The 115,343-nt window shown below is 59.5% G+C and carries 108 protein-coding genes and 3 pseudogenes (2 of these 111 only partly in view); 88 read left to right on the top strand and 23 right to left on the bottom strand.

Annotated elements, in window-relative coordinates:
- The 5 genes and pseudogenes from OC450_RS05270 to OC450_RS05290 all read left to right on the top strand — a co-directional run.
- Positions 1 to 288: pseudogene (locus tag OC450_RS05270) on the top strand (ATPase, T2SS/T4P/T4SS family); its annotated part reaches 248 nt to the left of the window's first position; the annotation flags it as partial.
- Between the two features lie 202 nt (positions 289 to 490).
- Entirely contained in the window at positions 491 to 1,096 is a 606-nt protein-coding gene (locus OC450_RS05275) for a MarR family winged helix-turn-helix transcriptional regulator (RefSeq protein WP_410050504.1), read from the top strand.
- A 334-nt stretch (positions 1,097 to 1,430) separates the two neighbouring features.
- Entirely contained in the window at positions 1,431 to 2,459 is a 1,029-nt protein-coding gene (locus OC450_RS05280) for an ABC transporter substrate-binding protein (protein ID WP_262047344.1), read from the top strand.
- Entirely contained in the window at positions 2,456 to 3,238 is a 783-nt protein-coding gene (locus OC450_RS05285; RefSeq protein ID WP_262047345.1) for an ABC transporter ATP-binding protein, read from the top strand. The genes OC450_RS05280 and OC450_RS05285 overlap by 4 nt, the downstream gene beginning before the upstream one ends.
- Entirely contained in the window at positions 3,235 to 3,999 is a 765-nt protein-coding gene (locus OC450_RS05290; protein WP_262047346.1) for an ABC transporter permease, read from the top strand. Before OC450_RS05285 ends, OC450_RS05290 begins: the two co-directional genes overlap by 4 nt.
- 315 nt (positions 4,000 to 4,314) lie before the next feature.
- On the opposite strand, the gene OC450_RS05295 is transcribed toward OC450_RS05290, so the two are convergent.
- The 4 genes and pseudogenes from OC450_RS05295 to OC450_RS05315 form a co-directional block, all read right to left on the bottom strand.
- A complete protein-coding gene (locus tag OC450_RS05295) occupies positions 4,315 to 7,080 on the bottom strand; it encodes a molybdopterin-dependent oxidoreductase (RefSeq protein ID WP_262047347.1) in 2,766 nt (921 codons plus the stop codon).
- Positions 7,073 to 7,948: an FAD binding domain-containing protein gene (locus OC450_RS05300; RefSeq protein WP_262047348.1), complete on the bottom strand. Its 876-nt coding sequence runs from the start codon at positions 7,946 to 7,948 to the stop codon at positions 7,073 to 7,075. Before OC450_RS05300 ends, OC450_RS05295 begins: the two co-directional genes overlap by 8 nt.
- Before the next feature lie 60 nt (positions 7,949 to 8,008).
- Positions 8,009 to 8,239: pseudogene (locus OC450_RS05310) on the bottom strand (2Fe-2S iron-sulfur cluster-binding protein); the annotation flags it as partial.
- A complete protein-coding gene (locus OC450_RS05315; protein WP_262047349.1) occupies positions 8,214 to 8,654 on the bottom strand; it encodes a MarR family winged helix-turn-helix transcriptional regulator in 441 nt (146 codons plus the stop codon). The gene OC450_RS05315 and the pseudogene OC450_RS05310, both read right to left, overlap by 26 nt.
- Positions 8,655 to 9,074: 420 nt before the next feature.
- On the opposite strand from OC450_RS05315, the gene OC450_RS05320 reads away from it, so the two are divergent.
- From OC450_RS05320 to OC450_RS05400, 17 genes are all read left to right on the top strand, one after another.
- Positions 9,075 to 10,223 carry an FAD-dependent monooxygenase gene (locus OC450_RS05320; protein ID WP_262047350.1) on the top strand — a complete coding sequence of 383 codons (1,149 nt, stop codon included), beginning with the start codon at positions 9,075 to 9,077 and terminating at the stop codon, positions 10,221 to 10,223.
- The gene (locus tag OC450_RS05325) at positions 10,220 to 11,035 is read left to right on the top strand and encodes an alpha/beta fold hydrolase (protein WP_262047351.1); all 816 of its coding nucleotides are present in this window, start codon (positions 10,220 to 10,222) and stop codon (positions 11,033 to 11,035) included. The genes OC450_RS05320 and OC450_RS05325 overlap by 4 nt, the downstream gene beginning before the upstream one ends.
- The gene (locus tag OC450_RS05330; protein WP_315986380.1) at positions 11,035 to 11,790 is read left to right on the top strand and encodes an Asp/Glu racemase; all 756 of its coding nucleotides are present in this window, start codon (positions 11,035 to 11,037) and stop codon (positions 11,788 to 11,790) included. The genes OC450_RS05325 and OC450_RS05330 overlap by 1 nt, the downstream gene beginning before the upstream one ends.
- A 10-nt stretch (positions 11,791 to 11,800) precedes the next feature.
- Entirely contained in the window at positions 11,801 to 12,439 is a 639-nt protein-coding gene (locus OC450_RS05335) for an N-carbamoylsarcosine amidohydrolase (RefSeq protein ID WP_262047352.1), read from the top strand.
- A gap of 55 nt (positions 12,440 to 12,494) precedes the next feature.
- On the top strand, positions 12,495 to 13,523 hold the full coding sequence (locus OC450_RS05340) for a leucyl aminopeptidase (RefSeq protein WP_262047353.1): 1,029 nt from the start codon (positions 12,495 to 12,497) through the stop codon (positions 13,521 to 13,523).
- A gap of 170 nt (positions 13,524 to 13,693) precedes the next feature.
- Positions 13,694 to 15,013, top strand: a complete 1,320-nt coding sequence (locus OC450_RS05345; RefSeq protein ID WP_262047354.1) for an MFS transporter — start codon at positions 13,694 to 13,696, stop codon at positions 15,011 to 15,013.
- Positions 15,014 to 15,569: 556 nt separating this feature from the next.
- Positions 15,570 to 16,484, top strand: coding sequence for a P-type conjugative transfer ATPase TrbB (trbB, locus tag OC450_RS05350; RefSeq protein WP_262047562.1), 915 nt, complete (start codon positions 15,570 to 15,572; stop codon positions 16,482 to 16,484).
- A 34-nt stretch (positions 16,485 to 16,518) separates the two neighbouring features.
- Positions 16,519 to 16,815 (top strand): TrbC/VirB2 family protein, encoded by a 297-nt coding sequence (locus OC450_RS05355; protein ID WP_262047563.1) that lies wholly within the window; start codon positions 16,519 to 16,521, stop codon positions 16,813 to 16,815.
- Positions 16,815 to 17,078: a VirB3 family type IV secretion system protein gene (locus tag OC450_RS05360; protein ID WP_262047355.1), complete on the top strand. Its 264-nt coding sequence runs from the start codon at positions 16,815 to 16,817 to the stop codon at positions 17,076 to 17,078. The genes OC450_RS05355 and OC450_RS05360 overlap by 1 nt, the downstream gene beginning before the upstream one ends.
- A gap of 10 nt (positions 17,079 to 17,088) precedes the next feature.
- Positions 17,089 to 19,530, top strand: a complete 2,442-nt coding sequence (trbE, locus tag OC450_RS05365; protein WP_262047356.1) for a conjugal transfer protein TrbE — start codon at positions 17,089 to 17,091, stop codon at positions 19,528 to 19,530.
- Positions 19,527 to 20,258: a P-type conjugative transfer protein TrbJ gene (gene trbJ / locus OC450_RS05370; protein WP_262047357.1), complete on the top strand. Its 732-nt coding sequence runs from the start codon at positions 19,527 to 19,529 to the stop codon at positions 20,256 to 20,258. Before trbE ends, trbJ begins: the two co-directional genes overlap by 4 nt.
- Positions 20,258 to 20,638, top strand: coding sequence for a putative entry exclusion protein TrbK-alt (gene trbK-alt / locus OC450_RS05375; RefSeq protein ID WP_262047358.1), 381 nt, complete (start codon positions 20,258 to 20,260; stop codon positions 20,636 to 20,638). The genes trbJ and trbK-alt overlap by 1 nt, the downstream gene beginning before the upstream one ends.
- 3 nt (positions 20,639 to 20,641) lie before the next feature.
- Entirely contained in the window at positions 20,642 to 21,901 is a 1,260-nt protein-coding gene (gene trbL / locus OC450_RS05380; RefSeq protein WP_262047359.1) for a P-type conjugative transfer protein TrbL, read from the top strand.
- Positions 21,901 to 22,584: a conjugal transfer protein TrbF gene (gene trbF / locus OC450_RS05385; protein WP_262047360.1), complete on the top strand. Its 684-nt coding sequence runs from the start codon at positions 21,901 to 21,903 to the stop codon at positions 22,582 to 22,584. Before trbL ends, trbF begins: the two co-directional genes overlap by 1 nt.
- Positions 22,585 to 22,658: 74 nt before the next feature.
- Positions 22,659 to 23,612 (top strand): P-type conjugative transfer protein TrbG, encoded by a 954-nt coding sequence (trbG, locus tag OC450_RS05390; protein ID WP_262047564.1) that lies wholly within the window; start codon positions 22,659 to 22,661, stop codon positions 23,610 to 23,612.
- A complete protein-coding gene (locus OC450_RS05395; protein WP_262047361.1) occupies positions 23,609 to 24,823 on the top strand; it encodes a TrbI/VirB10 family protein in 1,215 nt (404 codons plus the stop codon). The genes trbG and OC450_RS05395 overlap by 4 nt, the downstream gene beginning before the upstream one ends.
- 9 nt (positions 24,824 to 24,832) lie before the next feature.
- On the top strand, positions 24,833 to 25,075 hold the full coding sequence (locus OC450_RS05400) for a DUF2274 domain-containing protein (protein ID WP_262047362.1): 243 nt from the start codon (positions 24,833 to 24,835) through the stop codon (positions 25,073 to 25,075).
- Here OC450_RS05400 and OC450_RS05405 read toward each other — a convergent pair.
- The 5 genes from OC450_RS05405 to OC450_RS05425 all read right to left on the bottom strand — a co-directional run bounded on the left by OC450_RS05405 (position 25,048) and on the right by OC450_RS05425 (position 30,147).
- Positions 25,048 to 25,995, bottom strand: coding sequence for a LysR family transcriptional regulator (locus OC450_RS05405; RefSeq protein ID WP_262047363.1), 948 nt, complete (start codon positions 25,993 to 25,995; stop codon positions 25,048 to 25,050). The two genes, OC450_RS05400 and OC450_RS05405, sit on opposite strands and share 28 nt — an antisense overlap.
- A 108-nt stretch (positions 25,996 to 26,103) precedes the next feature.
- Positions 26,104 to 26,736, bottom strand: coding sequence for an acyl-homoserine-lactone synthase (locus OC450_RS05410; protein WP_262047364.1), 633 nt, complete (start codon positions 26,734 to 26,736; stop codon positions 26,104 to 26,106).
- A 94-nt stretch (positions 26,737 to 26,830) separates the two neighbouring features.
- Complete coding sequence (locus tag OC450_RS05415; protein ID WP_315986374.1) at positions 26,831 to 27,679, bottom strand: LuxR family transcriptional regulator; 849 nt, start codon at positions 27,677 to 27,679, stop codon at positions 26,831 to 26,833.
- Positions 27,680 to 27,845: 166 nt separating this feature from the next.
- A complete protein-coding gene (locus OC450_RS05420; RefSeq protein WP_262047365.1) occupies positions 27,846 to 28,448 on the bottom strand; it encodes a pyridoxamine 5'-phosphate oxidase family protein in 603 nt (200 codons plus the stop codon).
- Positions 28,449 to 28,638: 190 nt separating this feature from the next.
- Positions 28,639 to 30,147 carry a PLP-dependent aminotransferase family protein gene (locus tag OC450_RS05425; protein ID WP_262047366.1) on the bottom strand — a complete coding sequence of 503 codons (1,509 nt, stop codon included), beginning with the start codon at positions 30,145 to 30,147 and terminating at the stop codon, positions 28,639 to 28,641.
- Positions 30,148 to 30,483: 336 nt separating this feature from the next.
- Here OC450_RS05425 and OC450_RS05430 point away from each other — a divergent pair, with 336 nt between their 5' ends.
- From OC450_RS05430 to serA, 9 genes are all read left to right on the top strand, one after another.
- Positions 30,484 to 32,052 (top strand): ABC transporter substrate-binding protein, encoded by a 1,569-nt coding sequence (locus OC450_RS05430; protein WP_262047367.1) that lies wholly within the window; start codon positions 30,484 to 30,486, stop codon positions 32,050 to 32,052.
- A 64-nt stretch (positions 32,053 to 32,116) separates the two neighbouring features.
- Positions 32,117 to 33,094: a carbohydrate ABC transporter permease gene (locus tag OC450_RS05435; RefSeq protein ID WP_262047368.1), complete on the top strand. Its 978-nt coding sequence runs from the start codon at positions 32,117 to 32,119 to the stop codon at positions 33,092 to 33,094.
- A complete protein-coding gene (locus OC450_RS05440) occupies positions 33,091 to 33,951 on the top strand; it encodes a carbohydrate ABC transporter permease (RefSeq protein WP_262047369.1) in 861 nt (286 codons plus the stop codon). The genes OC450_RS05435 and OC450_RS05440 overlap by 4 nt, the downstream gene beginning before the upstream one ends.
- Positions 33,948 to 35,045 (top strand): ABC transporter ATP-binding protein, encoded by a 1,098-nt coding sequence (locus tag OC450_RS05445; protein ID WP_262047370.1) that lies wholly within the window; start codon positions 33,948 to 33,950, stop codon positions 35,043 to 35,045. The genes OC450_RS05440 and OC450_RS05445 overlap by 4 nt, the downstream gene beginning before the upstream one ends.
- 35 nt (positions 35,046 to 35,080) lie before the next feature.
- The gene (locus tag OC450_RS05450) at positions 35,081 to 36,175 is read left to right on the top strand and encodes an ABC transporter ATP-binding protein (RefSeq protein ID WP_262047371.1); all 1,095 of its coding nucleotides are present in this window, start codon (positions 35,081 to 35,083) and stop codon (positions 36,173 to 36,175) included.
- A 186-nt stretch (positions 36,176 to 36,361) separates the two neighbouring features.
- The gene (locus OC450_RS05455) at positions 36,362 to 37,099 is read left to right on the top strand and encodes a type 1 glutamine amidotransferase (RefSeq protein WP_262047372.1); all 738 of its coding nucleotides are present in this window, start codon (positions 36,362 to 36,364) and stop codon (positions 37,097 to 37,099) included.
- Positions 37,100 to 37,133: 34 nt separating this feature from the next.
- Positions 37,134 to 38,519: a glutamine synthetase family protein gene (locus OC450_RS05460; protein ID WP_262047373.1), complete on the top strand. Its 1,386-nt coding sequence runs from the start codon at positions 37,134 to 37,136 to the stop codon at positions 38,517 to 38,519.
- A complete protein-coding gene (locus OC450_RS05465; protein WP_262047374.1) occupies positions 38,519 to 39,955 on the top strand; it encodes an amidase family protein in 1,437 nt (478 codons plus the stop codon). Before OC450_RS05460 ends, OC450_RS05465 begins: the two co-directional genes overlap by 1 nt.
- A gap of 213 nt (positions 39,956 to 40,168) precedes the next feature.
- On the top strand, positions 40,169 to 41,434 hold the full coding sequence (gene serA / locus OC450_RS05470) for a phosphoglycerate dehydrogenase (RefSeq protein ID WP_262047375.1): 1,266 nt from the start codon (positions 40,169 to 40,171) through the stop codon (positions 41,432 to 41,434).
- Between the two features lie 131 nt (positions 41,435 to 41,565).
- Here the strand turns inward: serA and OC450_RS05475 are convergent, their stop codons facing one another.
- Positions 41,566 to 41,781 carry an Lrp/AsnC ligand binding domain-containing protein gene (locus OC450_RS05475; protein WP_410050497.1) on the bottom strand — a complete coding sequence of 72 codons (216 nt, stop codon included), beginning with the start codon at positions 41,779 to 41,781 and terminating at the stop codon, positions 41,566 to 41,568.
- Positions 41,782 to 42,110: 329 nt separating this feature from the next.
- Between OC450_RS05475 and OC450_RS05480 the strand changes: the two genes are divergently transcribed.
- Positions 42,111 to 43,073: a LysR family transcriptional regulator gene (locus OC450_RS05480; RefSeq protein WP_262047376.1), complete on the top strand. Its 963-nt coding sequence runs from the start codon at positions 42,111 to 42,113 to the stop codon at positions 43,071 to 43,073.
- Here OC450_RS05480 and OC450_RS05485 read toward each other — a convergent pair.
- Complete coding sequence (locus tag OC450_RS05485) at positions 43,070 to 44,320, bottom strand: Zn-dependent hydrolase (protein ID WP_262047377.1); 1,251 nt, start codon at positions 44,318 to 44,320, stop codon at positions 43,070 to 43,072. The two genes, OC450_RS05480 and OC450_RS05485, sit on opposite strands and share 4 nt — an antisense overlap.
- 267 nt (positions 44,321 to 44,587) lie before the next feature.
- Here OC450_RS05485 and OC450_RS05490 point away from each other — a divergent pair, with 267 nt between their 5' ends.
- From OC450_RS05490 to OC450_RS05500, 3 genes and pseudogenes are all read left to right on the top strand, one after another.
- Positions 44,588 to 45,907, top strand: coding sequence for an MFS transporter (locus tag OC450_RS05490; protein WP_262047378.1), 1,320 nt, complete (start codon positions 44,588 to 44,590; stop codon positions 45,905 to 45,907).
- A gap of 127 nt (positions 45,908 to 46,034) precedes the next feature.
- Positions 46,035 to 46,430, top strand: a pseudogene (locus OC450_RS05495) (RraA family protein); the annotation flags it as partial.
- Between the two features lie 186 nt (positions 46,431 to 46,616).
- Positions 46,617 to 47,012, top strand: a complete 396-nt coding sequence (locus tag OC450_RS05500; RefSeq protein ID WP_262047566.1) for a RidA family protein — start codon at positions 46,617 to 46,619, stop codon at positions 47,010 to 47,012.
- A gap of 556 nt (positions 47,013 to 47,568) precedes the next feature.
- Here OC450_RS05500 and OC450_RS05505 read toward each other — a convergent pair.
- The 3 genes from OC450_RS05505 to OC450_RS05515 all read right to left on the bottom strand — a co-directional run bounded on the left by OC450_RS05505 (position 47,569) and on the right by OC450_RS05515 (position 51,514).
- Positions 47,569 to 48,198 carry a MarR family winged helix-turn-helix transcriptional regulator gene (locus OC450_RS05505; protein WP_262047379.1) on the bottom strand — a complete coding sequence of 210 codons (630 nt, stop codon included), beginning with the start codon at positions 48,196 to 48,198 and terminating at the stop codon, positions 47,569 to 47,571.
- A gap of 180 nt (positions 48,199 to 48,378) precedes the next feature.
- On the bottom strand, positions 48,379 to 50,703 hold the full coding sequence (locus OC450_RS05510) for a CoA transferase (protein ID WP_262047380.1): 2,325 nt from the start codon (positions 50,701 to 50,703) through the stop codon (positions 48,379 to 48,381).
- 19 nt (positions 50,704 to 50,722) lie between these two features.
- Positions 50,723 to 51,514, bottom strand: a complete 792-nt coding sequence (locus OC450_RS05515; RefSeq protein WP_262047381.1) for an alpha/beta hydrolase — start codon at positions 51,512 to 51,514, stop codon at positions 50,723 to 50,725.
- Positions 51,515 to 51,752: 238 nt separating this feature from the next.
- Here OC450_RS05515 and OC450_RS05520 point away from each other — a divergent pair, with 238 nt between their 5' ends.
- A complete protein-coding gene (locus OC450_RS05520) occupies positions 51,753 to 52,745 on the top strand; it encodes an AraC family transcriptional regulator (protein ID WP_262047382.1) in 993 nt (330 codons plus the stop codon).
- 976 nt (positions 52,746 to 53,721) lie between these two features.
- A complete protein-coding gene (locus OC450_RS05525) occupies positions 53,722 to 54,507 on the top strand; it encodes an IclR family transcriptional regulator (RefSeq protein WP_262047383.1) in 786 nt (261 codons plus the stop codon).
- Between the two features lie 49 nt (positions 54,508 to 54,556).
- Here OC450_RS05525 and acnA read toward each other — a convergent pair whose 3' ends face one another.
- Together acnA and OC450_RS05535 are read right to left on the bottom strand one after the other, a co-directional pair.
- A complete protein-coding gene (acnA, locus tag OC450_RS05530) occupies positions 54,557 to 57,190 on the bottom strand; it encodes an aconitate hydratase AcnA (RefSeq protein ID WP_262047384.1) in 2,634 nt (877 codons plus the stop codon).
- Positions 57,191 to 57,456: 266 nt separating this feature from the next.
- Positions 57,457 to 57,843, bottom strand: a complete 387-nt coding sequence (locus tag OC450_RS05535; protein ID WP_262047385.1) for a RidA family protein — start codon at positions 57,841 to 57,843, stop codon at positions 57,457 to 57,459.
- 358 nt (positions 57,844 to 58,201) lie between these two features.
- On the opposite strand from OC450_RS05535, the gene OC450_RS05540 reads away from it, so the two are divergent.
- The 12 genes from OC450_RS05540 (at position 58,202) to OC450_RS05595 (ending at position 71,104) form a co-directional block, all read left to right on the top strand.
- The gene (locus OC450_RS05540) at positions 58,202 to 59,110 is read left to right on the top strand and encodes an amino acid ABC transporter substrate-binding protein (protein WP_262047386.1); all 909 of its coding nucleotides are present in this window, start codon (positions 58,202 to 58,204) and stop codon (positions 59,108 to 59,110) included.
- 103 nt (positions 59,111 to 59,213) lie between these two features.
- On the top strand, positions 59,214 to 59,963 hold the full coding sequence (locus tag OC450_RS05545) for an amino acid ABC transporter permease (protein WP_262047387.1): 750 nt from the start codon (positions 59,214 to 59,216) through the stop codon (positions 59,961 to 59,963).
- A 4-nt stretch (positions 59,964 to 59,967) separates the two neighbouring features.
- Positions 59,968 to 60,654 (top strand): amino acid ABC transporter permease, encoded by a 687-nt coding sequence (locus tag OC450_RS05550; RefSeq protein WP_262047388.1) that lies wholly within the window; start codon positions 59,968 to 59,970, stop codon positions 60,652 to 60,654.
- Between the two features lie 23 nt (positions 60,655 to 60,677).
- Positions 60,678 to 61,409: an amino acid ABC transporter ATP-binding protein gene (locus OC450_RS05555; RefSeq protein ID WP_262047389.1), complete on the top strand. Its 732-nt coding sequence runs from the start codon at positions 60,678 to 60,680 to the stop codon at positions 61,407 to 61,409.
- Between the two features lie 30 nt (positions 61,410 to 61,439).
- Positions 61,440 to 62,606, top strand: coding sequence for a 2-methylaconitate cis-trans isomerase PrpF family protein (locus OC450_RS05560; RefSeq protein WP_262047390.1), 1,167 nt, complete (start codon positions 61,440 to 61,442; stop codon positions 62,604 to 62,606).
- Positions 62,607 to 62,698: 92 nt separating this feature from the next.
- Entirely contained in the window at positions 62,699 to 62,908 is a 210-nt protein-coding gene (locus OC450_RS05565) for an aldehyde dehydrogenase family protein (RefSeq protein WP_262047391.1), read from the top strand.
- Positions 62,909 to 63,626: 718 nt separating this feature from the next.
- Positions 63,627 to 65,054, top strand: a complete 1,428-nt coding sequence (locus OC450_RS05570) for an FAD-linked oxidase C-terminal domain-containing protein (protein ID WP_262047392.1) — start codon at positions 63,627 to 63,629, stop codon at positions 65,052 to 65,054.
- Positions 65,055 to 65,056: 2 nt separating this feature from the next.
- Positions 65,057 to 66,247: an FAD-binding protein gene (locus OC450_RS05575; protein ID WP_262047393.1), complete on the top strand. Its 1,191-nt coding sequence runs from the start codon at positions 65,057 to 65,059 to the stop codon at positions 66,245 to 66,247.
- A gap of 4 nt (positions 66,248 to 66,251) precedes the next feature.
- Positions 66,252 to 67,577 carry a glycolate oxidase subunit GlcF gene (gene glcF, locus OC450_RS05580; protein ID WP_262047394.1) on the top strand — a complete coding sequence of 442 codons (1,326 nt, stop codon included), beginning with the start codon at positions 66,252 to 66,254 and terminating at the stop codon, positions 67,575 to 67,577.
- A gap of 511 nt (positions 67,578 to 68,088) precedes the next feature.
- The gene (locus OC450_RS05585) at positions 68,089 to 68,874 is read left to right on the top strand and encodes a sterol desaturase family protein (RefSeq protein ID WP_262047395.1); all 786 of its coding nucleotides are present in this window, start codon (positions 68,089 to 68,091) and stop codon (positions 68,872 to 68,874) included.
- 753 nt (positions 68,875 to 69,627) lie between these two features.
- Positions 69,628 to 69,936, top strand: coding sequence for a DUF4376 domain-containing protein (locus OC450_RS05590; RefSeq protein ID WP_262047396.1), 309 nt, complete (start codon positions 69,628 to 69,630; stop codon positions 69,934 to 69,936).
- 58 nt (positions 69,937 to 69,994) lie between these two features.
- Complete coding sequence (locus tag OC450_RS05595) at positions 69,995 to 71,104, top strand: Zn-dependent alcohol dehydrogenase (RefSeq protein WP_262047397.1); 1,110 nt, start codon at positions 69,995 to 69,997, stop codon at positions 71,102 to 71,104.
- A gap of 15 nt (positions 71,105 to 71,119) precedes the next feature.
- Here OC450_RS05595 and OC450_RS05600 read toward each other — a convergent pair whose 3' ends face one another.
- Positions 71,120 to 71,746, bottom strand: a complete 627-nt coding sequence (locus tag OC450_RS05600) for a GntR family transcriptional regulator (RefSeq protein WP_410050498.1) — start codon at positions 71,744 to 71,746, stop codon at positions 71,120 to 71,122.
- Between the two features lie 319 nt (positions 71,747 to 72,065).
- The gene (locus tag OC450_RS05605; RefSeq protein ID WP_262047399.1) at positions 72,066 to 73,469 is read right to left on the bottom strand and encodes an MFS transporter; all 1,404 of its coding nucleotides are present in this window, start codon (positions 73,467 to 73,469) and stop codon (positions 72,066 to 72,068) included.
- A gap of 330 nt (positions 73,470 to 73,799) precedes the next feature.
- Here OC450_RS05605 and OC450_RS34390 point away from each other — a divergent pair, with 330 nt between their 5' ends.
- From OC450_RS34390 to OC450_RS05635, 7 genes are all read left to right on the top strand, one after another.
- Positions 73,800 to 73,952 carry an alpha/beta fold hydrolase gene (locus OC450_RS34390; RefSeq protein ID WP_410050499.1) on the top strand — a complete coding sequence of 51 codons (153 nt, stop codon included), beginning with the start codon at positions 73,800 to 73,802 and terminating at the stop codon, positions 73,950 to 73,952.
- Between the two features lie 239 nt (positions 73,953 to 74,191).
- Positions 74,192 to 75,142, top strand: a complete 951-nt coding sequence (locus OC450_RS05610) for a LysR family transcriptional regulator (protein ID WP_262047400.1) — start codon at positions 74,192 to 74,194, stop codon at positions 75,140 to 75,142.
- A 91-nt stretch (positions 75,143 to 75,233) separates the two neighbouring features.
- Positions 75,234 to 77,024 carry a glyoxylate carboligase gene (gcl, locus tag OC450_RS05615; RefSeq protein ID WP_262047401.1) on the top strand — a complete coding sequence of 597 codons (1,791 nt, stop codon included), beginning with the start codon at positions 75,234 to 75,236 and terminating at the stop codon, positions 77,022 to 77,024.
- 11 nt (positions 77,025 to 77,035) lie between these two features.
- Positions 77,036 to 77,821, top strand: a complete 786-nt coding sequence (gene hyi / locus OC450_RS05620; protein ID WP_262047402.1) for a hydroxypyruvate isomerase — start codon at positions 77,036 to 77,038, stop codon at positions 77,819 to 77,821.
- Between the two features lie 12 nt (positions 77,822 to 77,833).
- Positions 77,834 to 78,721: a 2-hydroxy-3-oxopropionate reductase gene (locus OC450_RS05625; RefSeq protein WP_262047403.1), complete on the top strand. Its 888-nt coding sequence runs from the start codon at positions 77,834 to 77,836 to the stop codon at positions 78,719 to 78,721.
- A 19-nt stretch (positions 78,722 to 78,740) separates the two neighbouring features.
- Positions 78,741 to 80,012 carry a glycerate kinase gene (locus OC450_RS05630; protein WP_262047404.1) on the top strand — a complete coding sequence of 424 codons (1,272 nt, stop codon included), beginning with the start codon at positions 78,741 to 78,743 and terminating at the stop codon, positions 80,010 to 80,012.
- A gap of 2 nt (positions 80,013 to 80,014) precedes the next feature.
- A complete protein-coding gene (locus tag OC450_RS05635) occupies positions 80,015 to 80,311 on the top strand; it encodes a pyruvate kinase (RefSeq protein WP_262047405.1) in 297 nt (98 codons plus the stop codon).
- Between the two features lie 194 nt (positions 80,312 to 80,505).
- On the opposite strand, the gene OC450_RS05640 is transcribed toward OC450_RS05635, so the two are convergent.
- Complete coding sequence (locus OC450_RS05640) at positions 80,506 to 80,796, bottom strand: hypothetical protein (protein WP_410050500.1); 291 nt, start codon at positions 80,794 to 80,796, stop codon at positions 80,506 to 80,508.
- Between the two features lie 54 nt (positions 80,797 to 80,850).
- Positions 80,851 to 81,777, bottom strand: coding sequence for a LysR family transcriptional regulator (locus OC450_RS05645; RefSeq protein WP_262047406.1), 927 nt, complete (start codon positions 81,775 to 81,777; stop codon positions 80,851 to 80,853).
- Between the two features lie 115 nt (positions 81,778 to 81,892).
- On the opposite strand from OC450_RS05645, the gene OC450_RS05650 reads away from it, so the two are divergent.
- From OC450_RS05650 to OC450_RS05690, 9 genes are all read left to right on the top strand, one after another.
- A complete protein-coding gene (locus tag OC450_RS05650) occupies positions 81,893 to 82,561 on the top strand; it encodes an isochorismatase family protein (protein ID WP_262047407.1) in 669 nt (222 codons plus the stop codon).
- Between the two features lie 16 nt (positions 82,562 to 82,577).
- Positions 82,578 to 83,303 carry an Asp/Glu racemase gene (locus OC450_RS05655; RefSeq protein WP_262047408.1) on the top strand — a complete coding sequence of 242 codons (726 nt, stop codon included), beginning with the start codon at positions 82,578 to 82,580 and terminating at the stop codon, positions 83,301 to 83,303.
- 48 nt (positions 83,304 to 83,351) lie between these two features.
- On the top strand, positions 83,352 to 84,665 hold the full coding sequence (locus tag OC450_RS05660) for an MFS transporter (RefSeq protein WP_262047409.1): 1,314 nt from the start codon (positions 83,352 to 83,354) through the stop codon (positions 84,663 to 84,665).
- Between the two features lie 3 nt (positions 84,666 to 84,668).
- Positions 84,669 to 85,403 (top strand): aspartate/glutamate racemase family protein, encoded by a 735-nt coding sequence (locus OC450_RS05665; protein WP_262047410.1) that lies wholly within the window; start codon positions 84,669 to 84,671, stop codon positions 85,401 to 85,403.
- A 144-nt stretch (positions 85,404 to 85,547) separates the two neighbouring features.
- A complete protein-coding gene (locus OC450_RS05670; RefSeq protein WP_410050501.1) occupies positions 85,548 to 86,306 on the top strand; it encodes an amino acid ABC transporter ATP-binding protein in 759 nt (252 codons plus the stop codon).
- Between the two features lie 23 nt (positions 86,307 to 86,329).
- Positions 86,330 to 87,133 (top strand): ABC transporter substrate-binding protein, encoded by an 804-nt coding sequence (locus OC450_RS05675; RefSeq protein ID WP_262047411.1) that lies wholly within the window; start codon positions 86,330 to 86,332, stop codon positions 87,131 to 87,133.
- Between the two features lie 26 nt (positions 87,134 to 87,159).
- The gene (locus OC450_RS05680; RefSeq protein ID WP_262047412.1) at positions 87,160 to 87,831 is read left to right on the top strand and encodes an amino acid ABC transporter permease; all 672 of its coding nucleotides are present in this window, start codon (positions 87,160 to 87,162) and stop codon (positions 87,829 to 87,831) included.
- A gap of 26 nt (positions 87,832 to 87,857) precedes the next feature.
- Positions 87,858 to 88,256 carry a RidA family protein gene (locus OC450_RS05685; RefSeq protein WP_262047413.1) on the top strand — a complete coding sequence of 133 codons (399 nt, stop codon included), beginning with the start codon at positions 87,858 to 87,860 and terminating at the stop codon, positions 88,254 to 88,256.
- Positions 88,257 to 88,382: 126 nt separating this feature from the next.
- Complete coding sequence (locus tag OC450_RS05690; protein WP_262047414.1) at positions 88,383 to 89,258, top strand: PhzF family phenazine biosynthesis protein; 876 nt, start codon at positions 88,383 to 88,385, stop codon at positions 89,256 to 89,258.
- Positions 89,259 to 89,421: 163 nt separating this feature from the next.
- Here OC450_RS05690 and OC450_RS05695 read toward each other — a convergent pair whose 3' ends face one another.
- Together OC450_RS05695 and OC450_RS05700 are read right to left on the bottom strand one after the other, a co-directional pair.
- Positions 89,422 to 90,582 carry a pyridoxal phosphate-dependent aminotransferase gene (locus OC450_RS05695; protein WP_262047415.1) on the bottom strand — a complete coding sequence of 387 codons (1,161 nt, stop codon included), beginning with the start codon at positions 90,580 to 90,582 and terminating at the stop codon, positions 89,422 to 89,424.
- A gap of 129 nt (positions 90,583 to 90,711) precedes the next feature.
- The gene (locus OC450_RS05700; protein ID WP_262047416.1) at positions 90,712 to 91,542 is read right to left on the bottom strand and encodes a helix-turn-helix transcriptional regulator; all 831 of its coding nucleotides are present in this window, start codon (positions 91,540 to 91,542) and stop codon (positions 90,712 to 90,714) included.
- Positions 91,543 to 91,658: 116 nt separating this feature from the next.
- On the opposite strand from OC450_RS05700, the gene OC450_RS05705 reads away from it, so the two are divergent.
- From OC450_RS05705 to OC450_RS05805, 21 genes are all read left to right on the top strand, one after another.
- Positions 91,659 to 92,042: a RidA family protein gene (locus tag OC450_RS05705; protein ID WP_262047417.1), complete on the top strand. Its 384-nt coding sequence runs from the start codon at positions 91,659 to 91,661 to the stop codon at positions 92,040 to 92,042.
- Positions 92,043 to 92,057: 15 nt separating this feature from the next.
- Positions 92,058 to 92,897 (top strand): fumarylacetoacetate hydrolase family protein, encoded by an 840-nt coding sequence (locus OC450_RS05710; protein WP_262047418.1) that lies wholly within the window; start codon positions 92,058 to 92,060, stop codon positions 92,895 to 92,897.
- Positions 92,898 to 92,901: 4 nt separating this feature from the next.
- Positions 92,902 to 93,804, top strand: coding sequence for a LysR family transcriptional regulator (locus OC450_RS05715; protein WP_410050502.1), 903 nt, complete (start codon positions 92,902 to 92,904; stop codon positions 93,802 to 93,804).
- Positions 93,805 to 93,924: 120 nt separating this feature from the next.
- Positions 93,925 to 95,121 carry an amino acid ABC transporter substrate-binding protein gene (locus OC450_RS05720; RefSeq protein ID WP_262047420.1) on the top strand — a complete coding sequence of 399 codons (1,197 nt, stop codon included), beginning with the start codon at positions 93,925 to 93,927 and terminating at the stop codon, positions 95,119 to 95,121.
- Positions 95,122 to 95,139: 18 nt separating this feature from the next.
- Complete coding sequence (locus tag OC450_RS05725) at positions 95,140 to 96,006, top strand: branched-chain amino acid ABC transporter permease (RefSeq protein WP_262047421.1); 867 nt, start codon at positions 95,140 to 95,142, stop codon at positions 96,004 to 96,006.
- 92 nt (positions 96,007 to 96,098) lie between these two features.
- Positions 96,099 to 96,941, top strand: a complete 843-nt coding sequence (locus OC450_RS05730) for a branched-chain amino acid ABC transporter permease (RefSeq protein ID WP_262047422.1) — start codon at positions 96,099 to 96,101, stop codon at positions 96,939 to 96,941.
- A complete protein-coding gene (locus tag OC450_RS05735) occupies positions 96,938 to 97,693 on the top strand; it encodes an ABC transporter ATP-binding protein (protein ID WP_262047423.1) in 756 nt (251 codons plus the stop codon). The genes OC450_RS05730 and OC450_RS05735 overlap by 4 nt, the downstream gene beginning before the upstream one ends.
- Positions 97,690 to 98,409, top strand: a complete 720-nt coding sequence (locus OC450_RS05740; RefSeq protein WP_262047424.1) for an ABC transporter ATP-binding protein — start codon at positions 97,690 to 97,692, stop codon at positions 98,407 to 98,409. The genes OC450_RS05735 and OC450_RS05740 overlap by 4 nt, the downstream gene beginning before the upstream one ends.
- Positions 98,410 to 98,439: 30 nt before the next feature.
- Positions 98,440 to 99,903 carry an aldehyde dehydrogenase family protein gene (locus OC450_RS05745; protein ID WP_262047425.1) on the top strand — a complete coding sequence of 488 codons (1,464 nt, stop codon included), beginning with the start codon at positions 98,440 to 98,442 and terminating at the stop codon, positions 99,901 to 99,903.
- A 116-nt stretch (positions 99,904 to 100,019) separates the two neighbouring features.
- Positions 100,020 to 100,841, top strand: a complete 822-nt coding sequence (locus tag OC450_RS05750; protein ID WP_262047426.1) for a transporter substrate-binding domain-containing protein — start codon at positions 100,020 to 100,022, stop codon at positions 100,839 to 100,841.
- A gap of 41 nt (positions 100,842 to 100,882) precedes the next feature.
- Positions 100,883 to 101,329 carry a RidA family protein gene (locus OC450_RS05755; RefSeq protein WP_262047427.1) on the top strand — a complete coding sequence of 149 codons (447 nt, stop codon included), beginning with the start codon at positions 100,883 to 100,885 and terminating at the stop codon, positions 101,327 to 101,329.
- Between the two features lie 120 nt (positions 101,330 to 101,449).
- On the top strand, positions 101,450 to 102,370 hold the full coding sequence (locus OC450_RS05760) for a LysR family transcriptional regulator (protein WP_262047428.1): 921 nt from the start codon (positions 101,450 to 101,452) through the stop codon (positions 102,368 to 102,370).
- Positions 102,371 to 102,533: 163 nt separating this feature from the next.
- Entirely contained in the window at positions 102,534 to 103,736 is a 1,203-nt protein-coding gene (locus tag OC450_RS05765) for a pyridoxal phosphate-dependent aminotransferase (protein ID WP_262047429.1), read from the top strand.
- A gap of 304 nt (positions 103,737 to 104,040) precedes the next feature.
- Complete coding sequence (locus tag OC450_RS05770; RefSeq protein WP_262047430.1) at positions 104,041 to 104,826, top strand: SDR family oxidoreductase; 786 nt, start codon at positions 104,041 to 104,043, stop codon at positions 104,824 to 104,826.
- A 231-nt stretch (positions 104,827 to 105,057) separates the two neighbouring features.
- A complete protein-coding gene (locus tag OC450_RS05775) occupies positions 105,058 to 105,867 on the top strand; it encodes a transporter substrate-binding domain-containing protein (protein WP_262047431.1) in 810 nt (269 codons plus the stop codon).
- Positions 105,868 to 105,905: 38 nt separating this feature from the next.
- A complete protein-coding gene (locus OC450_RS05780) occupies positions 105,906 to 106,595 on the top strand; it encodes an amino acid ABC transporter permease (protein ID WP_262047432.1) in 690 nt (229 codons plus the stop codon).
- A gap of 10 nt (positions 106,596 to 106,605) precedes the next feature.
- A complete protein-coding gene (locus OC450_RS05785; RefSeq protein ID WP_262047433.1) occupies positions 106,606 to 107,343 on the top strand; it encodes an amino acid ABC transporter permease in 738 nt (245 codons plus the stop codon).
- Positions 107,340 to 108,068 (top strand): amino acid ABC transporter ATP-binding protein, encoded by a 729-nt coding sequence (locus OC450_RS05790; RefSeq protein ID WP_262047434.1) that lies wholly within the window; start codon positions 107,340 to 107,342, stop codon positions 108,066 to 108,068. The genes OC450_RS05785 and OC450_RS05790 overlap by 4 nt, the downstream gene beginning before the upstream one ends.
- 148 nt (positions 108,069 to 108,216) lie before the next feature.
- Positions 108,217 to 109,536: an MmgE/PrpD family protein gene (locus OC450_RS05795; RefSeq protein ID WP_262047435.1), complete on the top strand. Its 1,320-nt coding sequence runs from the start codon at positions 108,217 to 108,219 to the stop codon at positions 109,534 to 109,536.
- Positions 109,537 to 109,571: 35 nt separating this feature from the next.
- Positions 109,572 to 110,399 carry a PhzF family phenazine biosynthesis protein gene (locus tag OC450_RS05800; RefSeq protein ID WP_262047436.1) on the top strand — a complete coding sequence of 276 codons (828 nt, stop codon included), beginning with the start codon at positions 109,572 to 109,574 and terminating at the stop codon, positions 110,397 to 110,399.
- A 38-nt stretch (positions 110,400 to 110,437) separates the two neighbouring features.
- A complete protein-coding gene (locus OC450_RS05805; protein WP_262047437.1) occupies positions 110,438 to 111,415 on the top strand; it encodes a dihydrodipicolinate synthase family protein in 978 nt (325 codons plus the stop codon).
- Positions 111,416 to 111,563: 148 nt separating this feature from the next.
- Here the strand turns inward: OC450_RS05805 and OC450_RS05810 are convergent, their stop codons facing one another.
- Positions 111,564 to 112,499 carry a LysR family transcriptional regulator gene (locus OC450_RS05810; RefSeq protein ID WP_262047438.1) on the bottom strand — a complete coding sequence of 312 codons (936 nt, stop codon included), beginning with the start codon at positions 112,497 to 112,499 and terminating at the stop codon, positions 111,564 to 111,566.
- 191 nt (positions 112,500 to 112,690) lie between these two features.
- Between OC450_RS05810 and OC450_RS05815 the strand changes: the two genes are divergently transcribed.
- Both OC450_RS05815 and OC450_RS05820 read left to right on the top strand, forming a co-directional pair.
- On the top strand, positions 112,691 to 113,983 hold the full coding sequence (locus OC450_RS05815) for an MFS transporter (protein WP_262047439.1): 1,293 nt from the start codon (positions 112,691 to 112,693) through the stop codon (positions 113,981 to 113,983).
- Positions 113,980 to 115,343, top strand: the 5' portion of a protein-coding gene (locus OC450_RS05820) for a M20 family metallopeptidase (RefSeq protein ID WP_262047440.1). 55 nt of this gene lie beyond the right edge of the window; only the first 1,364 of its 1,419 coding nucleotides appear in the window; its start codon is at positions 113,980 to 113,982; its stop codon lies off the right edge, out of view. Before OC450_RS05815 ends, OC450_RS05820 begins: the two co-directional genes overlap by 4 nt.

Here is a 115,343-nt window from a genome sequence, read left to right on the forward strand (position 1 = left end):
AAGACCACATTGACGAACGCCCTTCTTGCAGAAGAAGTCGCCGCGACTGCCGATTGGGTGGTGTTGATCGCGGATACGCGCGAACTGCAGTGCAAGGCGCCGAACCTCGTGGCCCTTCGCACCAAGGACGGCGTGGTCTGACTGTCAGATCGCGTGCGGTCGTCACTTCCCGACCGCGTCCCCGTTGGCCAGGTGTGCGGCGCCGAAGCGCTCGATCTCCTCAAGGCCTGGGGCACTGGCCATCCTGGTGGCATCGGCACCATTCATGCCGAGACGGCGCCCGGCGCTAGCCCGTGCGCGCCGAGATCAGTGCGGGTGTTGCGGTGTCCGCGTCACCACAAGCCGTGAGAGGAAGAGCTTGGCCGGGCCGGGTTTGAGCCGGCGCGCTCGAGAGAGCAGCCACGCGGCTGGATCCGTCCCAGCTCTTTCGAGGTTCTCCCCATGACATCACTGTTATTCTTTTGGCACCGGATTTCATGCTTGTTTGGATGTGACAGCGCATCCTGATGTGCCGTATACCGTACCGAACAAGGGCATCCGCCGATTGGAGCGGACTTTTCGTCGGCCGGTCATTGAAATCGATGTGAGTATGACGCAACGGACCAAATCTAACCAAATGAGCGCAAAAACCAGGTCGGGTGAGCCGACCGTGGCAGGTGACCGACCCTACAACTTCAAGGAGCAGGTAGGCCATCTGCTTCGAAGAAATTACCAGAGGCACCTCGCCATATTTCAGGCCGTCGCCGCCGATAGGCAACTGACATCGGTACAATTCGTAACGCTTTGTGCAATTTCGGACTATGGCCCGAGTTCCCAAGCCCAGTTGGTGAATTCCACCGCGATCGATCAGGCCACGATCAGGGGCATCATCAGCAGATTGGTGGAGCGCAAGCTGATCAAGCTTTCCGCAGACCCTTTGGACAAGCGAAAGGTCGTCGCATCCCTGACTGGTCAAGGCAGGCAGCTTCTGCAGGAAATGATCCCGAGCGCCCAGGAGATTACGATTGAAACCGTCGCTCCGCTAAATCCTGCCGAGCGCGAGGCTTTCATGTTTCTCTTGAGAAAATTGATCGAGGGCGAGGACGGCGGCAACTGACCTGATTGATCCGCGGGGACGTTCCCACGAGAAGATTCGGCCACCCGCTTGCGATCGGATAGGGCGCCGACCGAGAAGCTCACCTGCCCGCTGGATGCTGGAGGCTCACGCGCTGCGCTTCCGCTTCTGAGCCGCGGCCAGCTTCCAGCCGTTCGCCTCACAGTAGATATACAGTGCATACGCTGTGTTGTGATTATTAACTGATCAGTCTGCGCACATAACTTGGCCTTGCTACAATAGTGTATACACTTGAAAATGCGATTGTCAGACGGACGGCTTTGTTGTTCAATTTGTATCGTGATCGTTCTGAAACGGTCGGCAGGGGGTTACGGGCATGGCCAGGATCGACATCTCAAGGCGCGCATTTTCCGCCGGCGTGCTCTCTGCAGGAGTTTTGAAGGCTGTTCCCGCCTTCGCGCAACCTGAGACACTCAAGGTTAGGCTGGATTGGACTCCCTGGGGCGTTCACGGAGCCATCCATCTTGCCCAGGCAAAGGGCTGGTTGGCCGGTGCCGGACTGAACGTCGATGTGCAGGACGGCAACGGCTCTGCCGCAACAGTTCAATTTGTCGGCGGCAGCAACGAGTTCGACCTCGGGCATGCGTCGCTTGCCACCATGATGGTGGCGCGAAGCAAGGGACTTTCCGTGAAGGCCGTTGCGGTGTTTGCCCGACAGGGCGATATCGGTTGCTTCGTTCCGAAGACCAGCGGCATCGCGGGTCCGGCGGACCTCAAAGGCAAGAAGATCGTCTATACGGCGGGGGCGCTCGAGGCGCCGTTCATCGACACATTCCTGGCGGCGGGTGGACTCAAGAAGAGCGACGTCGAACTTGTCGCGGTGAGCGCGGCCAGCAAAGCATCGACCTACGCGTCCGGTCAGGCCGACGCGGCGCTGTCCACAATTCCGTTCTTTCTGGCGGCGGTGGCCGAAACCCGCCCGTCCAATGCGATACGGTTCGCCGACTACAAGCTCGAAATGCCAGGCTACGGACTTCTGGCGCAGGAATCCACACTCACCGGCCCCAAGCGCGATGCGATCTCGAAATATTGCAGCATCGTCGCGGCGACCTGGAAATACATCTACGACGGGCATCAGGAAGAGGCGGTCGACGCCATAATCTCTCAGCGACCTCAAGCGCGGCTGGACCGGAAGGTCCTCCGCGGGCAGATTGACTCGCTTCAGGGATTCCTGGATACGGCGGCCGGGAAGACACTTCCCTTCGGCGTCATAACGGTTGTTGATTGGGACATCGCGGTCCGCACCCTGTCTGCTGCAGGCCTCGTCGCACCGGAGAGCAAAGGCTCGGATTACGTCGCACTCGATCTGGTGAAACCCGTCGAGCTGAAGGCGGCGCGTCTGTGACCGCAGTCAGCGCCCGCGCTCTGCACAAGAGCTATGAAGGGCAACGCAGCATTCTGGCGCTGGACAATGTGTCGCTGGAGATTCCCGAGGGACAGTTCACCAGCATCCTGGGCCCAAGCGGGTGCGGCAAGAGCACGTTCCTGAGGTGCATTGCAGGGCTGGAGGAGATCTCCGACGGCTCATTGCACGTTCAGGGCAAGGAGGTAAACGGGCCACCGGACAATATCGGCATGGTCTTCCAACGAGATGCCTTGCTCGATTGGAGGACGATCGAGCGCAATATCATGTTGCCGATCGAGTTCGCCAAGAAGTCCACGCGGGCTGCGGCGCCTTCGCTAGCAAAATTGTTGAAATTGACGGGTCTCACCGATTTCGGCGATCGCTATCCAAGAGAACTGTCGGGAGGAATGCGTCAACGTGCGGCTATCTGCCGGGCGCTGATCGACTCTCCGGCGCTCCTCTTGATGGATGAACCGTTTGGGGCACTTGACGCATTGACGCGCGATCAGATGAACGTCGAGTTGCAGAGGATATGGCTCGATATCCGCAATACCGTGATTTTCGTGACGCACGGCATTTCAGAGTCGGTGTTTCTCGCAGATAAAGTGGCGGTATTCTCACCCCGGCCGGGACGCATCCTGGAAGTCATCGATATCGACCTGCCGCGCCCTCGCAAGCTCGCGATTCGCGAATCGGCCGAGTTCGGTGCCTATACCCAGCACATCCGTCGATTGTTCGAGGGCATGGGTCTCATCGACGAAAGCGAAGAAGCGGAATGACGAGGAACAGCCACGCCCTTCGTTCACTTCTCATGGGCCTAATGTCGTTTGGTGCATTGCTGCTGCTATGGGAGGCTTCCGTAAAGGGCTTCAACGTGCGCCCGGTCATCATGCCGGCCCCGTCGAGCATTTTCTGGGAACTCTGGGGAGATCTGCCGTGGTATCTGACCAATGCCGGGTACACGCTTTTGACCACCTTGGTTGGCTTCGCTCTATCGGTGGTGATCGGAGTTCTGATTGCCGTCCTGCTTGTGAGCGTCCCATGGTTCGAAAGCACGATCTATCCGTTGATCATTTCATTCAACAGCGTGCCGAAAGTCGCGATCGCGCCGCTTTTCGTGGTTTGGCTTGGCACCGGCGCCGAACCTCAGATTGCCATAGCCTTCCTGATCGCCGTTTTCGCCATTATTGTCGACGCGGTGCACGGGCTCCGATCGGTGCCGGCGGACGTGATGGATCTGGGCCGAGTTCTCAAGGGTTCGCGCGCGGACTTTTTCTTCAAGGTGAGATTGCCGGGCGCTTTGCCATCGATTCTGTCCGGCATGAAAGTCTCCATATCGCTTGCCCTGGTGGGCGCGATCGTAGGAGAGTTCGTGGCTTCGCAGCGGGGCCTCGGATATATCATACTTTCCGCGCAGGGCTCGTTCGATACGCCGCGCGTTTTCGCAGCGTTATTTCTTCTGGCGGCGATGGGCATGCTGCTGTTTTCGGCTGTCGGGCTGCTCGAGCGGCGTCTGACGCATTGGCGGCACATTTCGTGAGCCATCTTGACTGCGACTGAGCAATAGAACTAGGCACTCCCGAAAAGGACTTATAGGTGCGAAATGCACCTTGCTTCTTTACCCATCTCGCCAAGCCATTGAGTGCATCCACCTTGCTCATGCAGACGAGCAAGCGCTGCATGCTGGCCTTGAGTGAGTTCGGATCCCACGCATTCGTGAAATTTCTCCGCATGACGCTGAACGGCAAGCCCAAGCCAGGGGCCAATCTGGCGTTTCAAATCGATACGAAATCGCTTGCGAGAAGTCGTCTGCGGGCATGTGAAGCAACCCGCAAAGTTTAGTTCAAAGGACTTGCTACCACGTCTTGAGCCCATAATTTTTCGATATAATGGCTCTCAGAACAACATCCGGCGTCGCGGGTGCATGGTAAAGGCGTACGCCGATGGCATCAAATATAGCATTGAAAATCGCACTTGCCGTTGGCACCAGTGACGGTTCACCAATCCCTTTTGCGCCGAACGGTCCGACGGATGCATTGTCTTCAATTAGGATGACCTCAATCGGAGGAATGTCACGCAGCGTTGGAATTAAGTAGTCGTGGAAGTTCTCGGTCAGACCTGGAATAAACTCTTCCATCAACGCCTGCCCAATACCCTGGGCGATCGCTCCTTCGATCTGCCCTTCCAGCAGCGTGGGATTGATCATGCGACCGACGTCATGCGCGGCGGTAAAGTGTTGGACAGTCACCGTGCCCAGCTCCATATCCACTTCGACTTCGGCAATCTGAGCGCCGAAGGCATAGACCGCATACGGTGATCCCTGGCCGTTTTCCCCAAGCGCGGTTGTAATCGGGTCGAAAGTCTCTTCAGCCATCAGAACATAGCCAAATCGATTAATCGGCAATCGCTCGAGATCGATGCAATGTGTGATGTCGTCATCGACGACGTCAATGGAGCCATCGCAAAAGTGGACAGTCGCGGCTGCACCGCCGTTCGAAAGCCTGAGAATTTCGCTCCGCAAAGTCCTCCCCGCCAGTTCGGCGGCTTTGCCGGTGACGAAGGTCTGTCGGGAAGCCGAGGTGCGGCCGCAATCCGGAGTGATATTGGTCGCGGCGCCGACGTTTTTCAGTTGATGCACCGGAATACCAAGCGCATCGGCGGCGATCTGCGGGATGACCGTATTCGATCCTTGGCCAGCGTCTACGGCGCCCTGATGTAGCACGACATCGCCAGATGGTAGGACGCCAAGTCGGATCGTCGAAGGGTTCGCCATGGCGGTATTGCCGCATCCATACATCATCGCCGACAGACCCACGCCGCGACGAAGGCGACCTGAAGTGGCGTTCGCCGCATCGGCGCGCTTGTGAGCTCGTCGCCAAGGCTCCCGAAGCGCCTCCAAGCAGTTCTCAATCCCCACGCTGTCTTGAAGCACTTGCCCGGTGACAAGAGGTTGTCCCGTTCGGATTGCGTTCTTGAGGCGAAATTCCAACTGGTCCATTCCGACCTTACGCGCCAATGCGTCGATCATCTGTTCTTGTGCGATCGCCGTCTGTGGCACGCCGAAGCCGCGAAACGCGCCGGCGGGGGTGACATGCGTATGGATCGCCCGTGTCAGCGCACGATAATGCGGAATGTAATACGGGCCGCCTGCATGGACGGGAACGCGATTGGCGACAGCCGTGCCCCATGAGGCGAAAGCGCCGGTATTGTAGTCACCTGTAAAGTCTACCGCCAGAATGCGTCCCTCGGCATCGGCGGCCATCCGGCTCGTGATCTCCGCAGGATGACGCTTGGTTGACGTCGCGATCGACTCAGCGCGGCTATAGATCATCTTGACCGGCCGGCGCAGATGCCACGCCGCAATAGCGACATAGGGCTGTGTGGTCAGGTCTAGCTTACCGCCGAAGCCGCCGCCCACGGCGGTCGGAACGATCCACACATTCTCGTCCGGGATGCCGAGGATCAACGCGATGTCGCCACGATGCGCATGGGGCGCCTGCGTGCAGCTATGCACCACGATGACGTCGTCATTGCGCTTGGCCCAGCCAGCCTCCGGCTCAATGTAGGCATGCTCGACGAACTGAGTGGAGAAACGGCCCGTCACCACATGCGCAGCCTCGTCGAATGCCGTGTCCACATCGCCGCGCTCGACATGGCCTTTGATGAGGATATTACCCGGGCGGCTTTTATGCAGCACTCTGGCGTCCACATTCGTGCTCGCATTCATATCGAGCTGGTGCGGTCGCGGATGCCATGTGACCGGAAACTCAGCAAGGTCCAGCTTCTCGATCGCCTGTGCGATGCCGACCACGATGGCAATCGCTTCACCACGAAACTTGACCTCGCGTTCGGCGAATACGGGTTGATCGGCGAATGCACCATGAACGCCATGGAGATTGCGTCCGGGAACATCCGCGGCGGTGAAGATAGCTGTAATCTCTGGATTTGACGACCTGTAAGTATTCAGATTGCCGATGCTGAAACTCGCCGAATGGTGGGGCGAGCGGATTGCGCGCGCAAGCAATGCGTCGGCCGGTGCGCCGTCTGCGCCGAAGTGCTGCGTGCCATCGACTTTGCCAGCGCCATCGAGCCTCGCGATCGGGGTACCGACCGCGTCGCCGCTCGACGGAGCGGCAATGGCCTGCACACCGCGGCCATTGGCGACGTCCTGCAGCGCCTTGACGATTTTTGCATAGCCGGTACAGCGGCACAGCACGCCCGCCAGCTCCTCGGCGATCACGTCCTCATTCGGATGATCGTATTGCTCGAACAGTCCGGCGGCGGTTACGATGAAGGCTGGCGTGCAGAAACCACATTGGACCGCCTGATTGTGGGTCATGGCGTTTTGCAGTGCTTTGCCGGTTCTGGTCTGCTCGACTACGCCCTCGATCGTCACTACGCGCGCGCCCGAGACCTGCGACACCGGCACCAGGCATGCGCAGGTCGATTTCCCGTCGATGAGCACGGAGCAGCTGCCGCAGTCGCCCTGATTGCAGCCGATCTTGGTGCCGGTGAGGCCGAGATCGTCGCGCAGGAAGGAAGCCAGTCGCCGCGTGCCGTCTTCAGGCAGCGTGACCTCTGCGCCATTGATGACCGCGGTGCCGATATCACCCTTACACATGGCAGTAATCCTCCGATGCCCGGCTGATGACACGATTGAGCAGAACGACCGCGGCATGGCGCCGGTAGTCAGCACTGGCCCGAATATCGTCGATCGGGGTCAGCGCGGCGACGTCTTCGCCGGTCACCCGCGCCTCGCGATGGTCCAGGTGCGAAAGTCCGACTAGGCGGCGCTCCAGCCGAGACAGGCGCATCGGTGCGCGGGAGGCTGCGCCGACGTAGGCCCGAAGCGTCACGATCTCCCCTTCCGGCGACCATTCGATCGCCACAGCGCATGCGAGCACGGAGATCGCGAGATTGGCTCGGCGGCCGAGTTTGAGGAAGCAGGATGTACTGGTGTCCTTAAGTGGCACGATCACCGCTTCGAGAAGTTCGTTGCGACCGAGCAGCGACCTGCGGTTCTGATCGAGTGCCGCAGACAGCGGCAGACGACGACATCCGGATACGGAAACCACATCAATGCTGGCGTCCAGCGCCAACAGAGCAAGCACGCCGTCCGCTGCGGGTGAGGCGTTGCAGACATTGCCTCCGATGGTTGCCCGGTTCTGGATCTGAACGCCGCCGATGGTCACCGCAGCTTGGCGCAGAGCATCCATATGTGCGGGGAGGGCGGCGTCACGTATTGCCGACCAAGTCGTGATGGCACCGATCCGGACATTGTCCTCGGTGATGGTCACGCCGCGAAGGGTTTCGATCCGCGAGATATCGAGCAGCGCTCCAACGCTGCGGTCGGGATTTTGCGCAAACACATCGGTGGCGCCGGCGATCACGCGATGAGTCCCGGCCTGCAGGATTTCGCAAGCGTGAGCCGTATCGCGTGCGGTAAGGAATTGCGGCACCGTGGTCCCGGCGCCGACCAGGCTATTCATTCAATGCGCCCCGTTGCGGAGTGTTTGGCAACGGCCACTTCGCTTGCGGCGGCCGCGGCATCGACGTTCAGCCAGTGCGCCTTGTCCGACGCGAACCGTGCAGGATCGCACAGCGTCACCGTCAATCAGCACCGCGCAGGCGCCGCATTCACCAAGTCTGCAGCCATACTTCGGAGCGTTAAGGCGCAGATCGTTTCTCAGGATAAATAGCAGCGGGGTCTCCGGCTCCCCCGTGATCCGCGCGTCCGCGCCATTTATCGTCAGGTCAATTTCTATCGAGCCGTTCAGCATGCCGCCCTCGGCATGTTAGTTGGCACGCGCCGGTGGTCCTGTTGGCGTGAGGGATCATGCGGTCCAGCATTTCCGCGCCTGCAGCGGTCAAAGCGACGATAACCTTCCGTCCGTCTACAGCGTCCTTCGCTAGCGATACCAAGCGGCGCGCCTTCAGGCGTTCGATGACGCCGCGGATCGTTGCTCGATCGACGCCCGTTACCTTCACGAGTCCGCCCTGGGAATGCGGGCCTTTGACGCGCAGCGCGCAAAGGGTCGAGAACTGCACGCTTGTCAATTCGGAGTTGCCGGTATTGGCCTGGAAAATCGCCAGATGGCGCTGATACGCACGCCGCAACGGAAAGCCGATCTGATAGGAAAAGACATAGGCTGAATCCGGCTCGCTTGCGCCGCGACCCGGCGTGGGGTCTTGCATTGCGGTTTAGCCTCTCACAATCGCCATCGAGGTTGGATGGATATGAAATGGCTAAGGTGCCGGCATGCCATGATGCAAGCCTCATTTTGGCGCGTCCCAAAATTTGAGCCTCCCGACGTCTTCGACTGACATCGACAATCCGAAAGGTTGGATTCTCGCGCCTCGTCGCCTTCACTGTGGCAAGTCTCACGTCCAACTCATATCCAGCGTATACGCTATTTGCTGGCACCGAGAGACAATTGTCAATCCACAGTCTTCTCGGAATTCTGCGTTAAAATGTTGCGATACGGCGGGTTTTTACGCAAGTGCAGCATAAAAAGCGTGCGGTTGGCCTCTTGCGCAGCTGAATAAATAGTGTGTACGCTATAAAAAATCGATTAACGGTCAGTCTCACTGATCAACACTGGAGCGAAACTACCCATGTCTAATACCCCTCGCATTGCAATCGTCGGATCCGGTTTGGGAGGCGCCTGCGCGGCCGTCCTGCTGCAGAAGTTCGGCTTTCAGGTCGATGTGTTCGAGCAGGCGCCCGCCTTCACGCGACTCGGCGCTGGCATTCACATGGGCCCGAACGTAATGAAGATCTTCCGTCGGATGGGAATCGAAGACGCCGTCGTCGACAAGGGCTCCAAGCCCGACTTTTGGTTCAGCCGCCACGGCAATTCCGGCGAATACATGTCGCGGATCAAGCTCGGCGAATTCGCCGTGAAGGAGTATGGCGCGGCCTACGTGACCATCCACCGGGGAGACCTGCACGATTTTCAGATCGCCGCGCTCGGCGATGCGCGACTCCACTACAACAAGAAGCTGATTGAATGTCATGATGACGGTGCGGGAGTTGATCTTGAATTCGAAGATGGCACGCGCCACCGCGCCGACATCGTGATCGGCGCCGACGGCATCAATTCGAAGCTTCGCGAGTATCTCTTTGGTGCTGAGCGTCCCAAGGACACCGGGTGGATCGGACATCGCGCACTCATCCGCGGCGAAGCGCTGAAGAAGTATGCCTTCCCGTTCGAGCCCTGCGTGAAGTGGTGGACCGCAGACCGTCACTTGATGGTCTATTACACGACCGAGGCGCGCGACGAATATTACTTCGTAAGCGGTGTGCCGCATCCGAAATGGCAGCATGACACGGCTTTCGTCCCCTGCAGTAGGGAGGACATGTTCAAGGACTTCGAGGGCTACCATCCGGAGGTCCAGGCGCTGATCGAAGTCGCCGAAGACATCACGAAGTGGCCGCTGTTCTACCGTGACCCGCTGCCGGCGTGGAGCCAGGGTCGCATCGTGCTGCTCGGCGACGCTTGCCATCCGATGAAGCCGCATATGGCCCAAGGCGCCGCTATGGCGATCGAAGATGGCGCCATGTTGTCGCGGTGCCTCGAAGAGACCGGGCTGTCGGATTTCGGCGCCGCATTCAAGCTTTACGAGATTAATCGTCGTGAGCGCGCCTCGCGGGTACAGTCGGTGTCGAACGCGAATACCTGGTTGCGCACGCAGGAGGATCCGGCCTGGGTGTTCGGCTACGACATCTTTGCGCAGCCACTGCGGAGCGAGGTCGCCGCATGAGCTTGGGTCGATCCAGCTTCAACGTTGCCGCCAACGGTATTCGCCAGCACGTCCTGCGTCATGGCGGAAACGGCCAACCGCTTGTGATCATTCCAGGGATTACCAGCCCTGCGGTCACCTGGGAGTTCGTGGCAGAAGCGCTGGGGAACGAGTTCGACACCTATGTCGTCGATGTGCGAGGCCGAGGGCTCTCGTCATCCGGTCCGAAGCTCGACTATGGCGTCGATGCGATGGCCGACGATCTCATTGGTCTGTTGGATGCGCTGCGCTTGGACAATGGCATTGTCCTCGGCCACTCGATGGGCGCGCGGATCGGAGCGCGCGCGGCTTGCAAGCAGCCGGCCCGTATGGCGCGGCTCATCCTCGTTGACCCGCCGGTCTCCGGTCCAGGCCGCCGCGCCTATCCTTCGAAGCTACAATGGTACACTGACTCGATCCGACTGGCGATCGCTGGAATGGATGCCGAGAGCATGCGCGCGTTCTGTCCGACCTGGACGGACAAGCAGCTCGCTCTGCGCGCGGAGTGGCTGCACACTTGCTACGAGCCTGCGATTGTGAAGGCCTACAATGACTTTCACAACACCTCGTTCCACGACGATGTGTCCAGTCTCAAGCCACCGGCGGCACTGGTAGTGGCGGGGAAGGGCGGCGTGATCCAGTCCGAGGATATCGCCGAACTGTCGTCGCTCAACGACAAGCTCCAGATCGTTCACGTTCCCGATGCTGGCCACATGATCCCGTGGGATGATTTCCCAGGATTCCTTGGCGCTCTCGACAGCATCCTCGGCACTTCTCTTCGAAAGGCATCGTGATGACGTTCAAGACATTCCGCATTGGTCAGATTGTTCCCAGCTCCAACATTACGATGGAGACCGAGATTCCTGCCATGCTGGCAGCTCGCCAGCTCATTCGCCCAGAGCGCTTCACCTTCCATTCGGCACGCATGCGGATGAAGCATGTGACCAAGGATGAACTCGCCGCAATGGACGCGCAGTCCGACCGTTGCGCGCTGGAATTGTCCGACGCCCGTGTCGACGTGCTCGGCTATGCTTGCCTGGTCGCTATCATGTCGATGGGGCACGGCTATCATCGCGAAAGTCAGGCACGCTTGCAGAAAGTGACCGCGGAGAATGGTGCACCCGCGCCGGTCGTCACCAGCGCCGGTGCACTGGTCGAGGCGCTGGGCGTGATCGGGGCCAAGCGCGTCGCTCTGGTGGCTCCTTACATGAAGCCGCTGACGAAGATGGTGATCGACTATATCGAAGCAGAGGGCGTCACCGTGGTGACGCATCGGGCGCTTGAGATCTCCGACAATTTGAAGGTCGCTGCGCATGATCCAGCCAAGCTGATTGGCATCGTGGAGGAGCTCGATACGTCGAATGTCGACACGATCGTACTATCGGCCTGCGTTCAGATGCCGTCTCTGGCCAGCGTGGCGATGGTCGAGGCCATGACCGGCAAGCCAACGCTGACGGCTGCTGTCGCCACCACCTATCAGATGCTGAAGGCGCTCGATCTGGAGCCGGTCGTTCCCGGCGCAGGTTGTCTGCTCTGCGGCGCCTATTGAGGAACCATCCATGAGCGAGTCCGCGTCGCAGAATTACGAGGGCGTCTGGGGCAATCGCATCGGCTTCGGGAAACGTCCCGCTGTCGTCGTCGTCGATTTCATGAAGGCCTATACCACCCCAGGCGCGCCGCTGTTCGCGCCGGGTGTCGTCGAGGCTGTTGCTCAGACACCCGCGCTTCTGAATGCGGCTCGCCGCCACAGCGTGCCGGTCATTCACACCAGCATCTTGTATTTAGCGAAGGATTCCGCGGATGGTGGGGTGTGGGTGAAGAAATCGCCAGTCATGGCCGCGATGGTTGCCGGCAATCCGCTCGCCGAATTTTGCGAGGGCGTCGAACCCCAGACGGGAGAGCTCGTCATCACCAAGCAATATGCGAGCGCATTTTTCGGCACCAGCCTCGCAACAACGCTTCACGCGCAGGGCATCGACACCGTCGTTCTGGCCGGATGCTCGACGAGCGGTTGCATCCGTGCCACGGCGGTCGATGCCGTTCAATACGGCTTCCGCACAATCGTGGTGCGGGACTGTGTGGGCGATCGCCATCGCGAACCGCACGAGGCGAATTTGTTCGATATCGACGCGAAATATGGCGACGTCATCGGGCTATCCGAAGCCGTCGCGCGTTTCACTGAAACTGCCGCAAACTAAGATATCCGTCGCATCAATCTCTGGGTTCTTGCGCCCTTGAAAGTGAGGAAAGAGAATGGATCAGTTCAGCTTCACGGAAATCTGCCTTCATCAGCTTAAGATGTCAGGCGTTCACGAAGGTGAGAAGCTCGTCGTTCTGACCCAGGGTAATGAGCGCCTTGACTATGCCGACGCCTTCATGGCGGCCGGGCAGCGGATCGGCGCCAAGATGTATCACATGCGTCTGCCGGCTGTACCGCCGGTTGGTGCCTGGGCTGTCGGACAGACCGGCTTGGCGTCGATGCCGGAAGCCGTTGAGGCGCTGAAGGCGGCCGATATGCTGATCGACTGTATCTTTCTTCTGTTCAGCCCCGAGCAGATGGCCATTCAGGCCGCCGGCACGCGCATTCTCACTGCCGTCGAGCCGCCGGCGCTGCTGGCCCGCATGCTGCCCACGAAGGAACTGCGCGAGCGTGTGGAGATCGGCGCGGAGATTCTAGAGAAGGCAAAAATCATGCGTATCACGTCGCCGCACGGCACCGACGTGACGTACAAGCTCAGCACCTATCCGACCGTGGCCGAATATGCCTGCACTGACATGCCCGGCCGCTGGGACCACTGGCCGTCGGGCTTCGTCTTCACAGGCGGCGACGACGACGGTGTCGATGGCACGATCGTGGTGGCGCCGGGCGACATTCTGCTGCCGCAGAACATCTATGTTCGCGAGCCGATAACCTACACGATCGAAAAAGGGTGGGTCACCGATATCCGCGGCGGGCTCGAGGCGGAACTGGTGAAGTCCTATATGGCCGCCTTCAACGATCCGCGCGGCATGGGCATGAGCCATGTCGGCTGGGGCCTCAATCAGAATGCCAAGTGGCATGCGATGGTGCCGGGCGAATTCCCCGGCGGAATGGGCATGGAGCCGCGTTCGTTCTACGGCAATGTAATGTTCTCGACCGGCCCGAACAACGAACTCGGCGGCCCGAACGACACCGCCTGTCATCTCGACATCCCCCTGCGTGGTTGCTCGCTCTTCCTCGATGACGAGCCGATCGTGCTCGACGGCGACATCGCCGTGAAGGAAATGCAGGTCGCGCGCTGACCTGATCCATAGGCCCCGTACGCCAGATACGATCCGCTGTGCGGGACCAAGGACAGCCGAAAGTTGCTGCAATACAAATGACCTACCGACTTGCGAGGAGAAATTAGTCCGCCAGAACGATCTCCGATTGCCTTGTGGTTAGTAAATTATCTCACATAGAGGGAAGCACCGTGTCTCAACCGTTGATCACTGTCGAAGACGGCATCCGCCAAGCGGGCGTCGGCTGGTTCCAGCGCAAGCTATTTGTGATTTTCGCTCTCGTCTGGGCGGCAGATGCCATGCAGGTCCTGGCAATCGGCTTCAGTGCGCCGTCCATCGCCAAGAGCTTCGGTATTAGCATTCCGCAGGCACTGCAAACCGGAACGATGTTCTTCGTCGGTATGCTCATCGGCGCCTTTGTGTTCGGCCGCATGGCCGACCGGTACGGACGCCGTCCGGTCCTGCTTACCGCTGTCCTGATCGATGCGGCTTTCGGAGTCGCCTCGGCCTTCTCGCCGAGCTTCGAATGGCTGTTGGTCGCGCGGCTGCTGACAGGCATCGGCGTCGGTGGCACCTTGCCAGTGGACTATGCGATGATGGCCGAATTTCTGCCCTCGGATCGCCGCGGCCGCTGGTTGGTCTGGCTGGAATCATTCTGGGCAGTTGGCACCGTGGCACTCGCGATCATTGCGCTGTTCGCGGGATCGCAGGGCGGCGATGCATGGCGCACGATCTTCTTCGTGACCGGCGTTCCTGCACTGATCGGCGTTCTGGTTCGTTTCTACGTGCCTGAGTCTCCGATGTACCTCAATCGAACCGGACAATCGGAGAGAGCTCGCGAAGTCATCCAGCGCATCGCGCGCGGCAATGGCAACGATGTCGAGATCAGTCGCCTCAAGCCGGAAGAGCAGAAGTCTAAGTCTGCTTTCGCGCTGTTCTCGCCCGACCTACGCCGCCGGTCGATTCTGCTGCTCATCGCATGGTTCACCATCTCGATCTCGTATTACGGCGTGTTCGTCTATCTGCCAGTCCGTCTGTCGGCCGAAGGCTACGGCTTCATGCGCGGCCAGTACTTCCTCATTTTGATCGCACTGGTGCAGCTTCCCGGCTTCGCACTGGCCGCCTACGGCGTCGAGCGTTGGGGCCGCAAGCCGACGCTAGTGGGTTTTCTTTTGCTCAGCGCGATCGGATGTCTGATCTATGGTTTGGGTACGTCTTCGAGCGTGGTCGTGGTCGGCACCACGCTGCTTATGAGCTTCGCGCTGCTCGGCACCTGGGCCGGCGTCTATGCCTTCACGCCTGAGGTCTATCCGACCCGTCTGCGGGCGAGCGGCATGGGTTCGGCAGGCGCCATCGCACGGGCTGGCGGCTTGTTGGCACCGTCCGTTGTGGCTCCGCTCATGACCACGAACTTTACGCTGGCACTGATTGCGATCTCCGGCTGCCTTGTTCTCGCCGCCGGCTGTGTCAATATGATGGACGTAGAGACGAAGGGGCGTCCGCTCGAGTAGGACAAATCCGCCGGGGCACTCGCCTATCGTCAGACCCCGGCGGACCGGTTTCAAGCGCTATTCCACGCATCTGAATGTTACGAGTCGGTCGAAAGGCCGGCTCGTTTGCACGAAGCGATCAAACCACAACAAGCGCGACGGGGGAGCGCGATAGCAAAGCGCGTTGACCATCGTTCACCGTGGAGGACCTCATATGAACAGGCGGAAAATCTTGGTGGCGGGTGTTACTAGTATCGGACCGGAAGTGTCAATCCCAGCAAGAAGTACACCTACCGCGGCGTACGAAAAACCGGATGACCGGAACTGATGGACTTCTCAATAGCCCGGATATTCGTGGCCAAAGGGTCGATCGTGGAGTCTTCGGTATCACACATCTCACCTAGTCTTTCTCTTTCTACGCCAATCCACGATCGCCTTGCGAGCGTTGTTGCGTCGAACCAATTCCTGCCTTTTCTATTCATCCCCATCTGAGGGCGCTTCTTGAGCGGCCTCATTGGTGGGGGCGGCAGTGGCAATTCATTCGGCTCAAGCAGAGGCGATCTCGCGCAGCGCGCGCATGCTCCGCAGCGCACTCGGACCCGCCATTGCGCGATACCTGGAGGACGCCTCGATCGTCGAGGTGATGCTCAACCCCGATGGCCGGTTGTGGATTGATCGGCTGTCGAGCGGCTTGACCGACACGGGAGAGAGCCTCTCGGCCGCTGATGGAGAGCGCATCGTTCGGCTGGTGGCACACCACGTCGGTGCCGAAGTGCATGCTGGTGCGCCGCGCGTTTCCGCTGAACTGCCCGAGACCGGCGAGCGCTTCGAAGGTCTGCTGCCGCCAGTGGTCGCGGCCCCGGCCTTTGCTATCCGCAAGCCAGCAGTCGCCGTCTTCACGCTCGACGACTACGTCGCCACCGGCATCATGACCTCGGAGCAGGCTGAGGCCTTGCGTAGCGCCGTCGCGGTACGCAGCAACATTCTGGTCGCTGGCGGTACCTCCACCGGCAAGACGACGTTGACTAACGCCCTTCTTGCGGAAGTCGCCAAAACCTCTGACCGCGTAGTGCTGATCGAGGATACGCGCGAGCTGCAGTGCAAGGCGCCTAACCTCGTGGCCTTACGCACGAAGGACGGCGTGGTCTCACTGTCAGATCTCGTGCGGTCATCACTTCGTCTGCGACCAGACCGCATCCCCATCGGCGAGGTGCGCGGTGCCGAAGCGCTAGATCTCCTCAAGGCCTGGGGTACCGGTCACCCCGGTGGCATCGGCACCATTCATGCCGGTACGGCGCTCGGCGCACTGCGCCGGTTGGAGCAACTCATCCAGGAAGCGGTCATCACCGTTCCGCGCGCTCTGATTGCAGAAACCATCAACATCGTTGCCGTGCTTGCCGGCCGCGGCGCGGATCGTCGTCTCACCGAACTCGCCCGCGTCACCGGGCTTGGACCAGCCGGCGACTACAGCCTTTTACCAGCAGGAGACTAACATGAGACCTCGATCGTCGCTTTCTCTACGTGCCATGTCGCTCACGGCATCAGGCATGGTTCTCTTCACGGGCGGCGCTCCGGCTTGGGCTGCCGGCTCCAATATGCCGTGGGAGCAGCCGCTCAATCAGATCCTGCAATCGGTCGAGGGGCCAGTCGCCAAAATCATCGCGGTGATCATCATCATCGTCACGGGTCTCACGCTCGCCTTCGGTGACTCTTCCGGTGGTTTTCGCCGGTTGATCCAGATCGTGTTCGGCCTTTCGATCGCCTTCGCCGCGTCGAGCTTCTTTTTGTCATTCTTTTCGTTCGGCGGCGGGGTCTTGATCTGATGGAGGAGCCGGTCGCTGGCTTTGTCGCGCCCGTGCATCGCGCGCTGACCGAGCCGATCCTCATGGGTGGCGCGCCCCGGGCGGTCGCCATCGTCAACGGCACGCTCGCAGCCGCGCTTGGTCTTGGTCTGCGGCTCTGGATCGCAGGTCTCCTACTCTGGGCGATCGGCCATGCGGCCGCGGTTTGGGCTGCCAGGCGTGATCCCGCCTTCGTCGATGTGGTGCGCCGTCATCTGCGCATTCCCGGTCATCTCAGCATTTGAGCTTTCGATCATGATGAATCTTGCCGAATACCGCCGCTCAAACACCCGCCTCGCGGACTTCCTGCCCTGGGCCGCATTGGTCGGGGAGGGCGTCGTCCTCAACAAAGACGGTTCGTTCCAGCGTACCGCAAGGTTCCGCGGACCGGATCTCGACAGCGCAGTCCCGGCCGAACTTGTCGCCGTCGCTGGCCGCCTCAACAGCGCCTTGCGCCGTCTTGGCTCCGGCTGGGCCGTTTTTGTCGAGGCTCAGCGCCATGCTGCATTCCGATATCCGGCAAGCACGTTTCCGGATGTGGCGTCAGCCTTGGTCGACGCCGAGCGGAAAGCCCAGTTCGAGGAGGCGGGAGCTCACTATGAGTCGAGCTATTTCCTCACATTCCTTTATTTGCCGCCGGCCGAGGACGCCGCGCGGGCGGAACGGTTTCTGTATGAGGGCCGCGATCGGACCGAGAACGCCGACGCCCGCGAAGTGTTGCGCGGATTCGTCGACCGCACCGATCGGGTGCTGCAGCTGGTCGAGGGCATTATGCCCGAATGCGCCTGGCTCGATGACCCGGAGACACTGACCTATCTGCATTCCTGTGTGTCGACGAAGGGCCACCGCGTTCGGGTGCCCGAGATCCCGATGTATCTCGATGCGCTGCTGGCAGATCAGCCACTGACCGGCGGCCTTGAACCGATAGTGGGTGCGTCGCATCTGCGCGTTCTCACTGTCGTCGGGTTTCCGACCGTGACGACGCCCGGAATACTCGACGAATTGAACCGCCTGGCATTCCCGTATCGATGGTCGACGCGCGCAATCATGCTCGACAAGACGGATGCCACGAAATTGCTGACGAAGATCCGCCGGCAATGGTTTGCCAAGAGGAAGTCGATCGCTGCCATCCTCAAAGAGGTGATGACGAACGAGGCGTCGACGCTGCTCGACACGGACGCCCACAACAAAGCGATGGACGCCGATGCCGCGCTCCAGGAACTGGGATCCGACCAGATCGGTGAAGCCTATGTCACGGCGACCGTCACCGTATGGGATGTCGACCCGCGTGTGGCCGATGAGAAGCTGCGTCTGGTCGAAAAGACGATCCAGGGTCGCGACTTCACCTCGATGACTGAGACGGTGAATGCTGTCGAAGCCTGGCTCGGCAGTTTGCCGGGACATGCCTATGCCAATGTCCGGCAACCACCGGTCTCGACCCTCAACCTGGCCCATATGATTCCGCTATCGGCGGTCTGGGCCGGTGAGGTCAGGGACTATCACTTCGCGGCACCGCCTTTGTTGTTCGGAAAAGCCGAGGGTTCGACTCCGTTCCGATTTTCTCTCCACGTCGGTGACGTTGGGCATACGCTGGTGGTTGGCCCGACCGGCGCTGGTAAATCGGTGCTGCTGGCTCTGATGGCGTTGCAGTTTCGCCGCTATCCGGGTTCGCAGATCTTTGCCTTCGATTTTGGCGGATCAATCCGGGCCGCCGCTATCGCCATGGGTGGCGACTGGCACGACCTCGGGGGCGCGCTGTCGGACGATGCGTCAGAGGTAGTCGCGCTGCAGCCGCTGGCCTGGATCGACGACGCATCCGAGCGGGGCTGGGCGACCGAATGGATCGCCGCGATTCTGGCGCGGGAAAAAATCGAGATCACGCCGGAGGCCAAGGACCATCTGTGGTCCGCCTTGACGTCATTGGCTTCGGCTCCGATCCAGGAGCGCACGCTGACAGGCTTGTCGGTGTTGCTCCAGTCGAGCGCGCTGAAGCGGGCCCTGCAACCTTATTGCCTCGGCGGGCCCTACGGCCGGTTGCTGGATGCCGAACTCGAGCGCCTCGGCGAAGCATCGGTTCAGGCCTTTGAGACCGAAGGATTGATCGGTACCGGCGCCGCACCCGCGGTACTTGCCTATCTCTTTCATCGGATTGGAGACCGTCTCGACGGCCGACCTACCCTGCTCATCGTCGACGAAGGCTGGCTCGCGCTTGATGACGAGGACTTTGCCGGGCAATTGCGCGAATGGCTGAAGACGTTGCGCAAAAAGAACGCCTCCGTCATCTTCGCCACGCAGTCGCTCTCGGACATCGATGGTTCGGCGATTGCGCCCGCCATCATTGAGAGCTGTCTGACCCGCATATTGCTGCCGAACGAACGCGCGATCGAGCCGCAGATCACGGCGATCTATCGCCGCTTTGGTCTCAACGATCGGCAGATCGAGCTTCTGAGCCGGGCAACACCGAAGCGCGACTACTACTGCCAGTCCCGCCGCGGCAATCGGATGTTCGAGTTGGGTCTGGGCGAAGTCGCGCTCGCTTTTACGGCGGCCTCTTCCAAGACCGATCAGGCGGCAATCGAACGCATGCTCGCAGAACACGGCCGCGACGGCTTCGTGCCCGCCTGGCTCCGACACCGCGACGCATCGTGGGCCACTGATCTGATCCCCAATCTGAGCAATCTGGAGCCATCGTTATGAGGCGTCTTTGCGTTCTTGCGGCGGCGAGCGCTGTCGCATTGTCGCTTGCTGCTGTGTCGCCGGCATCAGCGCAGTGGATCGTCTTCGATCCGAACAACTATGTCCAGAATGTCCTGACGGCGGCGCGTGAGCTACAGCAGATCAACAATCAGATTACGTCGCTGCAAAACCAGGCGCAGATGCTGATCAATCAGGCGAAGAATCTGGCGAGCCTGCCATACTCGTCGCTACAACAACTTCAATCGTCGATCCAACGTACCCAGCAACTGCTCGCTCAGGCCCAGCGCATTGCCTATGACGTACAGCAGATCGACCGCGCATTCTCGACCAATTATGCGCCCGCGACGAGCAGCCAATCCAATCAAGCACTTATCACCAACGCGCAATCGCGTTGGCAGAACTCGGTCGCTGCGCTGCAGGACTCCTTGCGTGTGCAGGCCGGCGTTGTCGGCAACCTCGACACCAACCGCACCCAGATGTCGGCGCTCGTAACATCGAGCCAAGGCGCAAGCGGCGCCCTGCAGGCGACGCAGGCCGGCAACCAGATCCTTGCTCTTCAGGCTCAGCAACTCGCCGATCTCACGGCGACGGTCGCAGCGCAAGGCAGGGCGCAAAATCTTGAATCGGCTCAACGCGCGGCGGCGCAGGATCAGGGCCGCGAGCAACTGCGGCGGTTTCTGACCCCGGGCCAAGGCTATCAATCTTCAAACGTGCAGATGTTTCATTGATGAGTGCGTTCAGCAGGTTCAAACGACTGCCAGTTGTCGCAGCATCCGCATCCGTGATGCTGGTGATGACGGCATGCGCTATCCAGCTTCGCGGCGGTGGCGACGAAACGGCGTCGAATTCGGGGGGCGCACAAACCACGGGCACGCTCGCCTCCAGCCTCGCGCGCTGCCGAACCGTCACGAAGGAGCAAATAGCAACCTACGACGATTGCCGCCGAATCTGGGCTGAGAACCGACGTCGGTTTTTCGGTCAGAAGGGAAGTGCGACGGCTCCCGCTGGCAGTGATGCGCTCTCCGGCCAACCGTCTGAGTTGCCGCCAAAGGATCAGAGCCGGATGCCGCACGGTTATCCAGCGGTGGCCCTCCCGGAGAGCGAGTAAGCCATGACCGGCACCGGCGTGATCGATCAGTTCCTCGATACCTATACCCGCTATATCGATTCTGGCTTCGGCCTACTGGGCAGCGAAGTTGGCTTTCTTGCAACGACTTTGGCTGCCATCGACATTACGCTTGCGGCTTTGTTCTGGAGCTGGGGGACGGACGACGATCTGATCGCACGGCTCGTCAAAAAGAGTCTGTTCGTCGGTGTCTTCGCCTACCTGATCGGCAACTGGAATAATCTCGCTCGTATCGTGTTCGAGAGCTTTGCCGGTCTCGGGCTCAAAGCCTCCGGCACAGGCCTGTCATCCGCAGATTTTTTGCGGCCAGGGCGGATTGCCCAAGTTGGCCTCGATGCCGGCCGGCCGATCCTCGACTCGATCTCAGGTCTGATGGGATACATCAGTTTTTTCGAAAATTTCGTCCAGATCGTCGTTTTGCTGTTCGCCTGGGTCGTGGTGCTGCTCGCCTTCTTCATTCTGGCGATCCAGCTCTTCGTGACTCTCATCGAGTTCAAGCTGACGACACTCGCCGGCTTCGTGCTGATCCCCTTTGGTTTGTTCGGAAAGACCGCATTTGCGGCTGAGCGTGTGCTCGGCAATGTCGTCTCGTCGGGCATCAAAGTCCTGGTCCTGGCCGTCATTGTTGGCATCGGCTCGACACTGTTCTCTCAGTTCACGTCCGGGTTCAACGGCGGGCAGCCGACCATCGAAGACGCTATGGCGCTGGTGCTCGCGGCATTGACGCTGCTCGGTCTCGGCATTTTTGGTCCTGGGATCGCCAACGGATTGGTGTCCGGCGGACCTCAGCTCGGCGCGGGTGCCGCGGTCGGAACGGGCATTGCTGCCGGCGGCATTGTTGTCGCAGGCGCTGGTCTCGCTGCGGGCGGAGCCGGGCTGGCCGGGGGAGCGATGGCGGGAGCTGCACGAGGTGGTGCCACGCTCGCAAGCAGTGCGTCCGCGGCTTATCGCAGTGGCGGTCTCAGTGGTGTCGCCGATGCCGGGCTCTCGGCAGTGGCAAGTCCGCTGCGCCGGGCCGCGGCAACTCTCAGTATCAGCGCTCAATCGGCTGGGCAGGCGCCAACCACAGCGCGCGCGGGCGCCGAGACCGGGAACACCGCGCCGGATGGTCCGCCCGATTGGGCGCGGCGCATGAAGCGTGCCCAGACCGTCAGCCATGGCGCATCAGCCGTCACCCATGCAGTTCGCTCCGGCGACCATGGCGGTGGCGGCGCATCGATCGATCTCTCTGAAGGAAACCGCTGATGTTTAAACGTCCATCTGTTCACTACGGCCGCACGCCCGAGCCGGTCACTCCCTATCAAAAAGCAGCGCAAGTCTGGGACGACCGTATCGGGTCAGCCCGCGTGCAGGCAAAAAACTGGCGATTGATGGCATTCGGATGCCTCGCGCTCTCGACGGGTCTCGCCGGCAGTCTTGTCTGGCAATCGACCCAAGGCACGATCACGCCCTGGGTGGTCGAGGTCGATCGTCTTGGCCAAGCACAACGAGTGGCTCCGGCCAATACGGACTACCAGCCGACTGACCCGCAGATCGCCTACCACCTGGCGCGATTCATCGAGGATGTCCGGGGCCTCCCGGCTGACGCCATCGTGTTGCGTCAGAATTGGCTGCGCGCCTACGACTTTACGACCGATCGTGGTGCTGCCGCTCTTAATGACTACGCCCGAACCAACGATCCCTTTGCCAGGCTCGGCAAAGTGCAGGTCTCGGTCGAGGTATCCAGCGTTATTCGCGCGTCGATGGAGAGTTTTCGAGTGGCGTGGGTTCAGCGCGCCTACGACAACGGATCTCTCAGTTCGACCGAGCGCTGGACTGCCATTCTCACCGTCGTGATCGAGACGCCGCGCGATGCCGATCGGCTGCGCAAGAACCCCCTCGGTGTCTACGTCCACGCCATCAACTGGTCGAAGGAGCTTGGGCAGTGAATACGTTATTTCGCAATAGGACTTCCCTGCGCCGGGCTTCATGCAGTCGTTCCGTCTCATTCAGATCAGATGGTCTGGCGTTCCGAAAGGCGATACTTCTGGCACAGCTGCTCTGCGCTTCGGCTTTGGGTGGTTGCTCCACGTTCACGCCGCCGGAGATCAGCTACGACAGTGATGTTCCGCCATTGCCTCCGCCGCCCGTGCCTGCCGACGACAAGCTGCGGCCGCTTCATGTCCCGCCACTCTGGAAGCCGGCCCTAGGCGGTAAGTCTGGTAGCAAGGAGGAGACTGAGCCGGTGAGCCGGGTTGAGACCGCGAACAGTGCGGCGCGTGTCGAACCGCGCAAGAAGGGATACTTTAACGCGGCGCAGGTCTACGCCTACAGCCCTGGTGCGCTGTACCAGATTTATGCCGCGCCCGGACAAATCACCGATATCGCGCTCGAGGAGGGCGAACAACTCACGGGATCGGGTCCTGTCGCGGCAGGCGACACCGTTCGTTGGGTGGTCGGCGATACGGAAAGTGGCAACGGAGATACCCGCCGCGTCCATATCCTGGTGAAGCCGACTCGCGCTTCGATCGAAACCAATCTTGTCGTCAACACCGATCGGCGCACCTACCTGATCGAGTTACGCGCCCGCGAAAAGCCCTATATGCCTTCAGTCGCCTGGTTCTATCCGGAGGACCGGCCGGGCAGGGTGCGGCCCGTGGCTTTGACCCCGGTGCTACCAGATCCGACGCAGCGTCGTTTCCGCTATGCCATTGAGGGCGACGGGCCGCCCTGGCGGCCGCTGACCGCTTATGACGATGGACGCAAGGTCTATATCGAGTTCCCGCAGGGCATCGTTCAAGGCGAGATGCCGCCTCTCTTCGTCATTGGCCATGATGGCAAGACTGAGATTGTGAACTACCGCGCCTATGGCAACGTCCTCATTGTCGACCGGCTTTTTGCGGCCGCGGAGTTGCGGCTCGGTGGCGAGCATCAGCAGAAAGTCCGGATTGTCCGGACCGATGGGAGGTCGTCATGAGCACAGCTCAGAGCAATGACGGTAGCGATCAGCCCGGCGAGCCGAACAGGTCGGAAGAATTGGCGCACGGGTTCCGGTTAAGGGCAGATCATCCGCGCGTCACGCGGCTGTCCCGTAGGGTCCTGGCGGGAGGGACCGCCGTTGCATTGGTTCTTGTTGGGGGTGCCGTGGTTTGGGCTCTCCAAAACAACCGCCCGCGCGGACCCGCGCCGGACGAACTCTACAGCACCGATCACCATAACGTCGCTGATGGCCTCGCCGGATTGCCGCGGGACTATGCTGGCGTTCCGCGTCAGGTGCCCTCGCTGGGCCCACCGCTTCCTGGTGATCTCGGCCGGCCAATCCTTGCCGCTCAGGGGCAGCTGCCAAACACGACCACGACGGGCTTCGATCAGGAGCAGCAGCGCCGCGACCAGGAGATCGAAGCCGCGCGTGTGAGCCATCTGTTCGCCTCCACCAATGTTCGCGAGACGACGCCCGCTGCAGCGCAGGCTTCGAGCGTGGACCGAGTCGCCTCATCATCGGTGCCGGGAGCTGACGACGGCTTTGCGCAGAACGGCCAGGATCGCAAACTTGCCTTCGTCAATGCATCGGTTGATCGCCGTACCACAAGCCCAGACCGCGTCGTGAAACCAGCTTCTCCGTATGTGGTTCAGGCAGGGACCGTTATTCCGGGGGCTCTCATTACCGGCATCCGGTCGGATCTCCCCGGACAAATTACGGCGCAGGTGACCGAAAATGTCTATGACACGCCCTCCGGTCGCTTGCTGCTTGTCCCGCAGGGAGCTCGTTTGATCGGAACTTATGACAGTCAGATCGCGTTCGGTCAGTCACGCGTACTTCTAGTTTGGACACGCTTGATCATGCCGAACGGCCGTTCGATCGTCCTGGAGCGACAGCCTGGCGCGGATGCGGCAGGATATTCAGGGTTGGAAGATGATGTCGACAACCATTGGGGCGAGCTGTTCAAGGCTGCAGCCCTTTCGACGCTGCTGGCTGTCGGCAGCGAAGTGGGAGCCGGCTCCGACACCGGCAACAACGGTGACATCATTCAAGCTCTTCGCCGCGGATCGAGCGATAGCTTGAATCAAACAGGCCAGAAGATCGTTCAACGCAATCTCAACATCCAGCCAACGCTAACGATCAGGCCAGGATTTCCGGTTCGCGTGATCGTCAATCGTGACCTGGTATTCGAGCCTTACAGAGGGTGAGGAATGAAGATGGCCAAGCTTAAGATTGGGGCGCTTCCCAATGACAAGCCCGTCAGAGTCACCATTGAACTGCCGGCTGCCGTGCATCGAGATCTCGTCGCCTACGCAGGAGCCCTCGCTCGTGAAACCGGCGAGCCAGTCAATGATCCGTCAAAGCTGATTGCGCCCATGTTGACGCGATTTATGGCGACGGATCGGGGATTTTCGAAATGGCGTCGTGCGGCTCATTCGTCAGAAACTAGAGAGGGGTAACGTTCGGTAAGCAATTTCAGAAAGCCTTGAAGGGCAGCGTTCTCGTTGTCGTTTCGCCAATGTGCCGAAAAGCTTAGGTAGCTCGGCTGTATCCCGTCGCGCAATTCGCGATAAACCAGACCGGCAAAGCGGGCGCCGATATCGGATTCCATCACCAGGCCGATCCCAAACCTCATGCTGATTAGGCTCTTGATGATGCCCCCACTGACGTCGTGGCGCTCTATCTGAGGCCTGTCCCCAGGCAAAGGGAGCTTAGAAATCAGGACGTCCTCAAGTTCGTGTCCGGGGTCATATTGGCTCAGCAAAACTGTTTGATCCCGAAGATCGGTCCACAAAACGACGTCTCGTGTTGTCAAGGGATGATCCTCTGGCAAGGCGACCATGATTTGCTCGCTCCACAGCGGAAGGGTCTGATTCTCCAGAAGAGGCGGAGCGCCGGTCACGACAAGGATGTCAAGTGTTCCGTTTCGTAGCGCTGTCGTCAGGCGCGTTCGCGATCGTTCGACAGTGACGAGTTCGACATTTGGAAACTGTACTTTGAAATCGAGCAGAGTCTCACGCAGATTGCCCGTCGAGAGAGAGGTACAAAAGCCCACCACCAATTTGCCGGCCTGGCCGCGCTCAGTTGTTTTTGCGCAGGCCACGAGCGTATCGACTTGCTCTAAAATTATTCTCGCCGTCCTGAGAAACTCGCGCCCCCCTGGGGTCGGCTTCACGCCACCGCTCGATCGCTCGAATACGACTACACCAATCGAGTGTTCAAGCTGGCGGATACATCGGCTCAGCTGCGATTGACGAAGCCGCAAGGCATCTGCAGCTTGCCGAAAGCTACCAATATCCGCCGCGGTCACAGCAAAGCGCAACTGCTGTAGATCAACAGCCGGCGGTCTGGCGTCAGGTCGCCGGGTGTCGTTTGCCATGGTTCTCTCCGCCGTGTTTTGATGTTCGATAACTCGGGAAGGGGACAATGCGGGACGTCTGCGTGCAGACATCGCCAGGAGCACTCGCGGAGGCTCTACAAAAGTGTCTCAAGCAGCCATGAACGCGACTGGAGCCCACAACGCGGGTCCGCGCAGGCCGCCAGCGGTCTGCACACGCACTAATGCCTGAAACGAAATCTCAAGGTAGCCAGCAACAGCTAGCGTATTGCCGAGGTGGCGAGGTGTTCCGATCCGCCGTAAAGGCCACCCCGCACGCCTCAGGATTCTTTCCATGCGAGCATCGGTCACCGTAACGATATCGGTGAGTTGCCGCGCCAGCCCGAATTCGATCATGCCCGCAAAAAGCTCGTAGGTCGCGCTGGCGAGACCGTGATTGGCCTTTGGCGCATCAGGGCGAATATCGAGCGCGAAGCGACTGCTCTCCCAGATCGTCTGACTGACGGGAGCGTGCGTCCCATCCAGCAGCACGGGAAACGTATCGCGCAGCATGGTGGGGCCAGTTGACGGGAGCAGACGGACGCAACCTTGAATGCGTCCGTCATCGGCTCTTTGCAACAAATAGGCGGGATGAAGGGCGTCGAATCCGTCGACCTCCATATCTCCGCTGATCTGGACGTCCCAGTCGAGTCGATTTTTGAACACCCGGTATCGCAGGCGGTGCATTTCCCCGAGGTCGTCGGTAAATTGACCGTAGTAGTTTGATGTAATGAGCTGCATCATTGTTGCGTCCCCGATTGCTGAACTTCCGGGATTGAAGACGAAGCCATGAAGCGGCACACCTCCCGCAACTGCGGGATGTGATTAAGCGCAGAAGTTACTTAATAGTCGATCTTGATGCCATGAAGCGGGCGACAGCCTGAATGATGGTCCGAACACCGAACTTAGTCTTGACGTTATCGAGATGAGTGGCTGCGGTATGCCGAGAAATGCCTAGAATACGCCCGATCTCCCAGGCTGATTTGCCTTGGGCGGCCCATTCAAGGCATTCCAGTTCGCGCGGTGACAACGATACCGCATGGATCATCTGTCTAGATTCGATCCGGCGGCGGGCATGGGCATGGAAATACATCGCCATAAGCTGAAGGGCCTTCGCGTGCTCATTAATCGAGCGTTCGAACTGCGGAAGCCGGTCGTTGGCGGCAAAGGTCACAGCGGCCACCGGACCACGATAATCATGAATTGGAACCGTGAATCCGTGGCGGATGCCAAATTTGGCCGCTTCCTCAAATAACTCGCGCTCCGCCTTGGATCGGGCCATCGAGCCTATTTCGAGACCCCACTCGAAGGGTTCAGGATGACCGAGAGCTCGAGTGATTACGGGGTCGAAGCGCTCGTAGTGGCTTTTCAAATATTGGGTGGTCCAAGCTGAGGGATAGTTCGAAATGAGGTGGGCCTCGGCGCTTGGGCGCTGTGGCACTGAAAGGTATGCGAAACACGAAAGGCCAAGCGCCGTCGCAGCTTCGTCCATGATTTGGTGAAGAACATCTGGACTTGGAGAGCTTGATAGTCGGTCCACAAACCTTTGGAAGATTCGATGCATGGTTGCGCCGGCTAGTCTCGATCCTGGGAGGGGCGTGACTTCGTGCTGCCAAAAATCGCTGGTGCCGGTCGTCTCCGGCAGTCGTGAAGTTCCTAAAACGAATGCTTCAAAGGGGCGGCTCAAATTAGCCTCGAGAGGCCAACTCGTTCTCCTGTCGTTAGGCCGTGGTCTCCAATACGGATTACCCGGACTGGCGTGAAAGTGGCTCACGCCGTTCTCAAGTTGGCTCGATCCTTGTAGTTAGCGATTGTGGAAATTTGCCTTTGATCTTCCGCCCAAAAGGCAGGGCTTATTTTAGATAGCGAAAATTCTTAATGAAGCTTGGCAGCTCGATACCTTCCCGCAGCTTTGGATCCGGAAGGGGCGGAAGCTGTACCAGCCGCAGCCCGACTGATCCGGCCCACCGATCGGAGGCGTAGTCTTCCGGCTCCTCGTCGGGAAGGCCGTCGCTGACCTTGGCCGATACCTCGTCTAGCTTCATTCGGATGAGCTTGGTCGCCTTCCATTCCTGCTCGGCCGGCTTGCGGGCATAGTCCCAAAGACCAGGTGCCAGCCTGTCGGTAAAGACCTCGAGTGCATGACGCTTGACCTTGTCCTCACAGAATTCAGCCTTCCCGAACGCCATCACTGAACGAAAATTGACGTTGTGGTTGAATGCCGCGCGGGAGAAGACGATCCCATCCAAATGCGTGACGCTAAAGCAGACTGGAATGCCTTCCTGATGTGCTTTCAGCATCCGACTGGCAGAGGAGCCGTGCCAATAAATATAGTCATCGATACGCCAGTGATTGGTCGGCGTCACATAGGGCATCGAATCGATCACATAACCGATCTGGCAGACGATACCGGCGTCGATAATCGCATTGATCGTATCTCGGTCGTACTTGGCCAACCAATGATACCTCTTCAGTCGTGTCCGCTCGCTCGGTGGTTCCACGGGCTTGGAAGTCTCATTGCTCGCATTCATGTTGTTCTACACCGCCATCACGGGCCGATTCCCGCGAAATTGATATACCTAAAACAAAATCCGCCTCTTGGAGCCATTTACAAAAAATGAACGGGGCCAATTGGTGCCAAGCTCACTATAAATTCGCAAGCACGGGATCTATTGTCGTTCTTAGTTTGGACAAGCGCGCGAGTCCCTGTTCAATTTCGTCAACGTTGTAGGCTGAAAAGCCAAGCAGAAGCCCCTGCCGCTTCGTTCGACCTGCGTAGTAGGGTGACAACGGACGGAGCACAACGCCATAGTCCATAGCTTTGCGCGCAATCTCCTGATCGTCAGCGGTATGGTCGAGCGGTATGATGACATGCATACCGGTGTCGGTTGAAGAGAGACGAAGCCTATTCTCGAAAATATCGCTTAGTCCACCAATCAGCCTAACCTGGCGCGCTCTATAAAGGCTTCGCATCCGTCGGATATGGGCGACGAACAGACCACGATGCATGAATTCCGAAAGGACCATTTGCTCAATGAGCGAGGCGTGGCGATCGACCACGGCCCGCGCCTTGGCAAAGGGCTCGGCAAGGTCCGGCGGCACCACGACGTAGCCTAAGCGGAATGACGGAAGAAGAATCTTCGAGAACGTCCCCAGATGGATGGTGCGTTGTCCGCTGTCCAGCCCGTGGATCGAGGTGGGCGTGTGACCGGCATAGCGAAATTCGTTATCGTAATCATCTTCGACGATCCAGGCGCCGCAACGGCTCGCAAGTTCGATGAGGGCGGAGCGTCGCTGGAGCGAAAGCGTTGCGCCCAAGGGATAGTGACGCGAAGACGACGTAAAAATCAGGCGCGGCGAAGGGTGTTTTGCAAGTGCCTCTTCGACGCAGAGGCCTTGGGCATCGACCTCGACTGGACACAGCGAAGCGCCATTGGCCCTAAATATCGAACGGGTGCCGACATAACCGGGTTCTTCGAGCCAAACTGGATCGCCGGGGTCGAACAGCATGCGGCTGACCAGATCAAGACTCTGCTGAGAACCCGTGGTGATAATGATCTGCTCATAGGTGCAGGTCATACCACGGAAGATGTTGAGATGCCGCGCAATAGCCCGCCGCAGGGGCTCGTAGCCGGCATTGGATGTATCGGCGAGAATCTCACCGCGAAGCCGACCCGACGTCTCGTTTAGCAGGCGTAGCCAGGTTTTGATTGGAAATTCGCGCAGATCCGGAAGGTCCGGCATGAATGTCGTCGGACGTTCCGGGAAAGCATCCGTGGCCGACGCTGTAAGGCTCTTGCCCCTGCGTGACAACGATCTGAACGGATATCGTTCTCCCACGGTTGATGACGACTTGCTTTCGAGCGGCGACCGACCAGGCCTGCCAGTGGGCTCGAGTACATAAGTCCCGTCGCCAATACGGCTGGACAAGAAGCCCTCGTCGATGAGCCGATCGAAAGCCTGCAAGATCACGTTGCGCGACACGCCGATCTCCTCGGCGAAAACGCGCGTCGACGGCAACTTGATGCCCGCCGGTATGCGCCCGCTCTCAATAGCACCGCGCAGGTGGTCGGCGATCTGCTGATACTTTGGAAGAGCAGAGCCGTCTTCCAATTGAAATCCGATCAATGATCCGGTGACTGCTGTCTTAGACATCAAGAAAATCCCAGCGCATCAATCGGGTCGATCGTGCTTCCGTCAGCCGCGAGCACAAATTGATTGGTACCAATCTTAAAATCAAAATGGTTCTGCTCGCTGCCGGATGTTTCGCATACCGTTAATTTCACAAGATGAGCTAAGGGCCGGTCGGAAGCAACTCGTTTCGCTTTGATGGAGAGCCATCCGACAGGTGTCTAGGGTCGCGATTGTTCGGCTGAAAGTGTTTCGGCCGGGATGATCAAATGCGCGCATTCGCCGGGATGCGTGATGACTTGAGCATGTTGCCACTAAGTTGTGCAAACCACCATCGGAAGTCTATCGGCAGGGGACGACATGAACCGCAACATTGATGAGATCAAAACTACGATTGGAAAGTATGAGGCCGGCGAAATCGATCGACGTAGTTTCGTGCGTTCTCTGACCATGCTTGGTGTCTCGACGTTTGTCGCGAACGCCGTACTGCAGTCGCCGCTCGGAGCGTCGAAGGCGTTCGCGGCCATTGGCGGATCGGAAGAGAGGGCGTGGGCGCTCGCCAGGGAGGCGGCCGCGAAGGCAACCAAGAAGACGCTGACCTTGTTGATCCCGACCGGTTCGATCGGCAACATGACGCCATACGTCGAGAAGTGGAAGAACGAGCTTGGCATCACGCTGGAGTTCATCGAGGAGCCCGATGAAGTCGTTCATACCAAGGGCATGCAGGAGGCGGTAGCCAAGACCGGCCGCTACGACGTGATGATGCCGACCGCGATGTCCTATCCGGACTGGATCGACTCCGGCGTCATTTTCGATCTCACAGACTGGGTCGAGAAGCACAACCCCGAGATCTTCGATAAGGAATGGGGAGTCGTCTTTCCCGCCAGCCATCATGCCCAGCTCTACAACGGTCGCGTCGCCGGACTTCTGAATGACGGTGATCAGATCACGCTGCTGTGCCGGGACGATCACCTGAAGAATCCGACCAAAATGAAAGCGTTTGCCGACAAATTCGGCTATCCGCTTAGCGTACCGAAGACGTGGGGTGAGTACTACAATCTTGCACAATTCATGCATGACCCCGCCAACAAGTTCTACGGCAGTCTGGAATATCGGTCGCGCTACTATGTCAAGTGGATGTTCATGCAGCGGCTGATCTCGAAGGGACGGCTGTACTTCGACCAGGATATGAATCCGACGTTCAATTCGGATGAAGGTCTCGCCGCCCTGGAAGATATGCTAGCAATCAATCAGTATCTCCATCCCGATGCGTTCAGCTTCATCTGGTCGTCGAACTACAATGCGTTCGGCCGTGGCGAGGGTTTCATGAACATCGTCTGGCCGTCGGGCTTCAAATATTCGAAGGCGCCGTCAACCGGACCGGCCACCACAGGCAAAATTGCGGCCACGGTCATGCCGGCTGACAAACTCAAGGACGGCAGTCTGCTCTACGCCGGTTTGTTCTGCTGGGGCTATGGCTACGCGGTCTCCAAATATTCCGCAAATCCTGAACTCGCTTACGCCTACGCCCAGTGGATGACGTCGCCGACCATCTCGGCGGACGCTATTCCGTATCTCGGCGGCTATTCCGATCCCTACCGCAAGAACCACATGCTGGCACCCACGCAGCGGTTGAAGGACGCGTATTCGCCGGAATACCTGCAGACCCTGTACGACAACATGGTCAACACCGTGCCAGACTTCTGTCTGCCGGGCGGATTCGAATACCAGGATGCACTCGACAAGGAGGTGCATGCCTGCATGACGGGCGACAAGAAGCCCAAGGTAGCGTTGGACGACGCTTCACGAGCGTTTGACCGCATTACCCGCCGTATCGGCAAGGACAAGGTGAAGCAGTCCTGGCTGGCGCTCACAAAGAATCTCGCTGAGCCGATCAGAAAAGCGAGTGGCGCAAGCAAGTGGAGCTGAGTTTTCATCAACGATGTTCATCGGTGCCGTTTTGCGCCGGTGAACGTTATCCGGATCTGACGCGGTGAACGATTTGAGCGAGTTGCGGGTATCATCGGGCAGTTCGGACCTGGCGCGAGAGGACGTGCAGGAGGTGCCCTCGGCGCGCGGCAGCCTGCCTTGCAACCGGCTTGGACAGCTTTTGATGCTTCCCGGCCAGATTGTCTCGCTATTAGTGCTGGTCGTTCCGCTTGCCGTCGCCTTTTACATGAGCTTCACCGACTGGACGCCGACCCACGGTTCGTTATTGCAGGCGACGCTAGTGGGGTTCGACAATTACAAGGAATTGCTGGTTTACGACACGCGGTTCGTTGAGGCCGTGGTGCGCACTTTACTTATCTCGACGGTCTGCTTGGCGCTTGAATTCGTATTGGGCCTTTCGTTGGCGGTGTTGTTTCTCCGCGAATTCAGGGGCAAGGCAATCCTGTTTTCAGCGTTTCTGACGCCGATGATGATCCTCCCCGTTGTGGTCGGCTATACCTTCTGGATGCTGTTCCAGTCGAACGGCCCGATCAATCAGTTGCTGATGCTGGTCTTTGGATCAGGGGCTGGGCCGCAATGGTTCAGGAGCACGCCGCTCGCCATCTCGGCGGTTATCATCACGGAAGTCTGGCATTGGACGCCGTTATTCTTTCTGATCCTGTTGTCCGGGCTCAACGCAATACCGGAAAATCCGGTGCGTGCCGCTGTTATCCTCGGGGCCACGCCGCGTCAGGTGTTCTGGCGGATCGTGCTGCCGATGCTCAAGCCGGTCATCATCGTCGCTTTTGTCATTCGAGCGATGGAGATCGTAAAACTGTTCGACGAGGTATTCATGTTGACGCGTGGGGGGCCGGGCACGTCGACCGAGACTATTAGCCTCTACATCTACAAGCTCGCGTTCGCCGACTTCCAACTTGCCTACGGTGCCGCGGCGGCATTTCTCGTTCTTCTCGGCACCCTTGTCTTGATCCACTTGTTGCTTGCGCCGATCCGCAACCAACTACTGGAGGCGAGGCGATGACGGGGCGCAAGCTCACTTGGCCGCTGGCTTTCGTATTGTTCGGCGCACTGATTATCAGTCTGTTTCCCGTGTTCTGGATCGTCATGACCGCGATCAAGCCGCCGACGGATTGGAACGCCTCGCCCGCGATCTGGGTTCCATCGCATCCCACCCTGGTCAATTTCAAGACGCTGTTCGACCCGGACGCGATCCGCGCCTATGGCGTTGGCGGCGTAAGTCAGTCCGCGACAAATTCAGTGTTCGGGTCGCTTCTCGCCTCGGTTGCCGGAACGGTTCTATCGGTGGTGATAGGCCTTTGCGCGGCTATCGGCATATCCCGGTACGCGAATGGGGGAAAGGCGACCCCTTTGATTATCTTGTCGGGACGGATGTTTCCGCCAGCGGCGATCGCGGTGCCATTCGTTATTATCTACTCGAACGTGGGATTGATCGACACGTACCGGGGACTGATCGCGATCTACGTTGCCGGTACGCTGCCGTTTTCGACTTGGATGCTGAAGAGCTTCGTCGATGACCTGCCTCGTGAAATCGAAGAAGCGGCCATGATTGACGGGCGGTCTCGGCTGATGGCGTATATTTTTGTCACCATTCCACTGATCCGGGGCGGCCTGTTGGCGACGACTTTGTTCATCTTCATTTTGAACTGGTCGGAATTTATGTTCGCGCTGGTCCTTTCTTATTCCAACGTGACGACGATCCCGGTTCAGCTTGCTCGATATGTCACCGCGACGGCGGGAACGCTCTACGGCGTTCAGGCGGCGCTTGCCGTTCTCGCGATGGTTCCTCTGATTTTAGCGGGCCTGCTCATCCAGTCGCATCTGGCGCGGGGGATGACGTTTGGCGCGGTGAAGCGATGACCCTTCCGAAGCTTGAAATCGTCAACCTACGAAAATTATTCGGTGACGAATCCCTCGTGGCTGTGGACGGCATCGACTTCGCCGTCGAGGCCGGCGAGACCGTCGCCCTTCTCGGGCCCTCCGGCTGTGGCAAATCGACGACGCTCAATATGATTGTTGGCTTGGAGCAGCCAACCTCGGGCGATATCCGAATCGACGGCCGTTCGGTCATCGGTATTCCTCCCGGCAAGCGCAATGTGGGTCTGGTGTTTCAGGACTACGCCGTCTTCACCCACATGACAGTGTTCGAAAATCTGGCGTTTGGTCTGGTCATTCGTGGTCGACCCAAGGCCGAAATCGCCAAGGCGGTCCACGAGGTCGCCGAACTGCTGGGTATGAGCAATAGCCTCAACCTATCGGCTTCTGAGCTCGGCGGATCTGAATTGCAGAGAGTAGCGATCGGTCGGACGCTGGTGACCAAGCCGGCCATCCTGCTGCTCGACGAACCCTTGTCGAACCTGGAGGCATCCGCACGCCTCGCAATGCGCCGGGAACTTAGGCGTTTGCAATCGGAGATTGGGCTCACAATCATCTATGTGACCCACGATCAGATTGAGGCACTATCCCTGGCGGACCGAATTGCGGTGATGAATGCGGGAAAGCTGCAGCAAATCGAGCGGACCTCGGTGATCTGCAAGAAACCGGATCACGTCTTCGTCGCAGGGTTCATGGGCTCACCACCGATGAATCTCCTTCGCGGCGAGATCATTGGAGATGGCACGTCGCTGGGTTTCAGGCGTGACGGGCTCTTTATCGGGCTTTCTTCAAGCGAGGCGTCCGTTTCCGATTACGTCGGTCGGCCGATCATTCTCGGCTTGAGACCGGAATCCCTGACACTCGCGGCTGCCCACGATGCCACTATCTCGGGAAAGGTAGCGGTTGTCGAGCCGCGTGGGCCGGAAGCTGTCGTGACCGTTGAATCCGGCGCCGTTTCGCTTAAGGCCGTAGTCCCTACCGTCGAGCGGCCTCAGGTAGGTGCGGACATAGGCCTCTTGGCTGCCCCTTCATCGTTCGTCTTCTTCAGCGGCGAAACTGGCCGCCGGCTTGCGTCTTGAGGGAGGCCGGTTTGAAGCCCTTGCGGATTGACTCCATGCTTGCTCCAGCGGCGCTCGAAGTCCGTGGACTTTGCAAAGCCTTTGGAGACAAGGCAGCCGTCTGCGATCTCGGTTTTGCGATTCCCGAGGGGTCGTTGACGGTTCTGCTGGGATCGGCAGGTGCTGGCAAGACCACCACACTTCGCTTGATCGCGGGGGTCGATCGACCGAATGCCGGCCGAGTAGTGATGCGCGGGCGCAATGTGACGGGGCTCGAACCGAAGGATCGAGATATCGCGATGATCTTCGACAATCTCGCCCTTTACCCGAACAAGACGGGATTTGCCAACATCGCCAGCTCGCTGACGATTCGCGGTACGGCGAAGGCAGAGATCGAACAGCGGGTGGCGGAAGTCTCAAGCACGTTGCGGATAGCTCACGTGCTCAATCGCCTGCCCAAGACCATGAGCGGTGGAGAGCGGCAGCGGGTAGCACTGGGACGGGCGCTGATCCGCAAGCCAGGTCTTTTCCTGCTGGACGAGCCTTTGTCCAGCCTTGACGCGATGTTACGGATCGAATTGCGCGCCGAGCTCAAGCGATTGCAACGCGACCTAGGCGCAACATTCCTGCTTGCCACCCCGGATTTCGCCGAAGCGATGGCGGTCGCCGATACTGTCGTCATGTTGCGGGCTGGTCGCGTCGTGCAGATCGCGACGGCTCAGTCGTTATATGACGACCCCGTAGACCGCGAGGTGGCGCGATTTGTTGGCGCGCCGGAAATCAATCTGATGAAGGCAGTTTATGAACCCGGAATCCTAGGGTCGATCCAGGTTGCCGGAGCGTCGTTCGCCGGACTGAAAAAGCTGCGAAATGCGCTTCCCAAAGCCGGCGGCCCATTCGAGATCGGCATTCGCCCGGAGCATTTGAAATTGTTGCCGTCAGGACAAGCGCCGATCAAAGCCAGAGTTTTCGACATCGAACCGCTCGGCCTTAAATCAATGGTGACGGTCAAAAACGAGGAGTCAGAAATGCGCCTGATCGTCGATACCGACGTCGCTGGCCGATATAGTGCTGGCGATGTGGTGGGACTTGACCTGGTAGATCTGGGCCTCTTGGCGTTCGATGCCGTCTCCGGCGTCCGACTGGCTTGAGAACAAGCGAAAGCGTTCGGCGATGACTGCTTTTCCTCAGATATTCAAGACGACCTTTCAACCCATCGGCACCGAGGTCAAGATCAAGATGATGGAATCGATGAGAGCAATGAAGAACGCCGCAGTCGATTGGCGCCCGACCACTAACTATCGGTCGACCATCTGCACAGGATGGTGACAGCAGTCATGCGCATTTTAGTTTTTCAGCACGTCGCCGTCGAACATCCTGGAGTATTCCGGGAGCTGTGGTCGCAAGGCGGCCATTCTCTGGAGCAGATCGAACTTGATGAGGGGGACCAGATCCCCGATTTGTCGCCGTATGATCTGCTGGTCGTGATGGGCGGGCCGATGGATGTCTGGCAGAAGGATATCCACCCGTGGCTGGCGCCGGAAAAAGCTGCGATACGCCGGTGGGTGGTTGAACTGAGGCGGCCCTATCTTGGTATTTGCCTCGGCCACCAACTACTGGCGGAAGCTCTCGGCGGCAATGTTACGATGATGTCGCGCCCGGAAGTTGGGATCGCCGAGGTCGAGCTTACCGAAATCGGTCGGCAGGATGCGCTCCTCGCCCGCTTCGAACGGCGTTTCGATACTTTTCAGTGGCATGGCGCGGAGGTTTCCCTGCTTCCGGAGGACGCTGTCGTTCTCGCGTCCAATGGAGCCTGCGCGGTGCAGGCGATGCGCTGGGGTTCCCATGCCTACGGCTTTCAGTATCACTGCGAGATCGTTTCGACGACCGTCGGCGACTGGGAGCGTATTCCTGCCTACAAGGCGAGTCTGATCCAGGCGCTCGGTGAGGAAGAAGCCGAGAGGCTAGGGGACGTCGTTGCACAGCGGTTGCCTGACTTTCGCCGTTCCGCCGAGTTGCTCAGCCAAAATCTATTCGCGGTCATGACGGACATGGTCGCGACCGCTCAAAAATAACAACGAAGAAGACAGAAAGATACGGAGTTTAGCCATGTTGAAAGTCGTCGAAGAAGGACCTCACGATCACGCGATGCCGACACTCGCGCTAGCTTCCCCGGAGGAGGCAAATGCGTTTGTCGAAAAGGTTAAGTCCAGCGGCTTCGACTTCGTCCGTTTTGAGCTACCGGACATGGCGGGTCTCAGCCGTGGAAAAACGATCCCGGTTGATCATATAGCCGGATATATGAAATCGGGCCTGAACCTCTATGGCGGCGCCGTCGCTCTCGACAGTAATTCGATCCCAGTTCGCGATTCCGGCTACAATGAAGAAATGAACTACCAGGACTGCGTCATGGTTGTCGACCAGGACACACTGACACCGGTGCCCTGGTTGGAGAAAACCGGCCGCGTGATCTGCGATACGATGTGGTACGACGGGCGGCTTCAAATGGCCTCTCCGCGTCTTCTGCTCAAGAAGATGCTCTCCCTCGCAGCGGCGCTCGGTTACACCGCGAAAATAGGACACGAATACGAGTTCTATGTTGTCGATGCGAAGACCCGCGAGCCCATATTCGGCGGACAACCGATCTTCGTGACGTCTCGCACCCATCAGGTGCCGGCGATCGACGACCTCATTCGCGTTCTGCAGAGTCAGGGTATCGATATTATCACGTACAATGTCGAGCACGGACCGGGTCAGGTCGAGATCAATTACGGTGCACTTGACGGTGTTGCCGCTTCCGACCGGGCGTTCGTGTTCAAGGGTACCGTCAAGGAATATCTTATCAAACAGGGCTTGCTCGCGACGTTCATGACCAAGCCCTACAAGGGACTGTCGGGAAGTTGCTCCCACTTCCATATCTCGCTGCTCGATAGCAAGACGGGATCGAATGCCTTCCTTGATACCGAAGGCGAGGACGGTATGTCCGAGACGTTTAAGCGCTTCATTCAGGGGGTGCTGGATCATATGCCCGCGGCAATGGCGGTCTGGAATCCGACGCCTAACTGCTATCGCCGGATTCGTCCGAAGACCTACGCGCCATCGAACGTTTCCTGGGGCGTACAGGACCGTTCCGCCAGCATCAGGGTGAAAGCAAGCCGTGACCAATCGACCCATATGGAGGTCCGCGTCCCCTCAGCCATGTCAAATCCTTATCTTGTGGCCGCCACGACGATAGCAGCGGGGTTGCTCGGCATCGAGCAGCAACGTCAATTGATGCCGGCTGGCACCGGACCCAAGGAAGACGATGACCGCTACGCCAAGCTTCCCACCGAAATGCACGATGCTCTCGACGCATTTGAATCCGATACCGCGCTCCGGGAAATGCTGGGTGAGGAATTCGTGAAAGTTTATCTTTCGATGAAGCGGCAGGAGATGGCGCGCCTGCGGGATGAAATCCCGCCCGCGGAAATAAACGAGTATTTTGAGCTCTATTGATGACGATGACGTTAACAGCGGGCGCTCGCGGGGCTCTTTGTGCGTCTCACGAAGACGATAAAATCGCCTCTCTCGATGCACTCGCTCTCTCCAGAGCCTTCTCCAATCGCGAACTCTCACCGGTCGAAGTCGCCGGCTCGCTGTTGGATCGCATCGAAAGGCTCAATCCGCAAGTTAATGCGATTGTCCATCTTGACCGTGAGAAGACGCTTGAGATGGCGCGGGCCGCCGAGCGACGTTACATTTCTGGAAACGTGCTCTCTCCACTCGATGGTGTTCCGGTCACGGTGAAGGACCTATCGTCAATAGCAGGTTGGCCGCGAAGGCGCGGCTCGCTTGCATTTGACGGCCTGTCCCCTTGTGCTGAGGACACGCCGTGTGTCGCGCGGTTGCGCGAAGCAGGCGTGGTGTTTCTCGGCAAGACCGCTACGCCAGATTCCGGATGCAAGGTTGTAACGCGTAGCACAGCGCATGGCGTGACATTGAACCCTTATGATCTGACGAAAACACCCGGAGGGTCTTCTGGAGGCGCTTCCGCTGCCCTCGCAATGGGATTTGGCCCGCTTGCGGTCGGTAGCGACGGTGCGGGATCTATAAGAATCCCGGCCTCGCTCACCAATGTCTTTGGGCTGAAGCCGGGCTTTGGCCGCGTGCCGGCCTTCCCGCCGGACATTGACATGCCTCATTCGGTCGTCGGTCCGATGTCGCGTTCAGTGCAGGACGCCGCCGTTATGTTGGCTGTGATGAGCCGCCCCGAGCCACGCGATGCCTTTGCGTGGCCCGTGCCATTCTGCGTGCCGGACGACCTGGTCGACCCTGATATACGCGAATTGGTTGTGGCGTTCTCTCCGCGCATGGGCTGCAGGGCTCCGCTGGAAAATCACGAGGTCGACGAACTTGTTCTTGAGGCTATCCCTCTGCTCACCGGTGCCGGCGCCCGGGTACTTGCAGAAGACCCAGTCTGGCCGCTCGATCCTGTCGAACCCTTCCAGATATTCTGGGATACCGTTTGCACGGCGACGGTCGATGGCTTCCCACAGGAAAAACGATCCTTGCTCGACCCAACTATCCTGAAGGCCGCGGAGGCCGGACGGATGGTGAGTATTTCCGCATACCAGCGCGCGATGGAGCAGAGACTCAAGATAACTGCGGCGTCGCGGGCGTTCTTCAATCGCTTCGATCTTCTTGTTTGTCCGGTCGTTGCTACTGCTGCGTGGCCTGTAGAGTACGATGTGCCGGAAGGATTCGCCGCCGACGATTGGCGGTGGTGTCCATACACATTTCCCTGGAACATGACAGGACAGCCTGCGGCGTCCGTTCCCATTGGCGTCACTTCGGAAGGGCTTCCTGTCGGGGTCCAGATCGTTGGACCATGGGGGGGAGAAGAAAATGTATTGCGCGCGGCCGCGGCGATCGAGCGACGCAGACATATATAGCTCCGTCGCTCGGCTCGGTGGCGATGTGGTCGCAATCAAGAAGGGCGAACTCGGTTGCGAGTTGACGGTTCAATGCTGCGCAGCAGGTTCTCGGCGTGTGCACTCTGAAATCGAATAGAATCTGAACCGCAAAATGCAGCTTCGAGGGGAGTTGGGTTTCCGCCCCGACCACAACAGCCGGCATTTGACACATCCCTTCAGGACACCGCTTTCGTGATAAAAATCCAGTCTCCTCCGCAATTCTCGCTCTCCAAAGACAAGATTCGGGTTCTGCTCCTCGAAGGCGTGAATGACAGTGCCGTGCACACGATGACGAACGCGGGCTATTCCAGCGTGACGCGCTTGTCGAAGGCCCTCGATGGGGAGGCGCTGAAGGAAGCCATCAGGGGTGTGCACTTGCTCGGTATCCGCTCACGCACGCGGATCACCGCAGACATTCTTGAGGCGGCGGACCGGCTCATCGCCATCGGCTGCTTCAGCGTAGGCACCAACCAGGTTGATGTCGAAACCTCCAGGCGGAACGGGATTCCCGTTTTCAATGCGCCTTTCTCCAATACGCGAAGCGTCGCGGAGCTCGTCATCGGCGAGATAGTCTGTCTGCTGCGCCGGATCGTCTCGCGATCCAGCGCCGCGCATGATGGTCAATGGGACAAGTCCGCGACCGACAGCCATGAAGTCAGGGGCAAGACGCTCGGCATCGTCGGTTACGGCAACATCGGCTCGCAGCTCTCATATCTTGCGGAAGCAATGGGCATGAGGGTGATCTTCTACGACCATACCGACAAGCTTCGCCGCGGCAACACCGAGCCGGTCGCGAGTTTGCATGAGCTCCTGGCGCAGAGCGATGTCGTCAGCATGCATGTACCCGAAACGGCGGCGACCCAGGGCATGATCGGTCGGGAAGAGATCCATGCGATGAAGCTAGGTGCCTTTTTCATCAATAACAGCCGCGGCACAGTCGTCGACCTGGACGCGCTCGCCGATGCGCTGCGCAAGGGCAGGCTGCGCGGCGCGGCTGTCGACGTCTTTCCGGTCGAGCCGAGTTCGAACAAGGAGCGTTTCGCATCGCCGCTGCAGGGGCTGGACAACGTCATCCTGACCCCGCACGTCGGAGGTTCGACCGAGGAGGCACAGGAGCGCATCGGCGCCGAAGTCGCACGCAAGCTCGTCGACTACAGCGACACTGGATCCACGATGGGCGCGGTCAACTTTCCCTTGGCGCAATTGCCGGCGCGACCGCTCGGTACGCGATTTATTCAAGTTCAGCGCAACCTGCCCGGCATGCTCGGACGGCTCAACGAGGTGCTCGCCCGTCACGCCGTGAACATTGCGGCTCAATACTACGAGACCCACGCCGACGTGGGTTATGTCGTGCTGGACGCGGACGCCTCGGCGGCTGACAGCCAGCGCGTTCTTGCGGATATCCGGGCGCTCGAAGGAACCATCCGCGCGCGGTTACTCTACGAACATAAGCGCTGATACAGGGCGTTTTGGCGGTTTCTCAAAGCTGGTCCTTTGTGTCGAAGCCCAGTTTCGGAACGCCAGGAATGGCGATCCGGAAGAGTACATCGCCGAGTTTATGAGCTCAGCGGGTAGAATGCTCGCTCGATCTAGACAAAACTCAGCAGAATGCTCGTTTCGCTGTTGGGGAGGCCGTCGATGGTTCGGACTTCCCCCAGTGCGCGGTCAAAATCGGTTGGGCTGTCAGCGCGAATCTCGACGATCAAATCCCAGGTGCCAATGGTTGTGTGCGTGGAGTATAGCTCGGTTCGGATGTGTAATCGACGGATCACCGCGGTGGTGGATTTGCCCGCGACCTCGATCATCGAATGTCAGATAAGCTCGCAGACAATGACCACGTCATCGACGTAGCCGATGCTGCGGCGGCAAAAGCCATTGCGTCAATGCAGCATATTCCCCCGTACTTTGGCGGGAGCCATCCAAATTAATCGGCGGACGTCCGCCTTGGTTCAAATTCCGGAGTCACGTCGGGCGTCGCCTGAGATGCGAAGAGAGTGCTTTTATGCGACCTCCGGGCTCAACGAGCAGACGCCCGATGGCCGCTGTCTATCATCACCACGATGTCGAGCGTGCAACAACAGTTGCGTCCCACAGTTCGCCGTTGCAAAATCGGGGGATTAATGGACAGTGTCAGATGGCTTCCCCGACACCGCGCATTCGGCACCTGAACTGGAACTTGCTGCGGACCTTCCTGGTGATCGCGGAGGAGCGGAGCCTGACGAAGGCCGCCGAACGGCTGCATGTCCGACAGCCAACCGTGACCGCCTCGCTTCAGAAGCTCGAAGAAACGCTCGGTGCTCAACTGATCCAACGGGACAGTCGCCGTTTCGTGCTGACCAGCCGGGGCGAAGCGCTGCGGAAGGAATGCCAGGAGATCTACCAGCGCGTCGAGCGGATCGGTGAGCGTCTATCGACCGACGAGGACGATCTCAGCGGCTCCGTCCGTATCATGATCGTGACCGAGGCCGCGTTGCCGGCGCTCGACCGCGCGCTGGGGCTGATGCATCGTCGGCATCCGTCGGTGACGATCACGTTGAACGTGGCCAATAGCCAGGAGATCGTGCGCGCCGTCGCCCAACGCGCCTTGCCGTTCGGATTTTGCCTGCTTGCGAAGCCGCTCGCGGCGCTCGACTGCACGTTGATGCTGCGTGAAGACTTCGGGATCTTCTGCGGACGCACGCACGCTCTGTTCGGACGGGAGGATGTCACCCTGGAGGAGCTGCGAGCCGAGCCGGTCGTCTCTTTTACCTGCGCGCAGGACGGCGGAGCCCTGGAGCCGATGGTCGCGCTCCGGGAAGGCGCTGGCCTCGGATCCCGGACGGCCGGACTGTCTTCGCATGTTGGCGAAGTCACCCGCATGATTGCGGCTGGAATCGGCATCGGCATTCTGCCGGTCACCGCGGCCGAGCGCGGGGTGGAAAAGGAGTTGCTCTGGCGTCTGCCCGTGCTGAAGGACCAGCTCGGCGCGGATCTCTATTTTTTGCAAAACCCGGAATACGCACTCGACCGTGCCGAAAAGGCTTTCCTGGACCTGTTCCTCAGCATCGCGCTGAAACCCGACGGCCTGCCGCAAACCGAGCCCGCCGTACTGAGTTAGGCGATCCCCGCCCGGTTCAACACGCTCCGAAGCAGGACGTTGACCCCGGGCTCGATGTCAGCGAGCGTCACGTTCTCGGCTTCGTTGTGCGACAGCCCACCCTCGCAGGGCGTGAAGATCATCGCGGTCGGGAGGTAGTCGGCGACGTGCATGGCGTCGTGGCCGGCCTCGGTGAGAAGGTCCATCGTGCTATAACCGAGATCTTCGGCTGCGTCGCGTGTGAGTGCGATGCATCCCGGGTCGTACTCCATGCCGCCATAGCTCCACTGCTCCTTGATGGTGACCTTGCAGCCCGATCGCCTTTCGATCTCGGGGATCGCCGCCTCGAAGGCGGCCAGCATCCCGCTTGCGACCGCAGCCTCCGGATGACGGAAGTCGCAGGTCATCTCCACCAAATCGGGAAGGATGCCGAGCAGGTTCGGCTCCACCTTCAGACGCATGGTGGTGGATTTGCCGCCGGTCTCGTGCCGGCTCCAACCGATGTCGTCGATGGCCAGCGTCACCCGCGCGGCGCCCACGATCGCGTTCTTGCGCTTGGGCATTGGCGTGGGGCCGACATGGCCGACTTCTCCCCGAACCTCGACGATGAGGCCGCGTACCGAGAAGGCGCCCGTCACGATCCCGACTTGACGCTTGGCCTCGTCCAGCTTCGGTCCCTGTTCGATGTGCAGCTCGAACAGACTGTCGAACGTATCCGGCGAGAGGCGGTCGGCTCCCTTGAAGCCGATCCGGTCGAGCGCCTGGCCGAGTGTCACGCCATCCTTGTCGGCGCGGGCGTAGGCAAAGTCGAGTGACTTCTGCCCGGTGAAAGTGGCGGAGCCGATCATGGGCGGCTCGAAGCGAGCGCCTTCCTCGTTAGTCCAGTCAACGATGACGATCGGTCGGCGCGTCGTCAAATCGTGGTCGTTCAGGGTGCGCACGAGCTCGAGCCCGGCAAGGACGCCCAGAATGCCGTCGAAACGGCCGCCCTTGATCTGCGTGTCCAGATGACTGCCCACCAGCACGGCCTTGGCGTCCGGATCGCTGCCTGGCCGTGTCGCGAAGATGTTGCCGATGCCGTCGACCTGCACCGTGCAGCCCGCTTCTTCGCACCAGCGTACGAACTCGCGCCGCACCTCGCCATCCTCCTCGGACAGCGCGAGCCGCTTGAGCCCTCCCTTCGCGGTGCGGCCGATCTCGGCCGACCGCATCAGGCTCGACCATAAGCGCGCCATGTCGGGACGGATGTTGCTGCTGCGTAAAACCATTCGACTCCACCGGGCTGACGAGGTGGAGTAACGATACAGGACGCGGCGCTGCGGCTTAAATAGAAATGTCCTATGTCTCTCATCGATTATGAAGAGAGCAGGGCGCGCACATTCTGCGCGCATCCTGATCGATTTTTAGCGCTTTGGACCAGCGCCGCGCGGCTATTCATGACATCGATAATTCCTATTTGGCTTTCTGCCGGCTCCCAGCGACAGTCGTCCCCCGCCGGACTGCTCACCAAGCGATTCCAAAGCGAGGATCTGACCATGGCTTACGCGACGACCGACCCGGTGGCGGCGACTGCCGCACCGCCCCGCAGCATGAAGCAGATCGCGGTCGCAAGCGTGATCGGCACCACTGTCGAATGGTATGACCTCTTCGTCTTCGCAACCGCCTCCGCGCTCGTCTTCAACAAGGTGTTCTTCCCGAACTTCGATCCTCTCGTCGGGACCCTGCTTGCGTTCGGGACCTTTGCGTCGGCCTATCTCGCCCGCATCGTCGGGGCCGCGCTATTCGGCCATTTCGGCGACCGGCTCGGCCGCAAGTCGATGCTGCTGTTCTCGCTGGTGCTGATGGGGATCGCGACCTTCGCGATCGGCCTCTTGCCCAACTACGAATCGATCGGCATCTGGGCGCCGATCCTTCTGCTCTCGCTGCGCGTCGTGCAGGGTCTTGCACTTGGCGGCGAATGGGGTGGTGCGGTCCTGATGGCCGTCGAGCACGCGCCCGCTGACCAGCGCGGCCTTTACGGCTCCTGGGTGCAGATCGGCGTGCCTGCCGGCACATTGCTGGCAAACCTCGCCTTCCTCCTGATCAATTCAACCCTGCCGACCGACGCCATGATGAATTGGGGATGGCGCATCCCCTTCCTGGCGAGCATCCTCCTCGTTCTGATCGGTGGTTACATCCGGCTGAACCTCTCGGAGACGCCGTCTTTCAGCAAGGTGAAGCAATCGTCCGCGCAGGTGAAGCTGCCGTTCGCCGAGTTGATGAAGAAGTCCTGGAAGACGGTGGTCCTGGGCGGCGTCGCCACGATGTCCACCGGGTCGTCCTTCAATCTCATCGTCGCGTTCGGGCTGAGCTACGGCACGAAGAACCTCGAATTCACGCGCAACGAGATGCTCACGGTTGTCCTGCTCTCCTGCGCGGCGTGTCTCGTCCTGCTGCCCTTCTTCGGCTGGCTGTCGGATCGCTGGGGCCGTCGCCCGATCATCATTGGCGGGATCATCGCCGAGGCGCTGGTCGCCTTCCCGCTGTTCTGGCTGATGGACACCAAGACCTTCGCGGGCGCGCTTGCGGGCTACCTTTTGATGATGACGGCCTTCGCGGCGAATTACGGGCCGATCGCCACGTTTTTGGCGGAGCTGTTTGGCACCAAGGTGCGCTATTCCGGCCTGTCGATTGCCTACATGCTTTCAGGCGTGCTCGGCAGCGCGGCGACGCCTTTCGTGACGACGTGGCTCCTTGCCACGACCGGAAAGGGCTCGTCGGTGGCCTGGTACATGATCGGCTCGGCGGCCCTCTCCATCGTCGCACTGCTGCTGCTCGTCGAGACGGTCAAGCGAGATCTGACCGAAGCGACGTGACGCGCAGGCGGGCCCGATTGCCAGGGGTTGGCCCATGACGTCTGATCGTACCGGCCTCGCCGAGGCCATCCGTCTGCTGCGCGACGTCGAGACCGCGACGATCGGGCACTTCCTCGACGACGGCTTCATGCCACCGGCGATCCAGTGCCTGCGGGACCGGGTCAGGATCTGCGGGCCCGCCTTCACCGTTGCGCTCCCGGGCGACGACGGAACCGCGCTGGCGCTGGCGCTGTCGCGGGCGAAAACCGGCGACGTCTTGGTGGTCGAGCGCGGAGACGACGACCGCCATGCCTGTTGGGGCGCCGTCATGAGCGCGGCCGCGGAGGCGGCAGGCCTTGCCGGCATCGTGATCGACGGGTTCGTGACGGACCTGAGCGCAATCCGGGACAACGGACCGCCGGTCTGGTGCAAAGGACGATCCCCGCTCACGACCAAGCTGCGGGGCGGCGGCACTTTCGGGGGCACCGTGCGCTGCGGCGGCGTGTTGGTTGAGCCCGGCGACATCGTTCTGGCCGACGAGAACGGCGTGCTGGTGCTCGAGCCGTCAAGCGCGGCCGCGATTGCCCGCGCGGCGCTCGCGATCCAGGCCAACGAGCCCGGGATCATCGCTCGGCTTCTGGCCGGCGAGAAGCTGGATGCGGTGTACAATTTGCCGGCTGACGATCGCGAGAGTCATGCTGCGAAGACGTCGCGACCGGCGCACGCGCACATCGACAAGCAGGTGATAGGGGTCCCCGTCATCTCGGCAGCCATCCACAGGCTCGGCGCTCCGACATCGGCGATCGTGCGAACGGATAATTTCCTCTTCACATGTGGCATGCCGCCGATCGATTGCGCGACCGGCGAGATCGTTACGGGATCCATCGAGGTTCAGACGCGCGCTTCGCTCAATGCGCTCAAGACGACGCTGGAGCAGGCTGGCTCCTCGCTTGCGAACGTGGTGAAAGTTACGATCTACGTGACGAACCCTGCCATGATGAGCGGCGTCAACGCGGTTTATCGCGAGTTCTTTGCCGGCGAGTGGCCGGCCAGAACCTCGGCTGCGATCCGACCCTGGTCGCTGCCGTTTGACATCGAGATCGAATGCGTCGCCGTAGCTGGTTGACCTGATCGCTCCTGGCGCGCTCTACAGATTGATTGCGGTTCTCGCGGCTATACCCGGCGCCGATATACGGTATCTTGAATGCTCTGCCGCATCGAGCGAGGCTCGGGTGTTGATGGAGTCCAGCAGGTTTTCGCCGCGACGTGCGATGCATCGCGCATCCGATGTTCAGGAAATTTGCCGGATCAGCGACTCGAGCAAGCGGGTAGCTTATACGGTCAAGAAGATCAGGGCCGCGGCAAGAGGGGCGCGACGGCCAAACCTACCGGTGATCGGTATCTATGGAACGTGGCCTATCTCTTTTCCGCGGCACCCATGATGGATTGGACCGGGACATCTCAGCTCTTACGCGCGGTCCCGATTGGCTGTGCAGTACCAAATCCAGTACCGATCTGGTTTTGAGGCGATCGTATCCCCATGCGTGGTGTAAGTGGGTCACCGCGTTCACCGGCACGAACCGGGGCGGTCAGCTGGCGATAGCCGGAAGGCTGACGATCGGATCATCGGTCAACGGCGCGATGGTCTCCAGTGTCATGTAACGGCACGCTGGACGTCCCATTCATCGTTCCGCTCGGTCGAGATGCTTCACGATCGTCGGGCGATCGCGGGTGCGCTCGAAACTGGTGCAGAGCAGCTCGGTCTCGTCGAGAGAGATCGGGGAGCGGTACAACCGGCAGAAGAACTCGGCGGTCGAACGTGCCCTTCCGGTGGCCGGGCCGGTGCTGCGTTCGGCGAGAAACATGCAGTCCCGGCAGATGCTGGCATCAAGTCGCTGATGTGCCGCGTCGAGATGATTGAGGATCTCGCGCAGCGAGTCGCGCAGCTTGACGCATTCGTCGGTTCCGAGCGCCGTGACCGCATTCACCACGTGGTTGATCGGGTCGTACTGATTCAGGCATTTCTCGCCCAGCGTGGTGACGTGGAGCACAACGGACCGCTTGTCCTCGTGCGAAGGCTTTCGCACCAGGAAGGACTTGCTCTCCAGGGTCTTCACGATCTGCGATGCAGTCGCCCTGGTGGCGCCGATGAAGCCGGCGAGCGCGGACGGCGTACGCGAAAATCTGTTGGCGCGACCGAGAAAGCGCAGTGCCATCCACTCTCGATCACGCAATCCATGCTGATGGCCATCGAAATACCAAGCCCTCGCCGCCTGGACCAGCAGCTCGACGGCCTCTCGTGTTAGTGGCATTGGATTTATCTCGCCCCCGGTACTTCATCTGCGGCGTCCCGAAGCCGCCTTGCGTCCTGGCTCGTGACTCCCTCGAGAGACGGCAGACATCCGGAGGTGTCCGATGAGCGCGCTGTGCCCGGATCTCGGGAGTTTACCGATCGCGCGCAACATCACGAGATCGGACCCCAATCGGAATCGCTACCGATTCGCAGCCAGATGGCGCCAATTGGGCTGGCCTACGATCTTCTCCGTAAGCATGGTTTGAATCTCGGACGAGGTAAATCCGAGTGATGAAAGCACTTCAGTGTATGCACTGCCGGGCGGGGCGGCCGCTTCGACTGGTGCGAGGTTCTGTCCGTCGAAGCGAAACCATGTAGCTTCGAGAGCCATGGTTTCGAGAGTATCGCACCTTGTCCGGCGAAACCGCACCGTTTCACTGGGCTTGTCGACGTACCTCTGTTTGAGCGCGGCGATAGTCAGCACAGGGACGACCGAGGCTCCTCGCTTTCGCAGGAATTCCATTGCGTCTTCCACTGTCAGGTCTTGCATCGATTCCGACAGATCGTCGGGAGCTTCCGCAAAGACCCAGCCATCTGTGAGTTGATGGAGCCGGGCGGTTGCGCTCGGGCCAATGGCGCTGGGCCCATTTGCTGTCGCTGGTCCTGGACCCGCTTGAAACGGAAACTGTACGAGCGCGGCTCCCCGCGCCAAGGAGGTCTCGGCCCAATCGCCTTTCTGGTCGCCGCGCCGCTCGCGAGCCTGAAGTCCCGTGAGCGCAGCAAAGGCCGCGAGGTAGCCGGTGAGATAGTCGACGCATGAGGCGATGCCGTGCAGCAGAGGCATGTCCGGCGTGCCAAAACGGCTCATGATTCCGGTAGCGGCCTGTAAAAGCGGATCGTACCCGGGGCGATCGTCGTGGCTCGATGGTCGCTCGCCCTTGAATGCGCTGACCTGGATTCCAATCGCGCGGGGATTGATTTTTGCCAGCTGTGCTCGGCTCAAACCAAGTCGTTCGGTCCCGCTGTCCGTCGCATTCATCACGACGATGTCGGCTTTGGCCACGAGGCGCTCGAAAACCTCACGCCCAGCCGGAGTCCTCAAGTCGACGAGAACGCTCTTCTTGCCCTGACCGACATCACCCGCCCAAATAATCGTTACCAGTGGCTGGTGGTCGGGTCGGGTCGTATCAATCTTGTAGACCGTCGCGCCGAGCTCGGCGAGCAGGCGGCCGCAGGCGGGACCTGCGATGACATTCGCAAGATCAACGACGACGTAGCCGGCCAGGGGTTTCGGAGAAGCTGCGCTCGGCCTACGCGGCGGCGCCGATGGCGCCGTTGCGGGTAACGCCAGCCGCCTTGCGGGTTGCAGGGGAGGATAGGGTTGGGCGGACTGTACGCTGACCGAGCGGCCCAATTGGGCGAGCTCCAGTCCGGCGATTTCCTCAACCAAGCCGGACTCACGCGCCCATGAACTCCTCATCCATTCTGAGAAATCCTGGACGATTGCACAAGGAACCTGCGCCTCGGCGAACAACGCCTCCCATTCTACCGCCGATTTCGTCGCGAAAGCCTTCTCCATCAATGTCGCAAGTTCGATGTTCAGTTCGTTCCGCATCCCTTGAGGCAATGCGATGTTGCGGTCTGCGACGAGATGGCTTGCCGGGTCGTAAGGAGAAGCATCGACGATACCCATTTCCTTTACGTGATCGTAAAGCCCAAGCAACTCGTACATCCGAATGGCCAGCCGCCGGTTCACTGTCGTCACTGGCGTCAAGAGCCGGCCATCGGCGCTGCGATAGCAGCCGGCGGTCGGGTTCAGCCGGTTGACGAGCCAGATCATATGGCTTTCATCGCTGCGCGCCTTCGGCACTTCGGCCATCAGTTCCGGCGAGAGGGTAAGAAGCCCCGGTGGCAGGAGATATGGCTCGAGGCCCTGGACGTCTAGGGCCAGTACGCCAATCGCGGAGAGCCCCGCAGCCAGTCTCGGGATCACGATATCGCGGCCTGTGCCGCAGCGTTCACGATCGGTGAGGGCTGCCATAGATGCGACCGCACCCAACACCGCAGCATAGACCGTGCAAAGCGGCAACGGAGTATACGTCACGCTGTTCCCGAGCAGCTTGCTGGTTACACCGAGGTCGGTATAGAAGCCGACTAAAGCATTCAGCAAGTCGTCGCTGGCGTCGGGCGGCAGGTCAAATTCAACCTCGCCGGGTGCAACCGCCGGGAAGCTGAGCGAGATTTGGGCGTCATTTGATCGCGCGATCGTTTCGCTTCCAGCGATGATGATGTCGATTTCTTGAACGCTCGGAAGAACTGCGGCCGGCAGCAGCAATTTCCCGCGGTCCAGGTAGTCGTCGAGTCCCTCGTTTGATGGGCGGCCGTGATCCAGCGAAAACACGTCTGCGCCTTGATCAGCAAGCAGCACCCCGGCAAGGCGGGCAGCGGGTGTTGTGCCCGCTTCCATGACGCGGATTCCTTGCAGCGGCATCGCCGGATTGGTTGTAGGTTGCACATTCCCCATTTTCAGCTGCCAGTGTTTTTCAAGTTATTGTCCGAGGCGTCGCGTTCGCCTCTGCCCATTTGAGCGCCTTGTCCGCGACCTCTTCCCAACCTGGCTCGGCGATCAGCCAATGACTTCGGCTCGGAAACTCAAGGATGTCGGTACGGCTTGGAGCGCGGCTATGTTTCCGATACATGACGCGCACCATGGACGGTGTGCTTGTGCGATCTTCAGCGGCGGCGATCAGCAGTAACGGCGGACGCTTCGGATTCTTGAAGGTCACCCCGTTGCCAAGGCCCAAGGCTGCCTGGAAATAGATGCGACCGGGCGCCGGGACGATATGCCGATCGTAAGTCGCCTTCATCTGGGAGGCCGGCAGCGTATTGGCGAAGGTCGTCGAAAAACTCTTGAACGACATGGTCAGAATGCGAGACCAACCCCGCCAAGCCAGCAGCACCGGGAGAGCGGATTTTGTGGCTGTTGGGCTCGGCAGGACGCCGCGCGGCGGTCCTGCATCAATGGCGACGCCGGCCGCGCCGAGACCTCGGTCAAGAAGCATCTGCACGATCAAGCCGCCGAATGAGTGGCCCATCAGGATCGGCGGTTCAGGCAAGGCTCGGATGTGCGTTTCGAAATGATCGACGAGGTCTTTGATCGTCAAGGCTGCCATTCGACGATCGGGGCTGCGCTGAAGCGCTTCAGCCGGTTTGTCCATATAGGGCCACGGCGGCACAACAACCTTATGACCCCGATCCTCGAAGAACTTGCGAAAGCCCGCCCAGCAATCGGTGGTGACCCACGCGCCATGGACCAGCATGATGGTCTTCGACATCAATTCCCCTCCGGCGAAGCAATTGATGCGTCGTACCGTCTGCCGCTCGGCCTCCTAGTGGCCGGACCGGCAATATTCCCCGCGCAATTCATGTGGCTCCCATCTGTCTTGAAGTTCTCGCGGAGGATAGGCTGTTCACGGGTTGCCATCAGTGGCATTACAATGCCAAACGACTGGCTCGGGAAAGCCAAGGTGGCCCATGAAGCATCGGAGTACATCATCCGCCTGGGTCCAAGGCGTGGCGAGCACGTTCGCTTCGCAGGGCCTCAATGTTGCCTCGCTGTTCACAGATGCGGGTCTGTCGCTTGACCTGCTCGACCAGACCGATCAACGCTGGCCGACAGATCAGGTAAGCCTGCTTTGGCAACTCGCCGCCGAGCGCACCGCAAACCCGGCCGTCGCGCTGGCGAACCCGCATCTAGCCCGCCCGGACCACTATGGAATCGTCGGCTATGCCATGATGTCCAGTCCGGACCTGCTCACCGGTTTGGGCCGCCTTATTCGATATCTGCGCATCGTGAGCGATGCGGCCACCATATCGCTGGTGGCCGAACAGGGCGGCCGCTGGGTGCGGCTGGATTTGTCTGGCGGCGACCGGGCGGTTCCTCGTCAGCGATATGAATATGGTTTGCTCACCCTGCTGACGTTTTGCCGCTGGATGCTTGGTCATTCCCTGCGCCCCCAATCGGCTTCATTCAGCTTCCCGGTCCCCGCCGATATCAGCCCATACGTCGAGGCGTTCGGGTGCCCTTTGTCGTTCGAGGCGAAGTCCAACGGGTTTTTCGTTACCGAGAAAGATCTCTCGTCGAAGCTGCCGACGGCTATCCCCCAATTGGCGGACCTGCACGATCGGATGGCGGGTCTCGCGCTCAGCAAATTGGAAGGTCCACAGACGACCCGTCGAGGGCAGGAAGCCATTATGCGCCGCTTGCAGGATGGCAGTCCGCGCCGCTCGCAGATCGCTTCGGACCTTGGCCTCAGCGATCATACTTTTCAGCGCAGGCTCAGCGATGAAGCCACGTCGTTCACCGAACTCGTCGATGAGACACGACGCGAGCTTGCGCATCGGCACCTGAGTGATCCTCAGACTTCTTTGTCTGAGATCGTTTACCTGCTGGGGTATTCCGACCAAAGTACCTTCTTTCGGGCGTGCTTGCGCTGGTTCGGTCGATCGCCCGGTGAACATCGTGTCCGTCTAGGCCTCGATCGGGCGAGCCAGGTCGGCGTGTAGCCTGTCGCCGGTATGCTCCGGCATCGACCTACGGCGAATGATAGGATCTTATCGAGGGCAAGGGCCAACGATCGACAGCCGATCGGTTCCAGCGAAAGCCAAACACCAGCGAATGTCGGGCTCGGCGCGGTACTCCGGGCATTTTTGGTACTGCGATGCAGTACCGGGCAAGACTGAAATAAGCGAAAATAATCGAGTGCTCGGATCAAGTTGTTGAAAAGAAGGGAAGATGCTTTAGGTCTATCCCTTCGATTATTTGTTGGTCCAGAAATCGATTAGACCGTCCCAGTCTGCGAAGATAAATGAAAACAATATGTTAGCGCTTCGCTTTCCGTCGCTCCCATGATGCATTGGACCGGGGCATCTCAAAAGGGGAGGAACAATCAGCGCTTAGGCGCGGTCGGTGCGCGCCATGCAGTACCAAATGCAGCACCGATCGGATTTGAGGCTTACGCAGGCGATTGATTTTCGCAATCTGGCGTGCACTGGGTCACTCGCGCGTATCGCAGCGTACTACGCCACTCTGCGTGATGGTGCTCCTCTTAACGAGGGCGGCGGTCTGTCTCCTTTATCGAGGCGGTGGGGGCTGCAAGTATCGCTCCCGTTGTTGTCACCGTCCGCTGCTCAGCCGAATCTAAAAACTCAGCGGCGATTCTCTACGGCTTTCGTCTCAACAATAATGCTCATGGCCAATCGTCGCTACTCACGGACTCGTCGTCGACCTGAACATCGTAGCGTCAGAGGGTCGACCGATACTTTTCGATGAGGTGGTATCACGACCGGTTCTGCACAAGATCATCGCTTACCGAGCCTAAGTTGGAGGAGAGCGATTTGGTCTGCGAGGATCATCTCCGCCTATCAATCCGCGTACAAGATTTCGCATACTGAACGACGGTCAGGTACCCTCCACGTCGCGCGTAGCGGTTGTGGGTTGACTGAGGTGCTTTGCGTTGTTATTCGGTCTCTAAATTAGAGAATGGAGCTTCCGATTCCGAAATCAGAGACCAGTGTCGGCGGCTCCCAGACCGTCGATCGGGCCTTGGTTGTCCTGAAAATCATCGCGTCCGCAAATCGACCGGTGCCTCTCGAAGAGGTGGCATCACGATCGGATCTGCATAAAAGCATCGCTTACCGACTGCTCCGCTCTCTCGAAAACGCGGGATTTATCGGACGCGATCCCTCAGTCGGGGGATATACCCTGGCCGCGACATTCCTGTCGCTGAGTGTCTTGGCCGTTTCGCGGATCGATATACGGCGGCAAGCCCGTCCAATGATGGAAGAAATCGTGGCTCTCCACGGCGAGACAGCCTCCCTTCATGTCCGTAGTGGTGATCTCCGGGTGTGCGTGGATGTGGTCGAGGGCTCGCATACAGTTCGTCGTGTCGTTCCCATCGGCGAGACGCTCCCTCTATACGCGGGCGAAACAGGCCGCGTATTGATGTCGGACTTGTCGAATACCGAACTTGATCCCTTACTCGCTGCGGCCGCCAAGGAAGGCTTGAACGCGACGCGGATCAGAACGGACGTCAGCAGAACCAGAGAGCAGGGGTACTTCATGGGCATTGGTATCCGGACGCCCGATGTGGGATCGATATCCGTGCCGATCTATGGTGCGGTTGGTCCTCTGGGCGCGGTTACCGTCTCTGGTCCCGCCAGCCGATGGAGCCGCGCCGCGATGAAGAAGGCGCTGCCTTCTATCCTGCGGAACGTCAAGAAAGTCAGTTTGGCGCTGGGGAGCAAAGGACCGCCCGGCAAAGCCTAGCTGACCAATGGAGGGGCCGGATTCGTCCGCTGCAGATCGCAAATGCCCCCTAACAAGTAGGTTGCTGCCCTTGCAGGTACTTACTCAATATCGCTGGAATGATTCCGCCCTTTTCCAGCAGATCAACTTCCAGCTGGGTCTCGATTGCTGCGATAGCCGCAATTTCCTCGATACGTCCATCTGTCCTAACAAGCCGAACGGCGACGCGACTAGACGGCCGTAACGATCGTCGCGGGGCGTCGATTTCTATCCGGTCTCCGGGTTGAATCGCGAGTTCCGTGGGGTGGGCGCTTTCGGGGATAAGCAGAGGCAGGATGCCCATGCCGATCAAGTTAGAGCGGTGAATCCGTTCGATACCAACGGCGAGAACCGCCCGAATGCCGAGCAACCTTGGCCCCTTGGCGGCCCAATCGCGCGAAGAGCCGCTCCCATATCGCCGTCCAGCAACGAGCACCACAGCATTTCCTTCCCCCTTATACCGTTCCGCAGCTTCGTGGATGGGCATTACCTGCCCGCTCGGCGCATGCATCGTCTGAGCCACAGGCGCAGAGGGACATAAAAGGTTGATCAGCGAGTTGTTGTGGAACGTTGCGCGCACCATGACTTCCCAGTTTCCGCGGCGGGACGAGAACACACCCAGGTCGCCGCGCTTGACCCCTTTCCCGATGAGGAAATCTGCCACCGCGCTGTCGGACGGTATCGCGCTGCCAGGCGCGATATGGTCGGTCGTAACATCGTCTCCCACGACAAGGAGCGGGTATGCCGAATATTGGCCGAGCTGGCACTCGCCAGCCGTGGCGACATAGGGCGGACTCTTCAAAACGGTCGAGTTCGCGTCCCAGGGGAAAAGAGCGCCATGAGGGTGGTCAATCGAATTCCAGGCGGAATCCCTGGTGGCCGCCGAAAACGCCCGCCCATAGTCAGAGGGATCTCCCGCAACGTTCAGAGACGCGATGATCTCGTCACTCGTCGGCCACAACTCGCTGAGGAAGACTGGGGCGCCGCCAGGTGCCGTCTGAACTGGCGATCTGTCGAGGTCCACTTCGGCATTCCCGCTCAATGCGAAGGCGATCACCAATGGCGGCGACATAATGAACGATAGATCCAGGTCCGGATGCACTCGGCCTGGAAAGTTCCGGTTTCCCGACAGTACGGCTACCGGCTTCACCGCGCGTGCGTCGATCGCACGCTGGATTTCTTCAGTCAGTGCTCCCGAATTTCCCAGACACGTCGTGCAACCGAACCCGACGATCTCGAAGCCAACGGCGGCCAGATCATCAAGTAAGCCCGCTCTCGAAAGATATTCGGCCGCAGCTGGAGATCCCGGTCCGAGGGACGTCTTTGTCCAACTCGGCACCTTGAGGCCAAGCCGTCGTGATTTGCGCGCTACCAGCCCCGCAGCGATGAGCAGCGCTGGGTCGGTCGTGTTGGTGCAACTGGTGATGGCGGCAATCGCTATCGGGTATTTCGGCAGGCGGCTATCGCTCTCACTCGGCTCGAACGGGTATTTCGCAAGCGCTGCTGCGGTGTGGCCGTAATCGACAATATCCTGCGGCCGACGCGGCCCGGCGATCCGACGACCGATGGTGCCGAGATCGATATCGACAACCTCACTGTAACGAGGCTCGACATTCGGATCGAACCAAAGTCCGGTCGCCCTCATGAACTTCTCGATCAACGCAATACTGGCTGCTGATCGGCCAATGGTGCGAAAATAGTCCAGCGTCCGCTCGTCGGTCGGAAAGTAACCGGTCGTCGCGCCGTATTCGGGTGCCATGCTAGCGACGACACATCGTTCGCCCGCACTCAATGTTGACACTCCTGGGCCGAAATACTCAACGAACTGCCCGGAAATCTGCCGGGAGCGGAGCCGATGCGTCACCTCCAGGGCGAGATCCATCGCGAGGATGCCTGGTCTCAGCGAGCCAACAAGCCGCACGCCGACCACGTTCGGAATTCGCAATACGACGGGAGCCCCGAACATCGTTGCCTGGGCTTCCAGCCCGCCGACACCCCAACCGAGCACGCCGATGCCATTCACCAGCGGCGTGTGACTATCCGTTCCGACCAAACTGTCCGGCACCGCCCAATCGTGACCGTCCTGGTGGAGCGATGAAACGATAGTGGCGAGCTGTTCAACGTTGATTGTGTGCATGATGCCCGTGCCCGGCGGGTGGATACGCACGCCGTTCAGCTCGGCCGATGCCCAGCGAAGAAAGCTGTATCGCTCATGGTTACGCGAAAAATCGTTGCGTGCATTCAACGCAGCCGCACCGGGCTTGGCGAAATGGTCCACCGCAATCGAATGATCGATCGATGCATCGATGGGTAAGACGGGATTGAGCGCCTTGGGGTCACCCCCGGCTGCGGAAATCGCGTCACGCATCGCAGCAATATCCACGAATGCAGGCGTACAGGTCGTGTCCTCCATGAGGATACGGATCGGCCGAAACTCTATCGTCTCGTCACTTGATCCGCGATCGAGCCAACCCTTGATATCGCCAGCGGCTTTCTCGCTCTGTTCAGGAGTGCAACCTCGCACCGCGTTTTCAAGCAGAAGCCGCAGTACCGTTGGGACCTTCGAGGAGGCTGAGCCCAATAGTCGCGGCAGATCGATATACCGGTGCTGAACACCCGCGATCTGAAATGTCCCGAGGGCCTCTTGCTTGATCGAGCTTGCCATCATTTCCCACCGTGCTCGTTTTGACGCTAGTTCAAAGGATCAGAAACTCTGGAGAAGGCCGATGCGACGCCCGTGGCCCCTACAGGCCCAGGAAGCCGGGTAACCGGGCGGACCGCTGATCGCAATGGTCTTCAGGACCAGAAGCGCCCGATCAACGGCTTGAGAGCCGCCGCTATTTGCGATGCCGGTCGATCGTCGTCTCCGACACCTTGATCCTTCATGCGCCAGGCCCACGGGCCCACGCCCGATGGACCTTGTACCGGCTGCTACCGGACCGCCGCGGTAAGCGTGATCTCGACCGAGAATTCGGCCCGCCCCGGAATGGATTGCACGCATGAGCGCGACGGGGCGAATCCGGCGGGCATCCAACTTTCCCACACCGAATTCATCCTGGGAGCGTCCGCGATATCTTTCAGCCAGACCACCGCCGAGAGTACCCGCGTCTTGTCCGATCCGGCCTGTTCCAGATAGCCATCGAGCTTCTGAAGGATGTTGCGAGTTTGCTCCTCGACCGGAACGTTCGGGTCGTCGGCAAGCTGGCCGCTCAGATATACGATCCCGTTGTGGACCACCGCCCGGCTCAGGCGCGGCAAGGTTTCGATGCGCGTGATATCGTTAGGTTTATCTTCATTCGCGACGTTGCGTGCAGTCATTGCTGTTTCCCCTACGCGAACCTGCGTCTTGAGCCCAGGCGTCGGCGACCTAGCGATATGAGCGCTGAAGCGTCGGGCAAGTAGTTTCGATAATCGCAAGTTTATTACCGATATACGATACAATCGCCGAGAAGTGCGTCGGGTGTCAACCCTGGGACAGCGGTTGGGATGGTAAAGCTCGGAAGCTCAATGTCTCGCCCTTGACAATTTTGGGCCGGTGGTTTCATTATAAATAACTCAAGTTTCTAATAGCGAAACTATGAGCGTCGGGTCGGGTGCGAAGATGCCGAATGGATTCATCCGTCGCGTCTCAAAGGTGGTAAGCGCACGTCCTGCGGTAACGACGAGGGAGGGAGACATGGTTCGTCTTGGTACGATTGCGATGATCGCATTCGCGATAGGAGCTCAGGGCTTTGCAGCTACAAGAGCCGGCACCCTCGACAAGATCCGTCAGGCGGGCACGATAACGCTCGGGCATCCCGAGACGTCAATTCCTTTCGCCTATCTCAATGCGGAACAGAAGCCTGTTGGATACACTCTCGATATCTGCCGCGCGGTGGTCGAAGAGCTCAAGGCGAATCTAGGACTGGCCAAGCTTGAGATCCGCTACAACCCGGTCACCTCGGCTACCCGGATTCCACTGGTCGCGAACGGCACGGTCGATCTCGAGTGCGGAAACACGACGAACCTGCTGGACAGGCACAAATATGTGTCGTTCGCCCTGACGACCTTTGTTTCGCAAGGAGTCATCATTTCGCGAAAGGGCGGCGATGTAGATCCAAACGATCTGAAGACGTTTAAAGGCAAGACCATCGTCGCACAGGCCGGCAGTATCTTTTTCAAGCTGCTTTCCCAGGCAAGCGCGAGCGAGAATCTCGGAATCACGCTCGTTACCGCCAATGACCTGGCGCAAGCATTTCTCATGATGGAGAACGGCAGAGCACAGGGATGCGCGACCGACGACGGACTAGCCTATGCTCTCGTCGCCTCGGCGCGTGAACCGAACAAATTCGTGATCAGCACCAAGGGCCTCGACCGTTTTCCGTACGCGATCATGTTGCCGCGTGGAGACGAAGATTACAAGAAGCAGGTCGATGCTGCCGTCCGAAAGCTCATTCAGAGTGGCAAGGTCGCGCAGCTATACGAGAAGTACTTCAATTCGCCGATTCCGCCGCACAATATCAATCTGAATTATCCAATGAGCGATCCGCTCAAGCGAACGCTCGAGAAGCCCACCGACTCAAGCAACCCCGCAGACTATCAATAGGGACCGGGGACCCACCATGCACAGTGGACCCGCCTGTTTTCAACGCTGATATCCGCGCTCGGCGTTCGCAGGAAGCAACCCGGCAACATTGGGATAGCCACATATGAATTACGATTGGGATTGGAGTATCTTTCTCGAGCTCTCACCGGACGGAATCCATACGTATCTTGAAACCGTGATCATGGGGGCGGGTTGGACCTTGACCCTGGCGGGTTGCGCAGCGGCAATCTCTCTTCTCGCCGGATCGGCGCTGGCAGTAATGCGAACAGCCAATTCGCGCGGGGCCGATGCCGTCGCAACCACCTACGTCGAGGTGTTCAGGAATGTGCCGTTGCTGGTCCAGATGTTTCTTTGGTTCTTCATCTTTCCAGAAATTCTTCCTGTAAGTCTGGGCGTCCTTATCAAGCAGATGTCGCAGCCGTGGGCTTCGTTCATTCCCGCCTTGCTGTGCCTGTCTTTCTATGGTTCAGCGCGTGTGGGTGAGCAGATCCGTGCCGGAATACAATCGTTGCCGCGTGGCCAAACTCAAGCTGCGTTGGCGGTGGGCCTGCACGAGTTCGAGGTCTACCGCTACGTCATACTGCCACAGGCCTTCCGGGTCGTGATTCCACCACTGACGTCGGAATTGATCGGCATGGTCAAGTACTCGTCCGTCGCGCTGACCATCGGCCTCCTGGAACTGACGGGTCGGGCGCGTTCGATGCAGGAATACAGTTTCCACGTCTTCGAAGCGTTCAGCGCGGCGACCTTCATCTACCTGGCGATCAACGGCACCATCGCATTGAGCATGCGTGCCTTGGAGGGCCGAGTGGCATTGCCCGGTCTAGTCGGCCCAGCGACCAAAGGCGTGTAGAGCCATGGGGAATCTTGACTTCGGCGTCGTCAGGCAGGCGTTCCCCTATCTTCTCGAGGGGATGGGTCTGACGATCAGTCTGACATTGTTGGCTGCTATCCTGGGTCTCGCTTTTGGCATCGTGTTGGCGCTGATGCGTCTCTCGTCATTCCGCGTAATTTCGGCACCCGCGGCCACCTACGTCAATGTCATGCGGTCCATCCCGCTGCTGCTGGTGATCTTTTGGTTTTATTTTCTCGTGCCCTATGTCGGCGCGTGGCTGATCGGGGCAACGCAGCCGATTCAGGTCGGTGCGCTTCGCTCGGTTATTGTCGGCTTTACACTGTTCGAGGCCGCCTACTTCTGCGAAATCGTACGCGCCGGCATCCAGTCCATCCCGCGCGGGCAAGTCTCGGCCGCCTATGCGCTGGGTCTCAACTATCGTCAGGCGATGACGAGTGTCGTCCTGCCGCAGGCGATCAGGAACATGATTCCATCACTGCTGACGAGGACCATTATCATCTTCCAGGATACGTCGCTGGTTTACGTTGTCGCGCTGACTGACTTTCTGGGGGCCGCCACCAAGATCGGCCAGAGAGACGGGCGACTGACCGAACTGTATCTGTTCGTAGCCGTCGTCTACCTTGTCGTCTGCTTCCTGGCTTCCCGGTCGGTGAAACGCCTTGAGCTTCGGACCTTGCGAGCCCGTTAGAAGCCTTACGGAGAGAGATCGATATGATCGAGATAAGGAACGTCACCAAATATTACGGTACGCATCGGGTGCTGAACGACTGTTCCCTGTCAGTGCGCAAGGGTGAGGTGGTCGTGGTCTGCGGCCCGTCCGGATCGGGAAAGTCGACGCTGATCAAGACGGTCAATGCGCTGGAACCCATTCAGAGCGGCGAGATCCTGGTCGAGAATATGAGTGCCGGATCTGGCAGCGATCTCTCGCGTTTGAGAACGATCGCTGGCATGGTCTTTCAGCATTTTGAGTTGTTCCCCCATCTGACCGTGACCGACAATCTCTGCCTCGGCCAGATCAAGGTTCTCAAGCGGTCTCGCGAGGAGGCGCGCTCCCGCGCCCTGACGCTGCTGGAGCGTGTCGGCCTTCTGACCCATAAGGACAAATTTCCTGGCACGCTGTCCGGCGGACAACAGCAGCGGGTAGCGATCGCCCGTGCTCTGTCAATGGACCCCTTGGCGATGCTCTTCGATGAGCCCACTTCCGCGCTGGATCCGGAAATGGTCAACGAAGTTCTTGACGTGATGACCGATCTCGCCCGGGAAGGCATGACGATGATGGTCGTCACTCACGAGATGGGATTTGCACGAAGAGTAGCAAGCCGCGTCGTGTTCATGGATGCAGGTGCGATCATTGAAGACTGTCCGACTGAGCAATTCTTCGGTAACGTTGAGGCCAGGGCCGAGCGAACCCGGACCTTCCTGTCGAAAATCCTTCATCATTGAGAAATCCATTCTGCAACGAGAGCGTCGACGATGATCTCAAGGCCCGCCAAGCTTCCAGCCGTGTTTATGCGAGGCGGCACGAGCAAGGGTGTCTTCTTCCACGGCAAGGATCTTCCAACGGACCCGTCTTCGCGCGATCGCGTGCTGCTGCATGTCCTTGGCAGTCCGGATCCATACGGACGGCAGATCGACGGATTGGGAGGCGCGACATCCAGTACCAGCAAGGTCGCGATCATCGGTCCGTCCGCCCGGCCGGATTGCGATGTCGACTATCTCGTCGGCCAGGTCGAAATCAAACTCCCTAGCGTCGACTACTCATCAAATTGCGGCAACCTCGCATCGGCGGTTGGTCCCTTTGCCATCGAAGAGGGGCTCGTCGCGGCCTCGGAGCCGGTGACGGAAGTACGGATTTGGCAGGCCAACATCCGCCGGCGGATTATTGCGCGGGTGCCGACGTTGGCCGGGAGTCCTGTCGAAGAGGGGGGGTATTCAATCGACGGCATTGCCCGCCCAGGTGCGGAGATCACCTTGGACTTTCTCGATCCGGGTGGTTCGGCAACGGCGGGGCTTCTGCCGACGGGACGCACGGTGGATACGCTCGATATCCCCGGATTGGGATCCGTGCGGGTCTCGCTTGTGGACGCAACGTTGCCGACCGTCTTTGTGAAGGCAACGGACGTCGGACTTACTGGGACCGAGTTGAAGGGGCGCATCGACGGAGATACCGAATTGCTTGGACGGCTGGAGGCCATACGGTCGCGGGCGGCGGTCTTGTTCGGTTTAAGCAAGTCCGTCGAAGATGCCACACGCCATATGCCTGCCGTTCCGAAAATCGCGTTCGTCGCGCCGCCCCAAGGCTACCGGGCATCGGACGGGCGCTATGTCGAAAAGGATGGCGTGGACTTCGTTGCGCGTATCTTGTCGATGGGTGCCCTGCATCATGCCTACGAGGTATCTGGAGCGATTGCCACGGCGATGGCGGCTTCAATTCCAGGTACGATTGTCAACGACGTCGCGCAATTGCCTTACGAAAGAAGCCGGATCGTGCGGATTGGTCATACTTCCGGGACGATCGAGATTGGGACTGACGTCGAAAGATTAGTGGACGGGTGGAACGCAAAAAGCGCCCGTTTAAGCCGTACCGCTCGCCGGATAATGGAGGGATACGTCTCAGTGCCAACCTCCATTCTCAAGTGACTCCCACGCGGTGACTTGTTTGATTCTGTATCCAGATTTTCGAGGCTCGATAGTGGAACAAGTCTGTCTCAGAAGCCGACACCTCTCATGACTTGTGGGCCAGGGCAGACGACGGCGGCACCATCACGGTGAACAATCCCTCGATCGGCAGTCTGGTTGGATCGGTCCCCAATATGGGTGCGGTCGAGACAAGACGCGCGGTCGATCGCGCGAACGCGACTTTGCCAACTTGGCGAGCAAAGACCGCCAAGGAACGATCGGCCATTATGCGCAGATGGTTCGATTTTCGGAATGGGTATTGAGAACACTACGGAAATGTGCAGTCTTCCAAGCTGAATTCAGCCGGGCTACTGCAGCTGAATGGCCACCATAAGCGAGTGTCGGAATCGGTGGTTGCGACTCCCTGCAACCACTTTTGTTATAATTCGCTCACTGTTCCGGTCGAGCAACTGGCACGGACTCAGATTCCTTCCCGAACTCGAAGCAGATGGCCGCTTGATGGGCGGCTGCTGACCACAGGTCTGCTCCGCGTTGTTCAATGACGGGGTTCCGCAGCAGCTCCAAGTTCTGGCACCGTTACTGAATTGGAAGGTAACGGGATCGAGCAGGCTGATCTGTTCAGAGCCCGTGGGAACGCCGGGTTATATTGTCATGGCCCGCGACGGCGTGCCGGATTGGAGGGTGGGGTAATGCATAGTCTCGGCGCGAGGCCTCGATCTGCATTTCCTCAACGGATTTCCTTAGCGCTTCGGTGTCGTAGCGTGATCCGACATAGTGCTTTCCATAAGCGCATTTAGCAGACGATGGAGCGGCTCGGAGGATTGGCTCGGTGTCAAACTCATCGATAAAAGCAAGCGACCGAACGAACTCACCGATGTCGATCTGGCGGAAACAGTACAGCAACAGCTCGACAATCGTGGACCAATGATCTTTCTGACATATTAGTTGAACATCAGATGTAAACATGCAACAAGGGTGCTGGGCATACTAACTAGCTGTGGCCCTAAGCTGGAACATAAGATGAGCATTGCTCTCCCCTCTGCCGACGCGACGATCGTCGCTCGCCGCGACGAGATTATCGCGGGGCTAGCTAGCCTGGTTTCCCCCGAGGCTCTGATCACGTCGGAAGATGAGCGCCGACCATATGAGTCAGACGCATTGACCGCCCTTCGGCGATTGCCCTTAGCAGTTGTGCTGCCTTCCACTACGGAGGAAGTTTCGGCGGTGCTGCGCTACTGCCATACGCACGGCGTCCCTGTCGTTCCGCGAGGGAGCGGTACGTCGCTGGTCGGAGGGTCAACGCCGCGAGAAGATGCGGTGGTCGTTGGCTTGTCGAGGATGAACCGCGTTCTAGCGATCGATTACCCCAATCGATCCGCCACTGTCCAAGCCGGAGTTACAAACCTCGCTATTACGGGGGCCGTGCAGCACGAAGGCTTCTTTTATGCGCCAGATCCGTCCTCCCAGCTTGCATGTTCAATCGGAGGCAACATCGCGATGAATTCCGGAGGAGCGCACTGCTTGAAATACGGCGTCACCACGAACAATCTCCTCGGCGTCAAAGTGGTGATGCTCGACGGAACGATCATTGAAGTTGGCGGATCATTTCTCGACGCCGAGGGCTACGATCTCCTCGGTCTCATAGTCGGTTCCGAAGGACAGCTCGTTGTTGTCACAGAAGCGACGGTGCGTATCCTGCGTGCCGCGGAAGGTGTGCGGCCGGTATTGTTCGGTTTTTCGAAAGCGGCGTCCGCCGGGGCTGCGGTTTCCGGCATCATTGGTGCCGGCATAATCCCAGTAGCGATCGAATACATGGACAAGATGGCGATCGACATCTGCGAGAGTTTCACCAAATCGGGCTATCCGTTGGACGCCGAGGCTCTCCTCATCATCGAGGTGGAAGGCTCCGAAGAAGAAATCGAACAACAGCTTACGACGATCATTTCCATCGGCAAACGCCACGGCGTCACAACGATAAAAAGGAGCCGATCCGCAATGGAAACTGCGGCGATCTGGAAGGGTCGAAAATCGGCTTTCGGTGCGACGGGCCGGATAGCTGACTACATTTGCATGGACGGTACGATCCCGACTGGGCGGTTGGTTGAGGCTCTCGCCGGGATCGATGCGTTGGTTAAGAGGTGCGGACTGCGAGTCGCCAACGTCTTCCATGCAGGCGACGGCAACTTGCACCCGCTTATCCTTTATGATGTGAACGATCCCGTCGAATGTGAGAAGGCCGAGTCCTGTGGCCTGGATATCCTCAAGCTCTGTGTCGAGCTAGGCGGGTGCCTGACCGGTGAGCACGGAGTCGGCGTCGAGAAACGTGATCTTATGCCGCTGCAGTTCAGCCAGGACGATCTCAACCAGCAGATGCGGGTGCGCGCTGTGTTTGATCCCTCGTGGCTTCTCAACCCCGCCAAGGTATTTCCACTGGAAGGGCGAATTTAGTTATGAGCGTTCTTCTTCCGCGCTCAGAGCCTGAAGCATGCGATATGGTTGCGCGAGCCCGAACCATCCGCGAGCCCTTGTCTATTCGGGGTGGCGGCACTCGCACGATGCTAGGACGCCCTATCAAGACACAGGCAACTCTATCGACCTCGATGCTCACCGGCATTACGTTGTTCGAGCCCGCCGAAATGGTGTTCAGTGCCCGGGCTGGGACGCCAATCGCCACGATCAAAGAGACGCTCGCGGAGAAAAGCCAAATGCTTCCCTTCGAGCCGATGGACCACCGTCACCTCATGGCGACGGACGGCGAGCCGACTATCGGAGGTGTATTCGCAGCCAATATTTCCGGGCCCGCGCGCATCAACCGGGGCGCTTGCCGCGATGCTGCCATCGGTGTGCGATTCGTCAATGGCCGAGGAGAGATCGTCAAATCCGGCGGGAGGGTTGTGAAGAACGTTACGGGTCTTGACCTAACAAAATTGATTTGTGGCTCGTTTGGAACGTTGGGTCTCGTCACTGAAGTGAGCTTTAAGGTTATACCGCGCCCTGAGCGATCCATGACGTTGGTTTTGTTCGGACTCAACGATCGTGAAGCAGTGGAAGCGATGTGCAGTGCCCTTTGCTCCCCCTTCGATCCAGACGGTGTTGCTCATTTGCCGGCGGGCATCGCCGGAACCGAAGCGCAGACACTGATCCGCATCGGGAATTTCTCGTCCTCAGTCGACTGTCGCGTCCGTGAAATGTCTCGGCGACTGCAGTCGTTCGGAATTCACTCGCAGTTGGAAGGTACTGGTTCGGCTTCGCTTTGGCGGGCCGTCAGAAATGTCCAGTTCCTAGCCGAGCCCCGCGACAACGCCGTGTGGCGGCTGTCTATTCCACCAACGAGAGGCCCCGAAGCAGTCGCTTTGATAGAACGATCTATTCCGGAGTTTCGGCATTACTACGACTGGGGCGGAGGGCTCATCTGGCTCGGGACCAGAGGCGCCGGAGATGCTGGAGCGGCTGCCATCCGTGCGGCGGTCGCCGTCACGGGCGGGCATGCGACGCTTGTGCGTGCTTCAACGGAATTGCGCTTAAGCATCGATCCGTTTCCACCGCTTGGCGCTGCGTTTCGAAAAATTGCGGCTGGGCTGAAGTCCAGTTTCGATCCCGACGCCATTCTTGAGCCGGGTCGAATGTACGCGGGAATCTAAGACGATGCAGACGAACTTCAGCGCAGAACAGCTTGCATCCGACCCGCAACTCCGCGACTCGGCACAGATCGTGCGTACCTGCGTCCACTGTGGGTTTTGTACCGCAACTTGCCCGACCTACCTCCTGCTCGGCGATGAGTTGGACTCACCGCGTGGTCGAATCTACCTAATCAAAGACATGCTAGAGAATAGCAAGGCGGCGACCCCCGAGGTCGTGAAGCACGTCGACCGCTGCCTCTCCTGCTTGGCCTGCATGACGACCTGCCCATCCGGCGTCCACTACATGCACTTGATCGATCATGCTCGCGCACATATTGAAACTACCTATACTCGGAGTTTCAGCGACCAGACCATTCGTCTTCTGCTCTCAACTGTGATGCCTTATTCCAATCGTTTTCGTCTAGCCATCCTGGTGGCGAAATTAGTTAAGCCGCTCCGGCCTTTATTGGCAGGCATCCCTGGCATTGGAGCAATGCTTGGAGCAATGCTCGATCTCGCTCCGGCGACTATTCCCAGCCGCTCGACCATGTCTGGCCCCAGGGTATTTAAATGTGAAGGCTGGCCCAAAGGCCGAGTGGCGCTGCTGAGCGGCTGTGCTCAACCCGTGCTCGATCCGGCAATCAACGAATCCACAATTCGCCTATTAACCCGTCATGGAATAGAAGTCGTTCTACCAAAAGGCGAGGGCTGTTGTGGAGCTTTGGTTCATCATATGGGACGTACCGCATCGAGCCACGCCTTCGCCGCGCGTAATATCGACGCTTGGATCGCCGAGGCTGATAAAGGGCTCGACGCGATCATCGTGACGGCTTCAGGTTGCGGAACAACCATCAAGGATTACGGGTTCATGTTCCGGGATGATCCGGCTTATGCAGATAAGGCGGCCCGAATATCTGATCTCGCCATGGATATTACAGAATATCTGGAAAAGCTTGATCTTCGCTGGCAGCAAAAACGCAATCTCAAAGTGACGTATCATTCAGCTTGTTCAATGCAGCACGGCCAGAAACTAGGCGACGAACCCAAGCGAATCCTTCGTCGGGCAGGATACGAAGTTATGGATGTTCCAGAGGGACACATCTGCTGCGGATCAGCGGGAGTCTACAATATTTTGCAGCCAGAAATCGCGGGACGCTTACGAGTACGTAAGGTAGGTAACATCTTAAAAACGAAACCTGATGTTGTGGCTACTGGGAATATCGGCTGTACAACACAAATCGGAATGGGATTTTCAGATCTGAATTGCAAAGTCCCGATCGTCCACACCGTGGAGCTAATCGACTGGGCGACCGGCGGACCAATACCACCCGCTCTGCGGGATGCAATTTGATCCAAAGCCATTTGCTAGGCTTTCACGATCTTGTCCTAGGGTTTTCATGAACACCGTTGTCAAAGCGCCAGACTGGCACACGATTGATCAGGATCAGTTGGACAGCGTCTTTTAGAAAGTGCTGCAGCGCAAACAACTCTTCCATCGTTGCCGAATGGGAGCGGCGTTCGGTCAGATAGCTTGCCTGCCATCCTAAGTATCGCGAAATTCAATACGGCGCCCGCGAACGCAACCCCGTTAATTCTCTGGGTTACGAACCGAACCCAACGGACGAAGCGCGGAATTGCCACAGTTGCGCAAGCAGTCCACAGACTATGTCGTGCGTTGCGCCCAACTCCGCCGGCCCGCTATTTACGTTGGGAAACGCCGGAACTGGCGCGCCTTTTGGAGCGGACGTCAATTCGATTGGTTCTCGTCTTTTCCATAGATCCTTGCATCCATCCATCTGATGTGGTACTGATATGTCAGATAGTCGAGCAAAAGGCAATTGAGGCTCATAGGGAGAGATGTCATGGAGTTAGTCGCAACACCAATGGCTGAGCGCCAACGCAAATATCGACAGATTTATCGAGAGCGCGTCGCGGGCTGGTACAATGGATGGCTCCATGTCGTGCTGATATACACAATCGGCTTCACAGCCCTTTACGTCTACACCGCGAATATTGGCGATGTGCTATGGTGGGAATATCTCACCATTCCCCTCGTGTTTTTGGTGGCGAACTTTTTTGAATGGGCGGTTCACCGCTACGTGATGCATCGCCCCTCGAATGTGCCTCTACTGCGTGCGGTCTATAGCCGTCACACTCTGATGCACCATCAATTCTTTACCGAGGAAGAAATGCGGTTTGCTGATCATCACGATTGGCGAGTAACATTTTTCCCACCTTACGCTCTAGTGGTCTTCACTTTGATGTCGATCCCACCAGCGATTGCGGCTGGCTATGTGGTTTCCCCAAATGTCGGCTGGTTATTAATTAGCACTACTACCTCGATGTATCTGATCTACGAATTCATGCACTTTTGCTGTCATGTGGAGGAAAACTCGTTTGTGCGTAATATGCCCTTCGTCAATACTATCCGGCGGCATCATACGGCGCATCACAACCAATCGATCATGATGGAGCGCAACATGAATCTCACGTTTCCCGTCATGGATTATTTGCTCGGAACGTCCGATCTCGACCGCGGTCTGCTCGGTCATCTCTTCAACGGCTACAGCACCAGGTATGTCAAGACGGACATGCGCAAGACTTCACGGACTCCGCGCGTGTCGCAGAGCGCGGTACCAGCCGAATAGACCCAGCAGTCAGTCAGGCGGTCGCAACCCATCGACCAACTAGCTACAAGAGAACTGAGGCGCTTAATGAATCAGATCGAACCCAATCCCTTGGCGGTCTGCTGGTTTGCCTTACTCTGGAGCATCTGCTGCCTGTCTTTCTTTCAGCTTGCAGGGATGTATCCCATTCGCGAGCGTCACAGGGACGAGCCCGCAGCCTCGACTGCACTCGTCCTTGGCAATACTGCGCTCTGGTTGACCCTTCTAACCGGCACGGGGATGTTCGCCTACGTGGAACTCCGCTGGACGACTATCGTGGTTGTCTCTGGCATATTGTTCCTGTTCGTCCCGGAACTTTTCCAAGCCCTTCCTCGAAGATGGCGCGACGATGATTTAGGCCTTTTGGGCTCCAGTTGCCTCATTATCTCGGCATTGGGGCTTCTCGCATTCGTTGGAGCGACTTCAATCAGGTCGCTTCTCTCGTGACCATGCTTGCTTGAGAATATCTACCCGACTGGAGCTTACCATGCCTAACCTTGTGAAATTCATGCTGTCCTTGGCTTGTCTCTCCACAGCGGCCTGCGGTTACGCATTCATGCTTCATCACGGACAGGAAGGTCCTAGCTACGCCGTTGCTTTCCTAGGCATATTTGCAACCATTGCCATGTGGGTATTCCCAGAGGTCATAAAGAAGGATCTCAAAACTCGGAGGCCGCCTTCATAAACGAGGCTTCCAGTCTGAGACTCGAGCCATACAAACTCTGGGAGATAGCTATGAAAACGTATGTCGGGGATAGAACCATCGACGGAATTTCAGTTCAGGTCGACGGACAGCCGCTTCCGCCATATTACGACCAGTTGCGGCTGACCGATCATGGCTTCGAGTGGAGCTACGAAGGGCCCGAGCCGGCGCAGCTCGCCTTCGCGCTACTCTACGACCACTTGAAAGATGCTGCCGCAGCGAAGCAGTTGCATCAAGCATTTATGGAGCGCGTCGTCGCCAATTTCGACAACGAATGGGAGCTGAAGACGGCTGATCTGGATGACGCGATCGAAATGTTGCGTCGAGACCGTGCCGCCTAGGTTTTCATCCAAACGACTTGCGCAGCCATCGCTCCGCGGTTCGAAAGCATTTAATTCCATGACCCAAGCCTATCGCGCTGCTGTGCTGCATCAATCCGGCGCGCCACTTGTTATTGAACGCGTGTCTATGCGATCGCCTGGTCCCAACGATGTCGTTGTCAAGATTCGCGCTGCCGGTCTCTGCCACACTGACCTTGAAGTGATCGATGGATCCTTGCGCTATCCCTTGCCGATGATCTTGGGACATGAGGCCTCTGGTGTGGTTGAAGAGGTTGGTAGCGCGGTGAGCGGCGTGCACGTCGGCGATCACGTTGTCCTGTCGTGGAATCCACACTGTGGTCATTGCTTCTATTGCGATAGAGAGCAGCCGATTCTTTGTGAGAGTTATCTTGGAGAGGGCCCCAAAGGTTTGCATTTTGATGGGCAGTCAAAAGCGAAACTCGCAACCGGCGGCCAGCTCACTCACCTGATGTTTCTCGGAGCATTCGCTGAATACTGCGTCGTGCCTGCCCAACAAGCGATCGTTGTCTCGAAGGATATCGCCTACGACCGTTCTTGCCTGATCGGTTGTGGGGTCATGACTGGGGTAGGCGCTGCGCTAAATGTTGCGAACATCCAATATGGCGATACCGTGATGGTGATCGGATGCGGCGCGGTGGGTCTTGCTGCAATCCAGGGGGCAGTCATGGCCGGCGCCGGTCACATCATCGCGGTCGATATTGACGATGTGAAATTGTCTCTGGCAGAGAAACTTGGGGCGACGCAATGCGTAAACGCCGGCCATGATGACCCTGTTCAAGTGGCCCGAAACGCCTCGCAAGGGCGGGGTGCCGATGTTGTTTTGGAATCGGCGGGGCATCCCGTCGCCTTTCGGCAAACAACTGAGGCAGTGCGTCCTGGCGGCCAGGTGATATGGCTTGGAAAGATCGACGTCACAAAAGATGTCAATTTTCGGTGGGGGTCGTTGATGGGAGAGAAGCGATTGCGCCGCTCAAGCTATGGGGGCACCCGACCTAGGCGAGATTTTCCGCTGCTGGCGAATGCATACCTGAATGGCCGACTCAAACTCGACGAATTGATTACGCGCCGGATCTCGCTCGATGAAATCAATGAGGGATTCGATCTGCTTCGCAATGGAAAGTCTATTAGGACAGTGATCGAGTTTTGATTGCCGCGACACGGCCTAAAGTGTCGAGCGCGCGAAGCTCTCGATATATCCCACCAGCTTGTCCGATGCGGCGCCCGCTTTGTCAGCATCGTGTGAGGCGATGGCCTCTGCGACTTCCGCGTGCAGTCGAGCGGCCAGCGGAAGGTCCGCGGCTTCCTTATAGTGCTGATACCAAAATCGACGTGACAGTCCGTGCATGAGGCCCATGGACCGAGTGGCAAATTCGTTCCGGGCCGCCGCGGAAACAAGAGTATTGAATTGCTGATCTAGTCTCATGAACGAAATATCGTCAGCCTCGGTTGCTGCGTCACGCATCCCGCTAGCAATCTCGCTAAATTGCTTACGTTCCTCTGTAGTTGCACGTTCGGCGGCTCCACGGGCCATCAGCCGCTCGAGTTCACGGCGAACTTCCAACAGTCTCAATTGCGCTCGAAGGTCAATGTCAGAGACGAGTACGCCACGGCGTGGCAAAATATTTATAAGTCCATCGCGTGACAACCGTTGTAAGGCCTCGCGGATCGGAGTGCGACCAATTGCAAGGCGTGCTGCAAGCACAAGTTCAGACAGCACGGTCCCAGGGGGCAACTGCAGCGTGACGATCAATTCCTCGATCTGCGCGTAGGCCCTGTCTGTTAGCGTCACGTCATCGGCTAGATTGGTTGCTACTCTACGCTTGACAAGTGTTGGGGATCGCTGTGCTGAAGTTTGGAGGCGCTTAGGTGATCCACCCTTAAGTCCCGACGATCGCGCTTTGGTTGAGCTATTTCTGCTTCTGGCCATAAAACGCCCTGCGCCGCAAAGGAAAGATCACCTGTACTCATTAGATATGTCACAAAATATTGGACGACATCAAGGCCCGGGGGGCACCAAATGGCGCTTGTTCTTGCATTTCTAATCTGTCACCAACCGATCAAGGCAGCGCAAAGGCGGCCGTTTGGGCCACCTTCTAGCTGCCGTTGATTCAGTGTGAGATGCTCTCAAGGGTTCGACCACGTGTTTCCTCTCCAAGCACCAATACTGCTAATGCCGCCAGCACGAACGCACCAGCGCCCAACGCGAATACGCCGACCTGGCCTGTCGTTGGCAAGATCACGCCTATAATGTAGGGGCCGATGAGAGATCCGATTCGTCCGATAGCGGATGCAAAGCCGGTTCCAGTGGCTCGTATTTGCGTTGGATAAAGCTCTGGCGTGTAGGCATAGAGCGCTGACCACATGCCGAACAAGAAGAACTGCATAAAGAGGCCTGCGACGATCAACTGCGTCTGGTCCGTTGCCGCCCCGTAAAAATAGCATGCGGTGGCACCGGCTAGCAGATTGAGCGCCAAGGTTGCCTTGCGCCCCCAAGCTTCTACAAGCCACGCCGAGCACAGGAACCCCGGAATGCCAGCCAAAGAAATCATGATGGTGTAGAAAACCGATTTGGTAACTGGAAAGCCCTTGGCCTGCAGCAAAGCGCCAAGCCAGGTTGTCAAGCCATAGAAGCCAAGAAGCGCGAAGAACCAGAGCATCCACAGCATCGCAGTCCGTTTCGCATACACGCCCGAAAACAAAGAGCGGATTCCCGCGACGTCCGAAACCTGGATCGCCTGAGGAGTTACGGGAGGCAACTGTTGGCCGCCGAGACGTTCAGCTACCTTTTTCTCAATGCTGCGGATAACTGACTCCGCTCGCTCCACATGCCCATGTGATGCGAGCCATCGGGGCGATTCCGGCACGTATCGCCTGACGACGAGTACGAAAACAGCAGGGATTGCTTGCAAAATGAAAATCCAACGCCAGTCGGCGACCGTTAGCACGGCGTAGGTTAGCAATCCCGATGCGATGAAGCCGAGGGGCCAGAAGCCCTCGAGAAATGCAATGTAGCGACCACGGTTCGCTGCCGGCATTATCTCGGATACCATCGACTGCGCCACAGGGAACTCCATCCCCATGCCAAAGCCCAGGAGCAGCCGGGACGCGCCAAACATGGTGGCCGTCGTAGACAGGCCGCAAAGAAGACTTCCCAGTCCCCAAAAGACCATGCTGACCTGAAACACGCGGGCGCGACCAAAGCGATCCGCCAGGAGACCGGCCGAAGCCGCGCCCAGAAACATTCCCAGGAAACTCATGCTCGACAGCAGTCCCGTCTCAGCGGTGGACAGTTGAAACGTCTGACGGATAGACCCCAAAACAAAGGTCAATGCTGCAAGATCCATACTGTCAAAGAACCATGCCGTAGCAATGACGGCAAAGATGCCTCTTTGATACGACGTAAGCGGAAGCCGATCGAGACGGGCTGCGACGTCGGCCACCTGTGAAGCTCGGGCCGTGCGTGTACCGGCGGCGGAAGTCAAAATAGGGCCGGCCGACTCTAAACTGGTCATGTGTTTCTCCCCTTGGTCAATTCCGGCCGGCGCGATGTTTTTCTTAAGATTTTTGACGCCGGTCGCCTGAAATGTCAGGCAGATGAAGCTGACATATCAGACGACAATTGACATATCAACTGTATATGAGCAATATCTTTCATAGAAAGGTCGCGGCAATCGGCCTCACAAAGATGGTCGCTAAAAAACGGCTGTCAGCCGGGCAGTAAACACCGATCACTTGCACCACAGGGAAACCACACGGCGTGAGCTTCTTAGCGTTTCAACTTCGGCCGCACTTGGCGTGCTGGCGCCTGTCGCCGGGCGTGCAGCATCCCAACGTACTTTGTGGTGGTTCACGGCTCTTGGCGCGGGATTTGGTGCTGGAAACGGGTTGAAGATCTCCTGAGAGCCCAAGGCAACCGAGTGTATGCACCAAGCTTCACGGGCATGGGAGATCGGACGCGTCTACTCACCAAGGAAATAACGTCTGATACTTCGTAAGCGATATCGTTGGATTCATTGAGAGCTAAGAACTCACCGATGTTGTTCTTGTGGGGCCCAGCTATGTGGGATCCGCGAAGATGCGCGCTAACGTGGAGGAAGATGACAGGATTGTTCCCCGCGGCCCCGGGCTTTTGCCATTCGTAATCATCGCATGCCTCGCGCGCGGACGAGTTCGTATGTCTAGTCTCTAACTGTTCGGGTTTTTTGCGCACTTTCAGAATGGTCTGGTAGTCACCTTGGATCACATTGCAAGCATTCGGACGTTCACGCGAGTTGTGGAGCTCGGGAGCTTTTCCAAGGCGGCTGACGACCTTGTGCTTTCCCAATCAACTGCAACGAAACATATTGTATCCTTGGAAAGTCATCTCCGCGTAAGGCTTCTCAATCGCAACACCCGAGGTGTGAGCCTGACCGAGGCTGGCGCTCTGTATTACGATCGTTGCAAGCTCATTCTGAAAGAAGTCGACGATGCGGATGCCCTTGTTGGTCGCCGCAACGAGGGTCTGGTTGGCGCTCTACGAATTTCGACCTCGGTGGCATTTGGTCGCCGTATCGTAGCGCCTATGTTGATAGATTTTATGCGCGAGCATCCGCACCTCAAGATCGACCTAACTTGTGAGGACGCCTATGTCGATCTGGTGTCTCGCGGCCTCGATGTTGCCCTTCGCATGGGGCGACTCGCTGACTCGACCCTGGGGGGAAGATACCTTGGTTCAAATCCGTGGGTGATGGTCGCCTCGTCGGATTATCTTGCGGCGCACAGCGCTCCGAAGACGCCCGAGGATCTGGCTGATCACGATTGTGTTGTTTACTCGAGCGTCCAGGGGGATGCCGTTTGGCAGCTTCGTTCACGCGAGGGAGAAAACCACGCCATCGTCGTCAATGGACGCCTCCGTTCAAATAATCTTTCCACGCTGTTATCTGCGGTTCAGCTCCATCTGGGAATCGCAATTTTACCACACTACGTGGCGTCACTAGCGCTCAAATCGGGTGAGATCGTTCGTGTCCTGGAAGAATACGTCTTACCCGACCAAGAGTTGCACGCAGTCTTTCCTTCTCCAAAGCTTGTGCCGCAAAAGGTGACTGCCTTCATCCACTATTTGAGCCCCCGTTTTCAAGGCAACTGGTGGGATGTCGATGGGAGCCGCTTGCGGCGTTTTCGGTCACCGGTTTCCAAATCGGAATAACTGATATCGGGCGAATGCCATTCGCAAGGTGCTTCCTTTCCGTCACAGCATATGAGGTCAAGAAAATTCAAGCTAGCGAAGGAGAAAGCCCGTGGCAAAGATGCGTGCAATCGACGCTGCCGTGCGTATCCTAGAAAAGGAAGGCGTTATTTGCGCATTCGGTGTTCCGGGCGCCGCAATCAATCCGTTGTATTCGGCCCTGAAGAGACGCGGTTCGATCAACCACATTCTGGCACGCCACGTCGAAGGTGCCTCGCACATGGCAGAGGGCTATACCCGCGCCTGCGCAGGCAATATCGGCGTTTGCATCGGCACATCGGGCCCGGCCGGCACCGACATGATCACCGGGCTTTACTCGGCGATCGCGGATTCGATTCCGATCCTCTGCATCACCGGCCAGGCGCCGCGGACGCGGCTTTACAAGGAAGACTTTCAGGCCGTCGATATCGAGTCGATCGCCAAGCCCGTGACGAAGTGGGCGGTGACGGTACGCGAACCGGCGTTGGTGCCGCGCGTGTTCAGCCAAGCGTTTCACGTCATGCGCTCGGGGCGTCCCGGTCCGGTGCTGATCGATCTGCCGCTCGACGTGCAACTGGCGGAGATCGAATTCGACGACGAAACCTATGAGCCGTTGGCGGTCTATAAACCCGCGGCAACGCGCAAGCAGATCGAGAAGGCGCTCGACATGCTCGATGCCGCCGAGCGCCCGTTGATCGTCGCGGGCGGCGGCGTCATCAATGCCGATGCCTCCGATCTGCTGGTGGCGTTCGCTGAGATCGTCAATATTCCCGTGATACCGACGCTGATGGGATGGGGCGCCATTCCCGACGACCACGTGCTGATGGCCGGAATGGTCGGATTGCAGACCAGCCACCGCTACGGCAATGCGACGATGCTGGAATCCGACTTTGTGCTCGGCATAGGCAACCGCTGGGCCAACCGGCACACCGGCTCGATCGAGACCTACACCAAGGGCCGCAAATTCGTCCATGTCGATATCGAGCCGACCCAGATCGGCCGGGTCTTCAATCCCGATTTCGGCATCGTCTCCGACGCCAAGGCCGCACTGGAATTATTCGTCGCGGTGGCGAAGGAACGGCAGAAGTCCGGCAAGCTGAAGCAGCGCCAAGCCTGGCCCGCGGCGTGCCAGGATCGCAAGCGTTCGATGCTGCGCAAGAGCCATTTCGACAATGTGCCGATCAAGCCGCAACGCGTCTACGAGGAGATGAGCAAGGCGTTCGGGCGCGATACCTGTTACGTCAGCGTGATCGGGTTGTCGCAGATCGCCGGCGCCCAGTTCCTTGGTGTCTATCAGTCGCGCAACTGGATCAATGCCGGACAGGCCGGCCCTCTCGGCTGGACGCTGCCGGCGGCCCTTGGCGTCCGTGCCGCCGATCCGAACAGGGAGATCGTCGCACTTTCAGGCGATTACGATTTCCAGTTCCTGATCGAGGAGCTCGCGGTCGGTGCGCAATTCAAACTGCCCTATATCCATGTCGTCGTGAACAATTCCTATCTCGGCCTGATCCGCCAGGCCCAGCGCGGCTTTGACATGGACTATCACGTCCAGCTCTCGTTTGAGAACATCAACGCGCCCGAGCTCGGCGGTTACGGTGTCGACCACGTCGCGGTCGCCGAAGGCCTCGGCTGCAAGGCGATCCGCGTCACGGATCCAAAGGACTCGCAGGCGGCATTTGCGACCGCGCGCGAATTGATGGCGAAACACCGCGTGCCCGTGGTGGTCGAGTTCATTCTCGAGCGCGTCACCAACATTGCGATGGGCACCGAGATCGACAACATCGTCGAGTTCGAGGAGGTGCTGGACTTACCCCTCGACGAGGTCGGGACCGCGCGGCCCGGCGTGCTTCAGCCGGCGGAATAGGGGACAGCATCATGCCGAAATTCGCCGCCAACGTCACCATGCTCTTCAACGAGATGCCGTTTCCAGACCGCTTTGCCGCGGCGAAAGCGGCGGGCTTTAGCGGGGTCGAATATCTCTTCCCCTATGATTTCGACAAGGCGCTGCTGCGCGAGCAGTTAGAGGCCCACGGTCTGACTCAAGTGCTGCACAATCTGCCCGCCGGCAATTGGGCGGCGGGCGAGCGCGGCATCGCGATCATGCCCGATCGCGTCGCCGAATTCCGCGATGGCGTGTTCCGCGCCATCGACTATGCCAAGGCACTCGATTGCGAGCAGCTCAACTGCCTGGTCGGCATTGCGCCTGTCGATGCTGATCCGCGCGAGCTCAACGAGACCCTCGTCGGAAACCTGCGTTTTGCCGCCTCGACGCTGGCGCGCGAGAACATCAAGCTGCTGGTCGAGCCGATCAATACCCTCGACATTCCCGGCTTCTTCCTCAACGGCACCGAGCAGGCGGTGCAGCTGATCTCCGAGGTCCGGTCGAACAATCTGTTCATCCAGTACGACATCTATCACATGCAGATCATGGAGGGCGATCTTGCCCGCACCATGCAGGAATATCTCCCCCAGATCGCCCACATCCAGCTCGCCGACAATCCCGGCCGGCACGAGCCCGGCACCGGCGAGATCAACTATCCCTTCCTGTTCCGCCACCTCGACGCGATCGGCTATCGCGGCTGGATCGGCTGCGAATACAAGCCGCGCACCACGACTCTGGAAGGCCTGTCCTGGCACGCGGCGCAGACATTCGAGACCTGAGGACATCAAGACATGATCGATATCGGCTTCATCGGACTTGGCACCATGGGACGGCCGATGGCCAGCCATCTCCTGGCGGCAGGCCATCGCGTTCTCCTGCATGACGTCGCACCCGTCGCGCCCGAGCTGATCGCGGCCGGCGGCGTCGCCTGCAAGTCGAGTAAGGAGGTCGCGGAGAAGGCGGATGCCGTCATCATCATGGTGCCTGATACGCCGCATGTGGAAGCCGTTCTCTTCAGCAAGGACGGTGTCGCCGCTGGCATCTCCAAGGGCAAGATCGTCGTCGACATGAGCTCGATCTCGCCGCTGGCCACCAAGGAATTTGCAAAGAAGATCAACGCCCGTGACGCCGATTATCTCGATGCGCCGGTTTCAGGTGGTGAGGTCGGCGCCAAGGCGGCGTCGCTGACCATCATGGTCGGAGGTCCGGAAAAGGCGTTCAATGCCATGAAGCCGCTGTTCGAAAAGATGGGCAAGAACATCACCCTCGTCGGCGGGAATGGCGACGGCCAGACCACCAAGGTCGCCAACCAGATCATCGTGGCCTTGACCATCGCGGCGGTTGGAGAAGCGCTGCTATTTGCATCGAAGGCCGGTGCCGATCCGGCGCTGGTGCGGCAGGCTCTCATGGGCGGCTTCGCTTCTTCGAGAATTCTCGAAGTCCACGGTGAACGTATGGTGAAACGAAATTTCGAGCCCGGCTTCCGTATCGAACTGCATCAGAAGGACCTTAACCTCGCGCTGGAAGGTGCACGGGCGCTCGGGCTGTCGTTGCCGAATACCGCCATGACGCAGCAGCTCTTCAATTCTTGCGCGGCGCATGGTGGCAAGGCCTGGGACCATTCTGCGATGGTGCGGGCGTTGGAGATGATGGCAAACCACGAAATCGGAAGCGCGTGAATCCGATCGGACGCAAGCCATGAGTATCGATTATCGTCGTCTGTTGCTCGACATGTTTCAAGCGGCGGTGAACGCGGCGGCGCCCACCCTGTGCGTACCGGCGTATCTGCCGCCGCGGCCGAAGGGCCGCACAGTCGTTGTCGGCGCTGGCAAGGCGGCGGCTTCGATGGCGGCGGCTGTGGAGGCGCATTGGAACGGACCGATCGAAGGCTTGGTGGTGACCCGCTACGGTCACGGCGTGCCGTGCCGGCATATTGAGGTGGTCGAGGCATCGCATCCCGTTCCGGATGAGGCGGGATCGAATGCGGCGCGCCGGATCCTCGACAAGGTTTCCGGGCTGACAGCGGACGATCTTGTGTTGGTTCTGATTTCGGGAGGCGCCTCGGCGCTGCTGGCCTTGCCGCCGGACGGCATCACTCTGGCCGACAAGCAGGCCGTCAACCGTGCCTTGCTGAAATGCGGCGCTCATATCGCCGAAATGAACGCGGTGCGAAAGCACTTGTCCATCATCAAAGGCGGACGTCTCGCGGTTGCCGCCGCACCCGCGCAAGTGGTCACACTCGCGATTTCCGATGTGCCGGGCGACGATCTCTCCGTTATTGCGTCCGGTCCCACTGTGCCAGACGCCTCCACGCGTTCTGACGCGCTGGCCGTATTGGCAAAATATGGCATTGAGATTCCGGCTACCGTTGCCGTGCATTTGAATGATGGGGCGTCAGATACGCCGACGCTGGGCGATCCGCGCCTTGCAAATGTGGTCAATATTCTTGTGGCAACACCGCAGAAGTCCCTGGAAGCTGCGGCCAAAGTCGCGCGTGATGCCGGATTGGCGACCATGATCTTGGGCAACGCGATCGAGGGCGAGGCCCGCGACGTCGGCATCGTTCATGCCGGCATCGCGCGGCAGTGCGGAGATTGGGGGCAGCCGCTTGAAATCCCTTGTGTGCTCATCTCCGGTGGTGAAACCACCGTAACTGTGCGCGGCAACGGCAGGGGAGGCCGCAATGCGGAGTTTCTTCTAAGTCTGGGGATCGCCGCAGATGGCAGGAACGGCATCTGGGCGCTCGCCGCAGATACGGACGGCATTGACGGCAGCGAAAACAATGCAGGAGCGATCCTTACACCCGATATGCTGCACCGAGCGAAACGCACCGGCATCGACGTCAAGACGCGGCTCGCGGACAATGACGCCCACACCGTATTCGCAGCGCTGAACGATCTTGTCGTGACCGGTCCCACGCTTACCAACGTCAACGACTTCAGAGCCGTATTGGTCACACGGAGGAGTTGATTTTGCGTCGGCCACGGAAAACAAAAATCGGCGCGACACACGGGCCTTCTAGTTCGTCACCCGCGATGATTCGATCCTTTTTCGATGCGGGCGTCGATATGTTCCGACTAAAGCTCAGCCATGGAAACCATGAGGATCACAGGAAGCGCTTTGAGGCGATCAGAAATGTCGAACGAGATGTAAGTCGTCCCATCGGAATCATGATGGACCTGCGAGGCCGCAAAACTGCGCATTGCGAACGCCGGTCACAGTTTGACGGTCGCAACCGAGCGAGACGCCACGTCCAGGATGGCGGATAGCATCCTGGGAGGGTGCCGTCAGACAGAGAAGTGATCGGTCCACTTCAGACTGCCACGATCAGCGAATCTCGTTATCGGTGCCTGCGAGCCCCCGAACTTGGTAGCCGCCGTCTCACGGCGTGTTGCTATTTGGACGTCCTTCGATGGCGCTTCCTTAAGTTAGTTCAAACTAGCCCATGATGGATTGGAGCGATTCATGAAGCTGCATAGAGCGTCGAATTTTCAACGCGTCCCGCTTCCGATTGATCATTGTTCAATTTGAACAACCCGCCACCTTGTTCTGTTGCCGAAGCGGCTCCTCGGCTTGCGCGTCGGCTGCCACCTCTTCCGAGCCAATCCTGCAACGAACCTTCTTGGGTTATGGATGCACCCAGCGCAGCAAATACGGCGCTGCTGATCGCCTGCAGTTGGCTGCGCAGATGACCTTCGAGAAGCTCGTGCCGCGTAATGTAACCTCCGTTTACTCCGGGAATGGCATGGTTCATCAGGAGCTTGGCGTCGATCTCCGAGACACCTGCTCGGCCGAGCGCGATCTCTCATCAAGCCTCGGCCGCGTTTGGAGCTCCGAGCTTGTCGCCGGACAATGCTGCACTCAGCTGCCGAGCCAAATTGGCCATATAAGCGCATTCGATTCCGCTGGCATCGTCCCACCACATCGCGCAGATGTTGAGCGGAAGGATCGGTGGATCCGCTTCCGGAATGCGCAGCCCAAGTTCGTTGCCGAAGGCCGAGACCATCGCCTGGGGCACCAGCGCTGCTCCACCGCGCACACTGGCAAGGCGCGCGAGAATGGCGATGGTGTCGCATGTGACGACCCTGCCGGGCTTTACTGCTCGCGCGCCGAACCAGGCCATCATGTTTGTGAAGAGCCCGGAAGGAGGGGCCGTCGTATAGATGGGAACATCGACCAGCACGTCGGGCGTCGCCAGCGATCCCTTGAACGGACAATCCTTCCCGATCACCCAAACGCTATCAACAGACCAAAGCGGAACGACCGAGATTCCGTCGTGAACGCGTGGTTGAGCGAGAAACGCGATGTCGATGGTGCGTTCGAGCAACGCGGCTTCGAGCCGCGTGCTGACGTCGACCTCGACATTGATCTGCCAGGACGGGTGCCGTGCCTCCAGCGCCGCCAAGAGGTCAGGCAGGATCAACGCGGCGAAAGACTCGGCCGTGCCGATCCGGAACAGTCGTTCGTCCGAGAGACTGTTGCGCGAGCGTCGTTCGATCTGCTCGGCGATCGCCAGCATGCGTTCGGTATCGGCATAGATCGCGACGCCGGCTGGTGTCATGACCGGACGATACAGCGAGCGGTCCAGAAGTTCTGCACCGAGATTTCGCTCGAGCTCTCGGACGCGCAGGCTCACCGTCGGTTGCGTCAGATTGAGCTGCGCCGCAGCTGCCCTGAAGCTGCCGAGCTTCGCCACCCAATAAAACGCCTCCGCCTGGCCGAGTGTGTAACGCATGGCTCGGGATGATAGGGCGATCCTATCATGTTGCAAGGACTCTTAATTTTCATTGCCCTCCAGCCGATGCTACCGCCTTGACGAACGTCGTCGCTCGCAAGTGGAGGAAATCGGCATGGCTGACGAAGTCTCGTCTATCCACGAGGATGGAGAGATCTATCAACGTCAGGGCTTCGGCAATCGATCGGGCATGGGTCATCGCCCCGCACTCGTCATCGTCGATTTCGTCAACGGCTTTGCCGACCCCGCGGCGTTTGGTGGCGGCAATATTCGCGAAGCGATCGCCGAAACGCAAGGCCTGCTGGGGTTCGCCAGGTCGGTGAGTTGGCCGGTCGCTTTCACCAGGGTCGTGTTCGCCGACGATGCGAGCGACGCCAATGTGTTCTCGCGCAAAGTCCCTTCGCTTCTCTCTCTCACGGAAGAAAATCCGCAGTCGGCGGTCGTGAAAGAGTTGGCGCCCCGGTTAGGCGAGCTGGTTCTGCGGAAACGATTGCCATCAGCCTTTGCCGGCACGGACCTCGCCGCCTGGCTGACGAACCGCAACGTGGACACGCTGGTTGTGGCTGGAGCCACGACATCCGGATGCGTCAGAGCCACGGTCGTCGATGCAATGGGGAGCGGGTTTCTCGTCGTCGTTGCGGCTGACTGCGTCGGAGACCGCGCTGAGGGCCCGCATCGCGCCAACTTGTTTGACATGGCGCAAAAATACGCGGACCTCATGACCGCGCAGGATATCCGGAATTCGTTTCTCGAGGCGTACAGCGCTGGAGGCGCAAATGACTGATTCTTTGGGTTTTCGTTTGAAGCTGGGCATCATTGCGCCATCCACCAACACCGCTGTTCAGCCCGAGATGGACGCGATGCGCCCCTACGGGGTGACCAATCATCATGGCCGGCTTCATATCCCAAACGATACGATCAGGAACGACGCCGACTTCAACCGTGTGATGGACAACATCCGCGCGACGATGGACGAGGCGGCGCGGGTGGTGATGACCTGTCAGCCCGACCGCCTTGTGCTCGGAATGTCGTCCGAGACGTTCTGGGACGGGCTTGACGGCAGCAAGAAGCTGCTTGCGCGCATGCACGAGATCTCCTGTGGCGTTCCCGTCACCATGGGGGCGGAGGCCGTCCGCGCCGCACTCCCCAAGTACGGAAACATCCGCAGGATCGGCGTTATCACGCCGTACATGCCGCCCGGCGACGAGCAGGTTCGCCGCTTCTTCACGGAGTGCGGCTTCGAGCTCGTCGCTCTGAAGGGCCTGAGGGGAGCGTCCCCGGTGCAGTACGCCCACGTGTCGGAGAAAAAGCTTCGCGACACTATCAACGAGATCAATGATCCGTCGATCGAGGCAATCATCCAGGTCGGCACCAACCTCGCGATGGCTCGCCTGGCTGGTATTGCCGAGTTCTGGCTCGACAAGCCCGTCATTGCAATCAACACCGCAATCTATTGGCACGCTCTGCGACAGAGCGGCATCGAGGATCGGGTCCCCGGTTTCGGATCCCTGCTGACTGATTACTGACGGTCCAGTCGTCCAGATTTTTCGCGATCGATAATTGGGGGTAGGAAGATGGGCATCAAGAAGCGATACTTCGTGTACACCGGTCTCTTCGTGTTGATGTTCATCAACTACCTCGACCGGGTCAATCTTTCCGTTGCCGCCAAGCCACTGGCCGAAAGCTACGGCCTGTCGCCGATCGACATGGGGTACATCTTTTCAGCCTTTCTGTGGACCTATCTGCTCTGCCTGATTCCCATGGGGATGCTCGCCGACCGGTTCGGGGGACGTGCGGTCACCTACACGACGCTCGGCATCTGGTCGCTGGCCGGGATCTGGACCGGTCTGGCGGCAACCTATTCCTCGCTCGTTGCGTCGCGTCTCGTTCTCGGCATTGGCGAGTCCGCCAGCTATCCATCGGGCGGCAAGATCATTCGCGAATGGGCGCCTGCAAGCGAGCGTGGCATTGCCGCCGCCTTTCTCAACTGCGGAGCACATGCCGGTCTTTGCTTCGGCTCCGTCGTGGTGGGCTCGCTGATCGTAGAATTCGGATGGCGCGAGTCCTTCTATATCACTGGCGTGGCTGGACTTGTTATTGCCGTGGTGTGGTATCTGCTGTATCGCCGGCCGGAAGACGCGGCCTGGCTCGGCGCCGCGGAGCGCAAGTTTATTCGCGAAAGCCGCGGTGAGATCCCATCGGGCGCGACCGCGAAGCTGAATCAGATCGCTGCGCTGAAAGGGCTCTTGCGCAGTCCTACGATGTGGTCGCTTGCCCTGACTCAAGGGTGTGCCGGATACACACTCTATCTGTTCATGACCTGGTTGCCGAGCTATCTCGTGGCATCGCGCGGCATGGATGTCCTGAAGTCTAGTCTGTTCTCCGCGATCCCATACGGCACGGCTGCACTGCTTGGCCTCGGCCTGGGTTGGTTGAGCGATCGATTGTTGAAAGGGGCCAAGTCCAGCAACAGCGACCGGCGCAAGTTGATCGCGACGATGCTGCTTTTGTCTTCGATCATCCTCGCTGGCCCATTCGTCGAATCCATCTGGCTCATCGAGGCCCTCATCAGCATATCGCTCGCATGCGTCGCCACGGCAATGGCAATGAACATTGCCCTGACCGCCGATCTGATGTCTGACGGCCGCTACAACGGCGTTGCTACCAGCCTTCTCATCATGGGGGGCAATCTGTTTGGAACGGCTGCCCCGATCGCAACGGGTTACGTGGTCGCGGCGACCGGCGGCTTCTCCGGTGCGTTTTTGATTGCCGGCGTGCTGCTGCTCGGTGGAGCAATCGTCATCACGTTCGGTGCCAGGACACCAATTTACGTGTCGGATGAAGCGGACGTCCCCGCCGAGCGGGCCTGTATCGCTTCGGAAGCTTAGGCAATGGCAGAGATCGACTACGGTAGTCGCCTTCGGGTCGGCCTTTTAATGCCGTCGGGCAACCCGATCGCAGAACCCGAGATCCGTGCCATGCTGCCGGTGGGTGTCTCCCCGCTCGTGACCCGGTTGGCGCTGCGCGGCAGCTCGAAGCCGGAGCTCCTGGGGATGGTCGAGCAACTCGAGCCGGCATCCAGTCTTCTTGCCGATGCCGGCGTCGACGTCATCGTATTTCACTGTACGGCGGTCTCGACGTTTGCGCCGGACTTGGCGGCCGAAATTCGCCAGCGGGTGGAGGCTGCATCGAGTGTAAAATGCTTCACCACCGCAGATGCGATCATCAAGGCGTTGAGAAAGCTCAGTGCCACGCGCGTGACGCTGCTAAGTCCCTACATCAGCGAGGTTCACGAGCGCGAAATATCGTTCCTAGAGTCCAACGGCTTTGCGGTGGAAGGAAGTGCCCACCTCGGAATCAACACGAATTCCGAGATGGCCCGGATTACCCCCGATGCGATAGCCGAGTGGGCAGGTGACAACATCAGCCCGCGCGCGGACGCATGCTTCATCAGTTGCACCGCCATCAGATCGGCTCCCGTCATTTCGCGCCTTGAAGAGCGTGCTGGGATTCCGGTGTTGACCAGCAATCAATGCATGGTGTGGCAACTGTTGCGATCAAACGGTATTGACCTGAATCCCGGCGGCTTTGGTCGATTGTTCGCCATCGCGGGTTCCGGCGAGTAAGGAGGCTCCGTTCTCCAATCCGCCGCCGTGGTGATCTAATTCGGGCAACACCGCGCTCGCAAGTTACAGCTTTCCGCTCAGGCAGGGGTCCACTCTAATCTGGCGGATCAAAGCTACCGGCAGAAGGCGCGGAACTTCATAGTGTTGGCATCCAGGAAGACCATTCTCGAAGCCCGCCAGATCAAGAAGAGCTTTGGCGCACTCTCGGTGCTCAACGACGTTTCGCTGAACGTCGCGGAAGGCGAAATCGTCAGCCTCATTGGTCCTTCGGGCTCGGGCAAGACAACGTTCCTGAGGTGCCTGGCGCTGCTTGAGGAGATCTCATCTGGAGAGATCCGCGTCAATGGAGCGACCGTCGCGGGGGCGGCGTCCGCTCGGCACTCGCAACAAGCCGCCAAACTGGTGAGGCGGGACATCGGAATGGTGTTCCAGCAGTTCAATTTGTGGCCGCACATGACGGTTCTTCAGAACGTCATCGAAGCGCCCATGCGTGTTCGTGGAATTCCGAGGGATGTCGCCGTCGCATCAGCGATCGACATCCTGGCGAAGGTCGGGATTGCGGAGAAACGCGACGCATATCCGGCGCAACTCTCGGGCGGTCAGCAGCAACGCGTGGCCATATCACGCGCTCTGGCAATGAACCCTAAAGTCATCCTCTTCGATGAGCCGACGTCAGCGCTCGACCCGGAGCTTCGCCATGAAGTTCTCGCCGTCTTGAAGAATCTCGCCGACGACGGGCAGACCATGGTCGTGGTCACCCACGAAATGGGATTTGCCAGAAGCGTGAGCACGCGCGTCGCGTTTCTCGATGGCGGCAAGCTGGTCGAAGAAGGTGGATCCGAGGAGTTCTTCAGGTCGCCTAAATCCGAGAGAGCCAAGCAATTCCTTGAAATGATGTTCTGACCGACGAACGTGGGGGAGCCAAAATGAAAAAGCTGTCTATCCTTGCTGCTGGTATGATTGGTCTCTGCGCGATCTTCGGATCGGCAGCAGTCTACGCGCAGCAAAAGGTCTCGAAGCTGACCTTGATTCCGCAGAAGGGAAAACTTCGCGTCTGCCAGGTTCCCAACTATTACGCTATTTCATTTCGAAATCCGAAGACCGGTGAGCTCGAAGGCATCGATGTCGATCTCTCCAAGGAGCTTGCGAAAGAGCTCAATGTTCAGCTCGAAATTGTTGAGACGCAGTTCTCAACCTTCATTGCGGATCTTCAGGCTGACAAGTGCGATATCGGAATGTTTGCCGTCGCCGCGACCCTCAAGCGAGCTCAGGCGGTTGAATTTTCCAACCCATATCTCGAGTCCGGACTGTATGCCATCGTGAAGGATGGCAGCAAGATTCAGAGGTGGGAAGACGTCGACCAGCCCGGCGTCCGGGTCGTTACGGGGCTAGGAAGCTTCATGGATGATATCATGAAGGGCTACCTGAAAAGTGCAACCCAACGCAGCGTAGTGCCACCCGCGGATATGCTAAGCGAAATCGCCGCGAACAAGGCTGACGTATACATCAGTGACTATCCGGCCAGTATCAGGATAAAGCGCGAATTTGACTGGGCAAGGTTGATTACACCGTCCGAGCCGATTGCGGTTACGCCCTATTCGTATGTGGTCGCTCCAGGAGATCAGGTTTGGCTGAACTTCATCAACTTGTTCGTGCGAACGATTCACAATGATGGCCGACTCAAGAAGTATGCGGAAAAGCATAATCTTGGTCCGATGGTCGCCAAATAATCTGCTAGTGCGGCGCGAGTCGAGACATGAGCACGTACACGTTCAGATGGGACGTTGTGTGGTCCAACCTGCCCTTCCTGCTTTCGGGCCTCAAGGGTACACTGACCATATCCGCCGCCACGCTGGTTCTGGCGATGTTGGGTGGCTTGGTGCTGGTGTCTCTCGATCTCTCCAAATGGAGATTGGTGAGATCTATCAGCATCACGTTCGGCGAGCTGGTTCGCAACACCCCGATCCTGATCCAGTTGCTATGGTACTATTATGTGCTGCCGATCTCGTTCGGAATTGATATTCCGGCGATGTTCGCTGCAATTCTGGGGCTTTCGATATATTCGTCGGCCTTTATCGGCGAAGTGTATCGCGCTGGAATTCAAGGCGTTCCGAAGGGGCATGTTGAAGCGGCAAAGGTGCTCGGATTGAGCAAGCTGCAGACGTTCACTCGGATCGTGCTGCCTCAAGCGTTTTGGGCCAGTCTCCCACCACTGGCGTCAAACTTTGTCATGCTCATCAAGTACTCGTCACTTGCGTCCGTCTTGTCAGTGCCGGAGATCACGCGCAGGGCGACCGAATTGTCGTCCGCGACCTTCAGGCCGTTGGAGATATTCACTGCGGTAGCTGTCGTGTATTTCATCATATGTTGGCCTCTGACGCTGACGATAAGGTGGCTTGAGCGAAGGACTATGCGGCTCAGAAAGTGACACTCGACAACAAATGGAGGTCTTTCGTGTCAAGTGACAACGTGCGGTTGGTGGATTCTCACGCTCACAATCGGCCATTCTCACATGCATCGATTGTGGGGCCCTGGATCTTCACCAAGGGAACGGCCGGCTATAACCCGGAGACGGGTCAATTCCCGCTGGATATTCGCGAGCAGACGGCGCAATGCATGAAGAACCTCGCCAACATTCTCAAGGAGTGTGACGCGACGTTTGCCGATGTCGTCAAGGTCAACGTCTATCTCGTCGACGTTGGTGACTACGACGCGATGAATGAGGTGTATCTGCAGGCGATGGGCGGGCACAAGCCGGCGCGATGCTGTGTCGGCGTGCCGGCGCTGCCGTCAAAGAACGAGAACATGAAAATCGAGATGATCGCCTACAAGGAGGGGCGGAGCAAAGAGTAGCTTCTCCGGCAAGGGCATTGCGAGATGGACCGGCAGGCGCGCAATTCAAGATTGCGCGTTTTCAACTGCGCCAGCAGCTTGCTATGATGTACAGAAATTGCCGCCTGCAATTCCACGGAACCAAATATGAAGCGATCCTACAAAGTCGTTGACGTCTTTACCTCCCGACCACTCCTCGGCAACCCGGTTGCGGTGATACTCGATGCTGAAGGTCTCGGCACGGACGCAATGCAGGCTATTGCCGGTTGGACGAATCTTTCCGAAACCACCTTTGTCCTTCCGGCGACGTCCGCCGATGCAGACTACAGCCTGCGGATTTTCACCCCGGGCAGCGAGCTTCCCTTCGCCGGACATCCGACGCTGGGTAGCGCGCACGCAATCCTGGAAAGCGGACGCGCGAAGCTCCGGCCGGGCGGGCGGCTCATTCAAGAATGCAAAGTGGGCCTCGTCGAGGTCACGCGCGAGGAAGAGGGTAGCAACCAGCAGCTGACCTTCGCTCTACCGTCGGCAAAGCTTGATCCTTTGGGCGAAGCAGATATCGACGAGCTGAAGCTCATTCTCGGCTGCGCAGTGAGTGCGAAATCTGCACCAGGCCTTGTAAACGTTGGTCCTGTATGGGTGGTGGCGCAAATTGCCGACGCTGCATCTGTATTAAAGTTACGTCCCGATTTGGCGCGGCTGGCAAAGTTCGAGCACCGTCTTGGCGTCACAGGCCTGACCGTGTTCGGCGCTTACGAAAAAGGGGACTTTGCCATTGAGGTGCGCACCTTCGCGCCCTCCTGTGGGGTGATGGAAGATCCGGTCTGCGGAAGCGGCAACGGTAGCGTCGCTGCGTTCCAATGGGCGCGCGGACTTTTGGCACCGAGCGGACAATCCTATATCGCGTCGCAGGGGCAGTGCGTCGGTCGAGCTGGACGCGTGAAGGTGACAGTGGACGCGAACGGAAAGGCACGCATCGGGGGGGAATGCGTGACCTGTGTGGAAGGCTCAATCGCCATATAGAAATAGCACCGGCGCGATTGCTGCGACCCTCCGAATCTAGCTGATCGACCGTTGTTGGACCGTTCCATAACGGAGGTGGGACCGCGACGTTGAGGCGTCTCTTTCAACACCGAGGCCGCATCGCCTCGGTGCTTTCTTCTGCCATATTCGTCGAGCTCGTTGACTATCGAGGCGATCGGGCCGTGGCCCGAATAGTTGCCGACAGCGCGGCCAGTGCGACTGGAAGAACGTCGATCGGAAGATAGCCAAAGCCAAGGCGCAGAACTGCGGACGACTCACCAAACCAGGCGCCGTCCCCGATCTGGAGATCCGCATTCGGAAGTGCCGACCAGAAGCGATCAATTCCGGCCTGATCAAACGCCGCTGGGTCCAATCGAAGGCAGCAGAGAGCGCCGCCGTCCGGCTTCACCCACTCGACAAGGCCAGCTTGCTCGGCGACCCAGGCCGCGACCGTCGAAAGCCCCGTTGCAAGCAGGCTGCGACGTTCACGCAGGATCTTCTCGCGGTGATCGAGCACGGTCGCAGCCAGGGTCTCGTCGAGTGGAGAGCCTGAGATCACAAGGTTCATCTTCGCGGTCGTCAATCGCTCCCGAAGCTTTGGGTCCCGAACGGTCAGCCATCCAACGCGTAGCCCGGGCGCGCCGTGAGCCTTGGAGACTGATCCCCCGGTTATGATCGTCTCATCAAGCGCCGCAGCGCTTTGAGGAGGAAGCTCATCTCCGTAGGTCGCATCGCGGTACGTTTCATCCACGAATAGACGTGCAGCAGGCGCTTTCACGCGCATCAGGTCCAGGATCGCCTGTATTTCAGGAAGGCTTGTGCGGACACCGCTAGGGTTCTGCGGGCTGGCGATGCTGACGAGTTTTGTTCGCTCATTGAGGAGCGGTTTGAGTGCGCCCGCTGTCAGCTGATAGCCGCGGTCAAAGGTCAGACGGCATTCGCGCAAGGTGACGCCCGCGCCGACCAGCGAGTCGCGAGATGGCGGGAAGCACGGTGACGCAATGACTGCTTCATCGCCGGGGCGACAGAGCTCGAACGCCAGCAGGAATAGACCGAGGGCTGTTCCCTGCGTGGTCATGATCTCTGTCGGTTCAACCCCCGTCAGAGCCGCAATCGCGGCGCGGAGGCGCGGGAGTCCCGCGGATGAACCGTAGCCCATCTTAAGGCTGTCTAGTGCGGCCATTCCACCGGCCAGGTTCACGATCTCGCCGAACGTCAAATCCTGGGCCGTGCTCTCGGCCAAATTGTATCGCCGATTGACATCCAGCAGCGAAATGATCTCGTTCCGGGGAAAGCGCCCCGGCCAGTCTGGCTTGTGTGTCACATCATCCTCAGGTCATTGTGCAGCGGCTATTGGAGGCCGCGACCACAAGACGTCTTGTCGAAAGTTGCTCCGGCAATCCGGCGGGACGTCCGATGGAGCGTCCAAAGGCCTGGAGGCCGACCAGCGCTCCTATTGCATCGACCTTGCATAAAGTGCCGGCGTCGTGCCGGTGAATTGTTTGAAACGCTTTGTGAAGTGTGCCTGGTCGGCAAAGCCGACGTCCAAAGCCACTTGCGCCACCGGCTCGCCCAGCCTCAACAGCTGCCGCGACTTCGCAATTCGCACCTGGGTCAGGTAAGAGTACGGCGTCAAGCCGAGGTGTTTTTGGAAGAGCCTGATCAGGTGAAACAGGCCCACGCCAGACGCCCTGGAAGCATCCTCAAGATTGATGTGGTCGCACGCACGCGCGTGCAGGAATTCAACGGCACGATCGACCGCTTTCGGACAGCTTGCCTCGGTTTGGATCGGTTCGCTGGATCCGTAGCGCTCAAACAGCAGTGAAATGCCACAAATCATCGCCTCTTCGGCACCAGCCGTGTCGAGGCCAGCCATCGCAAGCCCTTGTGCCTGGTCAAACCAATGCCAGAGATCCGGATCGTCTATGACCGTCTTCTCGATGATGGAGCAATCGCCGCGCGAGCGCGCCAACATCGACGCAAGGGCAGGAACTGGCACGTAAAGCGCAGCGTAAGCCAATTCCCGGCCACGCTCGCGTTCCCCGGTATGCATTTCACCGGGATTGACCACCACCAGGTCACCCGGCGCTGCATGCGCGCGTGCGCTTCCACATCGAAACGACTTCACGCCAGCATGCATGACACCGATCATCAGCTCATCGTGTGAATGCGGTGCGAAACTATGCCGGACAAATCGTGCCGACATCAAATCGATGCCGCCGAACATCGGCGAGCTACGAAAGGTCGCTCTGTCGAGAGGGCTTTCGAATTGAAAAGTAGCCATGGCCCTGAGGTCAATATCCGACAAGAACGATAGATCGGTTCCTGCTCTCTGTAAACCGGCTGCGACCTCCGACGCGAACCGTGGCGCCGTCCCCGCTTGGATTGAGGAACCCTAGAATGACCAGGAAGATCGTAACTGCTCCGGACCTCACGCCGCCTGTGGGGCCATTTGCGCAAGGTGTCTGGGCCGGCGATCTGCTCTATGCCTCGGGCCAGGTTGGGCAAGATCCGGTCACCGGCGCGATGGTCACGGGCGGCATCGAGGCAGAAACGCGCCAGGCGTTCGAGAACCTTCGTCGCGTCCTGGCTGCGGCTGGCCTCGGATTCGAGCATGTCATCAAGGCACACGTGTTCCTTGTGGACATAAGCGATTTCGCGGCGATGAACGCAATTTACGGAGGCGTTTTCGCCGCGCCGTTCCCGGCGCGCACAACGGTCGAAGTTGCGAAGCTGGCGCTGGGTGCGCGTGTCGAGATCGACTTCGTCGCGCGGCGGACCTGAGGCGTCGAGCGTAACATGAAACTCGTGCGATTTGGTAACGCGGGACAAGAACGACCGGGCGTTGTTGATCAACAAGGCCGCGTTAGAGACGTCTCAGGTCGCATCTCTGAGTGGGTCGGCGAGGCAATTGATCCTGCCTCGCTCGCCGCGCTTTCTGCAACGGACATCGCTTCCTGTCCAATCGTTCTAGCGGGCGTACGGCTCGGGCCGCCGGTGCCCACACCAGGCAAGGTCGTTTGCGTCGGGCTCAACTACGCCGATCATGCGGAGGAGACCGGGTTCGAATTGCCCAGCGAGCCACTCGTCTTCTTCAAGTCCCCGACCGCTATTTGCGGGCCAACCGATCCGATCATCATTCCAAAGACGGCGGAGGCCGTCGATTGGGAAGTCGAGCTTGCCTGTGTTATCGGTCGACGGACGACTGGTGTCAGCGAGAGGGAAGCGATGGCCGCCGTCGCAGGGTTCGGAGTTGCAAATGACGTCACTGAACGAAATTGGCAGTTCGAACGAGGCGGGCAATGGAGCAAGGCTAAGAGTGCCGACACCTTCGCACCCCTCGGCCCCTGGCTGGTTACTCCCGACGAGGTGGGAGACCTGGGATCTCGACGAATCTGGCTGCAGAAGAACGACGTGGTACGACAGGACTCGTTGCTGTCTCGCATGATCTTCTCGGTGCCGCGAATTATCGCCTATCTCAGCGAGTTCATGCGTCTCGTGCCGGGTGATGTGATCCTGACCGGCACGCCGCGCGGCGTGGCCTACAACAAGTTCGATCCGGACTATCTTCGGCCGGGCGATCTGCTTCGCTGCGGGATTGACGGGCTGGGCGAACAGCGCACCCAAGTCGTGCATTAGCGGCATGTTGGATCCTGCGCTCCGATACTTCATGGAAGTGGTCGATTGCGGATCCATACGTTTGGCGGCGGATCGGCTGCAGATTGCACCGAGCGCCATTAGCCGTCAGATTCAAGTGCTCGAGCACCGCTTTGGCGCGCCGCTTCTTCTGCGAAGTCGGACGGGCATCGAGGCCACTGAGCAGGGAAAGCTCGTTGCCCGCTATGTGCAATGCGCCAAGCGCGATCTTGATCGGCTGAAGTCTTCGATCGATGATCTCAGCGGCTTGCGCCGCGGCCGCGTTGTGCTCGCAACGGTCGAGGCGACACAAGGACGCGTTTTGCCGGAGTGCATCTCGGCATTCCGGGCCAAATTTCCGGGGGTGGATCTCGAGGTTCGGATCCTGGGGACGCACCAGGTCTCGGAAACCCTTCTCAAGGAGGAGGCCGACATCGGGATCGCCCTTGATCCCCCGTTACGGAACGAACTGCTGTTGAGGATGCGTTGGCCCCAGCCGCTTCAGGCGGTCATGCAACCCGGCCATGAACTGACACAGCGCTCTGGCAGCCTGCGGTTGAAGGAGGTGCTGGAGTGGCCGCACATCCTGCCCGATCGCAGCTTCGGCATTCGCTCTTTGATCGAGCGGGCTGCCAACAAGGCGGGCGCGGTAACGAGGCCGTTCCTAGAGACGAACTCGCTGGACGTCGCGAAGACGATTGCGATTTCGACCAATGCTCTCACGGTCCTGCCGCCCGAGGCTCTGTTTCGCGAATTGGCGGCAGGCTCCCTCGTGACGCGGGGAATTGACGATCCGCTGCTGGTCAAAGCCACTATCGACGTGATGACCCTGCGCACCAAGCCGCTGTCCAAGGCGGCTGAGACCCTCCTACGTTTCGTTCGTCAAAGCATCGCCGATCACAAAGCCTAGTGGCGGCTGCCGGGTGTTCTCAATCCGAGTACGCCGCCTACGCGTGTCGGCTATATCGTCACTGGCCTGCAATTTGTGATCAGTGCTTCCCAGAGCAAGGTGGGTTCTGGGGAGGATCTGATGCAGCGCAGGACGGTCTTGATGGGAATGGCGGCTGCCCTCGCGGCGCCCGCGATCGTTCGGGCCCAGGGCAGCGACGAGCTGAGGATTGGCGCCCCGCTGCCGCTGACGGGACCGTTGGCCCCGGAGGGCCAAAAGCAGAAGCGCGGCTACGATCTGTGGGTCAAGGAGGTCGAAAGCGCGGGCGGATTCGAAATTAGCGGCCGCCGGGTCCCGGTGCGGATTATCTACAGTGACTATCAGTCCGCCACGCCTCGGGCCGTACAGGCCTGCGATCAGCTGGTGACGCAACAGCGCGTGCACGCGCTGTTCAGCCCGTTCGGTTCCGGCGCCGCAAAAGCATCCAGCTCCATCTCCGAACGCTATCGCGTGCCGATGATTGCCCCGACGGCGTCCTCACGCGAAGTCTACGATCAGGGTTTCAAATACCTCTTCGGAACGTTCACGCCCAACGAGACGCTGACTGAGCCCCTCGCGGATATGGTCTTATCGGCGGCTCCGGCCATCAAGCGTGTGGCGATCTTCTCGCGCAACGATCTGCTGCCGCTCGCCTTGAGCGCCGAAATGAAGAAGTCGGCCGTCAAGCGCGGCCTTCAGATCGTGTTCGACGAGAAGTTCGCCATCGGCAGCCTCGACTTCGCCTCCGCGTTGACGCAGATGCGCAGCGCCGATCCGGAGTGGGTCTTCGTCGGTGGATACGTCAACGATCTCGTGCAGGTTCGCACGCAGATGCGCGATCTCGGCTTGAAACCGCAGGTCCTCACCATGATCGCCGGGCCCGCCTACGATGAGTTCACGCAGGCCCTGCACCGTGCGGCCGAGAACATCTCGAGTGCGGCCTGGTGGCATCCTGCCGTGCGCTATGAGGGCGTGGACATTTTCGGGAAGACGGAGAACTTCGTCCAGAAATTCCTCGCCACATATTCGGCGCTGCCCGACTACATCGAAGCGTCGGCCGCAGCAGCGGGCGCGATTCTGCAACTGGCAGCGCGCAAATCCGGATCGCTTGAAGGGCCGGCCCTGCGCGATGCGTTGGCGAGCCTGGATGCCATGACGTTCTACGGTCCGATCTCGTTCGGTCCGACCGGACAGATCGAAAAGCTGGTGCCCCCCGTGTTCCAGATCCAGGGGGGCAGGCCGATCGTTCTGGCGCCTACGTCGATCGCGCAGGGCGATTTTCGCCTTGGCATTACCTGATCGAACCGCGGTGCAACCGTGCAACTAGCGCAGGTCATTCTGAACGGGCTTCTGCTCGGCGGCCTCTATGCGGCGATGGCAGCAGGCTTCTCGCTGGTCTGGGGCGTGCTCAACATCATCAACATAGCGCAGGGGTCTGCCGTCGTCCTCGGCTCTTACGTTGCGTATTTCGCCTGGAGATATGCCGGTCTCAATCCTCTCCTGGCTGTTGCTCTTGCGGGTCCTCTGCTGTTCGGCGCGGGTTGGGTGCTTCAGCGATTTCTGATCCAGCGGGTGATCGCGGCTCCCGTGCTGATTACTCTGGTGTTCACCTTCGGAATGGACCTGATCCTGAACAACACGATGATCAGTCTGTTTACGGCGGATTATCGGAAGATCGAGGGGGTCTTTCCGACCGTGCCGTTTCACTTTGGCGCGCTGACGCTCCCTGTCGATCGTCTTCTTGCTGCGGCTGCGGGCGTCATTGCCGCCTTCACCTTGCACGTCTATCTCCACAAATCTCGTCTCGGCCGTGCGATCGTCGCAGTCAGGATGGACCGGCAGACCGCCGAGTTGATGGGCGTGCGTGTCGAGATCATCTACGCAACGACCTTCGGGCTCGGGTTGGCCATGGCGGGGGTGGCGGGTTGCCTGCTCGCGGCCATCTTCCCGACGTCGCCCCTGAACAGCGCCTACTATCTGCACATCGCGTTTGTCGCCTGCGTGCTGGGTGGCCTTGGGAGTGTCCTGGGGGCGGTGGCCGGCGGGCTGTTGCTTGGCGTCGTTGAAAGCCTGGGCGCTCTTTTTGTCGGAGCCGAGTACGGCACCACGGTCGCTGCCGTCGTCCTCCTTCTGATGCTGTTCACGCGACCACAAGGCCTCTTGGGCCGGGCAGGCTACGAATGACCTCTCGTGGCCGACTTGCAATTGCAATTATCGTCATCGGCGTGCTCGCCTGCGCAGGGCTTCCGCTGATCCTTGCTGGCGAGCCGTATCTCATGCGCCTCGTCACGATGTTCAGTCTTCTGCTGGTGCTGGCCGCCTCCTGGAACATTGTGGGCGGCTTCACGGGCTACCCGTCGTTTGCAACCGGCGCCTTTTTTGGACTTGGCGCTTATGTTGCCGCGATCCTGCAAGCAAAGGGAGTGGACTGGCGATTAGCCCTGGTCGCCGCGGGACTCGCTGGTGGCGTTCTCGCCGCGCCTGTCGGTTACGGCGTTCTCAGGCTGCGCGGTCACTATTTCGCGGTCGCGAGCCTCATGCTGGGTACCATCCTCAAGGAGCTGACAACTGGATGGTCCGATCTGACCGGCGGGGGCATGGGCCTGACCATCGCCGGCGCTGGCGGTGACCCGGAAGTGCTGGCGAGCTTTGCTCTGCGAATCTCTCTGGCGCTGGCCGTGCTCACCGTTCTGTTGGGCGCTGCCATCAAATGGAGCCGCCTCGGATTTGGGCTGGATTGCATCCGCATGAACGAGACCGCGGCGGCGGGTATCGGCGTCGATGCCCAGAAACTCAAGACATGCGCCTTCATCCTCTCGTCGATTCCATCGGCGGTCGCCGGCGCAGTCTATGCCGGGTGGATCGGCTACATCGATCCGACGGACGTGTACGACGTGATGTGGTCGGTGAAGCCGATCGTCGCGGTGCTGCTCGGTGGGGTGGGCACGATCCTCGGGCCGGTCGTCGGCGCAGCGATCTTCGTCGCGCTCGAGGAAATCGTCTGGCGCAACGTTCTGAGCTTCAGCGCGGGAGGACTCGGTATCTTGATCGTCCTGCTGCTCTTGGTCCTGCCAGCCGGTGTGTTGCCGTCGCTTGTCTCCAGGAAGACCCGCCCATGACGGCCGCATTGCTCGACGTCAGACATGTCAGCCGTCGATTTGGCGGACTGACGGCGATTGACGACGTTTCGTTCCGACTGAACGAAGGCGAGATCGTCGGCCTGATCGGCTCGAACGGCGCCGGCAAGACCACGCTCGTCAATCTGGTGACGGGTCACCTCAGACCCTCCCAGGGGGAGATCTCGTTTCGCGGCCAAAGGATCACCGGCCGAAAGCCCCACGAGCTCGCATCGAGAGGGCTGATGCGGACGTTCCAAGTCGTTCAGCCGTTCAACGCTCTGACGGCGCTCGACAATGTCGCGGCCGCCGCGATGTTCGCAGGCGGCGCGCGATCGCTATCAAGCGCCCGGGAGCAGGCAGATGCCGCGTTGAGCAGCCTTGGTATCGGTCATTGTTGCGATCATTTGCCGGTCCGCATGACGCTGGCTGAACGCAAGCGTCTGGAACTCGCGCGAGCCTGGGTCGCCAAGCCAAAATTGCTGTTCCTTGACGAGGTCAACGCGGGCTTGAACAGCGGTGAAATCGAAGGCGTTCTCGGCATGATCCGGAAGATTGCTGCCGAAGGCGTGGCGATCGTGATCATCGAACACCTGATGAAGGTTGTGAAAGGGCTCTGCCCGCAATTGATCGTGCTGCATCGCGGCCAACTGCTTGCAAGCGGTCCGACCGACGAGGTCGCCCGCAATCCGTCGGTCATCGAGGCCTATCTCGGAACGCGTGGCGCGGCCGCGATGCTCGGAGAAGAGCGATGACCGCAGGTCTCGTCGTTTCGAACCTCAGCGCCGGCTACGGTGATGTGGCCGTACTCACTGACGTCTCCATGTCGGCCGAGGTCGGGGTGATCACGGCAGTGATCGGTTCAAATGGTGCGGGGAAGACAACATTGCTGCGCAGTCTATCGGGACTGCTGACGCCGCGCCAAGGCAGCATTCGGATCGGCGATGCCGAACTCTCCGGCTCCAAGGCTCTCGATTTCGTCAATGCCGGCATCGCGCATGTTCCGGAAGGCCGGCGTCTGTTCGCCGGCATGACGGTCGAGGACAATTTGCTGATGGGCGCGTTTGCGCGCGCTGCCGCACCGGCGGAGCTTCGGCGTGATCTCGATCGGATATATGTCATGTTCCCGAAGCTCGCCGAGCGGCGACGTCAAGACGCCGTATCCATGTCCGGAGGCGAGCAACAGATGTGTGCCATCGGGCGCGGGCTGATGTCGCGTCCGCGCATCCTGATGATCGACGAGCTGTCACTCGGTCTGTCGCCGGTCGCCGTCGATTTCCTCGTGGAATCGCTGAAGACGATCAGCAGCGACGGGGTCGGCATCGTCGTCGTGGAACAGGACGTCGCTGTGGCGCTCGACCTGGCCAGCCATGTGGTCGTGATGGATCGCGGTCGGGTCTCGAAGGCCGGATCCAGCAGTGACATTGCCCAAGATCGTGCAATTCGCGCCGCTTATCTCGGCGTCGATTAGGCTTCTCTCACCAAAACCGGGATCAATGATATGAACGCCATGCAATTCGACATCATTCGCTCGCCTTTTGACGGGTCGCCGGTCGGTCAAATGCCCATAGCAGACGCGGCAGCGGTGGAAGCAGCCATCAATGCCGCGGAGAGCGCCTTTCAGGTCATGCGAAGGCTGCCTCGCTTTGCTCGCGCTGACATTCTCGCGCGGGCAGCTGAGATCATGAAGGCGAGACGCAATGAGTTCGTCAGTACGATCGCCGCGGAAGCCGGCAAGCCTCTCTATGATGCCCGGGGAGAGGTGGCCCGCTCGATTTTCAACCTGACCAACGCGGCATCCGAAGCGCGACGGTATGGTGGGCATGAAATCCCGCTCGACATGGATGCCGGGGTCTTCGAATACCAGACCACGACGGCTGACGGCGCTCCGCTCGATCTGGCCAACGCGGACTTCGAGCAACTCGCCTCAATTCGGCGGCGCATCGGTATTGCGCGGCGCTTTCCGATCGGGCCGATCCTCGCGATCGCGCCGTTCAATTTTCCGCTCAACCTCGTGCTGCACAAGGTCGCGCCGGCGCTTGCGGTTGGTAATTCGGTCGTGCTGAAGCCGGCGCCGCAGACTCCGTTGACGTCGCTGCTGCTTGCCGAGGTGCTGACCGAGGCCGGCCTTCCGAAAGGGGCGCTGTCTGTCGTTCATTGCAGCGTTCCGCTTGCGGAGCAGATGGTCAAGGATGAGCGCTTCGCGATGGTCACGTTCACGGGGTCGGCCAAAGTGGGCTGGCACATCAAGTCGATCGCCGGCAAGAAGAAGGTCGCGCTTGAGCTCGGTGGAAACGCTGCCGTCATCGTCTGCGCGGATGCGGACCTGGACCTTGCTGCAGCAAGATGCGTCCGGGGCGGCGTCGTCTACGGCGGCCAGTATTGTATCGGCGTCCAGCGCATTCTCGTCGAACGCAAGATCCACGACGAGTTCGTGGAGAAGCTGACAAGCAAGGTCCGGGCCTGCAAGGTCGGTGATCCCATGCAGGAAGGCGTGGATGTTGGTCCGGTCATCGACGAAGGATCGGCCAAGCGCATCGCATGCTGGATCGACGAGGCAAGTGCGGCCGGAGCCAAGATCCTCGTCGGCGGAAAGCGCGAGCGAGCGGTCGTGGAGCCGACGGTCATGGCTGGAACGAAGAGTGGGATGAAGATCGAGGACGAAGAGGTCTTCGGCCCCGTCCTGACCGTAAATCCGTTCAACGAGTTCGAGGATGCGGTCCGGCGCGCGAACGCAACTCGCTACGGCCTGCAAGGGGGGATGTTCACCCGCGACCTCAAGCGCGCGTTCTCGGCAATCGAGGAATGGGATGTCGGTGGCCTGATGATCAACGACGTGCCGATCTACCGGTTGGACAACATGCCGTTCGGCGGCTGGAAGGAATCTGGAATCGGTCGCGAAGGAACCGTCTTCGCGATGGACGACATGACCGATATCAAGCATCTCGTCATCAACTACGCATGACCTGTGAGTGTTCTGAAATGTAGAACGCCGCGAGCGCGTGAGCTGTCTATTCCCAATGCCGCGGTCACCATCATAGTCGCCTCGAGGACGCCGAGTCCTCGAGGGAGGCACAGACAATGAAAACGACATACCTGATTGCGACCGCTGCTGCGATGGCGCTGCTCCTTGCACAGCCATCAAAAGCGCAGGACAAGACCGTCCTGGCGTATATCGAAGAACCTCCATTTGCCGCGACGATCAACGGTCAACCAGCGGGTTCGGACGTCGATCTCGCCAAGGCGGTGCTGGCGAGAATGGGCGTCAAGGACATCGAGTTGAAGAAGGTGGAGTTCGCCGAACTCCTTCCAGGCGTGGCTGCCGGCCGCTGGACGATGAACACGGCACTGTTTGTCACGCCGGAGCGCTGCAAGACGGTTGCCTACTCGAATCCAATCTGGGCGTTGGTTGACGGCATGATCGTTCGCGCCGGCAATCCAAAGCGAATCTCCAGCTATGCGTCGGTGGCGGCGTCCGACGCGAGGCTTGGCGTCGTCAAAGGCACCGTGCAGGTTGCAAGCGCGAAGGCGGCAGGTGTGCCGGCTGAGCGGATCGTCGAGTTCGGCGCCCAGGAGGAGATCGTTGCTGCGATCAAGACCGGGCGCGTCGATGCCTATCCGAATACGGCGCTAGGGCACCGCGCGCTGCTTGCTTCACTGAGGGATGCGGATCTGGCGCTCGCGCAGCCATTCGAGCCGCCCATGGAGAACGGCCGCCCGAAGGCTGGCTTCGGCGCATTCTCGTTTAACCGGGCGAGCGGAGCCTTCATTGCCCGTTTCAACGCAGAGCTGGCGAGGTTCCTGGGCTCGGAGGACCATCGCGCCATCGTCGGCAAATATGGGCTTGGAAACGAAGAGATTGCGCCGGCGCTGACCGCGAAAAGTGAGGAGTTGTGCAAATGAGCGGACTGTCGACCAATACCGGGATGCTTGACCCCGAGCTCGTGCTCGCCAAGCTCAAGATCGAGCTGCCAGCATCCGTTCCGCCAGCCGGTAACTATGCCCGCGCGCGTTCGACAGGCAATGTCCTCTACCTTGCCGGACACCTTCCGGATTCAGCCGGCGTCCCTCAATTCATGGGCAAGCTCGGTCGCGAGGTGTCCGTGGAGGATGGCTATCGCGCCGCGCGGGTTGCGATGATCAACAGCCTTGGGACGATCAAGGCCAATGTCGGCAATCTGAGGCGGGTCAAGCGCATCATCAAGTTGTTGGGGATGGTCAACTGCGTCGCCGATTTCGTTCAGCAGCCCGAGGTGGTCAACGGCGCCTCGGACCTTCTCGACGAGGTGTTCGGCAAGGACGTTGCGTTGCACGCGCGCTCGGCGGTCGGCATGCATTCCCTGCCGCGTGGCAACTGCGTCGAAATCGAAACGATCCTGGAGTTCGAATGAGGTGACGGACCGGGCCTAGGATGTCGAATCGGTTGGGTATCGTCATTCCCTGGGCGACTGAAACTGCTCGCATTCGAGAATAAAAGCGATCTATCATCGGAGTCTCACTCGAGAGGACGAATGATGATTACGCTGAAGCAACTGGAGGGATTTTACTGGGTTGCTGAACTTGGTGGATTGGATGAAGCGGCGCAAAGGCTGAATGCCACACAGTCGGCGATTTCCAAGCGCGTGCAAGAGCTTGAGGCGATTTTGAACGTCGCATTGTTCGACCGGTCAAAACGACGGGTCCAGATTACGCCGCAGGGCGAGAAGCTGATCCTGCTGACGCGTGACATGCTGGCGCTCCGCGATCGGATTATGGATTTCAAGTCGTCGCTGGGCGACTCGCCGCGCAACCTTCGGTTCGGCGTGACCGAACTGACGGCCATGACATGGCTCCCGAATTTGATCCATCGACTTCGTGGAAGCTATCCCACGCTGGCATTGGAGCCCGTCGTCGACGCGAGCGTGGAGCTCGTCGAAAAGCTCAAGGCTGATGAACTCGATGCTGTGGTCGTTCCCGACGCTTTTCGAGAGCCGGCATTCGAAATCGTGCCTCTCGATTCCGTAGAATATGCATGGATGTGCAGTCCCGCCTATTTCGATGATGCGGCCGAACTGCCACTCGCGAGCTTGTCCAGTCACACGATCATCGTTCAGCAGCAGGCGTCGTCCGGTCTTGGCGACCTCATATCGCAGTGGCTGGCTGACAAGCACATCGCCTTCGATAATACACTGTCGAGCAGCAGCCTGACCGCCTTGTCATCTCTTACGTTGTCGGGTTTGGGGATCAGTTATCTGCCGCGGAAAGTGTTCGACTATCTGATCGCCTCGGGTCAGCTCAGAACCTTGCGGACACGACCTGCGCTTCCGCGAATTCCATATGTGATGATGTACAAGAAGGCGAAGAGCGACGAATTTCTCCGGTTCCTGGCTTCGCTCGCCTCGGACTGTTGTGAGTTCTCCCGGTCTGTGCCGTGGTACTTCGCGGCACGATGACGAAACCCGAAATTGATTCACTTCCTCTCATGAAATTTGCGACATCGTGAGTCGTAAACTATTCCATTGACGGTAATCATAACGCTCGGCACCTGTAGGAAAGGATGAGAGACGCAGCGATCGCAAAGCGCGACTCCCATCGTGAGCGGGATCGGGTGCCGAAATGCAATTGCTGGCCAGGCGCGTAGACCTGATACAGCCTTCACCAAGTGTGATGGCGATGAGCCGCGCAAAGGAACTGATCGCTGCCGGCCAGGACATCTGCAACATGGCCGCAGGCGAGCCCGACTTCGCGACACCGCGTGCGATCATTGATGCCGCCTATCAAGCACTTTTGGCCGGCGAGACGAAATATACCGCCGTCGATGGGACGCGGGCGCTCAAGGAGGCGATCTGCGAAAAATTCCGCCGCGAGAACGGGCTGACTTACAGGCCTGACCAGATTTCCGTGGGTGCTGGCGCAAAGCAGGTGATCTTCAACGCACTCGCCTGCTCGGTGGACGAGGGGGATGAGGTCATCATCCCGGCTCCGTACTGGGTTTCCTATCCCGACATCGTTCAATTCAACGGTGGCAAGCCCGTGTTCGTTGTCGCGCCGGCTTCGCAAGGGTTCAAGATGACCGCCGAGCAACTGCAATCGGTGATCACGCCGCACTCCAAATGGCTGGTTCTGAATTCGCCGAACAATCCGAGTGGCGCGACGTTTTCACGCGCCGAACTTATGCAAATCGGCGAGGTCGTCGCCCGGCACCCCAATCTCTACGTACTGACTGACGAGATCTACGAACATCTGATCTACGACGACACGCCCTATGCATCATTCGCCGCAGTCAATCCGGGTCTCTCCGAGCGAACATTGACGATCAACGGGGTCTCGAAGTCGTTCTCGATGACGGGCTGGCGGCTCGGCTATGGCGCGGGTCCGCAACCTTTGATCAAAGCCATGGAGAAGCTGCAGTCCCAGACGAGCGGCAACCCCGCCTCTGTCAGTCAAGCCGCAGCGTTGGCAGCACTCAAGGGCTCAATGGCCTTCTTTGATAAATGGCGTGATGAGTTTCAACGCCGACGTGACTATATCGTCAGTCAGTTGGATGGTCGGGAAGGCCTATCCTGCGCGAAACCCGCAGGCGCCTTCTACGTCTATCCTTCGTGCGCAGCGCATATTGGAAAGACAACACCAGGCGGCAAGCGTATCGAGACTGACACCGATTTCGTTCTTTACCTTCTGAACGAGTACAAGGTCGCGACAGTGCAGGGCGCCGCCTACGGATTGTCGCCGTCGTTTCGGATCTCCTTCGCGACCTCGATGAATGTCATCGAAGAGGCGTGTCGCCGCGTATTGGCTGCTTGCTCCGCTCTTCGATAGCCAAGCACTCGACTTGCGTGATCGGCAAACAACAAAACATTCCGATCGCCTTCAACTCCGAACGTAAGAGACGGTGAGGCCAGCGTGCCTCGCAAGACGCCAAACTGGTCGTCCCGTCATCGATATCCGCAACGAGCCCCAACTTTTGATGAGATGCGTCGCGGCGTTGGCAAGCCAATCGCTGGTGAGTGCTGCCGGCCGTCTGCGCCGACGCATTCCTTAAATTCATTTATTGATCAAATTTAATTCCATTGAGGAATTTAATTCGGCGGTTAGAGTAAACGAAGCGCAATGAGGCGACCCGATGGACCTTCAGATCAAAGGAAAGACAGCGTTGGTGTTCGGCGGCGCCGGTGGTCTCGGCTCCTCCATTGCGCTGGCGTTGGGGCGCGAAGGCTGTCAGGTGGCGATCGCTGATATCAACGGCGATGGATTGAACGCCGTGGCTCAGCGTCTTCGCACCAAGGACGTGTCCGCCCTGCCGATCGTTTGGGATATCTCTGACCTGTCGATCATCCAGGCGAACCTTGAGTTGGTCGCCAAGCAACTCGGGCCGGTAGACATCCTGATCAACAACACTGGCGGGCCGCCGCCCTCTCCAGTGTCGGGCATCGACGCCGCCGTTTGGGCGGCCAACTTTCAGAAGATGGTGCAGCCCGTGATCGCGATCACGGATCGTGTGCTCGAAGGAATGCGAGCCAGGCGGTGGGGACGCGTGATCACGAGCGCCTCGTCCGGCGTGATTGCACCTATCCCCAACCTCGGTGTGTCGAACACGCTGCGCAGCGCGCTTGTGGGCTGGTCCAAGACCCTCGCGCGCGAAGTCGCCCGAGATGGGATAACAATGAACGTCGTCGTTCCAGGACGAATTGCAACCGATCGTATTCAGTTCCTGGACGCCGAAAAAGCGAAGCGCGAGGGGAGACCGGTTGACCAGGTCGCCGCCGAGAGCACCGCAAGCATCCCGCTCGGCCGATACGGCCGGCCGGAAGAATATGCTGAAGTCATTGCCTTCCTCGCCAGCGCGCAGGCCTCCTATGTCACGGGTTCGACTGTTCGCGTCGATGGCGGCTTGATTCCCAGTGTTTGAAGGACGTGGCGGGATGACGAGCAGAGCGTGCCGCCGATCTTTTTACGAGCACGCCGCGGCTGCACCGCGGTTGGCTTGACGAGCTCCCGCCGGTAGTTCCGGCGGTTGCGCAGCGTGCGCGTCGTTTGGTTTGCACCGATGCTTGAAGCGGGCAGGCGAGGTCGAGCGAAGCGAGTTACCCGAATTTTTCGCAATCGTCTTTTGTCGTGTTGTTCAGGGGAAGACATACGTATGAAAAGAGTGGCGCTCGTAGTTCTCGGATTCACATTGTGCTCTTCGGCGGCTTGGTCCGATCAGCTCGCCGATATCAAATCGCGGGGCGTCCTGACGTGCGGCGTCTTTGGGGATCTGGTTCCGCTCGGATACCAGGATGCGAAGACCCGCAGTATCGTCGGGCTTGACGTCGATGTCTGTGCAGCCATCGCCGAAGACCTCGGTGTGAAGCTGGATCTCAAGACCGTCTCCGTCGATGCGCGCATTCCCTCTCTTGAAACGGGACGCATCGATGTCATGACGGCGTCCCTGGCATATACGCCGGTTCGGGCCAAGCAGATCGACTTCTCCTCCGCCTATATGAACGTTCCGGTTTCCGTACTCGTCAAGAAAGATTCCGGCATCAAGAGCTTTGCCGATTTGGCGGGAAAGAAGGTCAGCGCCAATCGAGGGTCAACGTCGGAAGTGTTCGCGCGGCAGAAGCTGACCAACAGCGAGGTGGTCAGCTTCGACAATGGTCCGTCATCCTACCTGGCACTTGCGCAAGACAAGGTACAGGGCATGGCCATGGTCAAGAGCGCAGCGGTTGGATTTCACAACCGTTCGAACGGCCAGACCGTATTCCTCGATGAAGCGCTTTTCTGGGAGCATGACTGCGTCGGCGTAAAGAAGGGCGAGCCCGCCCTCCTTGCGGCGGTCAATACCGCTCTCGACAAGCTCGAGAGCTCCGGCCGCCTGCAAACGATCTGGGATCGCTGGTATGGCCAGTCGAACGAGTACCAGCTGGCACGGGAGAAAAAGGTCACACCTGCTTCAGAGTTCGAATAGGTCGATACTCAAGCCGCGCAGCAACGAGAGCGACGATCATGAACTTTCACTCGCTTGCGGTACTCGCCGATCCTGACGTCCAGCTGTTGTTCCTGCGCGGCACCCTCACAACACTCGAGCTGTTCTTTGCTTCGGCGATTGCCGCCTACGCGCTTGGCGCACTGCTGGTTGTGATACGGATGTCCGGTCGGCTTCCGTCTGCGGCCGTCGGGGCGTTTGTGGAATACCATCGAAACGTACCGAGCATTGTCCAGATCTTCGTCTGGTACTTCGGCGTGCCACAGATCCTTCCGCAATCGTGGCACGCCTTCGCAAATGCCCATCTCAGCGCTTTCTTCTTCGCCGTCGTCGCTCTTTCACTGAACGCTGCGGCCTACATTTCCGAAGACCTGCGAAGCGGAATTCGTGCCGTCCCGCCTGGCCAGATAGAGGCCGCACGTGCACTTGGCATGAGCTACCTGAAGGCGATGCGCTGGGTGGTGGTGTCTCAGGCCGTACGCGGGGCAGCTCCCGCGCTGGTCAGCCAGGCACTGGGGTTGCTGAAAACCACAAGTCTCGCCTTGGCTATCGGGGTCAAGGAACTCATGTATGTCGCCCGGCAACTCGACGGCGAGACATACGCGACATTCCCCGCCTACCTCACGCCAACGCTCATCTATCTCGCGTGCACGCTGACGCTGATGGCGATCGGAAGTCGCCTGCAGCAGTCGGCGCGCTTCACACGGTGATTGTGGCGCCATGACAGAAATACTCTCACAATACGGTTTGCTGCTGCTCGTGGGCCAGTATCCGGATGGCCCGCTGGGAGGTCTGGCTCTAACACTGTTGATGTCTATCGCGGCGCTCTTGCTTGCGTTCCCGGTGGCCGTCGGGGTCGCCGTTGCGCGTACCAGTCCCATCCACGGAGTTCGACGGGCCGCGGCCATTTACGTCACTGCGGTTCGCGGGATTCCGCTCCTGCTCATCATCTTCTGGGCGTTCTTCGTGTTGCCGCTGGTGACCGGCGTGACGAGTTCCCCGGAGGTCACGGTGATCTGCGCACTGGTGATCTACGAGGGTGCATATCTTGGCGAAGCCATTCGCGCGGCACTCGACGCACTTCCAAAAGGGCAGACGGAGGCGTCGCGCTCCCTTGGGATGAGCTACCCGGCGATGCTTCGCAAGGTGATCCTGCCCCAAGCCCTGTTCAACTGCCTGCCAAGCATGATGAACCAGTTCGTCCTGATCGTGAAGAACACGTCGTTGGCCTATATCATCGGCGCTCAGGAAGTGACGTTCTCCGCGAACAGCATCAACGCTCAGTTGCTGACGCGTCCCTTCGAAGTCTACTTCATCCTCGCCGCGATCTATTTCATCCTGTGCTATTCGCTGAGCTGCCTTTCGCGCGTCGTCGAACATCGCGTGCTGCGGAAGCGGTCGAGATTGACAAGTCAACTAATCCCCGAGAACCCCTCCCTCGTGCGAGTGCCGTCATGATCGAGTTCATCAACGTCAGTAAGTGGTATGGATCACATCGGGTTCTCAACGACGTCAATGGGCGCGTTGAACGTGGCGAAGTCGTTGTAATCTGCGGACCGTCGGGATCAGGGAAATCGACGCTCATTCGCACCATTAATCGGCTCGAGCCGATCAATAAGGGACAGATCATCGTTGGCGAAACCGACGTGAATGACCGCAGGACGTCCGTCAATCAGTTGCGCAGCGGGATAGGTTTTGTCTTCCAGCAGTTCAACCTTTTTCCGCATCTCAGCGCCAAGGACAATGTTGCGTTGGCGCCGATCACAGTCCGCGGCTTCAAGAAGAGCGAGGCTTACGATCGGGCCCTGGAATTGCTCGACAAGGTCGGGCTGAAGAGCAAGGCGGACGCGTTTCCCGGCCAGCTTTCGGGCGGCCAACAGCAGCGAGTGGCAATTGCGCGCGCTTTGGCCATGGATCCCCCCGTCATGTTGTTCGACGAGCCGACAAGCGCGCTCGATCCGGAGATGGTCGGCGAGGTGCTTCAGGTGATGAAGCAGCTTGCGAGCGATGGCATGACCATGATCTGCGTGACGCACGAGATGGGATTCGCGCGCGACGTGGCGAACCGCGTCTGGTTCATCGCGGACGGAGAAGTTCTGGAGAGCACCACGCCCTCGGAGTTTTTTGCCACGCCCCGTCATCCCCGGGCTCAAAAATTCGTTGCGGACATCCGCGCCCACTGACGTTGTCCTGGTCCTTGGCGGATGAGAAAGAGCATTGGGCAAACGCAGTCGGATCGCGACCATTGCACGGCTATGTCACCCGCCTGCGCGTGCCGTCCGCCTTGTTCCAGGATAGTAGACGCCTCGATTGGACCATAGAGCTGGCATAATGAAGAACGAGCTTTCCTACGATCTCGCCGCTCTTGCGTTGCAGCTGGAGTCGGAAGTCGCCGCGAACCGCGCGCTGCTCAAGCAGTGCCTCATCGACGCTGCAGCCGCCGCCATTGCAGGATACGACTCCCCGGCCGCGACCATCGCTGCGAAATGTGCCGTACGAGGCTTCGGTACGGGATACGTGGCTCCGTGGTTCTCCAGCTCCGCCAATGTGACCCCGATCGGAGCCGCATTCGTCAACTCGTCCGCGATGTCAGCACTGGATATCGATGATGGCAACCGCGCGGCTCGCGGCCACCTCGGCGCCGCCGTCGTGCCGGCGGCATCGGTCTTTGGCTCGCTGAACGATGTGTCCGCGGACACTTTCGCGCATGCGATCCTCGCCGGTTGTGAGATTGGCGGACGGCTCGGGGCTGCAGAGTCGCCGCCGTTCTTTGCATCGGGTCGCTGGGCAGGAGTTGGGGTCGCGGTTGCCACCGGCATCTGTCTCGGCTTCGATAGGGAGAAGCTCGCGAGTGCGATTTCTCTTTCGGTCCACGCCGCGCCGTTGGTCGCCGCAGCCGGCGTCCGGAAACAGATGACCGGCCATATCAAGGAAGGCGTCCCTTTCGGCCTCCTGTCCGGCGTCGCTTCAGCGCTCCTGGCGGAACTGGGCTATCAGGGAGATCCGGATGCCGTCGAAAGTGTCGGGATTTTCGACACGAGCCGGATCTCTCCCCAGTCACCGGATGCGTTCGCGTTCCAGAGGACGTACTTCAAGCGCTACACGTGCTGCCGGCTGGCGCATGCTCCAATCGACGCCGCAGTGGCGATTGCGGCACGCGAGCAGCTCGCAGTCGAAGACATCGACCGCATCACGGTACGCACGTTCCGCACGACGATCGAGCTGCCGAACGAAGCGCGGCCGACCTCGTTCGAGTCGGCCCAGTTCAGCCTGCCGTTTGCAATCGCCGTGGCGCTAGTCAAAGGCACCGACGCGTTACTTCCACTGTCGATCCGGACTCTGGAGAGCGCCGACGTGACGGCTCTCGCAAAGCGAGTGGTCCTGGAGCACGATCCCAAGCTTGATGCACTTTATCCGTCGACCACACCCACGACGGTTCAGATCGATACGCGCAGCGGCAAGAGATACGAAGAGCAGAGAGACACGGCCGACGGGGATCCTGGTCGGCCGTTCACGGACGCGCAGTTGTTGAAGAAGCTGAAAACACTGGGGCACGGTAAAGTGTCGGAGGAACGACTTGCTGCCATTGCAGCCGCGCTAAGTGACGGCATCCCGAGCGCGGGGCATTTCGAAGCCGCGCTGCGCAAATAGGCATCCGCAGAACGGACGAAGCAAACGGCAAGTTTATGAGCGGTGAAATTATTCTTCCGATCTGGCAGGTTGACGCCTTTTCTTCGGTCGTCTTCGGAGGCAATCCTGCCGCCGTCGTCGCCATTACCGACTGCTGGCTTCCGGACGACATTCTTCAGGCCATCGCGGCGGAAAACAATCTGTCCGAAACCGCATTCATGCGCCCCGGAGAGCATCCGGTTCCTCTGCGCTGGTTTACTCCGATACAGGAGGTTCCCCTCTGCGGTCATGCAACCTTGGCGGCCGTCGCCGTCATGCATCAGGCACTCGGGCTTGCACAAACGGGATCCATCGTCGAGTTGGCGACGGCAAGTGGGCCGCTCCAAATTCAGATACGCGAAGACGATTATGTTCTGGACCTTCCGGCGCGACCGACCGTGCCGACATCCGTGCCAAAGTCCGAGCTCGAGACTGCGCTGAGGGCTCGCATCGACGAAATCTACGAGAGCGTGGATCGCTACGTATGCGTCCTCAACGACGAAGCCGCTGTCCGCGTGGTAGCGCCGGATATGGCTGCGGTCTCAAAGCTGCTGCTGCCAGGGCTCATCGTCACCGCGCCGGGTGACGCCTGCGACTTCGTGTCCAGATATTTTGCGCCAGCCAAGGGCGTTCCGGAAGATCCCGTTACAGGAACCTCACATTGCACCCTGGCGCCATTCTGGGGCCAGCGTCTCGACAAGACCACGCTGCAGGCCCGGCAGCTCTCAACGCGAGGAGGACAGATCGAGTGTTCAATCCACCAAGATCGCGTTCGGCTCTCGGGTGCGTGCAGATTTTATCTTAGCGGCACAATAACGGTACCCGTCGGGCCCGCCAGTCATTAGCCGCCGCCATTCGATAACCCTTACGCGAGAACGAGAACATGACAAATCTCATCAACTCCACGGCGCGCGGGCTTTACCCGATCTCGGTGACGCCATTTTTGGACAACGGCGCGATCGACTTTGCGAGCATGGACCGACTCGTCGACTTCTTTCTGGAGATCGGCGTGCCCGGTATCACCTTGCTGGGCCTCATGGGCGAAGCGGCCAAGCTGTCGAAAGAAGAATCCATCGATCTGGTCCGGCGCGTGGTTCGTCGCCTCGACGGTCGGGCCCAGGTAATCACCGGCGTCTCACAGGCAGGGCTTAACGAGTTTGGGTCCGTAACCGCGGCGATGATGGACGAAGGTGCCGCCGGGATCATGGTGGCACCGGCGTCCTCGCTGAAGTCCGAGGACCAGGTGCTTGCATTCTTCGAAGCGATTTCCGCTCGGATCGGCGAACACGTGCCAATCGCGTTGCAGGACTATCCGCAGAGCACGGGAGTACACATCTCCGCGGATACGCTTGGTCGCATCATAGAGCGCGTACCGAATATTCAGATTTTGAAGCACGAAGAGGGCTCGGCGCTCCGCAAGATTACAAAAATGCGCGCGCAAGAGGAGCGTGGCGAACGTCGCCGAGTGTCAATTCTCGTCGGTAACAGCGGCTTGCATCTGCTTCAGGAGCTTGCGCGAGGCGCGGATGGGGCCAACACCGGCGTGGCTTTTCCGGAGCTTCTGGTTGAGATATGTGACCGGTTCTTCGCCGGAAACGCGGAAGGAGCTGAGGACCTCTACGATATCTTTCTACCGCTCATCCGCCATGAGTGGCAGGTCGGAGTTGGACTCGCAATTCGGAAGGAAATCTTTCGCCGTCGCGGCCTGATCGCGTCAGCTGCCACACGAGCGCCAGGACCGTCGCTCGACCGAGACGATCACGCCGAGCTGTCACGTCTCTTGGCGCGTCTCGATCGTCGCCTGGGAGAAGCAGGTGAAAGCAGCGTGATTCACACCTATCGCGTCAGCTTGGCGAATTGATCGCGGTATCCCGCTCGATTGGCTCTAGCAGGCCGAGCCCGATCGACCGGCAGATCGAGCGTCTCTGCCGGATTGCTGACATGCGCCGCCATGGAAAGGTCAAGCCGCGGACTAATGTCCAGCTGCAAATCACCTCTTGTTGCAGGCCTCAGCCGTCAACCGGTGGCGCGTGCAATATCGCCATGGTCTCCGAGCGGAAAATGTGGGCGCTCGAGCTTAAGGTGGCAGTGGCGGACCAGATCAGCCCGATCGGTTCGGGGCGGGCCGGCAATTGCAGCGGTGTGACCGTGCAAACGCCGCCGCGCACCCATTCCTCGGCGAGATTGGCGGGCGCCAGAGCAAGCAGCGGCATGGTCTGCAGCAGCGTCGCGATCGTGGCGGCGGAGGTCGTTTCGATCGCACGCGAGGGCATGGCGACGTGCAGCGCAGACATCTGGTCGGCGAAGTGCTCGCGGATCGGGGTCCCCGGCAGCGGCAGGCACCAGTCATGGGAGCAGGCTTGCTCCCAATCCAGCCTCGACGCTCGAAGCAGGGGGTGGCCGTAACTGGCGATGACGACATAGGGCTCGGACAGGATTTGCGCGCCATCGAGATCCGGCGTGAGCAGCCCGCGGATCAACCGTCCAAACACCAGATTGACTCTGCCGGCGCGCAGCTCACGCAGCAGGTTCGGTAGCGTATCCTCGACCAGACGGATGGTGACCCGCGGATGCCGCGCCTTCATCGTCGCCACCACGCGCGCGACGAGCTGCAGTATCGAGATCGCCTGCAAGCCGATGATCAGGAGACCCGCGCCACCCTCCGAGATCAGCTCCACCTCTTCGCCAAGCAGCTTCAGTTCGGTCGCAACGCGGCGCGCGGTGCGGATCACATGATGGCCGGCGTCGGTCGGGGTGACGCTGCGTCCCTTACGCTCGAACAACTCGGTGCCAACAAGGGTTTCAATTTCGGCGATCACCTTGGAGACCGCGGCCTGGGTGATGAACAGATGCTCGGCCGCACGGGTGATGCTGCCGTGCTCATCGACCGCCAGGACAACGCGGAGCTGGCGGAGTTTGATGCGCTCTGCCCATCGTGGCGCCATTTGGCCTCCTTTTGGTTATGCAAAGATAAGGCATAGGCCTGAGATTTCAGGGAATTATACCCTGACATTACCATACAGTTATGTATTAAGGCTGATTTTTCAGTTCCGACCCGATTGGCCTTCATTAAGCTGACAAATGGCCACAAGGCGCGCGGCCACGACGTCCCCCGCATGAGATGACGGAGAGCACCATGTCGATGACGCTCGCAGCGTCGGTCGAGACCCCATCCAGATTCCGCCTGATCGCCGCTGTTTCGATCGGCAACGCGCTGGAATATTTCGATCTCACCCTGTTCACGTTCTTTGCCGTGACCATCGGCAAGCTGGTGTTTCCGACCCAGGCGCCGGGAACGCAAATCCTCCTTTCACTTGGAATCTACGGCACGGGCTATTGCGCCCGGCCGCTCGGTGGTCTCGTCATTGGCGCATATGGGGATCGCCGCGGCCGCAAGGCGGCGGTCAATCTGACGCTGGTGCTGATGGCGGTTGGGACCGCGTTGATCGGGCTGACGCCGACATACGAGCAGGCCGGGCTGCTGGCGCCGTTCGTCGTGCTGGCGGGGCGGTTGCTCCAGGGATTCTCGGCCGGCGGCGAGACCGGAGCGTCGACGACGCTGCTTGCCGAATCCGCTCCCGCCGACGAACGCGGCTTTTTCGCGAGCTGGCAGGCCGCGAGCCAGGGGCTGGCCGTCATGCTCGGCGCCGGCGTGGTGTGGCTGCTCAGCGTCAGCCTGTCGCCCGACATCATGGCGAGTTGGGGTTGGCGTCTTCCTTTCCTGTGCGGCATCGGAATCGTGCCGGTCGGCCTTTATCTGCGGCGCGCGGTCGAAGAGACGCTCGAGCCTGCAACAGCGAAAGCGGCTGCACCCCGTAGTCCGGTAGGCGACGTGGTCCGGCTGCATTGGACGAGCGTGCTGTGGGCGCTGTTGGGTATGCTTGGCGCCAACGCGTCCTACGTCATCCTCAACCTCTATATGCCGACCTACGGCGTGCGCGAGCTCGGCCTGTCGCCAGCCAGCACTTCGGCCGCGGCAATGGTCGGCGGCGCCTTCATGCTGCTGTTCTCGCCGATCGGCGGCGTGCTGACCGATCGCTTCGGCCGCAAGACGTTCTTGGTGCTGTCACGCGTGCTGGTCATCGTTCTCACCTATCCCGCGTTCTTGCTGCTGACGGCTGCACCGACCACCGCGGGACTGCTGCTGATCATCGCAGTGATGAGTGCGATACAAGGGCTCGGCAGCGGCTTCTTCATCGCGCTCACCGAGAATTTCCCGAAGAACGTTCGCGTCACCGGCTTCTCGTCGGTCTACGCGCTCGGGGTGATGCTCAGCGGCGGCTTCGGCCAGTTGATCGTGACCTGGCTGATCGAGGTGACCGGCAGCAAGCTCGCTCCGGCGTTCTACGTGATCGCGATCGGTTTGGCCTCGCTCGTCGGCATCCTTAATCTCAATTATCGAACCGGCCGCGAGGAGACGGGCGCATGAACGACACCAGCGACATCTGGCAGTTGGTCGACGACCGGCAGCAGGCCTTCATCGCGCTCAGCGATCGGATCTGGGCCATACCCGAAATCTGCTACGCCGAAACCCGCTCCGCCGCCGAGCACGCGGCCGAACTCGAGCGTCATGGCTTCAAGGTCACGCAGGGCATCGCGGGAATTCCGACCGCGCTGATCGGTGAGGCCGGCGAAGGCGGTCCCGTCATTGCGATCCTCGGCGAATACGACGCACTGCCGGGCCTCAGCCAGCAAGCCGGCATCGCCGAGCCGCGCCCGATCGAGATCGGCGGCAATGGTCATGGCTGCGGGCACAATCTGCTCGGCGCCGGCGCCATGCTGGCGGCGGTTGCGGTGAGGGACTGGCTCGCTCGCCAAGGCTTGCCGGGACGTGTCAGGTATTACGGCTGCCCGGCCGAGGAAGGCGGCGCGGCGAAAACCTTCATGGTGCGCGACGGCGCCTTCAACGATGTCGACGTGGCGATCTCCTGGCACCCGTCGAGCTTTTGCGAAGTGATGCCGGCGACCTCGCTCGCAAATACTCGCATCGACTTCGCGTTTACGGGCCGCGCCGCGCATGCGGCGGTAGCGCCGCATCTTGGCCGCAGTGCGCTCGATGCCGTCGAGCTGATGAATGTCGGTGTCAACTACATGCGCGAGCACATGCCGAGCGACGCGCGCATCCATTACGCGATGCTCGACTCCGGCGGCATCGCTCCCAACGTGGTGCAGGTAACCGCCAAGGTTCGTTACGCGGTGCGTGCGCGCGATCTCGCCGGTATGCGAGAGCTGCTGGAACGGGTCCGCAAGATCGCCCAAGGCGCGGCGCTGATGACGGAGACCTCGGTCGCGGTGCAGGTGATCAGCGCGGTGTCGAACCTGCTGGGTAACGACCCGCTGGAACGCGCAATGTCCGACGTCTTTGACCAGCTCGGTCCACCACCTTTCGACGACGCCGACCGCAGCTTCGCCAGGCAGGTCCAGGCCACGCTGTCGCAAGAGGATTTCGACTTCGTTTATCGCTCCGTCGGCCAGCCGCGCGGCGACACGGCGCTGTGCGAGCAAGTCGTGCCCTTGGACGCCAAGCGCGAACCATTGATGGGTTCGACCGATGTGGGCGATGTCAGTTGGGCCGTGCCGACCGTCCAGGCCTCCGGCGCGGTCGTTGCCATCGGCACGCCGTTCCATTCCTGGCAGCTTGTAACGCAGGGCAAGATGCCGGCTGCACACAAGGGCATGGTGCATGTCGCCAAGGTCATGGCGGCGACAGCGTGCAAGGTGTTGGCCGATCCTGCGCTGCTGGCCGCGGCCAAGACAGATCACGCCGCACGCACGTCGCGCCGCCCATA

Source organism: Bradyrhizobium sp. Bra78, from assembly GCF_024519855.1.
Taxonomy (GTDB): domain Bacteria; phylum Pseudomonadota; class Alphaproteobacteria; order Rhizobiales; family Xanthobacteraceae; genus Bradyrhizobium; species Bradyrhizobium japonicum_G.

Bases quoted from the DNA above. Each gene is read 5' to 3' on its own strand.
- OC450_RS05280 (WP_262047344.1), top strand. From the start codon at position 1,431: ATGGCCAGGATCGACATCTCAAGGCGCGCATTTTCCGCCGGCGTGCTC.
- OC450_RS05290 (WP_262047346.1), top strand. From the start codon at position 3,235: ATGACGAGGAACAGCCACGCCCTTCGTTCACTTCTCATGGGCCTAATG.
- OC450_RS05295 (WP_262047347.1), bottom strand. From the start codon at position 7,080: ATGTGTAAGGGTGATATCGGCACCGCGGTCATCAATGGCGCAGAGGTC.
- OC450_RS05300 (WP_262047348.1), bottom strand. From the start codon at position 7,948: ATGAATAGCCTGGTCGGCGCCGGGACCACGGTGCCGCAATTCCTTACC.
- OC450_RS05315 (WP_262047349.1), bottom strand. From the start codon at position 8,654: ATGCAAGACCCCACGCCGGGTCGCGGCGCAAGCGAGCCGGATTCAGCC.
- OC450_RS05320 (WP_262047350.1), top strand. From the start codon at position 9,075: ATGTCTAATACCCCTCGCATTGCAATCGTCGGATCCGGTTTGGGAGGC.
- OC450_RS05325 (WP_262047351.1), top strand. From the start codon at position 10,220: ATGAGCTTGGGTCGATCCAGCTTCAACGTTGCCGCCAACGGTATTCGC.
- OC450_RS05330 (WP_315986380.1), top strand. From the start codon at position 11,035: ATGACGTTCAAGACATTCCGCATTGGTCAGATTGTTCCCAGCTCCAAC.
- OC450_RS05335 (WP_262047352.1), top strand. From the start codon at position 11,801: ATGAGCGAGTCCGCGTCGCAGAATTACGAGGGCGTCTGGGGCAATCGC.
- OC450_RS05340 (WP_262047353.1), top strand. From the start codon at position 12,495: ATGGATCAGTTCAGCTTCACGGAAATCTGCCTTCATCAGCTTAAGATG.
- trbB (WP_262047562.1), top strand. From the start codon at position 15,570: ATGCTCCGCAGCGCACTCGGACCCGCCATTGCGCGATACCTGGAGGAC.
- OC450_RS05355 (WP_262047563.1), top strand. From the start codon at position 16,519: ATGTCGCTCACGGCATCAGGCATGGTTCTCTTCACGGGCGGCGCTCCG.
- OC450_RS05360 (WP_262047355.1), top strand. From the start codon at position 16,815: ATGGAGGAGCCGGTCGCTGGCTTTGTCGCGCCCGTGCATCGCGCGCTG.
- trbE (WP_262047356.1), top strand. From the start codon at position 17,089: ATGATGAATCTTGCCGAATACCGCCGCTCAAACACCCGCCTCGCGGAC.
- trbJ (WP_262047357.1), top strand. From the start codon at position 19,527: ATGAGGCGTCTTTGCGTTCTTGCGGCGGCGAGCGCTGTCGCATTGTCG.
- trbK-alt (WP_262047358.1), top strand. From the start codon at position 20,258: ATGAGTGCGTTCAGCAGGTTCAAACGACTGCCAGTTGTCGCAGCATCC.
- trbL (WP_262047359.1), top strand. From the start codon at position 20,642: ATGACCGGCACCGGCGTGATCGATCAGTTCCTCGATACCTATACCCGC.
- trbF (WP_262047360.1), top strand. From the start codon at position 21,901: ATGTTTAAACGTCCATCTGTTCACTACGGCCGCACGCCCGAGCCGGTC.
- OC450_RS05395 (WP_262047361.1), top strand. From the start codon at position 23,609: ATGAGCACAGCTCAGAGCAATGACGGTAGCGATCAGCCCGGCGAGCCG.
- OC450_RS05400 (WP_262047362.1), top strand. From the start codon at position 24,833: ATGGCCAAGCTTAAGATTGGGGCGCTTCCCAATGACAAGCCCGTCAGA.
- OC450_RS05405 (WP_262047363.1), bottom strand. From the start codon at position 25,995: ATGGCAAACGACACCCGGCGACCTGACGCCAGACCGCCGGCTGTTGAT.
- OC450_RS05410 (WP_262047364.1), bottom strand. From the start codon at position 26,736: ATGATGCAGCTCATTACATCAAACTACTACGGTCAATTTACCGACGAC.
- OC450_RS05425 (WP_262047366.1), bottom strand. From the start codon at position 30,147: ATGTCTAAGACAGCAGTCACCGGATCATTGATCGGATTTCAATTGGAA.
- OC450_RS05430 (WP_262047367.1), top strand. From the start codon at position 30,484: ATGAACCGCAACATTGATGAGATCAAAACTACGATTGGAAAGTATGAG.
- OC450_RS05440 (WP_262047369.1), top strand. From the start codon at position 33,091: ATGACGGGGCGCAAGCTCACTTGGCCGCTGGCTTTCGTATTGTTCGGC.
- OC450_RS05445 (WP_262047370.1), top strand. From the start codon at position 33,948: ATGACCCTTCCGAAGCTTGAAATCGTCAACCTACGAAAATTATTCGGT.
- OC450_RS05450 (WP_262047371.1), top strand. From the start codon at position 35,081: ATGCTTGCTCCAGCGGCGCTCGAAGTCCGTGGACTTTGCAAAGCCTTT.
- OC450_RS05455 (WP_262047372.1), top strand. From the start codon at position 36,362: ATGCGCATTTTAGTTTTTCAGCACGTCGCCGTCGAACATCCTGGAGTA.
- OC450_RS05460 (WP_262047373.1), top strand. From the start codon at position 37,134: ATGTTGAAAGTCGTCGAAGAAGGACCTCACGATCACGCGATGCCGACA.
- OC450_RS05465 (WP_262047374.1), top strand. From the start codon at position 38,519: ATGACGATGACGTTAACAGCGGGCGCTCGCGGGGCTCTTTGTGCGTCT.
- OC450_RS05475 (WP_410050497.1), bottom strand. From the start codon at position 41,781: ATGATCGAGGTCGCGGGCAAATCCACCACCGCGGTGATCCGTCGATTA.
- OC450_RS05480 (WP_262047376.1), top strand. From the start codon at position 42,111: ATGGCTTCCCCGACACCGCGCATTCGGCACCTGAACTGGAACTTGCTG.
- OC450_RS05485 (WP_262047377.1), bottom strand. From the start codon at position 44,320: ATGGTTTTACGCAGCAGCAACATCCGTCCCGACATGGCGCGCTTATGG.
- OC450_RS05490 (WP_262047378.1), top strand. From the start codon at position 44,588: ATGGCTTACGCGACGACCGACCCGGTGGCGGCGACTGCCGCACCGCCC.
- OC450_RS05505 (WP_262047379.1), bottom strand. From the start codon at position 48,198: ATGCCACTAACACGAGAGGCCGTCGAGCTGCTGGTCCAGGCGGCGAGG.
- OC450_RS05510 (WP_262047380.1), bottom strand. From the start codon at position 50,703: ATGGGGAATGTGCAACCTACAACCAATCCGGCGATGCCGCTGCAAGGA.
- OC450_RS05515 (WP_262047381.1), bottom strand. From the start codon at position 51,514: ATGTCGAAGACCATCATGCTGGTCCATGGCGCGTGGGTCACCACCGAT.
- OC450_RS05525 (WP_262047383.1), top strand. From the start codon at position 53,722: ATGGAGCTTCCGATTCCGAAATCAGAGACCAGTGTCGGCGGCTCCCAG.
- acnA (WP_262047384.1), bottom strand. From the start codon at position 57,190: ATGGCAAGCTCGATCAAGCAAGAGGCCCTCGGGACATTTCAGATCGCG.
- OC450_RS05535 (WP_262047385.1), bottom strand. From the start codon at position 57,843: ATGACTGCACGCAACGTCGCGAATGAAGATAAACCTAACGATATCACG.
- OC450_RS05540 (WP_262047386.1), top strand. From the start codon at position 58,202: ATGGTTCGTCTTGGTACGATTGCGATGATCGCATTCGCGATAGGAGCT.
- OC450_RS05545 (WP_262047387.1), top strand. From the start codon at position 59,214: ATGAATTACGATTGGGATTGGAGTATCTTTCTCGAGCTCTCACCGGAC.
- OC450_RS05550 (WP_262047388.1), top strand. From the start codon at position 59,968: ATGGGGAATCTTGACTTCGGCGTCGTCAGGCAGGCGTTCCCCTATCTT.
- OC450_RS05555 (WP_262047389.1), top strand. From the start codon at position 60,678: ATGATCGAGATAAGGAACGTCACCAAATATTACGGTACGCATCGGGTG.
- OC450_RS05560 (WP_262047390.1), top strand. From the start codon at position 61,440: ATGATCTCAAGGCCCGCCAAGCTTCCAGCCGTGTTTATGCGAGGCGGC.
- OC450_RS05570 (WP_262047392.1), top strand. From the start codon at position 63,627: ATGAGCATTGCTCTCCCCTCTGCCGACGCGACGATCGTCGCTCGCCGC.
- OC450_RS05575 (WP_262047393.1), top strand. From the start codon at position 65,057: ATGAGCGTTCTTCTTCCGCGCTCAGAGCCTGAAGCATGCGATATGGTT.
- glcF (WP_262047394.1), top strand. From the start codon at position 66,252: ATGCAGACGAACTTCAGCGCAGAACAGCTTGCATCCGACCCGCAACTC.
- OC450_RS05585 (WP_262047395.1), top strand. From the start codon at position 68,089: ATGGAGTTAGTCGCAACACCAATGGCTGAGCGCCAACGCAAATATCGA.
- OC450_RS05590 (WP_262047396.1), top strand. From the start codon at position 69,628: ATGAAAACGTATGTCGGGGATAGAACCATCGACGGAATTTCAGTTCAG.
- OC450_RS05595 (WP_262047397.1), top strand. From the start codon at position 69,995: ATGACCCAAGCCTATCGCGCTGCTGTGCTGCATCAATCCGGCGCGCCA.
- OC450_RS05605 (WP_262047399.1), bottom strand. From the start codon at position 73,469: ATGACCAGTTTAGAGTCGGCCGGCCCTATTTTGACTTCCGCCGCCGGT.
- hyi (WP_262047402.1), top strand. From the start codon at position 77,036: ATGCCGAAATTCGCCGCCAACGTCACCATGCTCTTCAACGAGATGCCG.
- OC450_RS05625 (WP_262047403.1), top strand. From the start codon at position 77,834: ATGATCGATATCGGCTTCATCGGACTTGGCACCATGGGACGGCCGATG.
- OC450_RS05630 (WP_262047404.1), top strand. From the start codon at position 78,741: ATGAGTATCGATTATCGTCGTCTGTTGCTCGACATGTTTCAAGCGGCG.
- OC450_RS05640 (WP_410050500.1), bottom strand. From the start codon at position 80,796: ATGAACCATGCCATTCCCGGAGTAAACGGAGGTTACATTACGCGGCAC.
- OC450_RS05645 (WP_262047406.1), bottom strand. From the start codon at position 81,777: ATGCGTTACACACTCGGCCAGGCGGAGGCGTTTTATTGGGTGGCGAAG.
- OC450_RS05650 (WP_262047407.1), top strand. From the start codon at position 81,893: ATGGCTGACGAAGTCTCGTCTATCCACGAGGATGGAGAGATCTATCAA.
- OC450_RS05660 (WP_262047409.1), top strand. From the start codon at position 83,352: ATGGGCATCAAGAAGCGATACTTCGTGTACACCGGTCTCTTCGTGTTG.
- OC450_RS05665 (WP_262047410.1), top strand. From the start codon at position 84,669: ATGGCAGAGATCGACTACGGTAGTCGCCTTCGGGTCGGCCTTTTAATG.
- OC450_RS05675 (WP_262047411.1), top strand. From the start codon at position 86,330: ATGAAAAAGCTGTCTATCCTTGCTGCTGGTATGATTGGTCTCTGCGCG.
- OC450_RS05680 (WP_262047412.1), top strand. From the start codon at position 87,160: ATGAGCACGTACACGTTCAGATGGGACGTTGTGTGGTCCAACCTGCCC.
- OC450_RS05690 (WP_262047414.1), top strand. From the start codon at position 88,383: ATGAAGCGATCCTACAAAGTCGTTGACGTCTTTACCTCCCGACCACTC.
- OC450_RS05700 (WP_262047416.1), bottom strand. From the start codon at position 91,542: ATGGCTACTTTTCAATTCGAAAGCCCTCTCGACAGAGCGACCTTTCGT.
- OC450_RS05705 (WP_262047417.1), top strand. From the start codon at position 91,659: ATGACCAGGAAGATCGTAACTGCTCCGGACCTCACGCCGCCTGTGGGG.
- OC450_RS05710 (WP_262047418.1), top strand. From the start codon at position 92,058: ATGAAACTCGTGCGATTTGGTAACGCGGGACAAGAACGACCGGGCGTT.
- OC450_RS05715 (WP_410050502.1), top strand. From the start codon at position 92,902: ATGTTGGATCCTGCGCTCCGATACTTCATGGAAGTGGTCGATTGCGGA.
- OC450_RS05720 (WP_262047420.1), top strand. From the start codon at position 93,925: ATGCAGCGCAGGACGGTCTTGATGGGAATGGCGGCTGCCCTCGCGGCG.
- OC450_RS05730 (WP_262047422.1), top strand. From the start codon at position 96,099: ATGCGCCTCGTCACGATGTTCAGTCTTCTGCTGGTGCTGGCCGCCTCC.
- OC450_RS05735 (WP_262047423.1), top strand. From the start codon at position 96,938: ATGACGGCCGCATTGCTCGACGTCAGACATGTCAGCCGTCGATTTGGC.
- OC450_RS05740 (WP_262047424.1), top strand. From the start codon at position 97,690: ATGACCGCAGGTCTCGTCGTTTCGAACCTCAGCGCCGGCTACGGTGAT.
- OC450_RS05745 (WP_262047425.1), top strand. From the start codon at position 98,440: ATGAACGCCATGCAATTCGACATCATTCGCTCGCCTTTTGACGGGTCG.
- OC450_RS05750 (WP_262047426.1), top strand. From the start codon at position 100,020: ATGAAAACGACATACCTGATTGCGACCGCTGCTGCGATGGCGCTGCTC.
- OC450_RS05760 (WP_262047428.1), top strand. From the start codon at position 101,450: ATGATGATTACGCTGAAGCAACTGGAGGGATTTTACTGGGTTGCTGAA.
- OC450_RS05765 (WP_262047429.1), top strand. From the start codon at position 102,534: ATGCAATTGCTGGCCAGGCGCGTAGACCTGATACAGCCTTCACCAAGT.
- OC450_RS05770 (WP_262047430.1), top strand. From the start codon at position 104,041: ATGGACCTTCAGATCAAAGGAAAGACAGCGTTGGTGTTCGGCGGCGCC.
- OC450_RS05775 (WP_262047431.1), top strand. From the start codon at position 105,058: ATGAAAAGAGTGGCGCTCGTAGTTCTCGGATTCACATTGTGCTCTTCG.
- OC450_RS05780 (WP_262047432.1), top strand. From the start codon at position 105,906: ATGAACTTTCACTCGCTTGCGGTACTCGCCGATCCTGACGTCCAGCTG.
- OC450_RS05785 (WP_262047433.1), top strand. From the start codon at position 106,606: ATGACAGAAATACTCTCACAATACGGTTTGCTGCTGCTCGTGGGCCAG.
- OC450_RS05790 (WP_262047434.1), top strand. From the start codon at position 107,340: ATGATCGAGTTCATCAACGTCAGTAAGTGGTATGGATCACATCGGGTT.
- OC450_RS05795 (WP_262047435.1), top strand. From the start codon at position 108,217: ATGAAGAACGAGCTTTCCTACGATCTCGCCGCTCTTGCGTTGCAGCTG.
- OC450_RS05800 (WP_262047436.1), top strand. From the start codon at position 109,572: ATGAGCGGTGAAATTATTCTTCCGATCTGGCAGGTTGACGCCTTTTCT.
- OC450_RS05805 (WP_262047437.1), top strand. From the start codon at position 110,438: ATGACAAATCTCATCAACTCCACGGCGCGCGGGCTTTACCCGATCTCG.
- OC450_RS05810 (WP_262047438.1), bottom strand. From the start codon at position 112,499: ATGGCGCCACGATGGGCAGAGCGCATCAAACTCCGCCAGCTCCGCGTT.
- OC450_RS05815 (WP_262047439.1), top strand. From the start codon at position 112,691: ATGTCGATGACGCTCGCAGCGTCGGTCGAGACCCCATCCAGATTCCGC.